Genomic DNA, 115,343 nt, shown 5'->3' on the forward strand with positions numbered 1-115,343 from the left:
TGGATGGCGGGAGACGAGCAGCAACGTGTTACCCTTCACGCGCTGCACCGCGCTGCGGTTGAGGATGCTCTCAGATTCTTAGTGGATGAGCGCCTCGTAGAAGTCCGCTTAGGTGCGGGTGGATATCTCCGCGAGCCTGCCGCCGACGTTATCGTCGGTCGTTTCGATCATTACACCTCGCGTGAGGGCGACTGTGCCATCCATACGCACGCCGTTTTACTAAACACGGCTGGATCGGGCGAAAAATATCGTACCCTTGAGCCCGAAAAATTGTTCGAGCACCAGCTCGTCCTTGGCGCGGCGTTCAGAGCCTCATTGGCGCACCGTTTAGCCGCTATCGGGTTTCCGCTGCGTGAAGCTGGGCGCAATCAATTCGAGATTGCCGGCATCCCACAAAGTGTAATTGAGACCTTCTCGAAGCGATCGCGGCAGATAGAGGAGCTTGTTGGACGGGACGCGACCGGCGCACAGAAGGAATTGGCCGCGCTGGCGACGCGCGGGTCAAAAGATGAAGTCCCCGTAGGTGAGATCCTGGAGGCTCGCTGGAAAGAAGAGCTCGCGCAAACTGGCACCGATCCATGGGAGGCGGTGCGCAACTACGTGCCTGGCCAAGAGGTCGAACTGGCCCCAGAACGCGATTTGGATCCTCCAGAAATTGAGGGGTCGGGTCCGGTCGCGGTTGCCGCCTCGAAGCTCTTCCGGCATCAGAGTGTAATCACCCGCAGGGACTTGGTGCATGGAGCTCTCATCGAGGCGGCCATTCGCGCGGTCAGCATAGACCAGGTTTGGGCGGAGCTGCGGTCGTACGAGGAATGTGGAATTGTCCGTAAGCTTACGGGGGAACGACAAGCAGAGTACTGGACCACGCAGGCTATCGCTGCCGCCGAAGCAAGCCTGCTACGATCCGCGGATCGCCTGAATGAGCAGGACTGGTTTCAACAGGAAGCGCTTGAGGCTGCGCTCGCAAACGCGCCCTATCTTTCTCAGGAACAAGCCGATGCTATCAGGTTTGCCGCCAATCGCGATGGGGTGACTATATGCGAGGCACCCGCCGGCACTGGGAAAACGGTGATGACGCAGGCGCTGGTCGAAGCTGCCCAGCGCTCCGGTCTCAAGATTTTGGGATTAACGCCCACCTGGGTGGCTGCTGACGAACTTTCCAAATCTTGCGGTATTGAAGCATGCGCTATCGCCAAATGGCGATACGACCATGAGCGCAAAATCGGATCCGAGATCGATGCTAATACGCTGATTATTATCGATGAGACCGGCTTGGCCGGCGTACGGGATCTCGAGACAGTCTTAAGCGCAGCTCATGAAGCGCACACTAAGGTTGTGTGCCTCGGGGATCGGCGTCAGCTCCAGGCTGTGCCGGGAGGCAGTGCGCTGAAAGCGATCTCCGACGTGATTGGGCGCGGCGCAGTTTTATCGCAAGTGCGTCGACAAACGGTGGAGTGGCAGCGCGCGGCATCGATTGTGATGGCCAGAGGTGATTCCGACGCGGGTCTGCGTGCCTACGCGCAACACCGTAAGCTTGAGGTTGTGCCTGGCGAAGCCAAGGCGCAAGCTCGGGTGATCGAGATGTGGAACACCTATCGCCATGTGCATGGTGATGATGTTTTAATCGTCACGCGGCGGAATTCTGATGCCGCAGCTCTCAACAGAGCGGCGCGCGCTGTCCTGCGTTCTGAAGGGCGCCTACTGAGTGAGGATTTATCTCTCCCTGCTGTTGGCCGTGACAAGAAAATTGGCACGATTGAGCTTGCCCAAGGCGACCTCATCCGATTCAGTGAAAACCTTCCCCGATTCAGCATTCGGAACGGGACCCGTGGTACAATCGAACGCCTGACGCAAGACGATGCAGATGTGAAAATCGCCGTTCGGCTCGATGACGGTCGCATAATCGAAACGGAATGGGGGTGTCTAGCTCGCGAGCGCGCCGAAGGTCCACCTAGGCCGCCGCGTATTTCGCTGGCCTATGCGGGCACGGCGTATTCAGTGCAAGGCCGAACGTCCGCTGCCGCCGTGCTGTACGTGGCGAAGCCGACGGACGCACGGGAGATTTATGTCGGACTTACGAGACATAAGATCGATGCCTACGTCGTCGCCGAACGCAATCGGCTTGAAGCTGCTGTAGCGAAGCGCCAACTCGACCCGCGCCTGGTTCCAGGGGAGGCTGCAATTCGTGAGCGGCTTTTCAGCGAGGCGACATCTTACGCAGAAAAAGTGAACGTTGTGGATTTCGCCGACGATCGCATTGAATTCGCACGGACCGGCCAACTTCAAATGCGATGCGAGCCAGGATCACTCAACGTCGGTCGAGTTGCACGCGCAGCACGACGGATGGTAGAGGCTTCGCGTGAAATGTCAGCTGAAACGTCACTCACCATCGCCGCTTGGCGGTTGGTCGACAGTGCGCGTCACATCAGGCAAGACATTGCGCAACGCTTCCGCCAGATAACTCAGGCGATCAAGGACCGCATAAATTTCAGAGCCAAAGAGCGCAGGGTAGCTCGCGAATTAGGCCGGGGGCGTTGACGGGGCCGACTTGCGCTACTTCTGGAAGAAGAACATCCTCGAAAGCGCCTGCTTCACGATCGCGAACTCCGAACGCTCCGACACATTCGCCGCCTCGCCGCAGCGGCTGGTGAGGAGGGCTCAGGAGTATCTCCATCGTTCTGGCACCGCGCCCGTCCACATCTCGGAGCTCGTTGCGGTCTCAGGCTCGTCGCAGCGCGCGCTTCACAGGGCCTTCGACGAAGTCATAGGCATCCCACCGATGACGTACCTTAGGAGGCGGCGGTTGTGCGAGGCGCGCCTGCTTCTGCAGAATGCCGCGCCCGGTGAAACGACGGTTTCCGAAGTGGCATTCGGACCTCGGTCGGTTCGCCGCGTATTATCGCCGATTGTTCGGCGAAATTCCTTCCGCCACGCCGAAGGGTGGCCCCGAGAACTAGCTGCCCGCGAACGAGCCCGTCAGGCGGCCAGCTTCCCCCGGCGTCGTGCGGTCTGCATCCGCATCCAGATCGCTGCGTTGTGGACACAGGCAACTAGAGGGACGGCAAGAGCCAATGAGAGGACGGGAGCCGACCCCGCGCGATATCGCGGGCCCTGACCGGTCCGCCGGACCGAACCACGCCTAACACCCTACATTTGAATGGTGGGCCGTTTCCGCCGACGAGAGAACCTTCCTTTTCAAGCCGGCCTGGAAGCGGTCGATCAGGACGCAGGGCATCCGGAGGCGGGTCAACTCGATGACCGCCGCAGGCCCGAGCTCGATGAGCGTTAAAGAGTGGTATCCGTTCGAGGTCCAAGCCGGCAGTGCTGATGTTCTCGCCGAGCTCTCCGGCTCCGATTGCGAAACCAGCCTCCGAGAGGGCTGCGAGGAGTTCGGACGGGATCAGGTGGACCTGCCGCAGGTTGGGAAGCCGGGATCGGAGGCGGGCTAGACAACTGTGTCGACAGAGGGACCGGCGTGCGCGTCGCCTTCGACGCCATGGCTTTCGACCAGCACGATCCGCTCCCGAGAGGGCTTGCTGAAGTGGTGCCCGCGATCGGCGGCGACCGCGACGACGGTGCCGTATAGCGAGACCCGCGCCTGCAGCATCACGCCGCCCGGGCGAACGGGCGCCGCTTCCGGCGGAAGTAGCGCATGATCTCCGGAAGCGCCATGGCGTTGAGACCCGGTCGGCAGAGACAACGCCCTTCCGGGTCATCTCGACTCCCCAGTGCATGTGGTCGAGTTCCGGAATCGAGTGCGCGTCCGGATTGATGCTTATCATGCAGCCGAATTCGAGGGCGGCCTGGCCAGCGCCAATCCAGGTCGAGCCGCCACGGATGTGCGTTGATCTCGACCAAGACGTCATCAGTTCGCAAGAGGAGGAGCCGATGCACAGCGAAGAAGAAGACCGCGCGTGGACGCAAACAGGACCGGGCACGGGTGGGCAAAGCACAGGACTATGAAGTCTGGTACGAAGCGATCAGCCTCTGCGATGAAGAAAGCCCCCGAAGAAGGTCGGCAACAACCGTAAGCGCGTCGAAAAGCGGCTGGGACGCTAGGGTCGATGAGCGCTCGACGTGGCTGGAGGGCGACGCTCCGGTCTCATACCAGCTTCGTGTTGCCTTCACGATGCGGACGACCGAAAGCATCACCGGGACCTCGACCAGCACGCCGCGCAGGCCCGCTTCGGGAAGTGCCCTCAGCGGCGTCATAAGCAAAAAAGCCTCGGTGAGCCAAGGCTTCTGGTTTGTGCAGACAGTAGCGATTAGTATCTGGTCGCGATCAGAACGCCGTAGCCGCTGAAGCGAGATCCACGTCCTGGCTCACGCGGTCGCTGAGGAGAGGCGGTGGCACGGTCTGCCCGGTTAACGCCTAGCCCCCAAAGCCATCTGCGAGAGCGAACAATGCCGCTAGTCCGGCGGCGATGGCTGCCCAGGCGCTCCACTGACTTTGTCGATAGACCATCCGAAGCAGGGCACGTGGATCGTCGACACCGCTCCCCAAGCCGCGTTTTGCGAATTTGCTTTTGCAAAGACGGACGCGCGCAGAAGCAAACCACAAGACAGCAGCAGTGACAGCCGAAGTTTCTGCGAGTAGCTCAAAAGCTTGCTTCATGTCTCACCGTCTGGCGCGCAAGCTAAGCACAGCAGCGGGCCTGATTTGTAAGGCGCCGACCAAATCTGACGATGTTGACCTATGTCAACGCGAGCCTGGCTTGCAAGCTCACACCTCATGTCGATAGCGGCGCTGCTACATGGAGCCGTCACGGCATCACTAAGCGCACGCTTTGAGGAGGCGTCATGCAGTGGGATCGTTTTTCAATTGGTTCTGGCGCAGTCGGGGGCTTGTTGATCAGCGCTGTGTTGGGACTTGCTGGTGTTACTCTCAGCAGCGCCCCCGCCGGAGCGGTGGTGTATTGCCAGTACATCGGCTATCCCCCGAGCTGCATCGCAAGGGCTGGCGTTGTGCTTAGGCCTCGCCCGGTCGCGCGCGCAGTGCGCGGGTCGGTAACTCAGGGCACTGCTATAAATCGCGGCGGTCCAGTCAACCGCGTCGGTCGCCGCTGAGCGCTGACGAGAAATCGCTGCGTTTGCGGCAGCATCTCATCCCGGGAACTCTTCATCCGTAGCTGCGCGAGTTCTTTCTCAACAAGCCTTACGGCGCAGCCCGATATTCCATAGCGCCGTTCTCTTTTATCACATCCTGTTCGCGCGCTGTTCGAGAAGTGTTCTCAAATACAACCTCGAAACGCGATTGCGGTTGTGTGTGGACATCTGCGTGTATTCGTCCGTGGAACACCTCCCAACTGCAGCAGTTTGAAGACTCGTGAACTGAGGAAGGTAATCTTCCCGCTGCCGGCGCCCACCCGGCGGCGCGTATTTTTGTGAGTTCCGTTAGTGGCGAAGCGTATCAAGGCTGCGTTGCCGGCCTTCATCAAGCCCCAGCTCGCCACCCTCAAGATGAAGGCGCCTTCTGGCGTCAATTGGATTCAGGAGATCAAGTACGACGGCTACCGGATCCAGCTGCACATCGACGGCGACACCCGTAAGGCTTTCACCCGCAACGGCCAAAACTGGATCAGCAAGTTCTCGAAAATTGCCGGTGCCTTCGAGATCAGACGGGGAGGTGGTGGTCAGACGCGTCGCGACCCGATACGCCAAGCTCGCCGCAAACTACCTCTCGGGCGTCCTGATCGCAGCAACATAAGCTTGGCTCAATTGAGTCCGACCCTAGGCCGTCCGCGCTGTCGCATCTGAGACAAAATTTGACTGCAGCCTTTTTTTGACACGCTTGAGCCTTTACCTAAAGGGAAAAACTCCGATAAAGCGGTTCTTTTTGTCAGCGGTTTTCGTTGTGCTCGTTTCTACGTCCGCACCGAGTTTAGCTCAAAAGCCCAGTCGTAAGTGCATGAGGCCGGATCATCTTGAGACGCTGGCGACGGAGCTGGAGCGCGTGTTCAAGACCAGCTAACTCGCTGTATGCGTTGGGTCACTTGGCTGCTTTGCAAGCGGCAATGTGATGCGGAATGTTGCGCCGCGGCCAGCATCGCTCTGTGCCGAAAGATGTCCATTGTGAGCCTCGACAATGGTCCGCGCTATCGACAAGCCCATTCCCATGCCTTCACTCTTTGTCGTAAAAAACGGCTCGAACACTTTGTGGAGTTTGTCGGTGGGAATGCCAGGACCGACATCCGTTACCGAAAGGTGGGCAGCATTGCCATCACGTGCGGTCGAGACCTTTATCCTTCGTTTACCGGGCGGAATGTTCGCCATCGCTTCCATGGCATTGACGATTAGGTTGACTATAACCTGCTGAAGCTGAATAGCGTCGCCTTTAACGGGAAGTAGCGTCGGCGCAACGGAACTCGCCAGGTCGACTTTCCGCGCACCCGCCAAAGCGGAGAGAAACTGCAAGGCTTCGTCGGCAACATCGTTGAGATCAACATCTTTGAATTCAAGTGGGGTTCTTTTCAGCATGGCGCGCAATCGACCGATAACCTCACTCGCGCGCACGTCGTCACGGCGAATGTCGGCGAGAATTTCATCGATTTCCCGCAGATCGGGCGCCGGGGACTTGACCATTAGTTGTGCCGTCTCGACGTTGGTCAAAATAGCGCCGAGCGGCTGGTTGAGTTCGTGCGCAATCGTCGCCGTGAGTTCACCGGCCATGGCAACGCGGTTGATGTGAGCCAACTCCGCCGAGCGTTGTCGTGCCTGAACTTCGGCACGAAGACGTCCGCTGCGTTGAAACAGCAGGCCGGAGATCAACCCGGCCTGTACGAGGATAATCGCCGCAACGAGTAAGATTTGGGAACGATATCGGTCCCACATCCCGGGTTCACGAAAGTAAATCTCGCTTCCTGGCGGCAGACGAATTGCGCTGATGCCCCAGCGCTGAAGTTCCCGCCAATCATATCTCGGTTTTGCGAAGGTGCTTGGTTCGTCAATTATACTGCCCGCTTTCTCACCTCCAAGAATACGCATGGCCACAGCACCCGCTCGTCTAGCCAATTCAAGTGGTGAATGCATCGGGCCGCCGATAATTTCGCGCCCAAAGAAGGCCTGATCAGTGGTGAAGATTGGTGCGTTAGCAGAGGCATATAATCGCGTGATCGCTTGATCCCCTTCGTGCGCTACGCCAGCTCCATCCACGATCATCTGAAACCAGAAGATTGCGGAGTGCGGCGGCAAGTCCGCGATCTGCTTCAATATCTCCTCAAACGAAAGTGTGTTGTACCACCTGATTTCGATGCGATGCTCCAGAGGTGCCAATTCTTTACGCATCTCGTTTTGCCAAAAGAGCTCATTGGGCGTGTTGCCGTTCACCATTCCAACAATTCGCGTCTCTGGCGCGATGCGTAGGAAGCTTTCAAAAAGGAACCGAAAGTCGTGCTTCACCGCGACGACTGCATCGTTTTCCGTCAGGTTCGAAAATTGAACGCGGCGCTGTTCAACCGCAGTGATCAACATCGGAATGTTGGGGAATAATTGGTCTCGATAGCGCTGTATGAATACAGCGGCTGGCGCACCTATCACCACGATCAGATCGGGCGGGTTTTTGTTGTACAATGCACCAAGATATTCAACAAACGCGAGTTCAGCCTTTGGGTCGTTAGAGCGAGCAGATACCAATGAATGCTCTTGGACATCAAGGACCCAAGGCGACTGCCGATCCAGCTCTGCGCGAATGGCCTTCGCATATTCGTTCCAAGGCCTAAACTCGCGCCCGAACGAATGAAGGATTATGATACGCTTGTGCCCCTCACCGAACGACGGAGCGGACGAGAGGAGTACAGCCGCAACGCAGAAGAAAAGCCCGGCCAACCAAGCAGCAAATGAAAACCTGTTTCTCAGTGCCGCCAAGGTTGTGCATTCTACATCGGAGGAACCGATATCTGCCTATTCGCCTATCCGACATCTTACGGCAGGCGCGCGGGTCGCGCAAACTTAGACGGTCGCGGCTGCTACGGTGCCACAAAACTCCGGTGTCCGACTTGCGTCAATATTCGAGGAGCTCGTTTTAAGCACGATTGGTCGGCTACGCTTGCTGAAGCGAACCTCACACGCGGTTCGTGGCAGGGCAGAACGATCACACCAGCGGCAGCCCAGCGCCAGCATGACAACCACCAGCTCGGTGGAAAAAATGCGTCTGAACATGCATCCGCCAAATCGCGGACCTGTCGCGTGAGTGAGCGAAAACTTAGCGAGCTTCTGCCAAGCGCTGCTGGACTAAAATCGACGGCAGCTTTCCCTCCTTGCGGATCGGGACTATGCAGTTCCGTTTTATCCGGTCAAATAGGCGTGCGGTAGCGCGTTCATGGCAACCGGCCTGAGTGCCAAGGTAACTTGAGGTCGACGCCGCTCCCTCGCAGCGTCAGCGCAGACGTGGCTACGTGAGCATGGCCCGAGGTCAGGTTGCGGCCGTGTCAGCGACGAGCTTGGCGAGGTCTCACCAGAGTACGCTGGCAATCGCGGTTAGTCCGATTGAAGCCAATAGCCAAACCAACAAATGAGACAACCAAGGCGGCCAGTGACGTAGCGTCATTCGTGTGCCCATTTCTTTCGCTTCACGCACACAATCGACAAAGCCACACGTGGCCGTTGAGTTATGTCAAGAAAATGTCCTGTCCCATGCGACAATGGTTCATCGTAGGTTCGATCTGCATGATCGGCAGGCCGTTGACATTAGACTTACACAACGATGGGCCGCCCCTGGCGACTTCCTGGCTCCCAACCCAGCCGAGGGCAGGACCGCATCGGTTTGCCCCTGACCAGCAGCTCGGCGTCACCACCATCTTCGTCCCCGTCTTACGGTCTTGTGCTGGCCGGCAAGTCGCGACGAGACAGGGCGTTGATCTAAATCAAGCACGCCTCTTGTGTTTCTTTTCATCTCTCCGAGCACCGCAACGGAGAACCGCCATGAGTGATCTAATCGTGATCGCCTTCCCGACGGAAGCGAAAGCGGAAGAGGTTCGCCAAAAACTGTTCGCAATGCAGAAGGAGTATTTAATTGAACTGGGCGATGCGGTAATCGCCGTCAAAGACGCCAAGGGAAACGTCAAACTCAATCAATTGATCAATACCACCGCTGCCGGTGCGGTTAGCGGAGCCTTTTGGGGCTCGCTGATAGGACTGATCTTCTTGATGCCGCTGGTCGGCGCGGCGCTCGGTGCCGCCTCTGGCACGCTCGGCGGATATTTGACGGATGTCGGCATCAACGACAAATTCATGAAGGATACCGCTGCCGCGATCCAGCCCGGCACCGCAGCGCTGTTCGTCTTGGTTCGCAAGGTCACCGCCGACAAAGTTCTTGAAGGGCTTAAGGGCGAAGGCGGCACCGTCCTGAAAACGTCCCTCGACCATACAAAGGAAGCGGCATTGCAAGCTGCACTTGCTGGCGTCCAAGCTGCTGCTCCGTCTCCGCCTGCTTAGAGGGTTTGTTCTGCCGCCGGCTACCGCGCAGACCGCTCGCTTTGGTTTGAACTGATGCGACCTGGCGCGCCAACGTCCTACATGGCTGCGTCCTAATGCATGTCTGCCGCATCGCGCATCCGGCGCACGCCGCCGCCTTTTGCTATTTCCAGCCCCCAAGCCGTCGAGGGCTGGACCGCACCTCAAATAAGAATAATGGCTCACTGCATGACGGATATGCAGATGCAAGCAGAAAAACTGCGGACAGTCTGCCGAGTGCGCACTAATTCGAGATACCGCAACGGAGCCTCACAAACGAGAGTTGTTCGATAGGCTCGCGGCGCACCTCAAAATCCTCGCGGAAGAAGTTGAAAAAGCAATTGCGGACCAAGAGAAAGGGACTGCAAGCCGCGCTTGAGATGATTTTGCTGCTGGCTGTCGGCGGCGGCACGTTGCGGTGTGTGACAATCTTGGTTTAGAGATCAAGGCGTTCCGAGAGCGCAAGACCGTTTGCTGTCTTAAACGGAGCGATGTCGTAGGATGACGAACTGCCTGGGCTGCAGTAGGCTCCAGCACCATGAACGAGGATGCAGATCTACTCCAGCGCGCAAATGAGGCCATCGCCGAGAGCCGTCGTCTATGTGCGCAAAAAAGAACCTGCATTGCGGAATGCCGCTGGTGGCTGGAGCATCTGAAAGGCCAAATCTGGGAAGTCGCGCCAAAACGAGTTCCGGACCATAGAGTGACCAGAGCATACTTGGTTGAATGCGGGGCGGTTGGAACCGCGCTATGATGCGTGATGCTTGATGATCTGCGACATCTGGAAGCCGTAGCCTTTCGCCAGGCCGCTTTGGCGAGTGACAAGCGCGCCAAGTTGGCCTGATTGAGATAGCCCACGAGTACCGGGCGCGGATCGAGCACTTAGAGTGGACAGCCGCCAGCTACCCAAGCCGCGCCACTTAAAAGGACATAATGGGAAAATTGCACGTCTCCCGTCAGCTTGCTTTTCGTGTCGGACGAGAAGCACAGCGGAATGGTACGAACATCGAGGACAACCCGTTTCCGCCCTACTCAGCTGGATATGACCTCTGGCGTCAGGGCTGGGAAGAGCAGGACTGGCTGGCGTCGCTGTCTTGAGAGGGGTGAAATGGGCGCGTGAACCTCAGCTTGTGGCCCCATGGCTGACTTCCCTTCTTAAGATCGTGCAGTCGGCTTCCAAAGGCTAAGCGGAAAGTAGTCGCGAAGCGGCCAACGGCAGCCATTGACCCGCAGCGCTCAAACATCATCGATCTACCGGGTTCAGAGTCGAGCTTAACAAATGTTGATGTAAAACGATAGTTTATCGGAATGGAACTTTGGGACGCCTATCTGCCTATCCCGCCGCATGCCAGAGGCACTTGTCTCTAAGGGCAAATGTGATGATGGCAAGCATCTTCGCAGTTGCTTATACAATTTATTGATCCACGCAGTGGCTGATCGGCTTGCGGCTTATATGAGGTGCTGACGTTAATGCTGAAGTGGTGCTCATACTGTCAGCAATTTCAGGGCGAAACCTCCCCATATGAGGACTATTCCGTCACTTACGGCCTCTGTTCAAGATGCGAGTCCGACCACCCCGATATATTCGCAAGCGACGTCGTCAGGCACTCCGAGTTTCTTCGCGGTGTGTACCATTCGCTCTACGAGGCAGGACGAAGGAATGATCTCCTAGCGGTTCAGCATCTTATCAAGGAAGCAATCGCCGCCAACTTCAGGCCCGTTGATATCCTCGTCGGAATTCTAGCCCCGCTGCTCTACAAGATCGGCGAACAGTGGCGTTCCGGCACCATCACCGTTGCTGACGAACACGCGTTCACTGCCTTTAGCGAGCGCGTGATCGAACTGATCGAAGGCACCATGCCACGACGCAAAAGAAGGCGTCGAGCAAGGGCGCCCCAGTATTTTCTCATGAATGCTCCGGGCAATACTCATAAGCTGGCCGTCCGCATGCTCGCCCTTTGGTTGGAAAGTCGCAACATCTGTACACCAACCCTTGTCGACCATCTCGGTTTGCATCAACTTGCGCAGCACATCATCCAAGCTGCACCCAGAGCATTGTTGATTTCGATGGCTTTGCCTGAACAACTCAACAGTGTGGCGGCCATCTGCGCCCTTGTCGGACAGTTGCCAGCTGGCGCTCGTCCAAAGGTCCTAGTGGGCGGATATGCGATCAAGTCAGGCCTGGTCAGGTTGGTGCCCGGCGCTGATCTCGTTACCGACATCAGCTTGCTTGGCACTTCCTGATCAGTAGATTTCCGCTTGTGGGCCCATCTGCTGTGTTTCGGCATGGAATAACCTGCCGACCGGGTGGGCTTATCGACGTAATCAAGGAGGTTTTTGACCAGCCGCAAAGCATCCGCCGGACCAGAAGGGATGCGCTAACTAAAAAGGCCCGTCAGGCCGATGTCGCCTACCGGCTGGATGAATGGGCGCATTCTCGGAACTGCAGCCACCGGTCTGATAGTCTCGAGGCCGGATGGCTCGAATTCAATTCTGCCACGCTTACTGAGGCAGCCTATCCAAATTGCCGCTACTTAGACCCGAATGGCCCGGGAATCTCTGGCAACCAAGTTCGTGCTGGCGTAGTGTCGTCGGATCACCGGCCGAGGCTTGTCCCCGTAGGCGTCGGTGACTGAGAGACCGAGAGCGCTCCCGCCTGCACGGAACCGGAGCGCTCCTATGGAACGCTATTTCTTTGATATCCAGAGTGGCCGGGATTTCTTCGCCGACGAGGAGGGCCTGCGGCTCCCGGATCAAAAGGCTGCCGAAGTTGAAGCGATGCAAACGCTGACTGGGATCGCCAGAGAGTCCGTATTCAAAGGCAGTCGGCCAGATTTGGCAGTGGAAGTGCGCTCGACGACTGAACGGCTCTTCTGCGTATCGATCGTCTACCGAAGTGAGAGCACCAAACATTGAGGCTGCCTGGGAGAACAGACACTTCCATCTCGACTGAGTCTCCCGCTCTAGGCGGAGTTCTCGACTAGCCGTAAGGTTGTGCGAAACCATTTCTTCGCTTACCAGCCCCGGGAGGGTGAGAGTAAATCCCGATGAGAATTAGTTTCCAGCGCCGTGCCGAGGTTCATCGCTTTGACAAAACGCTTAGAGAGGTGGCTGTAGACCCGGCGAGGCCAGCCACTTGTTAACCTCCCCTGCGACGTCGATTTGCCTAGCCTTTCGCAAGAGTTCCGTGCGGCGGATGCCAAGGGGCATCCCGCTGGCCTGTTGGCGCAAATTAATCGCCTCTTGTGCGAGACGGTACTCGAAGGTTGATGATTGTTTCAGGATAGGTTGGGCCGACATGTGGTGCTCCGCGGTCGGGTTGAGCGGGAGCGCTATTCGCGTCCACACCACCGATAGATGCTACGGGCCGCTCGGTGGCGGCGGGATCGTGCGCCTTTATCTGCGACATAGCCAGCGCTTTGTTTTATTTCCTCGCACAGGATCTGCAAACTGACCCAGGGTTCGCAGTCGCCTCAATTACTCCTCGCCTCTGGACCTCTTGTCAGAACGATCAACGCGGTCCGCTCGAAATTCCGCGGGGCCTTCGAGCAGACGCTGCTTTCTCGTCGATTGCACCTTGGAGCTCGCGGAGGCGTCAGCTCTTTCATCTATCGCAGTGCCAGCGAGGTCGAGAGCACGCTTCCGCTGGCGGCCTACGCGACGACCTTTAGCATCCTCTTTCGTCATTTTGCTGGCTCTCTGAATTGGAGCTATTTGAAGTACAACGTGAAACTCAGCAACCGCGGCAAATATTTTTTAGCTTCGCTGTGGTGCGGGCTTCTTCCGCGAGGAAGGGGTCCTTTTCGACAGACCATGAGTCGGTACTGCTCGCGGAGGGCTTCCTCGCTTTTGGAGGAAAGGCTGCGTCGTAACAGGAGAGGCGTGCGCTGGTACTTTCGATTGAACGGCAGTTCGGCTCCGCCGCGAAAGCCGCTGGTGCTGCACCGGACACTAATGCGAGGAAAAGCGCGGCCGTACAAATACCTGTTCGAGCCATTGTCATGCTGAGCGCCCTTCTATTTGATGTCGGCTCGATCGGGTTTTGACGGGCCCATGTTCGAAAGGGGCTTACCTGGGGCCACACCAGCCCTTCCGATTCCACTTGCCACGTGTCAAGCCCCTGCTACCTCTTCTTTGCGGGCCCCAAATCAGGCTGCCAAGCGGCATCCTTTCGGCTCGGCGCCGCTGCGATCACTTTTGCCTTTTCCTTCTTCGGCTTCTTGGCTTCGCGATTGCCGCGTTGCTGGCCCTTCGCCATGTCACTCTCCTGTGATGGTTCGAGTTCGTCGAGTTCGTTTGGCTGCAACACTCGTCCGCGGGGAGTGCAGACCCTGACGTCCATGTAGCCTTCGCGCAGCAATTTTCGTGCAAGTCGCAATGCGACCTTCGCCGTGCCGCGGCCGAGGTTCGAGCTGCCGTATTCGTTGGTCCCACTGACCAGATACGGCACGCGTGTTGCCCTACCCATTGAAGATAGCGGCCGCGCACACAAGAAGCAGGAGGAACAGCGGAACAATCACCGGCGGTACGATCCATTCAGAGATGCGACCACGCGACATCGAACGCTCCTGCAAGGCCTTTGGCGGGAGCACACGTGACCCTCAGTCACCGGTCGAAGCCGTTAGAAGTGCGGTGATGCCAGCGACCCTACGCCAGTACTGAACCAATAGCGAGGGTTAAGTGCCGCGCGGGTGCCCGCTCCGCTGTGACATCTTCGTCTGCGGGCGGGTCACAATAGTGCTGGCTATTGCCGCACGAGCGGCGCATGGTCGCGGCCGCCAGCATCGGTTGGGGCTTCACTTGCGAAAGGCGGCGTGCATGACCATCCGTTCGCGGCGAGAAACCGTCACCTTCAAACATCCGTTCCGCATCCGCGGCATCGAGCGCGTCTTGCCCCCGGGCGCTTATGAGGTCGTCACGGATGAGGAGACGATCGAGGGGCTGACGTTCTCAACCTATCGCCGTATTGCGACAATGATCACCGTGCCCGCTGAAACCGGCTGCGGAACGACCGAGATGTTGTCGATCGGCTCGATCGATCTTGCGAACGCACAAGCTGCGGACGCGAGTATCGTCCATGACTGACCTGCCGGTCGATCTCGACAAGCGCCGCGGCATGGCCGCGCAGAAGGCCACCGACCTGCGCCGCGCCTTGGCTGACGTCGAGGCCAATCTCCGCGAGGTGCGTGTTCGCGAGGCTGACCTCGAAAACCGCATGATGACCGTTCTTGCCGCGTCCTGGCCGGAGGCAGCTGTGAAGGCACGCCATCTGCTCAACCTCTATGCTGCAAGTCGGCCTGCCGAGGATACGCGCCATCGCGCACTGGTGGCAGCGCTGCTCGACGATTTCGCCCGGCTGTCGGGCGAGAGCTGAGGCGAGCGTCGGCCGCTTCCATTCTCGGCGCGACCGGGAAGCAGGGCCACGGATTGTGATTGGTGGCACGCCGTCCTGGGTTCCGATTGCGCAACTGGAGCGAGCCGCGAAGGTGACCTGCGAATGCCGGACATATGCCTTCGAATCCTCTCGCGCTGGCGCCGACATTCTCTAAAAGGGCGCTCATGATGATCCGATATTTCTTCGATATCAGAGACGATCAGGAGCTCTACCCTGACGAAGATGGAATAGAGTTTTCCACGCAGCGAGAGGCCGAGATGGAGGCGGCTCACACGTTGGCAGGATTGGCACGTGATTTGGCGGGGCAGGAAGACCGTCCGGACGTTGCAGTCGAGGTTCGAACGGAGGCGGGCCGCCTCTTTCAGGCGGCACTGATCTTCGAAGCAAATAGATCCAAGTAACGGAGCTCTCCTTGTTGCGCGCTGGACCGTGAGGGATTCTGTTCCGCGCTTGAGGTGGCAGTTGCATTGCCAACTGGCGCTGCGGTGATCAACAGACGAGTTCGTCGGTCCAAACCTTGAAGCTGAGTAAGGTGTTGGATCCGAATGTCTGGGTGATTGGAACGTCCGCGGCATCGCGGCCCTGTGCGATTAGCACGCGACCGATGCGCGGAATATTGTTGCGAGGATCGAATGTGTGCCAACGCCCGCCGATATAGGCTTCGAACCAGCCGGCAAAATCCCCAGCGGCATATGGAGGTGCCATGCCAATGTCACTGAGATAGCCCGTGCAGTAGCGCGCGGGAATGTTCATGCAGCGGCAGAACGCAATAGCCAGATGTGCATAGTCCCGGCAGACGCCTTTGCCTTCGTTGAACACTTCCCAGGCAGTCTTGGTGGGGCGGGCGTGTTCGTAGCCGAAAGCGATGTGGTTATGGACGAAGTCGCAGATGCCCTTGACCCGTCAGACGCGGTCTTCTCGAACAACTTCCACGCGACGTCGGTAAGTCGGTCGGTCTCGACATACCGGCTGCATAGCAAATACACGATAGTGTCCGGAGGAAGATCTTCCACCGCATGTTGCTGCGCTGATGGGACGATGAGGTCGGCTAGACCGCTATCTCGTACGATGCCGTCCGCCGTGAGGCGCATGCGGCCGGCGGGCGCAACAAGACGGCTACACCAATTTCCGAAACCGTCGCGATAGGGCGTGATCGGTACTGATGGCTCACTGACAAGATGATCGGGCACGACAATGTCGGATGCCCGCGTGAAGTGGGTGCCGACAACCGCAATCAGGGGTGTCGGTTGCGGAAAGTCGTAGATCATCTCGAAGCCAACGCGGATTTTCATGGGATTTGGCTCCAATGAGACGATTGAGAACGTCGCATGACCTGTCTGCGCGTCGTCACCGACGAATGCCGCGAGCGCTCAGGCGCGAATGGTATGACATCGCAGCTACGATCGCCAGCAGCATGCTCGTTTGCGACGGACAACCGTCCAATACCTGACCGGAACCCATTTCTAACTGAGGGCTTTCTAAAGGATGAAAATGCGATCAAGAGTGAAACCCATGTCGGTTCAGCCGGTGCAGGACTGGCTGGCCCAGCCCATGTCCGACAGGGCGTCCTATCAGGGCGCGCGTCGCACCGTGAGTGAAGCCGACGCTGACACTCTGAGGAAGTGCGCATTAAAGAAGCAGCGCGCGTTGATCGGCACCCTCAATAAACGTGCGCGACCATGAGAGAGTTCAAATGTCCTCATTGTGGGCAGCTTTCAGCTTTCGAGGACTCCGAATGCAATGGGTGTAAGCAGCGCTTGATGTTCGATCCTGAGAACATGGCAATGGTTGGCGCGGAAAGCGCCCTGGAATGCGTCAACCGAAACATCATCGGTTGCAATTGGTGCGCTGTTGCCTCGGCTCCCTACTGCCTGTCCTGCTCCCTGACCCAGGTCATTCCTACCACGCAAAATTCCCATAACGTGTTCCTGTGGACGCGCGTGGAGGAAGCCAAGCGCAGATTGATCTACGACCTGCGAAGGCTCCGCCTACCCATCGCATCCGCGGGTGGATTTCAGCTGGCATTCGAGATTCTGTCCGACGAGCATGGACCGGTCCTGACCGGGCACGAATCCGGCCTGATAACAGTTAACCTTGCGGAGGCCGACGATGTGCAGCGCGAGATCAGGCGCGTTTCATTTCGCGAACCCTATCGCACCCTTCTTGGTCATTTTCGACACGAAATAGGCCACTTCTACTGGAATGCGCTGATACACGAAGGAGGCTTCCTATCGCCTTTTCGGCTGGTGTTCGGCGACGAGACCGAGAATTACCAGGCTGCGCTTGCCGCCTACTACGCCCGTCAAGGTCGGTCCGGCGATCCGACAAGTCACATCAGTATGTATGCGACATCTCATCCTTGGGAAGACTGGGCAGAAACCTTCGCCCACTTCTTACATATCGTTTCGACCCTGGATTCGCTGGCAGGACTTCCGCTGTCCTTGGACGCGCGCGCTCAGCACACGCTAAACGACCCCTATCTCGAAAGCGATTTTGGCGCACTTTTGGAGCTGTGGGCCCCGCTCGCACTTACGATCAACCGCCTCAACCGCTCGCTAGGTCTTGCCGACGCGTACCCATTCGACATTTCGCCCGCAGTTAAAGGCAAACTACACCTGGTCCATATGTCGATTTCGGCTTTTAGAAATCGGAAAGAATCAAGGGAAACGCGGTAGATTGTCGATTGTCGGGAGCTCTATTCGTTCTGCTCGCGCTTCCGGGGCTTGAGCAATCTCGCCGGCACGGAGGCATGGTCGTTGTGGCTCAACAGGCGGGCTACGAAGCAAATACTTAGCCTATTGACTTTAAAGTGGAGGCTTCCTTGGTGATGGCCGAGATGGCGGTGCCAGACTTGCGAACGACGGTGGCAAACCGCTCATCCGACAGCTTGAGTCGCTTGCGAAGAATCTTGACTTGCACTTTGTCTCTCAAATCCAGCGAATTACGGAAATAGGTCGGCTTGTACCCGTTCATGGCATTCTCTCACAATTGGGGATGGGGAAGATCGTGATCAGGGCTGGCGTTAAGCTGTTCCTGCCGCGAAGGTCGACAGTCGCGCTCCTCGCGAAGCTTCCGCGGCCTTGAAGGCAACATTCCCCACAGGTCGGCGTTCCGCGTTCCAGAAATATATCAGCGTCAGCGACAGGTAGCTGGGTTAGGATTGTTAGAGTCAAAACCGCTGGCGAACACTAGCGTTCGCTAATCTGCGTTCGATCTGGGAGATGGTGAACGGAAGAGCTCAGCTGGGCTTGGAGTTTCAGCACGTTGCGGCTTGATCCGAGACAAGCTCAACGCCGCCAACAAGACCAAGCGCGCTCGCCTTCCCGGGCGCGTAGAGTAGGGTCCGCCCCGCTTCCGTTTACCGTCTGGCAGGAAGGGCTCTCTAGTCGCCATATTGAACTATCGGTCTGTGACCGAGCCGTTCCAGGCTGGGGTCATCCGCTATAACTATCGACCGACGCGCGTTTGGCGATGGGCCGGTTCTCGTAATTATTGACTTTCTCAACTGCTGGTGTATGATCTCGCCATCGATACTGGCCGAACAACTGTTCCGCTTTCGCCTCAGATCCTGCGGCGCGCACGTTTCAGACATTCTCCAACATCGACTGTTTGGACACTGGCCGCAGCTCCGCGCGCCGGGTCCTCCGCGCACGCGAAAGGAAACCTTATGAACACGGGTACAGTGAAGTGGTTTAACACCCAAAAGGGCTTTGGCTTTATCCAGCCAACGAACGGCAGCAACGACGTCTTCGTTCACATCAGCGCTGTCGAACGCGCCGGTATGGGAACTCTGAGCGAAGGTCAGACGCTGTCTTATGACGTCGTGGCAGACCGTCGGACCGGTAAGTCCGCTGCCGAGAATCTTCGTGCTGCTTAAATAACAGCACGACCGGCCTGTCGCTCCAGCCACGGATGTACTGGCAGAGCTTGCGGTCCTGCCCCGCGCCCGAGCCATCGGGAGCGGGGTTTTTGATTGAATGGGGCAAAAAAATCAACGGGCTCATCTGTGGCTTCGCTTCGACAATCGGCCCTTGTGTCGCTGAGTTACGATTAAGCTGAACCGAGGTCTGCCTCGAAGCTCATCGCGCAAATTCATTTCGGAGTGGCTTGCTTCGTCTTTCGGGTGCATAAATCGGTATCGGCCCTGTTCGACATTCCTCATCTGAAGGATGACTTCACCTCGCAAATCGAACCGCGGCCTATGGCAGGAATTGCCGTTCATCGCAGAGACGTTCGGCAACTTGTTTCTTGACGTGACCGCGGACGATCGTCGGACCTTACACAAGCTAAGTCAGGCGCCGGCGTTGGTACTCGCAGCTGTTCTCGAAGGCTGGACGGCGGAACTCGTGGTTCAACCCTGAGGGAAGAACAGCAAAGGCTTTTCGAGGAGTTGCACCTCAAGCCGCACGATATTTACAGGCTGCCCCGGTCTGCATCTGGAACGTGCTATCCTTGGTGCCAAGCAGGAGATTCAATGAGCATCGTAAAACGTCATCTGGCCGAGCAAGAAGAACGCCTGGTACTAATCGAGGAAATTTGCATCGATACAGGAGCGCTTGTCTTGGATACGGCTACCGACGAAGTCTACTTTTCTGCAGACGAAGCAGCTTACAAGAACGCCTACGTCACCGTGTTTCAAGCCTGGGCGAAGGACACGATCAAGGGCACAGCGGAACAGATATTCGAGGCTACAAAATCCATTCTTGAGGACTAGGGCTCCGCCCTGGACACCGGCGAGTGAGCTAGAGTCATGAGCGATGAGGAAGAACTATGCCATATGCCTACAAGCTGAATGAGGACGTTCGCCACCAAGCTCAAGGCCCGCAAGGACGCGCCGCAACTGAACCGCAGATGATTTACACGATCATACAGCACATGCCCATCGAGTCTGATGGACGAGTTAGGTATCGCATCAGGTGCAAATCCAAGAACATCGAGCGCGTTGTTACGGAAGATCAGCTTTCGTATTTTCAGTGATCGCAGGCGTCCGTTCGGACTCCTACACTGTCCGGAGGCAGCAAGGGGAGGAAAAATGTCAGACCGGCGGGAGCTCTATCGGAGCCCAAATGGCGACGCATGGTTCATCGCGCGCGAGCCGACAAACGGTTACGCGTTCATCATCCACCAGCCCAATGCGCCCTCTGGCGGCCGGCTGTCTCACATCGAGTTGGGTGAGTTCTTGCGTGGCGGGAAGGGACCCGAACAGCAAGCACTATTGCGATTGATCGGAACGCTGGTAGAGATACCGCCCTTTGCGTAGGATGCGCCCGTTTCTTATGGCCGCACCGCCTTGTAAGGCAATGCCACTTCAACAGCTGCTACCCACTTGCAGCCGTTGAGAAACTCTCCTTGATAGAGGAGCACCTGAGGCCTCGAGCCGCGAAAGTACTCCACAGAAGCCAGTACCCACCTACGAAAATGGCGGCTTGGTTGAGGGAAGCTGCATTAGTAGTGATGATAGCCGGATATTCGACGCGCGCCAGAATCCTGCCAGGGGTATGATCGTTGAGGAAGGCGCCATCAAGTTACTTCGCGTAGCCTTGTGATCGGAGCCAGGCAATCCGACGCTCTCCATTCAGCCAGCCATCAATATCGGCTTTGCTCGTGAAGCCGGTGATTTCTCGAGGCTCTGCGCCTGGATACTCGGCGATGATAGTCCAATCGCCCTCAGATTTGCGAACCGGTTTGAAGCTCACTTTTATTTTTGCCATGGCGGACCATGCAGGAAACCCAGCGAAAAAGGAACCTCGTCCTCCACAAAATAGGTAGTTACCCACCAACGGCTATCTTCCCCGAGAGAAGTAGTTCACGCCTCCGCCGAAAGCGGCATAGTGAACGTGAACTTGGTTTCTTCACTCGTCGAGCTGACGGTCAATTCGCCGCCGTGAGCTTTTGCAATCTGCGAAGCGATGTAGAGCCCCAGTCCGAGCCCCTGGCGGCTGGCATGAGCATTCCCGCGGAAAAAGGGCTCGAACAGCTTGTCCATCGCGGCTTGTGCGATCGGCTGGCCGGCGTTGGAGACCCAGAGCTCGAATACGCGCTCCCTTGTTTCTGCGTGAACAATCACGGGCTTGCTCGAAGATCCGTGCGTGAGGGCGTTCCCGACGAGGTTGGACAGCATCTGTCCAAGCCGTTGGCCATCACAGTTCACGGGCCGCTCGATATTGAATTCGGCCTGAATGATCCGACCTGGCGAGGCCAGTCTTAGTTCGTCCACGACGCCCATGAGCACCGGCTCCAGCGGCTTTCCGAAATCGAGGTTCAACCGAATTCCACCGCCAAGCCGTCCACGAGCCAAATCAAGCACGTCATCGATCAGTCCTGCCATTCGCATGACAGTGGTCTGCATCATGGCGATAACCTGCCGCTCTTTCTCGGTTTGGACTGTCCTGTCGAGGATACGTACCCCGGCACTGATCGAAGCGAGGGGATTACGCAGGTCATGGCCGAGAACCGCGATGAACTGCTCTCGGAGCTCTGACGTTTCGTGCTCTCGCTGCGGCGCGACCACGAGATTCGCGCATTCCAGGCATCCGACCGCGACGCGCGGCCGTGGATTCATTTTGCAGGACTATCGGCATGAACACGCTCTCGAACATGATCAAGGTCGCCGTGGTCGGCGGCGAAGGCATCGGCCCTGAAGTGACCGACCAGTCGCATCGCATTCTCAAATGGTTTTCGGCCCGGCGCGGCATTCCCGTGGCGCTGCGCGAAGCGCAATATGGTCTCATCCCTTATCTCGCGACCGGCAAGGTGTTGCCGGACGATACCGCCGAGGCGATGGAGGAGGCCGACGCGATCCTCTGGGGCGCGACCGGTGGCCCGGAGACCACTGAGGTTCCTGCCGCAGCGCGCAAGGCGGGAAGCCTGCTGTCGCTGCGCAGCAAATACGACCTCTATGCCAATCTCCGGCCCATCGTTGCCAGTCCGGCGTTGGCGGATTCGGCGCCGCTCAAGGCCTCCGTGCTGAAGGGTGTCGACTTCATCATCATTCGCGAGCTCACCAGCGGCATCTATTTCGGCGAGCCGCGCGGCATCGAAACGTTGCCCGACGGCCAGCGCCGTGGCTTCAACACCCAGCAATACACCACCAGCCAGATCCGCCGGGTGGCGCGAACCGCGTTCGAGCTGGCGCGGACGCGCAAGGGCCGGGTCTGCTCCGTCGACAAGGCCAATGTGCTCGAGACCAGCGTGTTGTGGCGCGAGGAGGTGACGGCGCTGCATCAGGCGGAATTTGCCGATGTGGAGCTGACGCATCTCTATGTCGACAACGCCGCGATGCAGATCGTTCGGGCGCCGTCGCAGTTCGACGTCATGGTGACCTGCAACATCTTCGGCGACATTCTCTCCGATTGCGCCGCGATGGCGTCGGGCTCGCTCGGCATGCTGCCGTCGGTCTCGCTCGGGCCGCCGGACCGGCTCGGACGCCGCAAGGCGCTCTATGAGCCGGTCCACGGCAGCGCGCCTGACATTGCGGGCAAGGGCATCGCCAATCCGCTCGGCTCGATTCTCAGCGTCGCAATGATGTTGCGCATCACCCTCAATCGGCCTGATGATGCCGCGCTGCTGGAGAAGGCCGTGGATACGGCCCTCGCCGCCGGCGCAAGAACGGCCGATATCGCCGAACCCGGCGCAAGAAAACTTTCGACCCAGGAGATGGGCGATGCGGTGCTGAACGCGCTCGACAAGGTGGCCGGCAAGGAGAGGGAGCACGCGTGATGAGAACCAGGATCACCAGACGGTCCGCGCTGACGATTGTCGCCGGCGCAGGTGTCTCCATGACGGCAGGGCGGGCCTGGGCAGATGCGCCGTCGGGCCGCGTGATCTATCCGGTGGCCATTCCCGTCTATCAGTCCCAGTTCGTCGCCGACCGGGCCGGGTTCTTCAAGGAGGCTGGTCTCGACTGCAAGCTGATCCAGGGCGGCAGCGGCGTGAAGACACGCGAGATCATCGCTTCGTCGCAAGGCGATATCGGCATCGGCGACATCACCCACCCGATGCAGCTCAGCAATCACGGCCGCAGCGCGCGGGTCCTGATGCCGGTCGATACCCGAAGTAACGCCGCGATCTTCATCATCCGCAAGGATCTGTTCGATCAGGGGATCACCACACTCGACGCGCTGACGAAGTGGAAGCGGCCCGACGGAAGAAAGCCGATCGTCTCGGTGTCGTCGCTGGGCGGCACCAACCACGTCTGGGCCTCCTACTACATGGAAACCATGGGGCTGGACGACAAGGTGACCTGGATCGGCACCGGCAATGTCGACACCATGATGGGCACGTTGAAAACGAAACAGGTCGACGTTCTCATCAACTCGCCGTCGATCCTGAAGGATTCGGTCGAGCAGGGCTGGGGCGCATTGTTGTTCGACGGAACGGACGAGGCGGTCTGGGCCAAATATATCGGCGGCAAGGTTCCGGTGACGTCGCATTTCACGCTGCAGTCGAGCATCGACAAGGACCCCCAGAAGATGCAGGCGTTCGTCACCGCGCTGTGGCGCGCCACCCAGTGGATCAAGGGGCACTCGCCCGAAGAGATCTACGACGCGATCGAGCCCTATGTCGGGAGCACGTCGCGCGACGCCAACATCTTCGACATCGGCGTCATGAAGAAGATCACCGACTACGATTGCATCATCGACGAGGCCAGCTTCGCACGCGGTCAGAAGGTCTGGTTCCGCGAGATGACCGGCATCAAGCCGCTCGCAATGGGTGACGTCGTCAACACCAGCTTCATTGAAGCCGCACGCAAGGCCTATCCGGCTTGAGCGTCCAGGCATTACATTCGCCACAGCCCGATGCGCCACCCGACATGCGGCGCATCGACGTGCGCGGATTGTGCAAGACCTTCCAGCTCGCGGGTACGGCCATCGAGGCGGTGCGCGACGTCTCCTTCAACGTCCGCCGCGGCGAATTCGTCGCTCTTCTGGGACCGTCCGGCTCGGGCAAGAGCACCGTCCTCAACATGATCGCGACGCTGCTCAAGCCGACCAGCGGTCAGATCCTGATCGACGGAACGCCCGTCATTCACGGACGGGCGACGCCGAACGTCGGCTATGTGTTCCAGCGCGATACCCTGTTTCCCTGGCGTACCGTCGCCGACAATATCGGCTACGGCCTCGAGCTCGCGGGTGTCCCGGCGGCGGAGCGAAAGGATCGTGTCAATACGTGCCTGATGCAGGCCGGGCTCGAGGGCTTTGGTAACGCCTATCCTTCCGCATTGTCGGGCGGCATGCGCCAGCGCGCAGCCTTGATGCGAACGCTGGTGGTCGAGCCGCAGGTTCTGCTGATGGACGAGCCGTTCGGCGCGCTCGACACCCACACCAAGATCGACATGCACGACGTGCTACTTCGCATCTGGGAACGCGAGCAGCAGACCGTGCTGTTCGTGACCCACGATCTCGGCGAAGCGCTGACGCTGGCGGACCGTATCATCCTGTTTTCCGCCCGGCCCGGCCGGATCAAGGAGAGTTTCGAGGTGGATTTTGCCCGCCCGCGCAACGCCGTGAAAATCCGGGAGACGCCGCGTTACGCCGAGCTGTTCCAGCTGATCTGGCACTCGCTCGGCGAAGAATTCATGAAGGGCCGCAAGCCATGAGGCGAGCGCGCAGTCACGGCAGAACATTGGCGTGGCAGATATTGATCTGCGTCTGCCTGCTGTCGATCTGGCAGTGGGGATACGCCCTGCATGGGCGATTTCCATGGCTGGTGCCGGATCTGCTCGATCCGTACTTCGTGTCCAGGCCCTCCGACATCTTCGAGCATTTCTTGATCCTGAGCTGCCTCAAGTCCAAGCTCGGCGTCTTCAACGGCTGGTTCAATGGCGAGTTCGCCCGCTGCATGGCACGCTCGGAAAACAATCTCTGGATCGCGACCGCCGTCACGCTGAAGAACACCTTCTTCGGCTTCGTGACCGGTGTCGGCAGTGGCTTTGCCGCAGGCCTCGTGCTGGGCCGTTCGGACCGGCTGAGCGCGATTTTTCAGCCGTTCATCACCGCAGTGAATTCGATTCCCCGCATCGCGCTGGCGCCGATCATCGTGCTGGCCTTCGGCATCGGCGATACCTCGAAGGTCGTGACGTCGTGGATCGTGGTCGTCTTCCTCGTTTTCTTCAACACCTTCGAAGGCGCGCGCTCGATCGACGAGGGTTTTGTCAACGCGGCGCGGTTGCTCGGCGCCAGCGAGTGGCAGATCACCCGCACGGTGGTCATTCCCTCGACCATGGCCTGGGTGTTCGCCTCGCTGACGCCCGCGATCTCCTTCGCCCTGATCGGGGTGATCGTCGGCGAGTTCATCGGCGCGGAACGGGGAATCGGTCGCCTGATCATCGAGTCCGAAGCGCGCGCGGAGGCCTCGGGAATGATGGTCGCCGTCATCGTCCTGATGCTGGTCGGTGTCGCGCTGTCCGCGCTGATCTGGCGGTTGCAGGCCTACCTGCTGCGCTGGCAGCAGCACAATCTCGCCGAATAGCCGGACCGCGGGGGCGCGTCCTTGTCACGGCCCCGCCAGCATTGTCCGCGCCGTCGCGACAAACGCCTGCGCCGCCGGCGAGAGCGTCCGGCCCTGCCGCTGGAGCAGCGACACCGGTCGGGTGATGGCCGGGCGCACCAGCGGCCTTGCGATCAGTGTCGGAAACTGGTCGGCCGGCAGCATGGTCGCGGGAAGGATGGCGAGGCCGAGGCCCTGAGCGGTCATGGCGAGCGCGGTGTTGATCAGTGTCACTTCATAGGTCGGATTGAGGTGCTTGCCCTGCGCGCCGAGCGCCTGATCGATCTGCATGCGGATCCGCGTCTCGCGGCGCATCGCGATCGTCGGCATCTGCGCAAGCTCATCCCATGTGAGGGAACGCCGCGCGGCAAAGTCGGCGGAGCGGCGGCCGATCGCGCTGAGGCGCCCGCTTGTCAACGTCTCGATCGTCATGTCGGCGAATTCGCCCTCGACGCTGCCGATCGCGAACTCCGCATCGGTCGCGGTCAGACGCGGAACGAGATCGTCGGCGGCGACATCCCGCATGTCGATCTCGATGTCGGGATGGGCGGCTCGGAATTTCGCCAGCACCCGCGGCAGCAGCGCGGAGGCGGCGCCCGCGGAGGCGAGAAACACGACGCGGCCGGCGCGAGCCTGCGCGAGGTCGCGCATGCGCCGCGACAGGCCCTGCGCATCGCTCAGCATGCGTTCGGCGGCGTGAAACGCCTCGTCGGCGGCCAGCGTCGGTTGCACCGAGCGCGTTGAGCGGTCGAACAGCTTGACGCCGAGCTGACCCTCGAGCTGCTGGACCAGAAGGCTCGCCGCCGATTGCGTGATCCCGAGCTCGCGCGCGGCCCGCGTGATGCTGCGTGTGCGGTACACGCCGGTGAAGGCCCGCAGCTGCCGCAAGGTGACATTCATAGGCGAAGCTCATGAATTGATGAGTTCTTTCTGGCTTATCTTATAAGCGAGCCTGCAATAAAATGCATGCTGTGCGGACGGTGAATCCGCTGGGCAAGAGGAAACGAGCATGAGGACACAGGTGCTGGTGGTGGGCGCCGGGCCCGTGGGATTGACCGCGGCCATGGACCTGGCCTCGCGCGGGATCGACGTCGTGATCGCGGAGATCCGCCACGCCGGCGATCCGCCCAGCGTCAAATGCAATCACGTCTCGGCGCGCTCGATGGAGATCTTCCGAAGGCTGGGCGTCGCCGCAAAGTTGCGCGACGCCGGGCTCCCTGCCGACTTCCCGAACGACTGCTCGTATCGGACCACGGCGACCGGCATCGAGCTTTGCCGCATCGACATTCCCTCGCGCGCGCGCCGCTACAGCGCCACCGGCGGCTCCGACACCTGGTGGCCGACGCCCGAGCCGCCGCACCGGATCAACCAGATCTATCTCGAGCCGATCCTGTTCGGCCACGCCGCGGCTCAGCCGCGCATCACCATTCTGGCCCGCACCGAGATCACCGACATCGAACAGGACGCCGACCATGTCGTCGCGCAGGCGCGCAATCTCGACAGCGGAGAGACACTCCGCATCGAAGCCAGCTTCGTGATCGGCTGCGACGGCAGCCGTTCCCTCGTCCGCAAATCGATCGGGGCGAATCTGTCCGGCACGCCGGTGATCCAGCGCGTGCAATCGACCTTCATCGAGGCGCCGCAACTCAAGCAGCTGATGGGCGCGCACAAGCCGGCCTGGATGGTGCTCTCGCTCAATCCGAGGCGCTCGGGCACGACCGTCGCGATCGACGGCCATCACCGCTGGCTGATCCACAATCATCTGAGGCCCGATGAGCCCGAGTTCGACTCGGTCGACCGCGACTGGTCGATCCGCGCCATCCTCGGCGTCGACGAGCGCTTCGAGTACAAAATCCTCAGCAAGGAGGACTGGGTCGGACGCCGCCTCGTGGCCGATCGCTTCCGCGATCGCCGGGTGTTCATCTGTGGCGACGCCGCGCATCTGTGGATGCCCTATGCCGGCTACGGCATGAATGCGGGCATTGCGGATGCCGTCGATCTCTGCTGGCAATTGGCGGCGCATCTCAACGGCTGGGCGCCGGCCGCGATCCTCGATGCCTATGAGGCGGAGCGTCAGCCGATCACCGAGCAAGTCTCGCGCTTTGCGATGGATCACGCGATGAAGATGATGGCGCAGCGCGGCGGCGTCTCAGTGGAGATCGAGGACGACACCCCCCGCGGTCACGCAGCGCGCGCGGCGCTGGCGAGGGCGGCCTACGATCTCAACGTTCAGCAATATTGCTGTGCAGGATTGAACTTCGGCTACTATTACGATGCCTCGCCGATCATCGCCTATGACGGCGAAACCCCGCCGGCCTACACGATGGGGAGCTTCACGCCCTCGACCGTGCCGGGCGCCCGTTCGCCGCATCTGTTCCTGCGCGACGGACGATCGCTCTACGATGCGTTCGGGCCGGGCTACACATTGCTGCGGTTCGATCCGGCGATCGATGTGGCTCCGCTGAAATCCGCCGCGGACGAGCGCGGCATGCCGCTCGCGCTCGTCGACATCGCCGCAGACGAGGCCAACGGCGCCTATGCTGAAAAACTGGTGCTGGTGCGGCCCGACCAGCACATCGCCTGGCGCGGGCAGGTCGCGCCTGAGAATCCACCGGGCTTGCTCGCGCGCATCACCGGCGCTGCGGCGTAACGAGAACGCAACTGGGGAGGAGAACGTGTTTCACGTTGCAAAGCGCCGCATCCTGGCCGTGCTGACGGCCGCGACTTTCGCCGTGCTGCCGCCGGAGCCCAGCGAGGCGGCCTATCCGGAGCAATTGATCAAGATCATCGTGACCTTCCCGCCCGGCGGCAGCGCCGACACCGTGATCCGTGCGCTCGAGCCGGTGGTCACCGCCGAGCTCAAGCAGGGCCTGGTGATCGAGAACCGCGCCGGGGCAGGGGGCAATATCGGCATGGCCGCGGTCGCGCAGGCCGCGCCGGACGGCTATACGCTCGGCGTCGCGCCCGCAGGTGCGCTGACCGTGAACCCGCACCTCAATCCGTCGATGCCGTTCGATCCGAAGCAGCTCGCGCCCATCACGTTGCTTGCGGAAATCCCCTTCGTGCTGGTCGCCTCCGCCAACGTGCCGGCGCACTCGGCGGCGGAGACGATCGCGCTCGCCAAGGCAAAGCCGGGTGCGCTGTCGATCGGACATGGCGGCAATTCGACCGCCATGCATCTGACGGCGGCGCTGTTCACGCAGAAGGCCGGCATCGCCATGGAGCTGGTCCCGTATCGCGGGACTGCGCCGGCGACGGTCGATGTCCTCGCCGGCCACGTCCCCTTCGCGGTGCTGGACATTCCCGCATCGAAGCAGCTGATCCTCGAGGGCAAGCTCAACGCGGTCGGCGTGTCCTCGGCGCGCCGTCTGTCATCCCTTCCCGATGTGCCGACACTGGCCGAGAGCGGCATCGCGGGTTTCGAATCCGTCGGCTGGTTCGGGCTCGTTGCCCCGGCCGGCACGCCGCCCGCCATCGTCGCGAGGCTGAACGAAGCCTTCGTGAAGGCCCTGAAGGATCCGTCGGTCGCCGAGAAGATCCGGACCCTCGGCGCAGAGCCCGCGCCAACTTCGCCGGAGCAGTTCGGCCGCTTCATCGAGAGTGAAAGCACAAAATGGGGCAAGCTGATCAGCGAGGCCGGCATCAAGGCGAACTGAATGTCATCTGCGGCGCCTTCTCGTCGGCCATCATGCCGGCGCCGTCATCAACGCCCGCCGCATCACGTCCCACATCCGCGGCTCGTTCATGTGCGTCACGTTGAACCGCATGAAGTTTTGCGCGGTCTGCGACACGCTGAAGACGTTGCCGGGCGCGAGCACGACGTTCTCATTCAGCGCTGCGCGGGCGACCTGCGTGGCATCCTGTCCGGCCGCGAGGCGGCACCAGAGGAAGAAGCCGCCGCGCGGCATCAGCCAGGGCTCGATGCCAAGAGCCTGAAGTTTGCGCGCGACGTCGCGGCGCGTGCGTGTGAGCCTTTGCCGGAGCTCGTCCATGTGCTTGCGATAGCTGCCGCCGGCCAGGACGGCGGTGATGATCTCGGTCGCGACCGGGCTTGGGCCGCCGAAACTGGTTGCGACCTGGAGGTCGACGAGATGCTCGATCCAGTCGGGCCGCGCGGCGATGTAGCCGCAGCGCACCGAAGCCGACAGCGTCTTGGAGAAGCTGCCGATGCGGATCACGCGGTTCAAGCCATCCAGCGCGGCCAGGCGCGGCGAGCGCTCCGGCTCGAAGTCGCCGAAGATGTCGTCCTCGATGATGGTGAGGTCGTGGCCCGTGGCCGCGGTCAGGAGCCGGTGCGCAGTCTGGAGCGAGATCGTCGCGCCGGTCGGGTTGTGCAGCGCTGAATTGGTGATGTAGAGCCGCGGCTTCTCGCTGCCGAGAATCTGCTCGAAGCGCGCGATGTCAGGGCCCGACGGCGTGTAGGGTATGCTGACGATCCTGACCTGATGCGCGCGCAGCAGCGCACGAAAATTGAAATAGCAGGGGTCGTCGACCAGCACGGTGTCGCCGGGCCGCAGCAGGAAGCGGCAGATCAGGTCGGTCGCCTGCGTGCCCGAGCCGGTCAGCATCAGCTGGTTGATCGAAGCCTCGATCCCGTCTTCGGCGAGGCGCGCCAGCAGCAGACGGCGCAGCGCGAGCGAGCCGGACGTCGAGCCGTAATTGGTCAGCACGCTCGCCTCGGTCCGCGCCAGCGCGCGGGCGGCGCGGCGTAAGGCCTCTTCGGGCATCCACTCCGGTGGCAACCAGCCGCAGCCGGGTTTTGGCACGGCCGGGTCGGTATCGAGCGATTGCCTGGAGACCCAGAACGGGTCGACCTCGCGGTCGCGGCGCGGCTCGGCCTCGGCAAGTGCCAGCGGCGGCGCCGCCGTCGGTGACACATAGAAGCCCGAGCCGCGGCGGGGGCGGATCAGGCCTTCGGCGGCGAGCCGGTCATAGGCTTCGACGACGGTGGACGGCGAGACGCCCATCGCTGCGGCAAGGCGGCGGATCGACGGCAGGCGGTCGCCGGCACTGAGCGCGCGGCCCGCGACCTTGGCGCGGATCGCGCTCATCACATCCAGGGTCCGCGTTCCGCCGCGTCCCTTCGCTTGCGCCGTGCCGTCCAAGGTGTACTGCCTTCCATACCCATACAGCTCTTCCGGATTGTACTGGATTGTCGCTGGTCTCGCCAGCGCAGAACGCCGAGGATGGCGACCCAACAAGCGAGATGAAAATGCAATCTGCGGGCAGCGGCTGGGGCAGCGGACTTCCAAACGGTCTGTTGGGCGTCATCATCTTCAGCGGCTCGCTGCCGGCGACGCGCGTCGCGGTCGGCGGCTTCTCCGCGCTGTTCCTGACCTCCGCGCGCGCGATCATTGCCGCGCTGATCGGTGCGGCCGTGCTCCTCCTGCTCCGTCAGGCGCGGCCAGACCGCAAGGATCTCGCTTCGCTCGCGATCGTCTCCATCGGTGTCGTGGTCGGCTTCCCCTTGCTGACCGCACTCGCGCTCCAGCACATCACCTCGGCGCATTCGATCGTCTTCATCGGCCTCCTGCCGCTGTCGACCGCGATCTTTGCCGTGCTGCGCGGCGGCGAGCGTCCGCGGCCGCTGTTCTGGCTGTTCGCCGTGCTCGGCAGCGCGACGGTGGCGGGCTTTGCCGTGTCCAGCGACGGCTCGGCCTCGCTCACCGGCGATCTGCTCATGGTCGCCGCGATCGTGCTGTGCGGGCTCGGCTATGCGGAAGGCGCCGCGCTGTCGCGCCGCGTCGGCGGCTGGCAGGTGATCTCCTGGGCGCTGCTGCTTGCGTTGCCGCTGATGCTGCCGCTCGCGATCTGGGCATGGCCGCCGACGTGGGGCGGCGTCGGTGCGCCGGCCTGGATCGGGCTCGCCTATGTCTCGGTCTTCAGCATGTTCGTCGGCTTCATCTTCTGGTACCGGGGACTCGCGATCGGCGGTATCGCGCGTGTCGGCCAGTTGCAGCAGCTCCAGCCGTTCTTCGGCCTCGCGCTCGCAGGCCTGCTGCTGCACGAGCCGGTCGCCTGGAGCATGATCGCCGCGACCGCGCTCGTGGTCGTCTGCGTGTTCTTCGCACGGCGGTACGCGTGAATGCAGTGCAATTCCTGACCAGGCATGTGCGAGCACCAATGTTGATCTAGATCAACGTCCGTGCCGGCACGCGGTATCTCATTGCATGAGGAGAGTTATCTCCCTGATGCATCGCGTGCCTATTTCGCAACGACGTAACAACGCATGGCCGATATCCCCTCTGCAGGTTGGCTGATGTGGCGGTGATCGGCATCCTCGCTCGACCGACAGAAATGCGCCCATCGTTGCGGGAGTATCCATAATTCAATTCGAGCTCTCGAGATAAGAGTAGGTTTGGGAGTAGCGTCATGAACATGACTCGTCGGAATCTTTTGTCTGGCGGTTTGGGAGGCGCGATCTCGGCACTTGCACTCTCGGTCGGCCGAGCGGATTACGACGGTCCTTTGTTGAGCGCGGTTGAAGGTGGCGAAGATTTCTGGCTTGCCACCGACGCCTATGTGTTCGGCTATCCGCTCGTGACGATGGAGATGACGCGGCGGGTCATGACCAATATGGCTGCCGTCGAGGGTACGCGCGGGCCTATGGGGCAATTCATCAAGCTGCGGACCTATCCCGACGCAAGCTTCAGGGATGTGACGGCTCCGAATGCGGATACGCTCTACACCAGTGCGTGGATCGACGTGGGAGACGAGCCGTGGGTCGTCAGTATCCCCGACATGAAGGACCGCTATTTTCTGTTTCCGATGCTTGATGGCTGGACAAACGTATTCCAGGTCCCGGGCAAGCGCACGACGGGGACCAAGGCGCAGGTCTATGCGATCACCGGCCCGGGTTGGAAAGGCAAGCTCCCTGCCGGCGTGAAGGAATACAAGTCGCCGACGAGCATCGTATGGATTCTAGGTCGCATCTACTGTACCGGCACACCCGAGGACTACGCGGCGGTGCACGCCGCCCAGGATGAGTGCAAGCTCTTCCCCCTGAGCGCCTACGGGCAATCCTACACGCCTCCACCTGGCAAGGTCGATGCGGCGATCGACATGACCACCCCGGTGCGCGATCAGGTCAATCGTATGGACGCCGTGGCATATTTCAGCCTTCTGGCTCAACTGATGAAACGCAATCCGCCGGGAGCCGCCGACGCTCCTGAGCTGGCCAAATTCGCGAAGATCGGTCTCGTTCCGGGCAAGGATTTTGACGCGAGCAAGCTCGACGCCGATTTTGCGAAGCGCATCCCGCAAGTCGGTTTTGACCGGATCATGATCCAATTCAAGGTCAACAAGGCCATCAGGAACACGAACGGCTGGGCATTCGACACGGAGACCGGCGTCTACGGCACCGACTACCTCAATCGTGCCCTGGTCACAGCCATCGGGCTCGGTGCCAACCGAATCCAGGATGCCTGCTATCCGACGTCGCAGAAGGACGTCGATGGTAAAGATTACGTCGGCAGCAACAAGTATGTGATGCGCTTCCCGAAGGGGCAGCTTCCTCCTGTCGGCGGCTTCTGGTCGCTGACGATGTACGACGAGAAGTATTTCTTCGTCGCCAATCCGCTCAACCGCTATTCGATCAGCGCTCGTCAGAATCTCAAGCCCAATCCGGACGGAACGATCGACCTCTATATCCAGAAGGATTCGCCTGGAACGGACAAGGAGTCGAACTGGCTGCCCGCACCCGCCGGCAAGTTCGTTCTGATGCTGCGGATGTATTGGCCGAACGAGAAGGCGCCTTCGATCATCAACGGCAGCTGGTCTCCGCCGGCCGTCAGGAGGGTTGCGAGCAGCTGATCCCAAGGGGCCAGCAGGCGGAGTCGCACTGGGAGCACTCAAGCTCATGGGCTGGCAGAACCTGAGGAGGTCAGGATGAAGGTTGCGCTATTGTCGGCGGCACTTCTCGGAGGCCAGCTGGTCACGCCCGCTTCTGACCGCGTCCCCCATTTGAATGTGGAGGTCCTGTGCAAGGCGACGGTGGCTGATGACAAGGCAAACGGAGTCGTTCTGGGGCAGAGCCTCGAGAAATGCATGAGTGATGAAACAGACGCTCAGCAACAGCTGAGCGCCCTTTGGACCGCAAATGCCGGTCCCGTTCGGGATCGCTGCGAAGCCGAGGTAACTTCAATCCCCTACGCCCAAAGCTACGTTGATCTTCTGTCTTGTATTCAGTCTGCTGAATCGGCGAACCCACGGCCCTCGGCGCCTCTCAAGGGCGCAAGCAAGAATCGAAATGCGAAATAGCTCTCGGTTTGGGTGAGGCGATGGCCTCACTCGCCTCCCATCACGGTCCGGGTCAGCGCGCTCCGTGCAAACTTCTTCAGCGGCATCGGCTTGCCGAACAGATAGCCCTGCACGTGGTCGAAGCCGAGTTCGTTCGCGGCGACGAGGTCGGCGCGGCTCTCCACGCCTTCGGCGATGGTGCACGCGCCGTAGCCGTGCGCGAGCTCGACGATGTGGCGGCACACCGTGCGCTTGAGGCGATCATTGCCGCTGCCGGTGACGAAGTGCCGGTCGGCCTTCAGCTTGATGAAGGGAATCTTGTCGAGGTCCATCAGCGACGGCCAGTTGGCGCCGAGATTGTCGATCGACAGGCCGATGTTGTGCAGGCGCACCTCGCGCGCGACCTCGGCGAGGAGATCGAGGTCGCGGATCGCCTCCTCGCTGTCGATTTCGATCGTCAGTCCGCCGAAGGCCGGATGCGTCGGCATGCGGCGGCAGAGGTCGCGCGCGGCCTGCGGCTCCTTCAGATATGACGCCGGCAGGTTGATCGAGAGATCGACCGGGCTCTGCTGCTCCAGGAGATAGTGCCAGTCCTGCACGGCGCGCTCGATCACGAATTCCGACAGGTCGCGCAGATGCGGATCGTGGGGCTCGGGAATGAAATAGGCGGGCGGCACGACGCCCCAGGTCGGATGCCGCATCCGCACCAGCGCCTCGGCGCCGCTGCGGATCAGCGTGCGCGCGTCGATCTTGGGCTGGTACCAGAGCTCGAGCCAGCCGGCATGCAGGGCCTCGCCGACATACACGGCCGGGCTCGGCGCCGGCTCCTCCGGCAGCAGCATCGCGATGCGCTCGCGCAGCGTCTCCGCGGCAAAGGGCGTCGTCAACGGCGGCAGCATCGCAAGGCCATACTCCTCGCCGACCTGCTGCACCGCCTTGACGATGATCGACTCGCGGGCGCCCACGGTCAGAACCTTGCCGTCGAAGGCCTCGCGCACCAGCGTCTCCAAAAACTTGCCGGGCTCGATGCCGTCGGCGGCGATGCCGAGCAGGATCAAATCCGGCAAGTCGCTGGTCAGCACGGCTTGCAGCTCTTCGGCGCTGGCGCATTCGCTGGTGACGAAGCCGAGATCCTCCAGCACCTCGGCGAGGAAAGCGCGCAGGTGGCGCTTGCTGTCGGCGACGCATGCGCGCGGCATCATTTTTCGCCGTCCGAAGGTTTTGGGCCTTCGTCCGGCGAGCTCAACAAGTTCATCGTTCATCGCAAACCACTCCCGTTCCGCGAATGGTGTTAGCGATGGGAGCAGTTTCAAATATGGAGGGCTTCAGCCGATTGTTGAATTATCTGGGTAACGTTAAAGCACGCAGCTCGTCTAAAATTGTTCGGATTTCGCTAGAGAAGTTTTTACGTCTGAACGTGCGTGACGGCTGTGTGACACCGTCATCGCGGAAGATTCCCGAACGTCGCGGTCGGTGCGCAAGAAGCAGCGGTGTCCTGCAATAGGACGAAGCCGTTTGCGTTTCGCCCAATTGAATAATGGACGCCTCAATTGCTTGTGGCCTTGTCGTGTTGGGCCATCCCGACCGCCTTGTAATCGTAGGTCGGATAGAACTCGGTGCGGTAGGGACCCCACGCGGTGTCCTCGATGATGCGATTGACTTCGCGTAAGCGCGACGCCGGCAGGCGCAGCGTGATCACCTGGCCGATTCCCATCATCACATACCAGCTCACGACCTCGACGCCGGGCGGCGGGAAGGATTTGTAGTAGCCCTGTTTCTCGAGCTGCGCGTTCAGCTCGTTCAGCGGGCGCGACTGGTCGTGCTTGAAGAAGATGGTGAGCAGCACCGCATTGTCGGCGGTTGGCGCGGCATTGCCTTGCGGCGGCGACGTCTGCGCCGTCGTCGCCGATGTGAGCGCCAGCGCGCCCGTGAGTAGCGCCACCATCGTCAATGTCAGTCGAGCCGGTCTCATCGCGACCTCCTTCTCAATGCTTCTGCGGCGCATCGGAGGATAGTTGCGGCAGCCATGAGCGACGAACTCATTTTCGCGCGATGCGCGCAAGTTCCGCCTTCGCTCGTGACAGTTCTGCGACAATGGGTCCGGCCGCGACGGCCCAAATGTGAAATACCTCACATGCGCATTGCTGCACGTGCGCTATTGCTCCGCACAGCCGGTGGTGGGCTGTCGAGGATTGCAGCTATGTCGATGCGGCGAATGATCTATTGGTGGTTCAGGTTCGTGCTGTCAGGGCGATTTATGGATCGCTTCCTGTGCCTGCCGCGTTAGCCGCGCGAGATCAGGTCTGCCCGATCAATTTGCGAAACGCCGCCGCGCCGTCCTGCACGGCGTCGCGTCCCTTCCAGGCCAGATAGGAGAGCTTGCCGCCGAGCGTGTCGTGGCTGCGCAGCCGTCGCGAGCCGAGGATGTGCCCGACATTGGAGGGGAAGCGGCTCACCTCGGCGGACACCAGTGCCGCGATCGCGTCCATCAATTGCTGAAGGCGGACCCCCCATTCGCTGGCCTCGATGCCGTCGATGCGGACCTTGAGCGCATATTCGGTGTCGTAGATCTCGGCGAGCAGGTCGCGCGCGACCAGCACGCGGTTGTGCCGGAGCGCGACCCGCAGGGCGAGGCGCTTGTCATCGAGCCTGTCGAGCACCATCGGCACGACGCAGGCATAGGGCGTCGCGGCGACGTCTGCGGCGCTCTTGCTGGCGGCCGCCTTGGTGGCGAGGCGCACCAATTGCCAGGACGTCTTCAGGCGCCGTGCCACCAGCGTCAGCGCGTAGGGCAGCGCTTCGGGATGGGCCTTCTTGAAGGCGTCGAGCTGCGCGGTGATCTGCGCGACCTGGCCGTCGTCGAATTTCGCGATCTTCTCGGGCAGCTTTTCGTTGAACTTCGGCAGCGCGTCGCCGGCGCGCAGCACGTGCTGCATCTTCCTCACGTCGTCGAAGGCGGTGCGCGAGGCGGTGTACTGCGCGAGCTTGCCGCGCGCGAACTCGGCGCTCTCGGCTGAAGCCAGCGTGTTCTCGAGGACCTTGATGACCTTGGTCTGGAAGATCGAGGCGGTCTTCAGCACTTCCTTCGGGTTGTTGGCGGCGACCTGGTCGTTGATCGCCTTGATGTAGTCGCGCGCCATGGTCGGCAGCAGGTCGCGGCAGATCCACTCCCAGATCGGGGTGAGGGTGTTGCGCGAGATCCGCCCCAGATTGGCATGCTCGGGCGCGCCGTCGATCAGCAGCAGCTCGAGCGGCGCGAAGAAATAACGCGACGGGTTGGTGGCGCGCGCCTGGTTGGATCCGTCCTTGCGAAACTCGGCGCGCAGGCGCGCTTGGATCTCGGCCGAGCCCGGCATGTCGATGCCGCAGAGCTCGAGCCGCTCAAGCTCGCTGAGCAGACAGCTCCGCGACAGCGGCGTCAGCCTCTGCAAGAACTCGGACAGCCGATCGATCTCGTTCATGGCACGCAATCTTTCGCAGCGTTTCCCACCAAGCCCTACAGGGCTCGAGGCGGGGAGGCATTTGCGCGCTCTCAATCCTGCCAAGAGAAGCAAGTCATTGTTAATTAATCCGTAAAAACCGGGAGCCGCGAGGTCCGGCCGGGACGCCGTGGTTAAGGAGGTTGCCGCGCGCCGGCTCGGGTTCCGAACGGAAATCTCAACTCTGGCGCGGTGAGTGGACGCGGCGCGCAAGCACAAATTGTGCCGAAGTCGATATTTCAGCACAAAACCGTCAAAATCACCGTAGTCTTACGGAGCAAAAAGTTAACCACAGACCGGGGTGGGTTCCGGTAAACGAACCACATGGGGTCACAGAATGATACGGCCACTGATTCGCGGCCGTCGGAATGGTACGAGAGCGGCGCTGCTCCAGCTGATGAGCTCGATTTCGTCCGCCTGAACGCGGCCCGGACCAAGGCTGCCGACGAAATGGCCGCCGCCATCGCCCGCGAGCTCAACGGCCCCCTGACGGCGCTGCTGCTCTACATGGGCGAGATCAAGCATCACAGCGATCAGCTCGCGCCTGTCACCGGCGACCGTGCCTATTTGCAGCGGGTGGTGGAGAATGCGCTGGCGCAGACCGAGCGCGTTTGCGGCCTCGTCAAGCAGCTTGCCGGCCCTCACAAGGGTGTCCTGCCGGCCCCGTCCGGCGCCGAGGATGCAGAATTCAAGCCGGCCCGCGCGGCGCAGCCGCAGCGCCTGCCCAGCGCCGAGCTTATCGGCCTGTCGGGCCAGAAGCGGCTGACCAAGCGCGAGCGCGAAGTTCTGCGGCTGATCAGCGAGGGCTATTCGAACAAGCAGGGCGCGCTGCGGATGCAGATCAGCCCGCGCACGTTCGAGAGCCATCGCGCCGAGGCGATGCGCAAGCTCGGCGCGCGCAACACCGCGGACCTCGTCCGTGCGGCGCTGCTGCATTCGATCGATTGAGATCCATGTGTTGCCCGGGCCTGAGACAGGCCGGGAACCCCAACGCGCTCAGAAATAGTCTTCGGCGAAGGGACGCGCGCGCGAGCCGGACCGCAGCGGCTTGGGCTCTTCCTTCGGCGCGTTCGGGATGATCGTGATGGTCCAGCGCGGCGGCGTGCTCGATTCCTGCTCCAGCACCGAACGAACGAAACCAGTCACCGTCGCCTCGCCAGACTTCACCGTCGCCATCCGGCCGTTGAACTGTGCGATGCGGAAGCGACGGACCTCTTTCTGGTCCGCGGTCTCATAGGTGAACATGGAAACCCTCCTGGTTTCCGGCGACTATCACCACCTATGATTAGCCATCTCTAAAAATCCCAAACCGTAGAAGTACGGCGGGCTTTCATAGAGTTTGCTACTTCTGCGGCTCCTGCGCGCGCGCCGCGTCAAAGGCGCCGTCCATCAGGTCCAGCAGATCGCGGAATTCGATCTCGTCAAGCGTTTCCGCGGTCTGCTCCAGCCGCAGCGCCAGCGCCGCGAGCCTGACATAGCCGAACGTCCCGGCCGCGCTCTTCAGCGAATGCGCTTCACGCGCGATCCTGGCGTGGTGCTGCGCGAGCGCGAGCGTGCGGAACAGTTGCAGGCGTGCGCAGGTCTCGCTCCAGAACACGGTGCGCACTTCCTGGGCGCCGTCCTCGCCGATCTCCGCCACCAGCGCTGCATACGCACCCGGCTCGCGCACGGGTGCGGCATCGATCGCTTTCCGAACAGGCGCGACGGTCACTTCAAACATGGCTTTGCCTGTCCTGATTGCGGTTCACCGGTCGCGCGGCGCGTGCGGCGCGAGCCCCGTGTCTACGGCATCCGCATTTCAGTTCCGGTAGCAGGACGGAGCGTGTTTGCGCGCCGGCGTTAGCCGAAGGTTTACCATGCGAGGGCGCCGCTCAGTGCGAGCCGAGCAGCCGGTCGTACTGGGCCTTCACGGTGGCGTAGCATTCGCACGCGGTCTGGCGCAGCCCGTCCAGATTGAGGATCTGGATGTGCCCGCGGCTGTAATGGATGAAATTAGCCTGCTGGAGCGTGTTGGCGACCAGCGACACGCTGTTGCGCCGAGCCCCGATCATGTGCGCCATCGCCTCCTGGGTCAGCAGCAGCCGATAGTCGCCCGACAAATCGTGGGTGTGCAGCAGGCAGCGCGACAGCCGCGATTCCACCGGATGGGCGACGTTGCAGCCCGCGGTCTGCTGGACCTGGGCGTACACCGCCAGCCCGTGGCGCGTGAGCAGCGTCCGCAGGCTGCTGCTCTGCTCGGCCGCGCCGCGCAACCGGTCGAGATCCATCACGGACGCGACGCCGGGAACCAGCACGATCGCCGTGTTCAGCGCGCAGGCGTCGCCCATGGTGGAAAGCGTCCCGAGCAAGCTGTCGCGGCCGATCATGGCGACCTGCACATGCTCGCCCTTGGCGAGCTTCACCACCAGCGAGATCACGCCGCGGTGCGGGAAGAAAGCGCGCCTGAGCGTCTCGCCGGTCTCGACCAGCACCGCGTCATGCGGCAGATCCACGGTGCGCAGATGCGGGCGGATCAATTCATAATCGTCTGCCGACAGCGCGGACAGGAAACCGTTGGATGGGCGCACCATCGTTTCCAAAGCTGTCTCCGTCTCCTGCGCCAGCAAAGTCGGGGCAAGCGAAATCGCTCCCCGCACGAGCAGTTTCATCATCTGCCCGTCGGGATATATTGGCAATTGGGACAAGATGTCCGGTCGCGCCGATCGCCGCGTCGCTGTGTGCGTCACGGCATGCAGCCAGCGCCATCGTCACGGCAAGGCGCCGATCAGGCGCATGTGCTGGGCTTTCACCGCCGAATAGCAGCCGCAGGAGGTCGTTTCCAGCGCCTGCAGGTCGACGATTTCGATCTGGCCGCGGGTGTAGTGAATGATGCCGGCCTGCTGGAGCGCATGTGCGACCAGCGAAATGGCGTTGCGCCTGACGCCCATCATCTGCGCCAGCGCTTCCTGCGTCAGCGGGAGCATCTCGCTGTTGGAGAGGTCGCGGGCCCGCAACAGCCAGCGCGCCAGCCGCGCCTCGACGGAGTGGAGCGTGTTGCAGAGCAAAGATTGCTGGGCATGCGCGAGGAGGGCCTGCTCATGGCGGACCATGAGGCTGCGAAACGGCGCGCTTGCGGCGGCCACCGCCCGGAACGCCGCGATTTCCAGCATGGATGCAGCTCCGGGGAATAAGACCACCGCGTCCGCCGGCGCGATGCCGTCGGCCAGCGCCGCGCCGGCGCCGACGACGCTGTCGCAGCCCAGCATCGCGACCTCGATCATCTGTCCTTCGGCCAGACCCACCGTGATGGAGACGGAACCGCCATGCGGGAAGTAGACGTGTTTCAGCGCGGCGCCCGCCTTCCCCAAGACAGACTCCCTGACCATTGCCACCGTCGTCAGATGAGGGCGCAGCAGATCGAAGTCTGCCGCGTCGAGTCTTTGCAGCAACTGGTTGGGCGGGCGGCTGCTCGCGGTCATGCAGGTCAATCCGGCGCATGCAATGGATGATCGGCGCCGCGCACCGTTCGTCATTCAGTTGCACGGCAAGAGATTCTATTGCAAAGGTTGTGTATCGTCCATATCGCCGTTAGGGGCAGACAGCCTGCCGCATTGGCGGCGAAGCAAAAACCGGCGCTATTCGCTCACGGGTTTTGCGTCCCGATCCCTGCAGCCATCGCAGGAAAAAGCGGCAAGGGCGCTTTCATGTCGCCGCCATCAACGATTGCCTAGCGGAGCATCGTCCCGCTGGCGACGTTGCCGCGGCCGCGCGGCTGGGTTACCGCGGCGCGGGTCGCCACGGCCGCGAGGTAACCGTCCGTTTACTGCAAACGCGAACTTCGTAACTCCATGCAAGCGGGGAATCGATGGCCGCGTGAGCGCTGCCGCTGCCGGGCCACGCGATTCGATGTCGCGCGCCTCACGTGTATCGCCCTTCAGAAGCAGGACTTTCTCGCGCGGCTCGTCGCGCCGTTGTCGTTGCGTTTACCTCACGTGCTTTGCGGCCGCAGCGCGGCACCGGTTTTGCTGAAAAACGCTTTCGCATCCGGCCGAACGGCAAATTTCTCTTCAATATCCGTATTAGGACGGAGGCTGAAATTAACGGGACCGTGAAAGGGGATGTCTAACGATCCAGAAGCGGACTTCCGTCGATTGCCAGGCGCGACGGCTCGGGCGTCCAGATGCAGGTCGAGGTCAGTAAGGCGTAGCTCATGGATGATCTGTTGCGGGAGTTTTTGACGGAGACCAGCGAGAGCCTGGACACCGTCGACAATCAGCTGGTGAAGTTCGAGCAGGAGCCGAACAACGCCAAGATCCTGGATAACATCTTCCGCCTGGTCCACACCATCAAGGGCACCTGCGGCTTCCTCGGCCTGCCGCGGCTCGAAGCGCTGGCCCATGCCGGCGAGACCCTGATGGGCAAATTCCGCGACGGCATGCCGGTGACCGGCCAGGCCGTGACGGTGATTCTGTCCTCGATCGACCGCATCAAGGAAATTTTGGCCGGTCTCGAGGCAACTGAAGCCGAGCCCGAAGGCAACGACCGCGATCTCATCGACAAGCTGGAAGCGATGGTCGAGCAGGGCATGGCCGCAATGGCTGCGGGCGCTGCTGCTCCAGTCGCTGAGGCCCCGCCGCTGGTGCCGGAAGCACCCGCCGCTGCATCCGCACCCGCAAAAGAAATGACGACCGGCTCGCTGATCGAGCAAACCCTGGAGCGCCCGCTGCGTCCCGGCGAGGTCTCGCTCGACGAGCTCGAGCGCGCCTTCCGCGAGACCGCGATCGAAGCGCCGGTCCCCGCGCCAGTCGCGAAGGCCGAGCCGGCACCTGCGCCGGCGGCCGCGGTTCCCGCTCCCGCAGCGAAGGAAGCCAAGGAAACTGCCAAGCCCGCCGCCAAGGAGAAGGCCGCGCCGAAGAAGTCGATGGCCGACGAGAGTGTCGGTGAGGGCGACCGCATCGCCAACCAGTCGATCCGCGTCAACGTGGATACGCTGGAGCATCTGATGACCATGGTCTCCGAGCTGGTCTTGACCCGCAACCAGCTGCTGGAGATCTCCCGCCGCAACGAGGACACCGAGTTCAAGGTGCCGCTGCAGCGCCTCTCCAACGTCACCGCCGAGCTGCAGGAGGGCGTCATGAAGACGCGCATGCAGCCGATCGGCAATGCCTGGCAGAAGCTGCCCCGCATCGTTCGCGACCTCTCCAGCGAACTCGGCAAGCAGATCGAGCTGGAGATGCACGGCGCCGACACCGAGCTCGACCGCCAGGTGCTCGACCTGATCAAGGATCCGCTCACCCACATGGTGCGCAACTCCGCCGATCATGGCCTGGAGACCCCCGCCGAGCGCTTGGCTAGCGGCAAGGGCGAGCAGGGCACCATTCGCCTGTCCGCCTATCACGAGGGCGGCCACATCATCATCTGCATCGCCGACAACGGAAGAGGCCTCAACACCGAGAAGATCAAGGCCAAGGCGCTCTCGTCAGGTCTCGTCACCGAGGCTGAGCTCGAGAAGATGAGCGAAGCCCAGATCCACAAGTTCATCTTCGCGCCGGGCTTCTCCACCGCGGCCGCCATCACCTCGGTGTCGGGGCGCGGCGTCGGCATGGACGTGGTCCGCACCAATATCGACCAGATCGGCGGCACCATCGACATCAAGTCGGTGGCGGGTGAAGGCTCTTCCGTCACCATCAAGATCCCGCTGACCCTCGCGATCGTCTCCGCGCTGATCGTGGAAGCCGCCGGTGACCGCTTCGCGATCCCGCAGCTCTCGGTGGTCGAGCTGGTCCGCGCCCGCGCCAACTCCGAGCACCGCATCGAGCGCATCAAGGACACCGCGGTCCTCAGGTTGCGCAACAAGCTGCTGCCGCTGATCCATCTCAAGAAGCTGCTCAAGATCGACGACGGCGCCGCCTCCGATCCCGAGAACGGCTTCATCGTGGTCACGCAGGTCGGCAGCCAGACCTTTGGCATCGTCGTCGACGGCGTGTTCCACACCGAAGAAATCGTGGTCAAGCCGATGTCCACGAAACTGCGTCACATCGACATGTTCTCCGGCAACACCATTCTGGGCGATGGCGCGGTGATCATGATCATCGATCCCAACGGCATTGCGAAAGCGCTCGGCGCCGCCGGCTCCTCGGCCCATGACATGGCCGACGAGAACGGCGCGCATCACATCGGAAGTGGCGAGCAGACCACCTCGCTGCTGGTGTTCCGCGCCGGCTCGTCCCAGCCCAAGGCGGTCCCGCTTGGCCTCGTCACGCGCCTCGAAGAGCTGCCCGCCGACAAGATCGAGTTCTCCAACGGCCGCTACATGGTGCAGTACCGCGAGCAGCTGATGCCGCTGGTGGCGATGGAGAGCGTCACCATCGCTTCGCAAGGCGCCCAGCCGATCCTGGTGTTCGCCGACGATGGCCGCTCCATGGGTCTCGTCGTCGACGAGATCATCGACATCGTCGAGGAACGGCTCAACATCGAGGTCGGCGGCTCCTCCTCCGGCATTCTCGGCTCGGCCGTGATCAAGGGCCAGGCCACCGAGGTGATCGACGTCGGCCACTTCCTGCCGATGGCGTTCGCCGACTGGTTCACCCGCAAGGAGATGAAGCCGTCGATGCACTCGCAGTCGGTGCTGCTGGTCGACGACAGCGCCTTCTTCCGCAACATGCTGGCGCCCGTCCTGAAAGCCGCCGGCTACCGCGTCCGCACCGCGCCGACCGCGCAGGAGGGCCTTGCGGCACTGCGCGCGCAAAGCTTCGACGTGATCCTGACCGACATCGAGATGCCCGACATGAACGGGTTCGAGTTCGCGGAAGTGATCCGCTCCGACAACAACCTTGCGGCAACGCCGATCATCGGTCTGTCGGCGCTGGTGTCGCCGGCGGCGATCGAGCGCGGCCGGCAGGCCGGCTTCCACGATTATGTCGCCAAGTTCGACCGTCCCGGCCTGATCGCGGCGCTGAAGGAGCAGACCGCGGGCGCGGCCGGCGCCTCCGAGCTGAGCCGGGCGGCGGCGTAAGACGGCGGATCAGGAGATACGCAGATGAGCAAGAAGACGCAAATTGGCGAAGGCGCCATGGTCGAATACGTCACCGCGATGATCGGCGGCCAGCTGTTCGGCCTGCCGATCTCGCGCGTCCAGGACGTGTTCATGCCCGAGCGCGTCACCCGCGTGCCGCTGGCCTCGCGCGAGATCGCCGGCGTGTTGAACCTGCGCGGCCGCATCGTCACCGTGATCGACATGCGCGCCCGTCTCGGTCTGCCCAAGGTCGAGGACGGCAAGGCGCCGATGGCGGTCGGCGTCGACCTTCGCGGCGAATCCTATGGCCTCCTGATCGACCAGATCGGCGAGGTGCTGCGCCTGCCCGAGGACGGCAAGGAGGAAAACCCCGTCAACCTCGATCCCCGCATGGCCAAGCTCGCCGGCGGCGTCCACCGTCTCGACGGCCAACTCATGGTCGTCCTCGATGTTGACCGCGTGCTCGAATTGAAGATCGAAGTGCAGATGGCTGCGTGAACCAACGAAACATCGAAGCCGGAGAACCAAAATGAAAACCTGTTTGGTGGTCGATGATTCCAGCGTCGTGCGCAAGATCGCGCGCCGGATCCTCGAGGGCCTGGAATTCCAAGTCACCGAGGCCGAGGACGGCTCCAAGGCGCTCGAGATCTGCCAGAAGCAGCTGCCCGATGCGGTGCTGCTCGACTGGAACATGCCCGTGATGGACGGCTTCGAGTTCATGGGCCACATGCGCCGCCTGCCCGGCGGCGACCAGCCCAAGGTGGTGTTCTGCACCACCGAGAACAACGTGGCTCATATTGCCCAGGCGCTCAGCGGCGGCGCCAACGAGTACATCATGAAGCCCTTCGACAAAGACATCATCGCCGACAAGTTCGCTGAAGTTGGTTTGATCCCGGTCGGACAAGCCATGGTCTGAGTGTGTCTGGCCTGACGTTCGGGCCAGAGTGTTCCCAGTACAGCTTCGAAGAGGCTATCCGTGACCCCGACCGAGTACGAGTATCTGCGTAAGTTCCTGAAGGACAATTCGGGTCTCGACCTGTCCGCAGACAAGCAATATTTGATCGAAAGCCGCCTGCTGCCGCTCGCCCGCAAGGTGGGGCTGTCCGGCATCGCCGACCTCGTGCAGAAGCTGCAAGCCGGCTCACGCCAGCTGATCACCGACGTGGTCGAAGCCATGACCACCAACGAGACCTTCTTCTTCCGCGACAAGGTCCCGTTCGATCATTTCCGCGACACCATCATGCCCGAGATCATCAAGGCGCGCGCCGGCAAGCGCAGCGTGCGCATCTGGTGCGCCGCCGGCTCGACCGGGCAGGAGCCGTATTCGCTGGCGATGTGCCTGAAGGAAATGGGCGCGGCCCTCACCGGCTGGCGTATCGAGATCATCGCGACCGACCTGTCGCAGGAGGTGCTGGAGAAGGCCAAGGCCGGCATCTACAGCCAGTTCGAGGTGCAGCGCGGCCTGCCGATCCAGATGCTGGTGAAATATTTCAAGCAGACCGGCGAGACCTGGCAGATCAATCCCGAGCTGCGGGCGATGATCCAGCACCGCCAGCTCAATTTGCTGCACGACTTCGCCCAGCTCGGCACCTTTGACGTCATCTTCTGCCGCAACGTGCTGATCTATTTCGACCAGGACACCAAGATCAACATCTTCAACCGCCTGGCGCGCCAGATCGAGCCCGACGGCTTCCTGGTGCTCGGTGCGGCCGAGACCGTGGTCGGACTGACCGATACGTTCAGGCCGATCCCGGAGCGGCGCGGCCTCTACAAGCCGAACGATCCGCGTGCCGCAGTTGCCAAGCCAGTGCTCCCCGGTGCGGCGCCGCGCATGGCGGTCATGGCAGGACGATAGGCATGGCCGAGGATGGCAAGGGCACCGAACGCGTGACGTTCAGTCGCGGCTATGATGTCTGCATCATGGCCATCGACGGCACCTGGCGCCGCGACTGCAAGCTCAATGCGATCTCCGACACCGACGCCATCCTCACGGTGGAAGGCTCGATCCAGGGATTGAACCTGAAGGAGTTCTTCCTGCTGCTGTCGTCCACCGGCCTTGCCTACCGCCGCTGCGAGCTGGTGCGGGTCAACGGCGCCGAGATGGACATCCAGTTCCTGCGCGGCAAGAACCGGAAGAAGCGCGGCGCCGCCGGCGGCCACGACGCGGCGGCCTGATCGGCAGCGCGCCTGCGCAGGACTGCGCGCTTTCCGCGACGTTGCTTTATATTTGCTGAAACATCCGGAAGAATTTGCCGCGGCGGTTTTACGTCGCCTAAGCGCGAACCGTGTATCCATTGCCGGTCTCAATCTCAGGAATACGGCAATGCCCAGAAGTTCCCTCTCCCCTGTCACGTCCAACCTGCCCGACGTCGCCGAGCGGCGTGCGCTCCAGCTGCTGGTGGTCGACGACGACGCCACGCAGCGCAGCCTGATCACGGTCGCGGCCAAGCAGGCCGGCCACGAAGTCACCGTGGCGCCGTCCGTGGCGGAAGCCATCGAGAAGCTCCGCGCCGCGCGCTTCGACTGCGTGACGCTCGACCTCGTGCTGGAGGACGGCGACGGCATCGACGTGCTGCGCGAGATGGCGGAGGCGAAATTCGCCGGTGCCGTGATCGTCATCAGCGGCATGGACGGCAAGCGCCGCAGCGCCGCCCGCAGCTTCGCCCGCTCCGTGGGGATCGAGCTCCAGAGCCTGCCAAAGCCGCTGGACCTCGCGGCCCTGCGCATCAGCCTCGCCAATCTCGGCAAGACCGCGATGGGCCTGCCGGCGATTCACACTTGGGGTGGTGTCGCCACCGACGCGATCGTGGAACGGCACCGCGCCTGAGGCGCGGAGCTGCCATGCGATCAGCCGCGGCAGGTCAGCCGCGCTGATTGCGACTTACGCTGCGCCGCCAGATTCCGACAATTGCTGCAGGGCGTGGCTGAGCTCCGCCCGGCAGGCGTTGAGGGCGGCGCTCGCGGTGGCATAACGCGGCGTCACGTCGTCGAGCACGACGATCTCGGTGGAACCCGCGGTAGCGCTATCGTCTTCGTCCTCCATCGCCGCGTCGATCAGACGCATGCTGATCTCGATGCGCGCGATCAGAGAGCGAAGTTCGGCTGCGATCAACTGACGGCTGTCAGTATCGGCCATCGCGGCGAGCGGGGGTATGCCGGCGTAATTTAGCATGGATATTCTCCGTACCCCGCAATTAGACACCCTGCCGCTACTTGTGCGTTAAGTCCATGTCCCGTACAAATACGGGTGGGCCGAATCCGCGCCGAACGCCATAACGGGATGGCGCGGACGCGAGTCCTTCATGCCAACTGGATGTGGCACATGGCCGAACAAAGCTCTCGCGGTGAAATCTTCGTGGTCGACGATGACCCTGCCGTTCGCGACACCTTGTCGATGGTGTTGAAGGCGGCGGGCTATGAGGTGATCTGTTTTGCGGACGGCGCTGCTCTGCTCTCCGTCGCGCGAACCCGCACACCGGCTGCGATCCTGCTCGACGTGCACATTCCCGGAAAGTCGGGTCTCGACATCCTGAAGGAGCTGCATGGCGAGGACTATCCGGCACCGATCTTCATGATCTCCGGGCAGGGCGACATCACCATGGCGGTGGGCGCCATCAAGAGCGGCGCGCTCGACTTCATCGAGAAGCCGTTCCGCGGCAGCGAGATCGTCGGCCGGCTCGACGAGGCGATCGGGGCCTATGCGCGCAGGCAGGCGGAAAACGCCTCGCCGAAATTCGGCTCGCTGCATTTCCCCGGACGCGAGCCGTTGACGCGCAGGGAGCGCGAGGTGCTGGAGCAGTTCGCCTCCGGTGCGTCCAACAAGGAAGCCGGCCGCACGCTCGGCATCAGCCCGCGCACCATCGAGGACCATCGCGCCAACATCATGAAGAAGCTCGGCGCGCGCAACGCCGCCGACCTGATCCGCATCGTGATGACCGCGGCCCAGCGCGCGTCGTAGAATGGTCTCGTGCCCCGGACGCGGTGCATCATGAAATGATGCACCGCTGAGCCGGGGCCCATCTCTCCGATCTCCGCGCTGGATCGTTCTGGGTCCCGGCTCTGCACGGCAGCGCTGCGCGCTCAGTGCGTCCGGGACACGAGAGCGTGGCATCACCCGTTCAGCGCCTTGCGGATCATCCGCGCGAGGTCCGATTTGCGGTAGGGCTTCGCCAGCAGCAGCACGCCCAAATCCAGCCGGCCGTGATGGATGATCGCGTTCTCGGTATAGCCTGATGTGTAGACCACTTTCAGATCGGGACGCGTCTTCGTCAGCTCGTCGGCGAGCTGCCGTCCGTTCATCTTGCCGGGCATGATGACGTCGGTGAAGAGCAGATCGAACGGCTTGCCGGCGGCGACGATCGCGAGCGCCTCGGCGGCATTCGCGGCCTGCAGGGTGACGTAACCCAGCGAATGCAGCTGCGCCAGCACGTAGTCGCGCACCAGCCGGTCGTCCTCAACCACGAGGATCGTCTCGTGTCCGCCCTCGATCGTCGCCGGCGTCACACCCTCGCCGACCACCGTCGGCGTCTTGCCGGGCGGCAGGTACATCTTGATCGTGGTGCCGTGGCCTTCCTCGCTGTAGATCTTGATGTGTCCCGCGGACTGCTTGATGAAGCCGTAGACCATCGAAAGCCCGAGCCCGGTGCCCTTGCCCGGTCCCTTCGAGGTGAAGAACGGGTCGAACACCTTCGCCAGCATGCTCGCCGGAATGCCGGTGCCGGTGTCGCTCACGGCGATCAGCACGTAATGCCCGGGCCTGACATCGTTGACGCTGCCATAGACCTCGTCGAGATAGGCGGCGCCCGTCTCCACGATCAGCTTGCCGCCGCCGGGCATGGCGTCGCGGGCGTTGAGCGCGAGGTTGAGGATCGCGGTGGTGAGCTGGTTGGGATCGACGATCGCGACGCAGTTCTCGTCCTCGAACACCGATTCGATCTGGATCTGCTCGCCCAGGGTCGGCCGCAACAGCTTTGCGGTGTCGATGATCAGCGAATTGATGTCGATCTCGCGCGGCTGCAGCGGCTGCTTGCGCGCGAAGGCGAGCAGATGCTGGGTCAGCTCGGCGCCACGCGCGGCGGCCTCGTCGATCATCTTGGTGATGGCCGCGAGCTGCGGCTCCTTCTCGACCGCCTCCGCCAGGATCTCGATCGTCCCGGTGATGACGGTGAGGATGTTGTTGAAGTCGTGCGCGACGCCGCCGGTGAGCTGGCCGACCGCCTCCATCTTGTCGGCGTGGCGGATGCGCTCCTCGGCCGCGATCTTGTCGGTGAGGTCGCGGTAGAACACGTTGAACAGCAGGCCCTCGCGGCGCTTCAGCGCGGTGACGCTCAGCTCGGCCTTGAATTCCTTGCCGTCGCGCCGCCGGCACATGAGCTCGCGGCGGCGGTTCAGCGTCCTGCCGTCTTCCTCTTCGAGGAAACGCTGCAGGCCGGCCCTGACCCGATCGCGTTCGCTCTCGGCCACGATCAGGTCGATCGTGCTCTTGCCGAGCACCTCGTCGCGACGCCAGCCGAACAGCTGTTCTGCCTGCGAGTTCCAGTTCAGGATCCGGCCGGCGTCGTCGGTCTGGACGAAGGCATCGAGCGCGGTCTCGACGATGTTGCGGGCGAGCCGTTCGCTCTCCCGCAGGGATTCCTGCGCGAGCCTTGCCTCCGTCATGTCGCGCCCGACGAAGAAGAAGCGGTGCGCCTGCTCGGACCAGCTGCCGAGCCATGACAGCCAGACCTCGTGCCCGTTCTTGTGGAAGCAGCGGGTGTCGTCGAGCTTGGGGCGCTCGCCGCGCCGCAGCGCGCGCATCTGCGCGCGGGAATGCTCGAGATGATCAGGGTGAACGAAATCGGCGCCGCTGCGGCCGATCATCTCGCCCGGCCGGTAGCCGAGAATGGTCTCGCTGCTCGGGCTGATCTGCGCGACATGGCCGTGTGCGTCCATGATCATGATCAGATCCTGCGAGGTGTCGAAGATCTGGCGGCGCTCCTCGAGCTGTTGCTGGAGCACCCGCTCGGCCCGCCGCGCCTCGGTGAGGCTGCGCGCACTCCCGGAGGCGCCGACGATCTCGCCCGAAGGTCCCCTGATCGGCGAGAGGCCGAGCGAGATCTCGACCGGCGTGCCGTCCTTGCGCAGGCGCACCGTCTCGAAGCGCTCGATCGGCTCGCCGCTCGCGATCCGCCGCAGATAGTCCTTGCCTTGCTCGCGGCGGTCGGGCGGGACAATGATGGAGGTGGGCTGGCCGATCGCCTCGTCCGCCGAATAGCCATAGAGGCGTTCTGCCGCCGGATTCCAGCCGGTGATGATGGCCGCGAGCGTCTGCATCACGATCGCATCGTCGGACGATTCGACCGCGGCGCTGAACAATTGCTCGCGCGCCGCATGATGGCTGCGTGCGGCCTCGGTACGGCGATGCTCGCGGACCTCGCGCTCGAGCGCGGCTGTTTTCGCCCTGGTCTCCTCGACCATCTGGGCAAAGGCGCGCGCCAGCACGCCGGTCTCGCCGCTGGCGTCGACCGGAATGTCCGCCGGCCGTCCGCTGCCGATGGCCTCCACCGCCGCGGTCAGGCGGCCGATCGGGCGGGTCAATGACCGCGCCAGCAGCACCGCGAGTGCAGCCGCGGCGAGGACGGCGAGCAGGCCGACGAGCAGGGACGTTTTTTGAATGGCGGCCGGCACGCGGCCGAACACGGCCGGGGGAACGGTCACGATGATTGCGATCCACTCCTTGCCTGCAAGCAGCGCCGGCGCGAGCGCCGCGCCGCTTGGCCGGCCCGCTGCGTTGGTCGTGAGGTGCGTCGACACGTCAGGCGTGCCGGCCGCGGTCGAAAAAAACGGAAAATCATTGCGCCAGTTGGTGGGATGGCCATGCAACGAGCCGAACTCCCGCGTGCGATCGGGATGGACGAGATAGTCGCCACGCGAATTCACGACATAGATTTCCCCTCCCGAGCTCGTCGTCGCGCGGACGCGCTCGAGTGCCGGACGCATGTCGATATTGGCGACGATGATACCGAACGGCTTGCCCTCCGGCGTGAACAGCGGTGTCGCGACCCGCAGGGTCGGAATGTGCAGGTCCGTGGTCCCGCCCTGACGGGTCGCGAGGTCAATCGGCGACACGTAAATCTCGCCCGGCGCGAGCTTGATCGTTTCCTGGAAGTAGGCTCGGTCGGTCTTGTGCGCCAGCTCGCTGTCGGGGACGATCCGTGCTGCGCCATTCGGGCCCGAGCGATCGACCCGGACCAGCTCGCGCTGGTCGTCGTCAAGGCCGATGATTCGAAACTGGCCGTAGCTGGGCTTGGCCTCGATCTCGGCCACGAGCCGCGTCGCGATGCGCTCGCGCCAGATCTGCTCCGAGACGCCGTCAAATGCATCAGTTCCGCCGCCGATATGCGCGCGGATCAGACCGTTGATTGCCGCGGCGGAGCGATAGCCGATCAGATCGCCGCGAACGCCGGAAACGTAGGATTCGAGATTGGTCGCCAGCAGGCGCGACTGGGCTTCGACCCGCTCCAGCACGCGCGGAATGACGGCTTGCGTGATGTTGCGATAGCCGAGCCAGCCGACTGCGGCCACCGTCACCGCCACCAGCAGGATCATCGTGATGGCCAGCCGCGTCGCCAGCGTCATGGGGATGTTCGCTGGACTTCCCGTTTGGCGGCGCTTGTTCTGGACTGGAGCCGAGGAGGCGCCCTCGTCATCGCTGGCCGGAGCTGACATCGGACCTCTCCGGCAGAGCCGCCTTCAGGCAGCCATCGACCGCGGCGAGCAGGGCGCCGGGCCCGAACGGCTTTTGCAGGCTCGCCGCCGCGCCGAGCTTGATCGCCATCTTCAGGAAATCCGGCTCCGCATAGGCGTCCGGCGTGGCGGAACGGCCGGAGATCACGATGATCGGAACGGCCCGCCGCTGTGCCCGGATGTGGCGCATCGTCTCCAGCCCGTCCATCCCGGGCATGAAGATGTCCAGAAACAGCAGGTCGAATGCACTGGCTCCGAATAGGGAAAGCCCCTTGCGGCCGTCGCCGGCGACCGTCACGTGATGCCCGGCCCTCTCCAGGAGCAGCCGGATTGTGATCTGCACGGCGGGGTCGTCATCCACGATCAGGATGTTGGCCACGTCTGAAATCCTCCGGGGCGGAGGGGATCGTCCAGCGCCCCCAAATCAAACCATCAAATATGAAATTGTTGCGCGGATTCCGCCCAGCCTGCAAGCACTTCGCGACGATGCGACGGTTTCCCGGCGCGCCTCGTCCTGGTGCCGCCATTATGCACGCTTTCGTGCACATGACCTCGCCGAATTGGTGATTGAGGCGGTGGAACTGTCCTTCGCGCCGGCCGCGGGAGAGCGCGGCCAATCGCAGCTAGTCGGTCAGGTACTCAGGATAGCGGGCCCGGATCTTGTCTAGCTCGCTCAGGGTGCCCGACAGGTGCTTGCGCAGGTGCTGCTGCGCGGCATCGAAGTCGCCGGCCTCGATCGCGCGCGTGATCAGCTTGTGATGGCGGACGATGTTCTGGGCCTTGCCGGGTGAGGGCAGATGCAGCCGGCGCAGCCGGTCGATATGTCCGCTGCGGCTGCGCACCAGCGACCAGAGGTCCTGCTTGCCGGCGGCGGCATAAAGCTGCGCGTGAAAATCATTGTCGCCGGCGATGAAGCTCTCGAAATCTCCGGCCTTGGCGAATTGCTGCTGCAGCGCGATCGCGTGGTCGAGCCGCATCACCAGGGCCGCGTCATGCTCTTCCGCGAGCAGCCGGACGATTTCGAGCTCCAGCGCCTGGCGCAGGAAATGGGCCTGCTCGGCGCGGCCGACATCGACCCGGCTGACCACGGTCGCGTGCTGCGGAAACACCTCGACCAGCCCTTCTTCCTCCAGCCGCATCAGGGCGTCGCGGATCGGTGTCGAGCTGACACCGAATTGCGCGGCAAGCTCTGTGCGCGACAGCGGCGCGCCTGGCGGCAGTTCGAGCGCGAGAATGGCGTTGCGCAGCCGCTCGAACACCTGCGGCGCGGCCTGCCGGGCCCGGTCGAGGCGGGCGGCCGCGCGGGGCGCGGTATGGACGGTTTCCATGGTGATGGCTCCGGCAGGCTTGCCTTTGATGCACTAATGCATTAGTGCATCAGTAAGCTCGCACGTCAATGGCGGCCGGAGGAAACGAACAACAATGATGAAGCAATTGCAGCGTGGCCTGGCGGCCATGGCCCTAATCGCCGCCGCCCTTTTCGCGCCCGCGGCGCAGGCGCAGCAGAAATCCGAGATCGCGCTGTCGCGCCAGCCCGGCATCTTCTACATGCCGAGCCACATCATGGAGAAGCTGAAGCTGATCGAGAAGCATGCCGGCGCTCTCGGCGTTTCCGGCGTCACCACCAAATGGATCACCTTCTCCGGCGGCGGCGCGCAGACCGATGCGCTGCTCGCGGGCGGCGTCGACATCCTCAACACCGGCACCGGCAATCTGCTCCTCTTGTGGGACCGCACCCGCGGCGGCGTGAAGGGCATCGTCGCGACCTCGGCGCAGCCGATGACGCTGATCAGCCGCGACGACAACATCAAGTCGATCAGGGATTTCGGCCCCGCCGACAAGATCGCGGTGCCGACGGTGAAGGTGTCCACGCAGGCGATCGTGCTTCAGATCGCCGCCGCCGAAGCGTTCGGCGCCGACCAATGGTCGAAGCTCGATGCCAACACCGTGCAGCTCGGCCACCCCGACGCCTATGCGGCGCTGTCCAATCCGAAGCACGAGGTGCACACCCACTTCTCGATCCCGCCCTTCACCTTCCTGGAGCTGAAGAACGTGCCGGGCGCGCATGTCGTGCTGAACTCGCCCGACGTGATGGGCGGCCCGCTCAGCCAGGCGCAGTTCTTCACCACGACCAGGTTTGCCGAGGCCAATCCGAAGATCATCCAGGCGGTGCGCGATGCCACCAAGGAAGCGCAGGATCTGATCCGCAGCGACACCAGGCAGGCGGTCGAGATCTACAAGGAAATCACCGGCGACAAGACCTCGGTGGAAGAGCTGCTCGATCTCCTCAAGCAGCCCGGCATGATGGAGTGGAATCTCGAGCCGCAGGGCACGATGAAGTTCGCCGCGCATCTCTACAAGACCGGGACGCTGAAGACCCAGCCCAAGGCCTGGACCGACTACTATCTTCCCGTCGCGCATGACCTGAAGGGCAGCTGATGGCGCTGCTCGACGTCAACGGAGTGACGCTGCGCTACAAGACATCCAGCGCCGTCGTCACCGCCACCGAGAGGGTGAGTTTCACGGTCGACAAGTCCGACCGCTTCGTGCTGCTCGGGCCGTCCGGCTGCGGCAAGTCCACCTTGCTCAAGGCCGTCGGCGGCTACATGTCGCCGAGCGAAGGCCGCATGAGCATCAGTGGCCGCGAGATCCACGGCCCCGGCGCCGACCGCATGATGATCTTCCAGGAGTTCGACCAGCTCCTGCCGTGGAAGAGCGTGCTCGCCAATGTGATGTTCCCGCTGCTGACCGCGCGAAAGCTCTCGCGCAAGGACGCCGAGGCGAAGGCGCGGGCCTATATCGAGAAGGTCGGCCTCACCCGCGTGGTCGATGCCTATCCGCACACGCTGTCCGGCGGCATGAAGCAGCGTGTCGCGATTGCGCGCGGCATGGCGATGGAGCCGGACATCCTGCTGATGGACGAGCCGTTCGCCGCGCTCGACGCGCTGACGCGCCGGACCTGCCAGGACGAGCTGCTCCAGCTCTGGAGCGAGACCAAATTCACCGTGCTGTTCGTGACGCATTCGATCGCCGAGGCGATCCGCATCGGCAACCGCATCCTGCTGCTGTCGCCGCATCCCGGCCGGGTCAAGGCCGAGGTGGTCGACGTCGACAAGGTCTCGAACGAGAACGGCAGTGCCGGCCGGCTGGAGAAGGAGATCCACGATCTCCTGTTCGCCGGCGAAGCAACGGCGCACTAAGGGAGCCGCGTATGGGCGAAGCGAGAATATTACTGCGTGACGCGCAGGTCGCCGTCACCGGCGCAGGCGAGGTCGAGCGCAAGCTGAGTGTGGCCGAGCTGCTCTGGAACGACGGCTTTGTGCGCAAGACCGTGATCATCCTGTTCCTCGCGGCGGTCTGGGAGGCCTACGGCGTCTATCTCGACAATCCCCTGCTGTTTCCGACGCTGCACGACACCATTGTGACGCTGTACGACCGCGTGAAAGACGGCACCATTCCGATGCGGGCCTGGACCTCGCTAAAAGTGCTGTTCATGGGCTATTCCGCCGGCATCGTGCTCGCCGCGATCTTCACGATCCTCGCGATCTCCACCCGGATCGGCACCGACTTCCTTGAGACGGTCACGGCCATGTTCAACCCGCTGCCGGCGATCGCGCTCCTGCCGCTGGCGCTGATCTGGTTCGGGCTCGGCAATGGCAGCCTGGTCTTCGTGCTGATCCATTCGGTGCTGTGGCCGGTCGCGCTCAACACCCATTCCGGCTTCAAGAGCGTGTCCAACACGCTGCGCATGGTCGGGCGCAATTACGGTCTGCGCGGATTGCCTTATGTGGCGAAAATCCTCATCCCCGCAGCGTTCGGCTCGATCCTCACCGGTCTCAAGATCGGTTGGGCCTTCGCCTGGCGCACCCTGATCGCGGCCGAGCTGGTGTTCGGCGTGTCCTCTGGCCAGGGCGGGCTCGGCTGGTTCATCTTCGAGAACCGCAACCTCCTCGACATACCTGCGGTTTTCGCGGGCCTCTTGACGGTGATCATCATCGGGCTCTTTGTCGAGAACCTGATCTTCCGCGCCATCGAGCGGAACACCGTCCAGAAATGGGGCACCCAATCATGACCAAGAAGAAAATCACGCCCGACCAGCTGCGCAGCGCGCGCTGGTTTGCACCCGACGACCTCCGCTCGTTCGGCCATCGCTCCCGCACCATGCAGATGGGCTACGCTCCCGAGGAGTGGAAGGACCGCCCGATCATTGCGATCCTCAACACCTGGTCGGATGCGCAGCCCTGCCACATGCACTTCAAGTCGCGCGTCGACGACGTCAAGCGCGGCATCCTGATGGCGGGCGGCCTGCCGGTCGAGCTGCCGGCGCTGTCGCTGTCGGAGTCGCTGCTCAAGCCGACCACCATGCTCTATCGCAATCTCCTGGCGATGGACGCGGAAGAGCTGCTCCGCAGCCATCCCGTCGACGGCGTGGTGCTGATGGGCGGCTGCGACAAGACCACGCCGGCGCTGCTCTTGGGCGCGACCTCGATGAACATCCCGGCGATCTACCTGCCGGCCGGTCCCATGCTGCGCGGCAACTGGAAGGGCAAGACGCTCGGTTCCGGCTCGGACGGCTGGAAATATTGGGACGAGCGCCGCGCGGGAAAGATCTCCGACAAGGACTGGCTCGACATCGAGGCCGGCATCGCCCGCAGCTACGGCACCTGCATGACCATGGGCACGGCCTCGACCATGACCGCGATCGCGGAAGCGATCGGCATGACGCTGCCGGGCGCCTCCTCGATCCCCGCGGCCGACGCCAACCACATCCGCATGGCCAGTGAATGCGGCCGCCGCATCGTCGAGATGGTGTGGGAGGATCTGACGCCGAAGGTGATCCAGACCCGCAGGGCGTTCGAGAATGCGATTGCGGTCGCCATGGCGATGGGCTGCTCCACCAATGCGATCATCCATCTGATCGCGCAGGCCCGCCGCGCCGGCCAGGACATCGGCCTCGACGATTTCGAGATCGCGAGCCGCAAGGTGCCTGTCATCGCCAACGTCCGCCCGAGCGGCGACGCCTATCTGATGGAGGACTTCTTCTATGCCGGCGGTCTGCCGGCGCTGATGGGGCAGATCAAGCAGCATCTGCATCTCGACTGCGTCACGGTGACAGGCAAGACGCTGGGCGAGAACATCGAAGGGGCCGAGGTGCACAATGCCGACGTCATCCGCGGCGTCGACAATCCCATCTACAAGGAGGGCGCGCTCGCCGTGCTCAAGGGCAATCTCGCGCCCGACGGCTGCGTCATCAAGCCTTCCGCCTGCGCGCCGCGCTTCCTCAAGCACACGGGTCCGGCGCTGGTGTTCGACGACTATCCGTCGATGAAGAAGGCGGTCGACGATCCCAACCTCGACGTCACCGAGGATCACATTCTCATCCTGCGCAATGCCGGGCCGCAGGGCGGGCCGGGCATGCCGGAATGGGGCATGCTGCCGATCCCGACAAAGCTCGTGAAGCAGGGCGTGCGCGACATGGTGCGCATCTCGGATGCGCGCATGAGCGGCACCAGCTACGGCGCTTGCATCCTGCACGTCTCGCCGGAATCCTACATCGGCGGCCCGCTGGCGCTGGTGCAGAACGGCGATCGCATCACGCTCGACGTCGCCGCGCGCACCATCAATCTCGACGTATCAGAGGCCGAGCTCGAAAAGCGTCGTGCCGCCTGGAAGCAGCCCGAGCGCCGCTTCGAGCGTGGCTATGGCTGGATGTTCACCAAACACATCAAGCAGGCCAATGACGGCTGCGACTTCGACTTCCTCGAGACCGATTTCGGCGCGCCGATCGGCGAGCCGTCCATCTATTAGCCACCTGTCATTCCGGGGCGCCGCAAAGCGGCGAGCCCGGAATCCATAACCACGATCGTGAGTATGGATTCCGGGCCTGCGCCGTTCCGGCGCATCCCGGAATGACGAAAAAGAGAGCATGAGATGACAAAACTCAGCGAAGCCGCCCGCAACAAGCTCAAATCCGTCTCCACCGCCACCGTCGCCACCGCTTTGTTCAAGCGTGGCCTGCGCATCCAGATGATCCAGGATGTGCATCCCGTCGGCCCCGACCAGCCGACCATGGTCGGCGAGGCCTTCACGCTGCGCTACATGCCGGCGCGCGAGGATCTCAACACCATCGACGTCTTCAAGGACCGCTCGCATCCGCAGCGCAAGGCGGTGGAGGACTGCCCGCCCGGCGCCGTGCTGGTGATGGACAGCCGCAAGGACGCCCGCGCGGCCTCGGCCGGTGCGATCCTGGTGACGCGGCTGATGAAGCGCGGCGTGGCCGGCGTCGTCACCGACGGCGGTTTTCGCGATTCGGCCGAAATTGCAAAACTCGGCATTCCCGCTTACCACCATCGCCCCTCGGCGCCGACCAACCTCACGCTGCACCAGGCGATCGAGATCAACGTTCCGATTGGCTGCGGCGATGCGCCGGTGTTTCCCGGCGATGTCATCCTCGGCGACGCCGACGGCGTCATCGTGATCCCCGCGCATCTCGCCGACGACATCGCCAACGAGACCTTCGAGATGACCGCGTTCGAGGATTTCGTCACCGAGGAAGTCGGCAAGGGCCGCGGCATTTTCGGTCTCTATCCCGCCACCGATCCGCAGACGCTCACCGATTTCGCGGAATGGCGGAAGAAGAACGGCCGCTGAAACCAAGACTCAGCCACATCAAGAAACAGGCCGGCCGCATCAAGCGCCGGCCTTTTAACAAGCAGGGAGGACTTATATGAACTTCACGCGACGTAACCTCATGGCCGGCGCTGCCGCGGCGGCAGCTTCGACACTTCTCGCCCGCGCCGCCGGTGCCCAGGCGTTCGCGTTCACGCCGAACCAACGCTATCCCGATCCCGCCGTCCAGGTCCTCGATCCGAGCTTTGGCAAATACCGGCTCTATTCCTCGACGGTCGAGCAGGTCGCGACCGGCATGCGCTGGGCCGAAGGGCCCGCCTATTTCCCCGAGGGCGGTTATCTCCTGTTCTCCGACATTCCCAACAACCGGATCATGAAGTTCGACGAGAAGACCGGGCAGACCAGCGTGTTCCGGGCCAATGCCAATTACGCCAACGGCAATGCGCGCGACCGCCAGGGCCGCCTCGTCACCTGCGAGCACTCCGTCACCCGCCGCATCACCCGCACCGAGAAGGACGGCAAGATCACCGTGCTCGCCGACAAGTTCGAGGGCAAGCGGCTGAACGCGCCGAACGACATCGTGGTGAAGTCGGACGACAGCATCTGGTTCACCGATCCCCTGTTCGGCATCAACGGCGAGTGGGAAGGCAAGAAGGAGAAGGCCGAGCAGGCCACCACCAACGTCTACCGCATCGCCAAGGACGGCAAGCTCAGCGCCGTCCTCACCGACCTCGTCAATCCGAACGGCCTTGCCTTCTCGCCGGACGAGAAGAAGCTCTACATCGTCGAATGGAAGGGCACGCCCAACCGCAGCATCTGGAGCTACAATGTCGGCGACGACGGCTCGCTCAGCGGCAAGACCAAGCTGATCGATGCCGCCGACCAGGGCTCGCTCGACGGTTTTCGAGTCGACCGCGACGGCAATCTCTGGTGCGGCTGGGGCTCCAACGGCGCGCTGCAACCCGAGCCAACCGACATCGGCGGCCGCAAGGTGTTTCAGCTCAAGGGCAAGCCGGAGGATCTCGACGGCGTGATGGTGTTCAATCCGGACGGCAAGCCGCTCGCCTTCATCAAGCTGCCCGAGCGTTGCGCCAATCTCTGCTTCGGCGGGCCGAAGAACAACCGGCTCTACATGGCGAGCAGCCATTCGGTTTATGCGCTGTATGTCGAGGCGCACGGGGCGGTGTGAACTTTCGCCTCTCCCCGCTTGCGGGGAGAGGCCGGAATTTGCGACAGCAAATTACGGGTGAGGGGGAGTCTCCGCGAGTCTCTATGCCACCGTCCTTGCGGAAGCTGCCCCTCACCCCCAGCCCTCTCCCCGTAAGAACGGGGAGAGGGAGAAGATCAGGCCTCCGCCATCCCCGCTGCCCACAGCGCGAACGCATACACGATCGCCACCTCATCGAGCCGGTCGAACCGTCCCGACGCGCCGCCATGGCCGGCGCCCATGTTGGTGCGCAGCAGGACCGGGCCGCCGCCGCTCATGGTGGCGCGCAAGCGCGCGATCCACTTTGCGGGCTCCCAATAGGTGACGCGCGGATCGGTCAATCCGCCCATCGCCAAAATCGCCGGGTACTCCTTCGCCGCGACATTGTCGTAGGGCGAGTACGACAGAATGGTCCGAAAGTCCTTCTCGCTCTCGATCGGGTTGCCCCATTCCGGCCATTCCGGCGGCGTCAGCGGCAGCGTGTCGTCGAGCATGGTGTTGAGCACGTCGACGAACGGCACCTCCGCGACGATGCCGGCGAACAACTCGCCGGCGCGGTTCGCCACGGCACCCATCAGCATGCCGCCGGCCGAGCCGCCATGACCGACGATACGCTTGGCGCTGGTGTATTTCGCGGCGATCAGCGCGCGGGCGCTGGCGGCAAAGTCGTCGAACGAGTTCGTCTTCTTCTCGCGCTTGCCGTCGAGATACCAGCCCCAGCCCTTGTCGGCGCCGCCGCGGATATGGGCGATGGCGTAGACGAAGCCGCGATCGACCAGCGACAGGCGGTTGGCGCTGAACGAGGCCGGCATCGCCATCCCGTAGGAGCCGTAACCGTAGAGCAATAGCGGCGCCGTGCCGTCGAGCTTGAGCCCGTGGCGATAAAGGATCGACACCGGCACCTCGGCGCCGTCATGCGCCTTCGCCATGATGCGCGTGGTGACGTAGTCGGCCGCATTATGGCCGGACGGGATTTCCTGGCGCTTGCGCAACGCGCGCGTGCGCTTGACCATGTCGTAGTCATAGACTTCCGACGGCGTCGTCATCGACGAATAGGAGAAGCGCAAGTTGGTCGTCTCGAACTCGTAGGAGCCCATCGTATCGAGCGAATAGGCGGCCTCGTCGAAGGCGATGGCGTGCTCGTCCCCGCCGGCGAGATCGCGGATCACGATCGACGGCAGCGCGTTGGCGCGCTCCAGCCGCACCAGATGGCCGGCATAGAGATCGAGGTCGATGATGTAGATGCCGGGACGATACGGGATCAGGTCGCGCCAGTTCTTGCGCTCGGGCGACGCGAGCGGCGCGGTGACGATCTTGAAGTCGATGGCGTCGTCGGCATTGGTGAGGATGAACAGCTCGTCGCCACGGTCGGCGAGCGAATATTGCACACCCTCCTCGCGCGCCGCGACCAGGCGTGGCGGCGATTCGGGGTTGGCGAGGTCGATCAGCCGCTGCTCCGAGGTTTCGTGATCGCCGCCCGCGATCACGCAGAAGCGGCCGCTGGTGCTTTCGTGCAGATGGGTGAACCAGCCGGAATCCTGCTCCTCATAGACCAGCGTGTCGTCGGCCTGTTTGGTGCCGAGCCTGTGCCGCCACACCTGCATCGGCCGATGATTGTCGTCGAGCTTCACATAGAAGAAGCTCTTGCAGTCGGCGGCCCAGACCACGCCGCCATCGGTCTCCTCGACGAGATCGCCGAGATCCTTCCCCGTCGCCCAGTCGCGCACGCGGATCGAAAAATATTCCGAGCCCTTGGTGTCGGCGCTCCAGGCCTGCAGCTTGTGATCGTATGAGTGCCGGCTGCCGCCGAACTTGAAATATTTGTGGTCTTTGGCGAGCGCGTCGCCGTCGAGTACGATATGCTCGTTTCCGCCGTTGCGCGGCATGCGGCCGAACAGCTCGTGCTGCCCGCCCTCTCGGAATCTGCGGAAATAGGCGAAAGGCCCGTCCGGCGACGGCACGCTGGAATCGTCCTCCTTGATCCGTCCGCGCATCTCGCGCACCAGCGTCTTCTGCAAGGACGAGGTGTGGCCGAGCAGGCTCTCGGTGTAGACGTTCTCTTCATCCAGATATTTGCGGATATCAGGGTCGATCACCCCGGGCTCGCGCAGCACCTCCTGCCAGTTCGCATCCTTCAGCCAGGCATAGTCGTCGGTCACGGTGATGCCGTGCCGCGTGAAGGAATGCGGCCGGCGCGGGGCGACGGGGGGCTGGGAAGGGGTCTTGGCGTGGGTCACTCGGTCCTCATTCAACTACGTGTCGCGGTATCGCCGTTCCCTAACCTCTCCCCGCTTGCGGGGAGAGGTCGGATCGCTCTTGCGATCCGGGTGAGGGGGTACAGGTGCCTCCACCATCTCATTCGCGGAGAGAGGCCCCTCACCCCAACCCTCTCAGGGCGAGCGTAGCTCGTCCCGGCCCCGTAAGAACGGAGAGAGGGAGAGGCACGCACCGTGTTCCACCTTATATCGTTCCGATTTCACGGAATGCCAGCGCCGCTGCGCCAAAGGACTGCGCCAAGTCGCCGGGTTGTTGATCCGTCCCTTGTATGCTTTGACGGGCCATACCCCCCGCCGCTGGTCCAGCCTGATGCTGTTCAACTCCTATCCTTTCATCCTGCTGTTCCTCCCCGCTGTGCTCGCCGGCTATTTCTGGCTGGGGCGGCGCAGCAATCTGGCCCCGGCGATCTGGCTGGCGCTGGCCTCGCTCACCTTCTATGCGATCGGAAGCTGGCAATTCGTGGCCCTGCTGCTGCTCTCGATCGCGTTCAATTATGGCATCGGCCATCTCCTCATCGTGGCGGAGCTCGCCCCAACGCAACGCAAGGCCACGCTCGCGCTCGGCGTTGCCGGCGATCTCCTCGTGCTCGGCATCTTCAAATATGCCGGCTTTGCCACTGAGAACATCAACGCTTTGCTCGGCACGCATCTTGCGATTCACATCCTGCTGCCGGTCGGCATCTCCTTCTACACCTTCACGCAGATCGCGTTCCTGGTGGACGCGTATCGCGGCCAGGTCGCAGCTTATGCGCTACCGCATTACGCCCTCTTCGTGACCTATTTTCCGCATCTGATCGCGGGGCCGATCCTTCACCACAAGGACATGATCCCGCAATTCGCTCGCGAGGAGACCAAGCATCCCGACGCGCATCTCATGCTCTGCGGCGTCATCATCTTCGCCATCGGCCTGTTCAAGAAGACCTGCCTTGCCGACGGCATCCAGCCGCTGGTTGCGCTTGCCTTCGAGGCGCGCTCGCCGAGCTTCGACCAGGCCTGGTGTGGCGCGCTCGCCTACACGTTCCAGCTCTATTTCGACTTCTCCGGCTACTCCGACATGGCGATCGGGATCTCGCTGATGTTCGGCATCTTCCTGCCGGTCAATTTCAACTCGCCCTACAAGGCCACCAGCATCGTCGATTTCTGGCGGCGCTGGCACATGACGCTGTCGCAGTTCCTGCGCGACTATCTCTACATCCCGCTCGGCGGTAACAGGCGCGGCCGCGTGCTGCGCTACGTCAACCTGCTGGTCACGATGCTGCTCGGCGGCCTCTGGCACGGCGCGGCCTGGACTTTTGTCGTGTGGGGCGCGCTGCACGGCGCCTATCTCTGCGTCAACCATGCCTTCAACGCGCTGGTGCCTGATGTTCCGGCATTGTTTGCGCGCCCGGCTCGCATCGCCGGGGCCGTGCTGACCTTTCTCGCTGTCGTCGTCGCCTGGGTGTTCTTCCGCGCCGAGAGCGTCGCATGGGCGCTGCGGATCCTCCACGCCATGGCCGATCCAGCGAATATCGTGTTCGGCCGCGAGGAGATCGCGGCGCTGGTGATGATTGCGGTCTACGCGGCGCTGGTCTGGCTGGCGCCCAACACGCAGGACATCATGGGCTATGATCACGGCAACCGCCGGGTCGGCGAGCCCTTGCGGGCCGGGCGCATGCGGCCGCTGGTCCTCTATGCGGCATCGCTGGTGCTCGCCTTCGGCGTGCTGGGCATCCAGAGCCACAGCGAATTCATCTATTTCCGGTTCTGATGCGCAGGCCGTTCACGCATCTGAAGCGTCTTCTGCTCGCGAGCGTCCTGTGCGTGCTCGGCGCAGCCGCGCTCGTCTATGTGGTCGATCCCCTGCAGCTGTTCCGCACCTCGCATCTCGCCTTCTATTCCGACGATACGCGGGTGCAGAACGCCGGGCTGATCCGCAGCCAGTCGTTCGACACCGCCTTCATGGGCACCTCGCTCGCGATTCATTTCCGCCAGAGCGACATCGACCGCGCGCTTCGTGTACGTTCGCTCAAGCTGGCGATGACCGGCTCCAACTCGCGCCAGCAGGCTTTTGTGCTGGAGCAGGCGATCGACCGCGGCGCAAGGCGCGTGATCTGGGAGATGGACGACTTTATTTTCGTCGATGCCGCGGGCATCGAGGCCGACCCCTATCTTTCCGTCGATCTCTACCGCAGGACGGCCAAGGGCATCGCGTCCTATCTGTTCAGCGCCGCGATGGCGAAGGAGTCCTTGTTCGCCTTGCTGCGGTCGATCCCTCCTCTGCGAGAGCCGCTGACCCGGGCGGCGCCTTATCTGCCCGTCAAGTTTGCGCTGGCTGACGTCGATGACATCTATGCGTCGCCGCGGGATGTTGACCTCGCGCGCGATTACAATGCGAAGAAGACGCTCGCCTCTTTCGCCCACATCACCGCGCCTGCGCGCATCCGCTTTCTCGGCGAAGGCTACGATTATGATGCGATGGTGCGGCATTTCGAGCAGGACGCCATCGGCCTGATCACGCGCCATCCGGACGTGACCTTCGACGTCTACTTCCCGCCCTATTCGATCCTGCAATTCGTCGCGATGCGCGATGCCTCGCCGGAGACGCTGAAGATCGTGATGGATCTCACGGCGGTGATCGCGCAGCGATTGACCCAGCTCCCCAATGTGCGCCTGCACGATTTACGCGCGATCAAGGCCGTGACGCACGATCTCAATAACTACGGCGACGTCATCCATCATTCGCCTGAGGTGGACGCGATGGTGCTGAAATGGCTGGCGAGCGGGGAGCATCGCGTCGATCCGAAGAAGCCGACGGCGTCGCTGGATGAGCTGAAAGCGCAGGTCGAAGCGTATCGCGTCGAGTACTGATCTTTCCCTCTCCCCTTGTGGGAGAGGGTGGCTCGCCGCGGAGCGGCGAGACGGGTGAGGGGTACCTATCCGCGCGCGAAGCCGCCTGTTGAGCCCGCGGAAGCAACCCCTCATCCGGCGCTTCGCGCCACCTTCTCCCACAAGGGGAGAAGGAAGAAAGAAGAGGCGTTCGCAGGGACGACGGCGGCTTGTTACGCCGCCACCTCTTCACCGAGATACGACACCGCCGCTTCCAGCCCGCCCTTGCCGTGGGGGATCTTCAGTGCGTTCAGGGCGATCTCGACCACCCCGAGCGTGCCGAGCAGCATCGGCGCGTTGACATGGCCCATATGGGCGATGCGGAAGGCTTGTCCGGAGAGATCGCCGATGCCGGTGCCGAGCACCACGCCGCATTTGTCCTTGCAATAGCGTTGCAGCACCGCCGGGTCATGGCCGTTGCTCATGGTCACCGTCGTCACGGTGTTGGAGCGCTCGTTCGCCTCCGCGACGTTGAAGCCGAGCACCTGGCCTTCGGCCCAGACCGAAACCGCGCGGCGCGCGGCCTCGCCGAGCAGGCTGTGGCGGCGGAAGGCGTTCTCAAGCCCTTCGGCGTGCAGCATGTCGATCGCCTGGCGCAGCGCGAACAACAGATGCACCGGCGCGGTGCCGGCATATTTGCGATAGTTCTCGGTGCCCTCGCGCTCGCTCCAGCTCCAATAGGGTGTCGACAGATTGGCCTTCTTGTGCACCTCGAGCGCGCGGGCATTGGCGGCGACGAAGCCGAGGCCGGGCGGCGTCATCAGGCCCTTCTGCGAACCGGACATCGCGACGTCGACGCCCCATTTGTCCATCTCGAACGGCATGCAGCCGAGCGAGGCGACAGTATCGACCATGTACAGCGCGGGATGGCCGGCCGCCTTGATCGCCTTGCCGATCGCCTCGATGTCGTTCTGCACGCCCGAAGCCGTGTCGACCTGGACGACCACGACGGCCTTGATGCTGTGCTCCTTGTCGCGGCGCAGGCGCTCCTCGACCTCGTGCGGACGGACCGCACGGCGCCAGTCGCCCTTGAGCACCTCGACCTCGGCGCCCATCAAGGCTGCCGCATTGCCCCAGCCGATCGCGAAGCGTCCGCTCTCCAGCACCAGCACCTTGTCGCCGCGCGACAGCACGTTGCTGAGCGCGGCTTCCCAGGCGCCGTGACCGTTGGCGATGTAGATGTAGGACTTGCCCTTGGTCGCAAACAGGTTCGAGATGTCGCCGAGCAGGCTGTCGGTCAGATCGTGCATCTCCTTGGAGTAGATGTCGATCGCCGGGCGGTGCATCGCCCGCAGCACCTCGTCGGGCATCGTGGTGGGCCCGGGGATGGCCAGAAATTCCCGGCCCGCGCGAACGGTCATTGCTGTTGGTCCTTGTTGTTGGAGGACAGGCTGGTAGGTCGCTGATTCCTACTTTTACGCGGCGCTGGAGCCTGAGAAAAGCGCCGAAAATGCAGGCCTGAAGTGGGTTATCTCTTAGTCTCCCGGCAGCCGGCCGCTTCCGCCTCTTCCACCGAGCAGAACCAGCGGGTGCCCTTGCTGATCTTCATCTTGATCTGCGTGTACCAGCGGCTGGTCGGCTGGTGATAGATGCACTCGCCCGATGTGTTGACGTTGCCCTTGATGGTGCAGTCCGGCGAGGGCGCGACGGGGCCCGAGGCGGACGCGAGCAGCACTGCATGCGCGCCCTCCGGCGGCTTGGTCGCGCCCAGGATCGGGGTCTTCTTGTTGCGCACCCGCCAGTCCCAGGGTGCGATGAAGGCGCCCTGCCACATCCCGGCTTTTGCCTCACGCGCGGCAACCTCATCTGGCTCGTAATCATGGGAGATGCGGGTATAGGCCAGCGCCCAGCCGCTGCGCACCAGCCATTTCTGGATGTCCTCGCCGCCGACGTCGCAGCGCGCCACGGTGCGGCCACGCCGATCGATCGATCGGGCATGGCAGACCCAGGTCTTGCCCTCGGTGTATTTGGCGAGCTCGTCGCGGGCGGCGACGCCGCAGGTCCAGCGCTCGCCCTTGGTGTTGAGGCAGAGCTGGTCGGACGACGGCGCGTCGACGCCGCCGAGCCGGATCCGCGTGTTGCCGATCACAACGGAATCGCCGTCGCGGATCTTCGCCGTGCCGGTGATGTCGGCGGCCTCGGCCAGCGACGGGACGAGGAAACACAGCGCAATCAGGAATTTTCGCAACATGCCGGTCCGCGTGTGATGAAAATCTCGATAGAGGCGTGCAATTGTCGTCGGCTTTTGGCCTCGCGGCCAGCTTATGCCTAACGGATAGGCTTTCAACTTCCTGTCATCTTAAAGGGGTGGGGTGATCTCTCCACTCGGGCAGACTCGTAGGGTGGGCAAAGGCGCGCTCTTCGCGCCGTGCCCACGATCTCTTTGTGGCGCAAGACGTGGTGGGCACGCTTCGCTTTGCCCACCCTACGAGACCTGCGTCCGGGGCACGAGACCGGAGTCACCCCCGCGCCATCGTCCTTTTCGCCACGGCCAGACCCATCAACACGAACGCTGACGTCACCTCCGGCCCGCCGACCAAAATCCGCGTCGGCGTCTTCATCTTGTTCCATTCGTAGGCGCGGAACGGGCCGCGGCGGCCGCCTTCGCCGAGCCCGGAGACGATCACGTTCAGCGCCGGCGCGAAGGCGCGCGGATCGGCGCCGAGATGGCCGAGCGCGATCAGCGCCAGCGCGGCGTCGAACACGTTCATCTCCGCGGCCATCAGCTCGCCCTTGACATAGGACAGCACGCGGTGGCGGATGAAATCGAAATCGCCGTTGGGATCGATCAGAGCCTGCGCCGCCAGCGGCAGCGTCAGGAACGCCGCATAGCAGCGGCCGAAATAGGCGCTGTAGAGCTCAGGCAGATAATAGATGTGCGAGCGCGGATTGGCGAAGGCGCCGCTGGCGGCGAGACGCTTCTGGAAGCCGATGATCCGGTGCACGGTGGCGAGCCGCGCCGGCGTCTCCAGGATCTTCCAGCGCGCGAGGTTGCGAAAGCTCACCTCGAGAATGTCGAGATTGAGCGTGGGATCGAGATCGTTGCCGTAGGGCCGCTCGCCCTTCAGGTTGTCGATCCAGGTCGCAACGCCGCCCTCATAGTCGATATTGTCGTTGAGCGGCACGGTCACGCGTGGTTCGTTGATCCCGGCGCGTACCTGATAGCCGGCATAGAAATCCAGCAGCGGCTGGTCGATGATCGCATCAAGGCAGCCGGCCTGCGTCGCCGCCGAGATCGAGCACGCGGTGGTGTCGCAATCCGGCACGTAGACGCCGAAGCCGAGGTCCTGTTTGATCTGCGCGAAATAGCGCGAGAAGCGCGGATGCGGCGGAGGTGCCAGCGCGGTGATGACGTTGAACCGCGCGCCGTCGACGCCCTCGACCTCCTCGCGGCTGATATTGACGCAGAAATCCACCATGTCGGCGATCGCGCGCTCGGCTGCCGTCTTGTCCGCGGGCGAAGCCAGCCCGGTCTCGACATAGCTCAGCAGCGCCTCGATGAAGAAGGCGTCGTAATAGGCCGAGCGGTGACGGATCTGCACCGGCTCCCACATCGGCTCGGCGATGCCCTTCCAGGGTGGATTGACCACGGCGGCTGCGTGCGAGCGCGCGATGAAGACGCGGGCGAGGTTGAACAGCAGCGATGAGTTCTTGTAGCCGCGCGCGTTCAGGCCCGTCAGCGCCATGATCAGCTCGCGTCCGCGGAAGTCGGGATCGCCGATCAGGTTGAAGGCGGCATAGGTCGGCAGGAAACCGTTCTTGCGATACGAGCCGAGGAGATGCTGCGCGCAGTCGCGGATCACGCCGTCGATCTGCGATTGCTGCGGCAGCGCCGCGGTGAACGCCGCTGGCGGCGGCTTGGGATGATCGAGGGCCATGCAGTCGACGAGATCGGCGACGGGCTGGCCGACCGCGGCCCAGTCCGGCTCGGCATCGTCGCGGGCGCGGGCGAGCGCCTCGCGCAGCCGGGTCAGCTTCGCCTCCTCGCGCAGCTCGGGCAGGCCGGCGCGACGGAGCAGCAGGCGCAACGCGGGATTGCCGAGCGCGGTCTTGTAAAACTTGGCCAGATGCGGATCGCCGCCGGTGGTCACCGCCAACACGGGATCGCACACGTCATAAAGAGAAGGGCCATCCTTGCGCGCTGTCAGCGCCCGGCAGGCGGCACCGGCGAAATAATGAAAGCTCATGAAATACCTGGTCGCGGGGGCCTTGGTCAGGAGCGGCCCGGCACGCTCCCATCCGCGCGCCACCCCCTCGCCAAGTCTTTGAAAAAGCTACCCGGATTCGCGGGAAAAACAAATGTGACGATGGTCACGGAAAAAACCGGCACGGAGGCTGCATGATGAGGCTGCGGAAGGCCACGGGGACGCAAAAAATCCACATATTGGGCCGGGAGAATTAGTTAACACATTCAGTGTCTTAGCTCAAATTTAGGGCAATCTATTGCCCCGCGGGCGATATCCGGTTAAGGGTTTGTTTGGTACGGCGCCGCAAATTGCGCGCAATTCGGGGGCACATCCCCGGCCAATCCCTCAAACCTAAAGCCGCTATCGCGCTACTCAAACTGTGTGCGCGCGCTTGGCTGGTCTTTGGCACTGACAGGAATGAAGCGAGATGAATTTAAGGCAGCTCGACATTTCCCGACGCACGATCGCAGTCGCCGCAGCCCTCATCGGCACAGTCTCGCTTGTGATCGGCGCCCATGCTGCCCTCAACATGCGTGCGCTCGATGCCGCCAAGGCCGTCTCGACCGACCAGGTCACCGGCTCGATCGGCCAGACCTCGCGCCTCGCCCTCGTCATCGGCAATGGACATTACCCCGACGCCAGCGCGCCGCTGACGCAGTCGATCAACGACGCCCGCGCGCTGTCCTCGAGCCTGCGCAAGAGCGGCTTTGACGTCGACATGGTGGAAGACGCGACCAAGGACGACATGATCCGCGCCGTCAACCGCCTGAAGTCGCGGATCAAGCCCGACACCGTCGTCATGCTGTTCTTCGGCGGCTTCGGTGTGCAGGCCGGCCGCGAGAGCTACATGCTGCCGGTCGATGCCGTGATCTGGAAGGAAAGCGACGTCCGACGCCATGGCGTGTCCATCGAGGGCGTGCTCGACATGATGAAGCAGCAGGGCGCCAAGGCCAAGCTGGTCGTCGTCGACGCCTCCCGCCGCAATCCCTATGAGCGCCGCTTCCGCTCCTACAGCCACGGTCTTGCGCCGATCAGCGCGCCCGACAATGCGCTGATCCTGTCCTCGGCCTCGCCCGGCAAGGTCGTCGATGACGGCAAGGGCGAGCACAGCGTGCTGATCAGTGAGCTGCTCGGCAATCTCAATGCGCAGAGCAGCAGCGCCGAAGCCGTCTTCAACAAGACCCGCGTCGCCATCTCCCGCGCCTCCGAAGGCGACCAGGTCCCGACCGTGTCGTCCTCGCTGCTCGAAGACGTGCAGTTCGATCAGGCCGGCGGCTAGTTCGCGGCAATCGCAGCTCTTGTAGGGTGGGCAAAGGCGCAAAGCGCCGTGCCCACCATCTTTTACGTTTCGATAGAAAGACGTCGAAGGACGTGGGCACGCTCCGCTTTGCCCACCCTACGATAGCCGTGCCTTAGCGCACGTCTGCCTCTCCACCGTCATTGCGAGGAGCTCTTGCGACGAAGCAATCCAGGATCCCTCCGCGGAGAGATTCTGGATTGCGTCGCTTCGCTCGCAATGACGGCTGAGACTACTTCGCCGCTTCCGCGGCCATCGCCGGGCGTACCGGATCGCCTTCGCGCAAGAGCGCGCCAGCGCGGGCGATGACGATGTCGCCTTCGTTGAGGCCGTCGCGGACCTCGATATTGCCGCCCGACATCAAGCCGATCTCGACGCGCTTGGTCTCGACGCGGTTGCGGCGGATCACCTGCACCACGGTGCCGGCGGAGGAATATTGCACGGCGGTAAGCGGTACCGCGACGTTGCAGCTCTGCCCGGTCTTGATCAGCGCGCGCCCGCTCGCGTTCAGCAAGAGCCGCTTCTGCGAGGAGATGCCGATATAGACCATGCCCTGCTGGATGTTCGGCTCGACGGTCGGCCCGATGCGGCGCACCTTGCCGTCGAGATCGCCGGCGCCGGCGATGCGCACCGTCGCCTGCTGGCCAACCGCGAGCTTGCCGATATCGGTGGTCGCGACCAGGCCGACGAGGTCGTATTCGCTGCGCGCCACGATCGTGAACAGGGCTTCGCCCTTGGCCGAGGCGAAATTGCCGATCTGCGCCGTCGAGGTCGCGATCACGCCTGCCACCGGCGCGGTGACCTGAAGCGTGCCGCCTTCGGGCAGCGCCAGCCGCGCCAGCACCTGGCCGGCCGTAATGGTGTCGCCGGCTTCCGCCAGCACCTCCGTCACCTTCAGGCCGGGACGCTCGGGCCGCACCGAGGTTTCTTCGCGCGCGATGATCGTGCCCGTCGCCTCGACGATGTCGGAGAAGCAGGATTTTGCCGCCTTCAGCACCGTGACCGCCGGCCCCTTCGGCGCCTCGTCTTCGGCGGCGCGCGCGAATGGAGCGGACAGCAGCAATAGTCCGGTGAGCGCAACGAGATGTCTGGAGAGGAAACGCGCAGGCAATGGACGCATCGGTCATTCCGGTTGGGGCCTTGACGGCCTCATCGATAGCAGAAGCAACCGCGGCGGGCCATGGGCCGGCCGGATGAGAATGCCGCAGCGCAGGCGGCGCGATGCCGCTTGTTGAATTAGTCTGCGGGAATGGAGGTAAGGTTCGCGGGTAGTTGTCCCGCAAACTCGTCATGGCCGGGCATAGCCGTCCGAAGGACGGCGTCGCTTCGCTCGCCTATGTCCCGGCCATCCACGTCTTGGCCACGTGGAACGAAGAACGTGGATGCCCGGGACAAGCCCGGGCATGACGGCCTCCTATGATGTTGCGCGAGGAGGGGAGGTAGGAGCAGCCATCACGGCAGGCTCAAGAACTCCACCCAGTTCGGCTTCTTTCCGGTCGGATAGGATTTCAGTTTCCCCAGCGCGCCGCTCGACTGGTCGATCGCATAGACCGTCATGCTGTCGGAGAGCTCGCCGACCGCGGCGAGATAGCGGCTGGAGGGATCGATGTGGAAGCCGCGCGGCTGCTTCTCGGTCGGCACGCTGCCGATCGTGGTCAGCTTGCCGCTGGTCGCATCGACCTTGTAGGCGGCGATCGTGCTGGTGGTGCGCTCGGAGGCGTAGAGGAAGCGGCCGTCGGGCGTGATGTGGATGTCGGCGGCCCAGGGCTTCTTACCAGACTCCTTGCCGGTGAATCCTTCCGGCAATGCGGTGGTGCGCTGGATCTCGTCCCATGCGCCGCTCTTGGCCTCATAGGTGAAGGCGGCGACATCGCCGTTCAGCTCGTGGATCATGTACACGAACTTGCCGTTGGGATGGAACACGAAGTGTCGCGGCCCCGATTTGTCCGGCACCTTGTAGGCCGGCGGATCGTTCGGCGTCAGCGTGCCGGCGGTGGCATCGAATGCAAAGCCCAGCACCTGGTCCGAGCCGAGATTGGTCGCGAACGCGAAACGGTTGTCGGGCGAGGGCAGGAAGGCGTGCGCGTTGAGGCCGGTCGGAATCACCTGCTTCGGCTCACCAACGACGCCGTTGGCAGCAAGCGGATTGAGCGCGACCTTGTTGCCGCCATAGGAGGCGCTGAACAGGAATTTGCCGCCGTGGTCGACGGCGATGTTCGCCATGCTGTCGGCGAGCGGCCCGTTGCCGATGTGGCTGAGCTGTCCTGTCTTGGGGTCGATCGCAAAGCTCACCGCGAGGAACGGCTGCGAGCGCACGCCGGCGATCAGCACGCGGTGGTCGGGCGTGATCGCGAGCGGCGTCGAGGAGCCGGGCTTCTCGACGCCGGTGAAGGCGGCGGTCTGCACCGCCGTCATCTCGCCGTTGTCGGCGAGCTTGAACACGCTGATGTCGTTGCTGTCGGCGTTGCCGACATAAGCGAAGGTCTCGGCCATGCCGGGGCGGACTCCAGGGATGAGGGCGAAGAAAGCGAGAGTGGCGATCGCAGCGCGCGATGCGCTGCGGCGTATCGGTCTCAACATGGGCTCCTCCATCAAGCCGGTGCGGCTTGGTTCTTTTGCCCTGGAGGATAGCGGGAGCCGCGCCGCCGCACCAAATTCCAATTGAGATCGATCGATGCCGAAATCGTATCGGTCGTGCGGGACGGCTAGCGCACCGCCGCCGTCAGGCTGCGGGAGGGCAAATGCGGGCCGGCCGCATAGTCGGGTGCTCCGAGCACGCCCCACACCGCGACCGCAACCAGCGCGCAGGTCAAGATCGTCCAGACCACGAGTCGTTTCCGCATCAGGCCAGATCCATCATTCGTTCGATACCCCCATCGCCGCCAGCGATCGTGCACTGCAAACGGCGACGATCCTATGAACTCATTCACAGGCGAACCCAGCGAACCAATGTCGCGCCCGCGCATTGACCCGTCATGCCCCGCGAAAACGATCTCGAAGGCAAGCCCGACATGGGCGGCAAGCACGGCGGTCAGGCCGGCCAGCCGAAGCCGCCGCCGCGCCCGCGCCAGGGCCCGCGCGATGAGGACGTCGTGGCAAAGCGCCACACCGGCCAAACCGATCGCACGCCACCGCCGACCAAACCAAAATAGCGCCTCGCCCACGCCGCACTTTCATTGGGAACAGCGGTCTCATCTTGCCGTTACCCTGATCCCGCGGGCGGAGGAGAGCGAAAGGGAGGCTGGCACGTGTTTTGGATCTATTGGGACACCGCCTGGTCGCTGATCATCAGCGGCATCTGGGTCGCCACCATCATCAGCCATCCCGACGCCGAGTTCGTCGAAATCCAGGCCGCCCGCGAGGCGAAGTGAGCCGGCGCCGCCCGCGGCCCTGATTTCCGTAGTTCAACCGACCGGAATTTAACGGAGTCCCGGGCTCGCATGCCCGCGCCCCCACGCATTTGGTGAACCAAATCTTAGGAGCCGCCCGGTATTTTTCTGCATCTTTTCCGCAAGGCCCGGCGCTCACTATGGCATTGTTCGGCAATCCCTCCATTCGCTCCGTTCTCGGCGCGATCATCGGCGTTCTTGGCGCGTTCCTGATCGGGCAGCTCGCGACCGGGCTCCTTGCCGCCGTCGAGCGCAACAGCGCGGCGCAGAAGGTCGAGCGCTTCGCCAGCACCGACCAGCAGCTGTTCGCGACCCTGCTCGGCTTCCGGCTCGAGCGCGGCACCTTCCTGTCGGCGCTCGTTGCAGACGCCCCGGCCAATGCCAATGCCGACAGCCGCATCGCCACCAACCGGCAGTTGTCGGAAGCGGCTTACAAGAGCGTGCTCGAGCGTCTCGATGGCGTGTCCGATTCGCGGCTTGCCGGCGCCCTCGGCAAGCTGGTTGCAGTCCACGATGCACTGATGCCGCTGCGGCCCAGGGCGGAAGCCGCCATTCACCAGGCGAAGGCCGAGCGCGATCCGAAGGTCGGCGACGAGTTTCGGAAAGTAGCCCAGGACTATCTCGATGCGATCCTGGCGCTGACCAGCGAGCTCGAGAACGCGCTCAAGCTCACCGATCCCGTGGTCGATCATCTGCTCAGCGTCAAGCAGTCGGCCTGGGCCGCACGCAATTTTGGCGGCCTCGTCGCCATCCGTCTGGAAGCTGCGGCCGCGAGCGGCAAGCCCTGGAGCGCCGCCGACATGGTCGGTGCCGCCGAGGACACCGGCCGCGCAAAGCAGGCCTGGAGCCAGGTGTTGGATGTAGCCAGCCGCGCGGATGCACCCGCCAGCCTCACCGACGTGGTCGCGCGCTCGAAGCAGGGCGAGGCCGCCGCCATGGCCGAGCGCCAGCAGGGCTTCATCAAGGCGCTGAGCAACAACCAGACCATCGACATCAAGATCGAGGACCTGTCGAAGCTCAACACCGCCATCCTCAACTCCAGCGTCGAAGCCGGCCAGGCCGCGCTCGCCGAAATGGTCGCCCGCGCCGGGCAGCAGATGACATCGGCGAAATGGAGCCTCGCGCTCAACGGTGCGATGATGCTGGTCGCGCTTGCCATCACCTTGTCCGGCTTCATCCTGGTGCGCCGCCGCGTCAGCGCGCCGATCCGTCAGATGACGCAGGCGATGCGCTCGCTTGCCGAGCGCGACTATGCGATCGAGCTCGCAGGCATCGCGCGCGGCGACGAGATCGGCGAAATGTCGCGCGCGGTCGCCGTGTTCAAGGAGAACATGATGACCGGCGACCGTCTCGCCGAGGAGCGGGCCGCCGAGCAGGCGAAGAAGGAGCGGCGCCAGCTCGCCGTCGAGCGGCTGATTGGAGAGTTCGAGCGGACCGTCACGGAATCGCTGCACACGCTCGCCTCGGCCTCCGGCGAGCTGAACGGCACTGCGCAATCGATGTCGTCGACCGCCGAGCAGGGCTCCTCCAAGGCCGCCTCGGTCGCGACCCTGTCGGGCGATGCCTCCTCCAACGTGCAGACGGTTGCCGCCGCCACCGAAGAGCTCTCGGCCTCGATCAGCGAGATCAGCCGCCAGGTCGCGGAATCCTCCAGCATTGCCGGCGCCGCCGCGAGCGAGGCCGCGCGCACCAACGGCGAGGTACAGGCGCTGGCGGATGCCGCCCAGCGCATCGGCGACGTCGTCGCGCTGATCACGGGCATTGCCGAGCAGACCAATCTGCTCGCGCTCAACGCCACCATCGAGGCCGCGCGCGCCGGCGAGGCCGGGCGCGGCTTCGCGGTGGTCGCATCCGAGGTGAAGAACCTCGCCACGCAGACCGCCAAGGCGACCGAGGAGATCACCGGCCAAGTCGCCGCGATCCAGGGCGCGACCCAGTCGTCGGTGACTGCGATCCAGTCGATCGGCACCACCATCCAGCGCGTCAACGAGATCGCAGCGGCGATCGCGGCTGCCGTCGAGCAGCAGGGCGCCGCGACGCGCGAGATTGCGCGGAATGTGCAGCAGGCCTCGCAAGGCACGAATGAAGTCTCGCGCCACATCTCCGGCGTCTCGCAAGCCGCCGGTCAAACGGGCGCCGCCGCCGGCGAGGTGCTGGAGTCCGCCAAGATGCTGGCGCGTCTGTCCGACGATCTGAAGCGCGACGTCGACCGGTTCGTCGGCGACCTCCGCGCCGCGTAGCCTTGATGTCGTAGGGTGGGCAAAGGCGCACTTCGCGCCGTGCCCACCATCTCTCGCGGATGGAGGATTGGTGGGCACGCTGCGCTTTGCCCACCCTACAAGAATTCCAGACGCTCAGATCATGCTGCCGGGCATGAAGCAGCGGATCATGGCGCGGCCGTTGACGTAATAGGGCCAGACCATGGTGCGGCCGACGCGGTTCGGCTCGGTGATCACCGCGTCGTCGGGCACCGCGATCCAGGCGCCCTGCAGCCTCACGCGATAATGTCCGTCGCGCGTGTCCCAGTCGACATCGTCGAGCGCGGTGCCGTCGGCATCGGCGCAGCAGGGGCCGCCGGCCTTGCTGTGCAGGCTCTCGAACCAGCCCTTGAGCGGCGAGTTGGCGTAGCGGCCATCGTCGCGGGCTTGCGCGGGCAGGCCGATCATGGCGATCGCCGCCAGAAGAGGGATCATCCTGAAAGTCACGACCGCCATGTCGCCTCGCTCGATCCGCGCACGCGCGAACGCGCAGACGCGGCGCCTGCTGCGATGCGCGTGATGCATGTTGGCTGCCGTCCGCCGGCCGGAGTTCCGGCCGTCTCGGCAGCGCGATAACCGCAAGGCCCCAGGTTTGATCCTATTTTTTGCGGGGCCGTGAGCGGGGCGATCTCCGCCGTCCGTCAAAGGCACCTGAACGATCGAAAGAACGAGTCCTTAACCCTTCGTACAGTAAGTGTGGCCTCGACTGCCCGCATTCACACGGTGATCGTCATTGCCCGCGTCAGGTGCCGGTGTTTCCGCGGTCGAGCCCGCGCCTCGTCCGAACTCACTCCGTCGTTTCTGGTCGATCGCCGCATGACCCAACGTCTCCACCTTGATCGGTTGAAGTACGCCGATCGTGTCGTCTGGATCGTGATTGCGGTCATGGCCGGTCTGGTGTTGAGCGCATCGATGCTCGGGCCGTTCCAGATCGAATGGATGACATTCTGGAAACCAGGGCTCGTCGCCTCTCTGCTGGTGCTGGGAAGCTGGTTCTACTCGACGGTCAGAAAAGACGCGGCTCTCGCCGACGCGCTGGTCAGTGCCGCCCAGATCATCGCCTTTGCGGCGGTGGCTGCGCCCGTGTCGTATGTCTCGGCAAGCGCGGCCTTTCCGCTATGGGACAGTGAGCTCATGGCGCTCGACCGGCGCATGGGCTTCGACTGGATGTCGTGGCTCGATGCCATGAACGCAGCGCCGCTGCTGCACCGGATCCTGGCGCTTGCCTATGCGAGCTTCGCCGTGCAGGCGACGGCCATCGTCGTTGTCCTCGCCGCGGCAGGGCATTCACTGCGATTGCGCGTGTTCATGCTCAGCTTCGCGCTGACGACGCTGGTGACGATCGGCGTCTCGACATTGATGCCGGCCCAGGGCGTCTGGGGTCATCTGCATCTGTCCGCGGTCAATTCTCCCGCCATCGTGCCGGTGACGCGGGATCTGCCTCTTCCCGTATTCTTCGGATTGCGCGATGGCACGTTCGTCCATCTGGTCGCCGAGGGCGCCGAGGGCATCATCAGCTTCCCGAGCCTGCATGCCGCGCTCGGGCTTCTCTTCCTGCTGGCGCTGTGGCGCGTCAAATATGTCGGCTGGATCGCAACCATGCTCAACGTCGCGATGATCGCGGCAACGCCGGTGGACGGAAGTCATTACTTCTCCGACGTCGCCGCGGGTCTGGCCATCGCGCTTTTGAGCTGGGTTGCGGTCCGGCACGCGCTCACCCGCATGACGGGTGAACGGATGGAAGCCGGTGGCGAGCTGTATCTGCCCCCGGTCGGCGCGTACGAAAAGGCCGAGGCGCTTCGCCGGGCGTCGTAGCGCAGTCGAAGCGGCACCTTGCGTCCACTTCCGGACATTAATAGCTAAGCCGCCGCCGCCTGCTTCGACAGCAGCTGCTTCAGCTTCGCCGCGGGCACGGCCGGGCTGAACAGCCAGCCCTGCATCTGGCTGCATCCGAGCTGGCGCAGCACCTCGCGCTGGGCCTCGGTCTCGACGCCTTCGGCCGTCGTCGCCATGCGGCGCGCGGCGGCCATGTGCACCACGGCCTGCACGATCGGCGAGGAGTCCTCGGATTGACCGATGTCGCTGATGAAGCTGCGATCGATCTTGATCTTGTCGAAGGGGAAGCGATGCAGATAGCTCAGCGACGAATAGCCGGTGCCGAAATCGTCGAGCGCGATGCGCACGCCGAGCTCGCGCAGCTGCTGCAGGATGGTGAGCGCCTCCTCGTCGTCGCGGATCAGCACGGTCTCGGTGACCTCGAGCTCGAGCCGGTCCGGTGAGAGCCCCGACTCCGCGAGCGCCGCGGCGACTTTCAGTGCCAGCGTCCGCGAGCGGAACTGCACCGGCGAGACGTTGACGGCGATGTGGATATCGCCGGGCCAGCTTGCCGCCTCGGTGCAGGCCTGCCGCAAGACCCATTCGCCGATCTCGCCGATCAGCCCGGTGTCTTCCGCGACCGGGATGAAATCGGCGGGCGAGACCATGCCGCGTTCGGGATGGCGCCAGCGCAGCAACGCCTCGCAGCCGGTGACGACATTGGCGGCAAGATCGACCAGCGGCTGGTAGTGCACCTCGAATTCGCCGCGGGTCAGCGCCTGGCGCAGATCGAGCTCGAGCTGGCGGCGCTGCCGCGCCTTGGCGTCGTATTCGGGGATGAAGATGCGGAAGGTGCCGCGGCCCTCGGTCTTGGCCGCATACATCGCAAGATCGGCGCGCTTGAGCAGATCGTCGAGATTGTCGCCATGGTCGGGCGCGATCGCGATGCCGATGCTGGCATCGGTCGGGATCTCCTGGCCCTTGCAGTTCACCGGCGTGCGCAGCGCTGTCAGGATATTGTCCGCCAGATTTGTCAGTTCGGCCTCGTCGCAGGTCCCGGCCTTGATGATGGCGAACTCGTCGCCGCCGAGGCGCGCGACCAGGTCGTTGCCGCTGACGCAGGCGCGCAGACGGTTCGCCACCTGGCGCAGCAGCTCGTCGCCGACCTCGTGTCCCAGCGAATCGTTGACGCCCTTGAACTCGTCGACGTCGATATAGAGGATCGCAAACGGCTTGCCCTGGGCGAGCTCGGCGATGCGGCGCTCCAGGTGGCCGCGCATCAGCACGCGGTTGGGCAGGTCGGTCAGCGCGTCGTAATGCGCCATATGCGCGATGCGCTCGTCGGCGCGGATGCGCTCGCTGACGTCGTCATGGGTGGCAAGCCAGCCGCCGGCTGCACCAGGCTGGTTCTTGACCTCGATCAGGCGGCCGTCGGCGGTCTCGACGATGGCGCTTTGGGTGCGGCCGACATTGTCCAGGATGTCGTCGCAATAGGCATCGACGTCGCCGTGGAACGAGCCGGTGTCGTAGCGGTGCTGGATCACGTCGCGGAAATAGGCGCCGGGCTTCACCACGCCCGTGGAGAGGCCGTACATCTCGATGTAGCGGCGGTTGCAGACGATCAGCCGCTGGTCCTGATCGAACATCAGAAGGCCCTGGGTCATGGTGTTCATCGCGGTGTCGAGCCGCTGCTTCTCCACCGAGAGGCGGTTCGTCATCTGGCGGAAGATCAGGAACAGCGTGAGCACGAGCAGGCCGATCGACAGCACGGCCACGAAGACGAAGAATTTCGTCTGCGTGCGCCAGGTGGCGAGCGTCGCGTCCAGCGACTTGGTCGCGACCACGACCAGCGGCTCGCCGGTCAGGAGGCGCGAGGCGACGATACGGTCCTTGCCATCGATCGGGCTTGCGAGCTGCGTGGTGACGAAGGTGCGTTCGAACACCGCCCGCTGTTCCGGCGTGCCGTTGCGGAAATTCTCCCCGATCATGGCATCGACATGCGGAATGCGCGCGAGCAACTGGCCGTTCTGGTGATGCATCGCGATCGAGGATTCCTCGCCGAGCCCGCTCGAGGCGAAGAAGGATTCGAGCTGGTCCGGCGTGATCGCGCGCGAGACCATTCCGAGGAATTCGCCGTGCGGGCCGGAGACGCGCCGCGCGAACACGATGGCGGGACCGTTGCCGAGCCGGCCGGGAACGACCTCGATCTCCTCCTGCGTGGCCGGATCGTTCCTGAGGCGGTTGAAATAGTCGCGGTCGGCGACCGAGATGTCGGCGACGGGCCAGCGCCGCGACGAGTTGATCAGAACGCCGCCAGCATCGAACACGTTGGCGCCGGCGACGTCGGACCAGCCGCTGGCTTTCGCGCGCAGCACCTCGTGCATGGCGAGGGTGGCCATCTCGCTGCGGAACACGTCGGCGGATTCGATGCCGTGGCTTTCGAGCTCGGCGATGACGCTCTTCTGCAGCACCGCAAAGTCGGCGAATTCGCGATCGAAATGCCGGGCCAGCAGCCGCACGGAGTTTTCCAGGCTGTCGCGGCCGCTTTCGATCGCATTCTGGCGAAAGCGGTCGACGGTGAGCGCGGTGCCGATGGCCATTGCGACCATCAGCACGAAGCCGCCGACGATCAGCCATGTCAGCGGCGCTCCCTGCCAACGGCGCAGCAACGCGCGCATCCGCGCGGTCCATCGGATTGATGTGCCCATCCAGCCCTCCCGTGGGATGCAAGATGCAGCAAAACCGACAAGACCCCGTTACCAGTAACGGTTACGAAAACATGAATCGGAATGGAATCAGAGGGTTGGGTTCCCCTCGCGGGGGCCGTAGGGTGGGCAAAGGCGCCCTTGCGCCGTGCCCACCACCTCTTCGTGGCCGCAAAAAGCGCGTGGGCACGCTTCGCTTTGCCCACCCTACGAAGTCACGAAACGGCCCTACCGCTTGATCTCCCACTCCAGCGCCTCCGCGTTGCCCTTGGCGAACATCTGCGGCACATCGAACTTGCCGGTCTTGAGGTCATAGCGGCATGTCCAATCCGCCAGTCCCTTCACGGCGACGTTCTTCGGATGCTTGTCCATCGCGCCCGACAGCGAGATCAGGAGGTAACGGTTGTTGGGCCAGTCGACGCCAAGCCAGCGATAGCCATCTTCGGTGCCTTTCATCAGATTGGCCGAGATGTGGTAGTCGAGCTTCATGTTCTTGGTGTCGCGCCGGCTGTGAAAATAGGCCCAGGCGAGATCGCTGAGCGACTTCTTCGTCGCGTTGACGAAGGCGCCGTTCTCGACATGGTAGAGGAACAGATCCTGCGAGCCCGAGCCGGTCTTCTGCATCCGCACCAGCCATTGCGAATCGGCGGTGAAGCGGAAGCCGGCACCATAGCCCTGCTCGGGCTTCAGCTCCGTCATCTGCTCGCCGCGTCGCGCCCAGACCTGCCATTTCACGCCGAACAGGTCTTCACTGTCCTTCATGTACTGCTCGAGCTTGGTGGCGCCGTCGGGCGAGGTGAAGGCGAGATCGGCATTGTCGGTGAGGACGAATCCCGGCGGCGGCCCGGATGCGGCGAGCGCGGGGGAGGCGGCGAGGAACAGGGCAAGCGCCAGCCATGGCGCGGGGCGGCAAAATCTGGTCACGGAAGAAATCCCTAAAATAAATGCCGCGCTGCGGCCTTGCGCATTGGACTCCGGCGGGGCCGTGCCGGTTCATCCGAAAGAGTGATCATCCCATCGACCGTCTTGCTGCCGCAGCGAAATCGGCGCAATTTGCTGCCATCGGCTGATTTGCGATCCAAGGTTCTGCATCGATGATGACCGCGTCCAAGGCCTTCATTGCGTTCTGTCTGCTCGCACTGGGTGGCACCGTGCTGGTGATCGGCCCCACCGAGCTGCGCCGGCTGCTGCCGGGCGGCGCGAAGACCGAGGTCGCCGTCGCCGCCAAGCCTGAGGTCAAGGCTGAATCCAAGGTCGAGCCCAAAGCCGAAGCCAGGCCGGATGAGTCCAAGCTTGCCGCGACGCAGCCTGCACCATCGGCGTCCCCGGAACCGGTCGTCCCGCCGAAAGCGGCGGCGCCGCTCGCCGAGACGCAGAAGCAGATTGCGGCACTCGGCGAACTCGCCCCGGCCAAGCCGCCGGCGGCCGCGGCCGATGCCGGCCCCCGGTTCGACGTCGCGCGCGTCGACGATCACGGCGAGGCTGCGGTGATCGCGGGGCAGGCCACACCGGGTGCCAAGGTCGAGCTGCTGCGCGACGGCAAGCCGCTCGATACCGTGACGGCCGATGCGTCGGGCCAATTCGTGATGACTCCGCCCCAGCTTCCGGCCGGCTCCTATGAACTGACCCTGCGCGCGACAGCGTCCAACGGCACCGTCACGCAGTCCGCGCGCACCATGCCGGTGACCATCGCCGAAGCCGCGCCGCCGCCGGCACGCCCGGCACCCGCCGCGCGTCAGGAGGCCAGGCAGGCCGAGAAGCCCGACGACAAGTCGGATGTCGTGGCGTCGCTGCCGTCAGCTGCGCCGCACCTGGCCTCCGCGCCGGAGAGGTCAGCGGCCCGGCCGAGGCTGATGGGGACGCCGAAGCCGAAGGTCCTAGCGCGCGCGCCGGCCGCCAATGCGGTCGCATCGGCCTCGCCGGCGGAGGTCTTCAACGCTGCGCCGGCCGAAGCGGGCGGCAGCCGCGTGATCTCGCGTGGCGACAGCTTGTGGGCGCTCAGCCGTCTGGCTTACGGCGACGGCTCCCGCTATGCGGTGATCTTCAACGCCAACCGCGACAAGATCCACAATCCGAACCTGATCTATCCTGGCCAGACTTTTGTGCTGCCGAAGGCGCACTGAGGATTTCTGCGACGCTTTGACCGCCGACGCGCGGGAACCTTTGGTTCCGCTCTGAGTCATCCCCTTGCGGCGCGATACGCGCTTGGCACTGGAGGAGGGCCAAGACGTGTTCAAGCAAGACGTGTTCAACTCAGTGGTCAGTTCGATGGTCATGTCGAGATCGCGCATTGGACCGGCGCTCGCGGGTGCACTCCTCGCGATTCTGGTAGTGCTGCTGCCTGGTAGAGCCGAGGCGCAGTTCGGGTTGCGCGGCGGTCCGCTCGGCGTCGCGCGCTTCGCCGTCGGCCACATGATCGGCATGTCGCGGCTGCGCCACTCCCGCATGGCGGTGCGGGGCAGCCGATACCGCTCCGCCGCGCTGAGATCGCAGGATCCGCGCGGCGCCGAGCGCGGTCAGCCGCCCAATCCCTACATCCTGCGTGCCGCGCTCACGGCGCAAGCTGCGCTGTCCGGCTGGCGTGGCGGCCGCCGTCCGCAGGGCTGGTGGCGCCATCCCGACGGCAGCTATGGCTGGGCCGGCCCGGTGTTCTGGCCGTTCGCGCAGGACGATCTCGCCAATGCCGTCATCCTTGGCGATATGACCAGCCTCTCGCTCTATGGTTATGGCGACATCTATGCCGCGATCTTCGCGCCCTATGCCGCGACTGAGCTCGCCGCCTATACCGCGCCGCAAGGCCGGCGCACGCGCAGGGTTCCGTCGGCGCAGAACGTCTGTGATGCCAGCGATCCCGCTGGTTTTCCAATGGATCGCATCGTCGCCGCCGTGCAGCCGAACGAAGAACAGCGCATGGCGCTCGACGATTTCGGTGCCGCCTGGCTGGCGGCCCGCGACAGCATTCGCGCGGCCTGCCCGGCAGGAGTGCCCGCGACCGCAGCGGAGCGCCTCGGCCTGATGCACGAGCGCGTCGCGGCGATGATCAAGGCGACCGACGCGGTCGCAGCGCCGCTGGCAAAGTTCGAGGGCCTGCTCGACGACGGCCAGAAGAAAAAGCTCGATGCGCTCGGCCAGGAGCGTCGCGCCGCGCTCGCGGCCGGCCAGAAGAAGGACTCGCAGGCGGCAAGCGCCTGCGAGGCCGACAACGATCCGCGCTATGATGTGCAGATGCAGCGCCAGTACGAGCAGCTCGTGCAGCAGCAATGGCCCGCCGCCGACATCGGCTCGACGCTCAAGCTCGACGACACCGGCCGCGCACGCTTTGAGGTGCTTCAGGACACCACGCTGCGCACCATGGAGACGCTGAGCCCGTGCACGACGAAATCCGCAGCGACCCCGCAAGCCCGCCTCGCTGCGGTGAAGGCGCGGCTCGGCGCGATGCTGGAGGCAGTCAACGCCGTCGGCGATGCGCTCGATGATTTCGAGGCAGACTTGACCGACGAGCAGAAGGCCGCCTTCGAGGCGATCGGTCCGAAGCGGGGGGTGTGAGCATCCTCTCGACTTGAAGCGGGAGAATATCCAGTCTATGATATACAGTAATTAATGTATATCATGGAGTTTTCGGTGCTGGTTTCCAAGTGGGGAAATAGCTTGGCGGTTCGGCTGCCCAAGGCACTCGTTGAGGCTCTGAAGCTTTCACCGGGCGACGAGCTCAATGTGGTGGAAGCCTCGAAGGGCCGGCTCGCAGTGGAGAAGGTTGACAAGCGCGCGGAATTTCTCCGGCAGGTCGAGCAGTTCCAGTTTCCGTTGCCTGAAGACTACAAATTCGACCGCGACGAAGCGAACGAGCGGTGAGTGCTTTCTTCGACAGCAATATCCTGATCTACGCCTACTCAACGGACACAAGGCGGCAGCGGGCGCTGACGACGATTGCCGGCGGTGGCATCATCAGCGCGCAGGTGCTGAACGAGTTCACCAACGTGCTGCGCAAGAAGCAAAGGCAGGATTGGCCGGTGATCGAGGCGGCCGTGCAGTCTCTGCGCTTCCGCTTTCCAGACATCGTGCCGCTGACGTCGGACACGCACACTGCGGCGCTTGCGCTCGCGCGCGACCACACGCTCGCCTTCTATGACGCCCTGATCGTCGCCGCCGCGATCGAGGCCGGCTGCGACACGCTCTACAGCGAAGACCTGCAACACAGCCGCAGCTTCAGTGGGCTCACCATCGTCAATCCGTTTCTTGGCAGCACGTGATCCGTCCGATGACTTCAAGACGAATCTGACCGACCAGCAGATGGCGCCCTCGAGGCGATCGGTCCGAAACGGGGAGTGTGATCACCCACACGCCCAGTCGAACTTCATATCCCTGAAGTCGAGCTGCGCATTGCCGCCGCCGAAATTGTAGCCGCCGAAATATTCCTCGAACTCGACGTAGAACGGGCTCATCTCCGGCACTGCCTGGCACGGCCGCATGGTGCCGCCGAGATGGTTGTGGGCGTGGTCCTTGCTCCAGTCGTGCAGGCGGAAATTGTCGCGGCCAGGGACGCCGCCGACATAGTAGTAATAGGGCTGATAGCCGGTCGGCGGGTTTTCCTTGGTGTACTCGTCCTGCGGCCCCTTGCCGGCGTTTGGATCCATCGCGCGCGGACTCAGGGCGATGGCGCGGGTCTCGCTGAGATCGGCGCGCGGCGACGCTGAAAACATCTTCTTCGCGTAAGGCGCGGCAGCCTCGAAGAACGCGCAGGCGCCGCCGACATCGAGCCAGCGCGGCCGGTCGGCCGTCGCCAGCGCAAGCGGCTCCGGCGGCGTTGTGAATGCGCCTTCGTACTCATTCTTGGTCAGCAGCAGCGCCGCATATTCGTAGTCGAGAATATCGGTCATGCGCGACAGCCGCGGATGCGAGGAGCGCGCCATCACCGCCTCGCGGATTTCAGGATCATCGGGCGCGCCGCCGTCATTGTGATCGGGCGCAGTGGCAAAGAACGACACCGCGACGATGTCCGCGCCATGCACGCGATAATCCTCCGGCAGCAGCAGCGTAAAACCGTGCATCAGCGGATAGCCGGTGACGGGATCGAGCGGCCATTGCTCGCTACTGATGCCCGGCGGCAGTCCATAAACCCAGCCCTGGTCGCGCGCCCGCTCAGTGGGACGGTCCAGCATCTGCAAATCATACGCGCGCGAAGGCAAGGCAAACGCCACAGGCCGTCTCCCATCGGAATTGAGCCTCGACGCCGAGGCGATGGTTAGTCGCGACGAGGCGAGATGTGGTTCGGGATGGGAAGAACGGATTGATGCCATTCTGCCGGTGTTTTGCCCGACGTGTCAAAGGCAATTTCGTAAAATCCGCAGAGTCGGCGAAAAGTTGCTGTGCTGCCAGCGCCTTGGCTACTGTGCATGGGGTTGTTTTCGAATTTATTGTCGGCGGCTACCCGCGCCGGCGCGCGACTGATGCGTCCACGACGTTCTCCACCTCCTCGCGCCAGCTCAGAATCTCCATCGCCAGCACCGGGTGGTTAAAACCCTTGAGCTGGAGATCGTCGAGCGCGCGCGCTTCGACCCAGGGCTCGACCATGCCGTAGACGCGGCGGCTCACCACGATCTGGTTGGGCTTGGCCTCGCTGCAGAGGCGCGAGGCGAGGTTGGTGACGCTGCCGATCGCGGCATATTCCAGCCGCTGCTCGAAGCCGACCTGGCCGAGCGTGGCATAGCCGAGCGCGATGCCGATGCCGAAGCCGAGGCTGTGCCCGCGGTTGCGCCAGCGCTCGGTCAGCGGGCCGATGGTGTCGCGCATCTCGACCGCCATCTTCACGGCGCGCTTGGTGTGGTCCTCGAACTGGATCGGCGCGTTGAACAGGATCATCACGCCATCGCCGGCATATTTGTCGAGCGTGCCCTCATACTTGAAGATGAGCTGGCCCAGCGCCGCGTGATATTCGCGCAGCACGTTCATCGCCTCTTCCGGCTCAGTCGCTTCCGTGAACGCGGTGAAGCCACGCAGGTCGCAGAACACCACGGTCACCTCGCGGCGCTGGCTGGTGAGCAGCCCCTCGGGACTGTCGGAGGAGGCGATCAGCTGCGCCACCTGCGGCGCCAGGAAGCGCTCGAGCTTGCGGATCCGCTCGATCTCGCCGAGCTGGGTCCTGACGCGCTCCTCCAGCGACTTGTTCCAGTCCTTGAGCTGCTCGGTCTGCACGCGCAGCTTGTCGGCCTGGGCGCGCACGGTCTCGTTCGCCGTCTCCAGCGCATGGCTCTTGTGGTCGACCTCGGTGAACAGCCGCGCATTGCGCATCGCCAGCACCGCCTGGTTGGCGAAGGTGCGCATCAGGCCGATGATGCTGGCGGCGAACGCGCCGCTGGCGCGGCGCAGCAGCACCAGCGAGCCGAGCGTGCCCTGCTGATCCACCAGCGGCACCACCAGCACCGAGTGGAAGCCAGCTTCGATCGCGGCGTCGCGCAACGGTTGCTCGGCGGCCTCGTCGAGATCGGCAATCGCGATCGGCTCGCCGCTCTCGGCGGCATCGCTCAGGATGTTCTGGCCCTCGTCGATGATGACATGCGCGCCTTCGGCCGATCGATCGATGCCGCCCGCCTCGACCAGGTTGAAGCGGCGCTGTTCGGCGTCATAGCCGTAGATCAGCACCGCGTCGGCATGGGTGATCTCGATCGCGCGGGCGGCAATGGTCGGCAGCACGGCGTTGAGATCGAGCGAGGAGGCCACGGCGCGCCCAACCTCTTCCAGCACCTTGAGCTCGTGGTTCGATTGAGCAAGGTCGCGGGTGCGCTCCTCGACCTTGGTCTCCAGGTTCGAATAGGTCTCCTGGAGCTGGGTGGCCATGCGATTGAACTGGCCGGCGAGGTCTTCGAGCTCGTCCGAGGTGTGCACGTCGATGCGGTGGCTGAAATCGCCCTCGCCGAGCCTGTGCGCGCCGTCGCGCAGCGCGGTGATCGGAATGATCATGCGGCGGGCGAGCAGCGTGCCAGCGAGGATCGCCACCATCAGGCCCATGCCGATCAAAAGCGCGATGCGCACCAGCTGGTCGCGGATCGGCGTCAAGGCCTGCGTGGTCGGCTGCTCGAACAGCACGCTCCAGCCGAGCTTCGGAACGGTGCTCGCGGCGCTCATCACCGAATGGCCGTTGAAGTCGGTGCCCGATGTTTCGGATTCGCGCCCGGGCGCGATCGCAGCCGCCACCTGCGGCAGCTTCGACAGGTCCTTGCCGAGGTCGGGCCCCTTCGACGACGTCGCCAGCACCCGGCCGCGCGGATCGACGACATAGGCGAAGGCGGCCTTGCCGACCTGCGCGTCGGACAGGAAGTCGGAGAGGAAGCTGAGATCGATCTCGGCAACCGTGACGCCGGCATTGAAGCCGGAATGCGCTACCGAGATCGACATGATTGGCCGCTGGTCGACGAAATAGGCCGGCGAATAGCTGACACCGCGGGCGACGGTGTCGGTGAAGCGCATGTCGCGGGAGAGGTCGGCATTGCCACCGGTCGTGGCCGACTGGCGCGAGACGCGCAGCACCTCGCGGCCCTCGCCGTTGAGCTGGAACAGCTGATTGACGACCGAGACCTGGTGCAGCAGCTGGGAGTAGTCGGCGCGGCGCTTATCGAGCGTGTCCTGGCTCGCCCGCGTCACCCAGCTGATCTGGCGCTCGAGCTCGGAGATCGACTGTTCCATGCGCCGGGCGACGGCCTGCGCCCTGTCCTCGAGCCCGTCGGTCAGTGATGTCTTGGTGGCGCGGTAGGAGATCCAGGTCTCCATCGCGCCGTTGACGGCGAGGACGAACACGACGAGGCCGACGAGGGAGACGACATATTTGGCGAACAGGCCCTCGCGCAGAAACCGTGTCTTGTCGTTCGCCCCTGCCATCCCGATCCTCTTGCGCCGCCATCGACGCCGGCGCTACGGGCCGTACCAGCCCCGGCAGCCTTCTACCATAATTTGGGCCAAGGGATCGTTCCGTGGCCGTCCCGGCACCGGCCGAGCAGCAGGTGTGGTTACCGTTGTGGACGGCGGGGCTGCTCGAACGGCGGTGAAATGTCGCAGCCTCATCCGTTCGGAGGAAGCCGCGGATGGCGGGCTCGGGTAAGGGGGGACGTGGAGTCCCGTCCTTGGTCCGCCAATCACCGATTGAAGAGCTGCCGCAGCACATCGTTCATGGGCTGGCTGTCCTGCTGCGCCGCCGGCGGGTCTTCCAGGGCCGGGGGTGCGGGCGAGGCCTGCGGTGCCGGCGTGGACGGTGTTGTCGGCAGGCTGCGGCTGCGGCCGGTGCCCGTCGCCGTACCCGTTCCGGCACCGCTGGAAAGCCCCTGCTGGATCAGGCTGCCGATCGCCTCGCCCAAGGGGCCGCCGAGCAGATTGTTCTGCCCAGGCTGCTGGGTTTGCGGATTGGCATTTCCGGCTGCATTGCCGCCACCCGGCGCGGTCGCGCCGCCGAGGCCGAGGCTGCCCAGGATATTGCCGAGCCCGGCGCCATCGGGGCCGAACAGGCCCTTGCCCATCTCGCGCAGCTTGGCATAGGCGGCTTCGGGATTGTCGAGCATGCCGGCCATGTCAGGATAGATCTTCGGCTGCGACCAGCTGCCCTGGATCATCACGGGGATGCCGAAGCCGACCGGCTCGTTGGTTCGGCCCTGGCCTTCGGTCGTCATCACCAGCTTCGGCTCGACGCGAAAACCCATCATCTTGGTGTCGAGTGCGATCGTGCCGGCGCCGGTCACGCGGACGAGCGGCCCGATCAGATTGAGGTCGGTCGTCACCGCCTGGCCCTTGTCGACGCGGAAGGAGGCCGAGAGCTGCGACAGGTCCGTGCTCTGCTCCTGGCTGCTGTTCTGGTTGCTGTTCTGGTTGTCTTGCCAGCCGGACAGCGTGCCCGATGTCAGCGAGCGGATCATCTGCGCGACGTTGATGCCGCGGATGGCGCCGTCCTGGAAATTGACGAAGGCCGTGCCCTGCATGTTCGCCATCAGCGCACGCTGGCTGGTGCCAGCGCTGCGCAGCGCGAGCTTGGCCTGCAGCTTGCCGTCGATGCGGTCGAATTCGGCAAGGCCCTGGAGCAGCGGCAGCGCGCGCACGCCGACGAGGTCGGAATGCATGGCAAAGCTCGGCGCGCCGGTGGTCGCATCCAGGATCACCTCGCCCGAGACCTGGCCGCCATAGGCGCCGAGATTGGCGGTGCCCGCCTTCAGCACGCCGCCGGCGAGCTTTGCATCGAGCGCCAGCGGCGCGAGGCGGGCATCGCCGATCACGGCCTCGTTCGCGGAGAGCCTGATTTGCGCATCGACGTAGTTGAGCCCGGAGACGTCGATCGGTGCATCGCTCCAGGGTCGCCCGGACGCGCCGTCAGGCGATTTCGCCAGCGGAATCGCCAGCCGCTGGAAGTCGAGATCGAGCTTGACCAGCGGCTTGCTCGCGATGTCGACGGAAGCCCAGCCGTTGAAAGCGCCGTCGCCGAGTTTGCCGCTCACGCCGTTGATCATCACGATGTCGCCGTTCAGCCGCATCTCGGCATGGCCGGCGAGCTGGGACTTCAGCACGTCGGGCATGTCGATGGCGAAATCGACCGGAATGGTTGGCCGCTCGGCCGGCGGCGCCGGCGTCGTCGCCTTGATGTCGAACCGGGTCGGATGCTCGCCGACGCGCGCGGTGCCGGTGATGTTGACCTTGCGGTCGCGATCGACGACGGCATCGGCGTTGATGGCGCTGATACGACCCTCGACGCGATCGCGCAGCCGCGAGAACGCGACTTCACCATCGGTGACCTTGACGCGGTCGATGGTGGCGCCGCCCGTGTCGAGCGCGAGCGGCTTCGGCGAGGCGCCGGCATTCGGCAGGCGCTCACGCAGCAGCGGCTGATAGAGCACGGGATGGGTGACGACGAGCTCGCTGATCTTCGGACGGCCCGACCATACGCTGGCCAGCGACATGTCGGCCTGCATGCTATCCACCGTCAGGCGCGTGATGCCGCTGCGGTCCTTGGGATCGTGGAGCGTAAGGTCGTTCAGCGTGACGTTCAGCGTCGGCCAAACGCTGATCTTCGTAGTGCCGTCGATCGACAGGCGATAGCCGGTCGCGCTCTCGACCCGCGAGGCAATCGTCGAGGTCAGGAAGCCGGAGGGAACCCCGACCACCAGCAGAAGTGCGATCACGATGATGACGGCGGCCACCGCCGCGCCGGCGAATTTCACAGCTCTCATGTCGACTTTCCAGCGGCGGACCATCGGCGTCGAAATCTGCCACCGATCCGTCCTTTGCGCCTGAGTTTATCCCGGGACGGGAAGCGGCTCCAAGCGGTCAAAAATAGTCTGGGGGAGCTGCAAAGTTATGTGACTTATGACACACTTCCTCGGCGCGGTTTTACGCGATCCTGATGTTGATGGTTCCAAGCGATTTGCCAAAAAGATTCACAAGGACATTGAAATGAGCAAGCAGGCCGAATTTGCGGTCATCCTGAAGATGAACGCGATGTTCGCCGACCTCGGCGCGGACGAGCTCCAGCGGCTGTCCAATCTCTGCCACACCCAGCATCTGGACAACGGCGAGGTGCTGTTCCAGAAGGGCGATCCCGGCGATGCGCTGTTCGGCGTGCGCCGCGGCCAGGTCCGTATCGAGACCGGCGCATCCGACGGCAGCCGGCTGACGCTGAATTTCATGGGGCCGGGCGATCTGTTCGGCGAGGTCGCGGTGCTGGACGGCCAGAGCCGCACGGCGGACGCGACCGCGGGCGAGGCCAGCGAATTGTTCGTGCTGCGGCGCGAGGATTTCCTCGGCTTCCTCGAGCGCGAGCCCAAGGTCGCGATCAAGATCATCGCGCTCTTGTGCCAGCGCATTCGCTGGCAGAGCGAGCGCATGGAGGAATCCATGTTGCAGCCGCTGCCGGTACGGCTGGCACGGCGGCTCTGCGCCCTCGCCGCTGATTTCGGCTCCGAGGTGCACATCTCGCAGGAGCAGCTCGGCGTCTTCGTCGGCGCCGCCCGCGAGAGCGTCAATCGCCAGCTCCAGGCCTGGCGCAAGGAAGCGATCCTCGATCTCCAGCGCGGACGGATCTTGCTGAGGAACATGACCAAGCTGACGGCGATCGCGCGGAACGAGTAGGGGCGCTAAGTGCGCTCCTCACGACCTTGCCAGAGCCGCGTGATGAGAATGTCGCCCGACTCGGCAATAATGACGTACCGCACGATGTAACCGGATGAACCGAACCGGATAACAATTTGGCGGATGCTGTCCTCGTGCGTCGGCTTGCCAAGGGATGGAAACTCCGACAGCCGATCGATGGCCTTCCAGATCAATTGCAAGGCACGTGTGGCCGCGTCGGGATTAACTGCGTCAAGGAAGCTTCGCAGCCGCTCGATATCCTCAAGAGCGGCCGGCGAAAGCAGGATCATCTGATCTTGCGCGGTTGTGGGCGAGGCAGCTCGTTCACGGAACCCCAGCTTGCCACCCATGCCTTGACGTCGTCGAGGGGGACGGCAAGTCCGGTGCGTTTGAATTCCTCATAGCGTCCGCGATCCTCTGCGAGATCCGGGCCTGAAAGGTCGATAACCGAATCCAGCAACGCGACGGCCTCGGCGAGCACCGTTGCAACGTCCTTCCCGCGCTCAGAAGCAATCTCCCTGAGACGGGCGTCGGTATCGGCGTCGATTTCAAGAGTGCGGCTTACGAGGTTCATCTTCTGAAGATAACACTTCATCTGCGTGTGTCGAGCCCACGGGGAAACTATCTACTCCGCCGCCGGGTGCACGATGTTCTTCGGCGCCGGCGCCGCATCCGCCGATGCGGCCCCGTGATGATTATCCGTCTCGGCATCCTCGCTGTGCACGATCAGCCGTTTGCCGAAGCGCCAGATCAGCGCGCCGAGATCGTCCATCACCATGAACATCGCGGGCACGAACACCAGCGACAGGATGGTCGAGAAGATCAGGCCGCCGATCACCGCGAGCGCCATCGGCGAGCGGAACTCGCCGCCGGCGCCGACCGCGAGCGCGCTCGGCATCATGCCGGCGGCCATCGCGATCGTGGTCATCACGATCGGACGGGCGCGCTTCATGCCGGCGTCGATCATCGCCTCGTCGCGCGGCTTGCCGCCGTTGATCGCCTCGATCGCGAACTCCACCAGCATGATGGCGTTCTTGGTGACGATGCCCATCAGCATCAGGATGCCGATCCAGACCGGCGTCGTCAGCTGCTTGCCGGTGACGAGCAGGGCCGCGATCGCGCCGCCGATCGACAGCGGCAGCGAGAACAGGATGGTGATCGGTTGCAGGAAAGTGCCGAACAGCAGCACCAGCACCGCGTAAACCATCATCAGGCCGGCCGTGATCGCGGTGGCAAAGCCGTCGGATAGTTCGTTGAGGCTTTCGGCATCGCCGGACGGTGAGACCTTCACGCCCTTCGGCAGGCTCTTCATCACCGGCAGTTCGTAGATCTTCTTGGTGGCATCGCCGAGCGCTGCGGAGCCGACGAGGTCGGCGGCGACGGTGGCCTGCCGCTCACGATCGTAGCGGTTGATGCTGGTCGGGCCCTGGTCGAGCTTGACGTCGGCGATCACCGAGAGCGGTACGCCGCCCTTCTCGCCGTGCTCGCCGAGCGGCACGCGCAACTGCTCCAGCGTCTTGAGATTGCCGCGCGCGGCGTCCTCGAGCTGTACGCGGATCGGCACCAGGCGGTCGCCGACGTCGAACTTGGCGAGTGCGGGTCCGACGTCGCCAATGGTGGCGACACGGATCGTCTGCGACAGGCTTTCCGTGGAGACGCCGAGACGCGCGGCGAGATCGGCGCGCGGCTCGATGCGCAACTCGGGCCGCTCCAGTGCGGTTTCCGAGATCACGTTGGAGATGGTCGGAATCCGCTTCATCTGCGTCGCAAGCTCGCTCGCGACGTTGTTGACGATGTTGGCGTCGACGCCGGTCACGACCAGCGAGATCGCGCGCAGGCCGTTCTCGTCCAGGAACCAGAAGCGGATGTCGGGAACGTTCTCCAGCTCCTGGCTGATCGAGAATTCGAGCTCGCGCTGGGTGATGTCGCGGTCGTTCTTGGGCGTGTAGTTGATGATCAGGGCGGCGCGCCGGACTTCCTGGGTCCCCGGCGGCACGCGGCCGCCGTCGACGAAGATGCTCTTCACCTCGGGCCGCTTGCGCAGGCGCGCGACGATGTCCTCGGTGACCTTTTCGGTGTAGGCGAGCTGGGTGCCAGGCGGCAGCTCGAGGGCAAGCAGCGAGCGCGCGCTGTCCTGCGCCGGCAGGAAGCCTTGCGGCAGCAGCGTGATGCTCCAGATCGAGGCGGCGAAGATGCCGAAGCCGATCAGCACGGTGATGAAATAGTGCTTCACCGACCACGACACGATGCTGTGGTAGGTCCGCAGGATACGGCCGGGCGGCGGCTCGTTGTGCGCGTGATGCTTGAGGAAGTAGGCCGCCAGCATCGGCGTCACGAAACGCGCGGCGAGCAGCGAGAAGAACACCTGCACCGAGACGGTGATGCCGAACTGCTTGAAGAACTGTCCGGCGATGCCCGACATGAAGCTCGCAGGCGCGAAGATCGCGATGATGGTGAGCGAGATCGCGATCACGGCGAGGCCGATCTCGTCGGCGGCTTCCAGTGCGGCACGATAGGGCGACTTGCCCATGTTCATGTGCCGCACGATGTTCTCGATCTCGACGATGGCGTCGTCGACCAGGATACCTGTCGACAGCGTGATGGCGAGGAAGCTGACGAGGTTGAGCGAGAAGCCGAGGATGTCCATCACCCAGAACGCCGGGAAGATCGACAGCGGCAGCGAGATCGCGGCGATGATGGTCGCGCGCAAATCGCGCAGGAACAGCAGCACGATGACGACGGCGAGGATGGCGCCTTCGAACAGGGTCGAGATCGCCGCCTCGTAATTGCCCTTGGTGAATTCGACCGAGGTGTCGATCAGCTTGAGGTCGACCTCGGGATAGGCGGCCTTGAGCGCGTCGATGCGCTTCTGCACGGCGGCGGCGACCACCACGTCGCTGGCGCCCTTGGAGCGCTTGATGCCGAGTGCGACCACCGGCTCGCCGTTGAAGCGGGCGAAGGTGCGGCGGTCGGCGATGGTGTCGGTGACGGTGCCGAGATCGTCGAGCCGGACCTCGCCGCCGCCGAACAGCGGGATCATGGTGCCGGCGAGGTCGCTCAGAGTCTTGGCGCCGGCCAGGGTGCGGATCGCCTGGTCGTTCTTGCCGATCTCGGCGCGGCCGCCGGCGACGTCGACATTGGTGCCGCGCAGGCTCTGGCTGACATTGACGGCGGTGAGTCCCATCGCCTGGAGCCGGTCGGGATCGAGCGAAACCAGGATCTCGCGCTCGACACCGCCGATGCGCTCGACCTGGGCGACGCCGCGCACGCCTTGCAGCGCGCGCTTGACCACGTCGTCGACGAAATAAGACAGCTGCTCCGGCGTCTTGCCGGGTGCGATCGCGGCGTAGGTGACGATCGGCAGGCCGATCACGTCGACGCGCTGGATCAGCGGCTCGGTGACGTTCTGGGGCAGGTTGGAGCGCACGCGCGTCACTGCGTCCTTGACGTCGTTGAGAGCGCGGTCGGTGTTGGTCTCCAGCGCGAACTGGATCGTGGTCAGCGACAGGCCGTCGGTGATCGACGAGGTGATATGCCGCACGCCCTCGACGCCCGAGACCGCGTCTTCAATGGTCTTGGTGACCTGGGATTCGAGCTCGGCGGGCGCCGCCCCGAACTGCGAGACCGCAACCGAGATCACGGGAATGTCGGCCGAGGGCAGCCGCGTCACCGCGAGCTTGGTGAAGGAGACCCAGCCGAGAATCAGAAGGATGATCGAAAAGACCACCGACGGCAGCGGATTACGGATCGACCATGCCGAAATATTGAGAGCCATCAGCGTACCCGCGTGCGATCGAGTTCATCGGCGAACATGGTCTTGATCTGGTCGCCGTCATGCAGCGAAGAGCCGGCATCGGCCACGACGATCTCGCCGACCTCGAGACCTTCCAGGATTTCCGTCGCGGTGTCGGACGTCAACCCGACCCGCACCTTGCGCGTCTCGACAATGTTGCCTTTGACGACCTGCACGGTGAGATGGTCGATCGCGGTCTTGGGAACCGCGACGCCGCAGCTTCGCTTGGCATCGATGGAGGCGCGGGCGAATACGCCGACCTTCAGCGAAGGATTGTTGGTGACGCTGATGCGGACGCGGCCAAGCTGGGTGGCGCGATCGATCTCGGGCGCAACCAGCCGGACCCGGCCGATCAGATCGGGCGCGTCGTCGCGGCTGATGCGCACCGTAGCGCCCGGGCTGAGCTTGGGCATGTGCACGGCCGGGACCTGCGCATCCAGTTCGATCTCGTTGTTGACGGCGATGCGGAACATCGGGCCGGCCTGCGGCGAGGCGGGCGCGCCGACGATGGTGCGGACCTCGGTGACGAGGCCCGGCGCGGGCGCCTTCAGCGAGATCGGGCCTTGCGGGCCAGGCCGCTGCGGTTGCCCCGGGATCTGCGGCGGCGGCGTCAGGCGGGCCAGCTCCTGGTTCTCGGTGACGACAGTGCCTTCGGTGACGAAGACGTCGGTGACCCTGGAGCCTTCCTGGTCGGCGACGACCACGGCCTCGCGGCGCGGCACGAAGAAGCCGGTCACCCGCACGAGGTCGGAGAAGCAGGCATTGGTTGACTTCGTCACGATGACGAGCGCCTCGCCCGGGGTTTCCTTCGCCTCGGGGCGATGCCGATGCTCGAACAGATAATAGCCGACACCGAGCACGACGACGAACAACACGGTTCCGGCAGGTTTGAGATATTCGGAGACGTTCATCGCCGGATTGTCCTGGCCTGGCTCACGGCCATCCGCACGAGGCCTATGAAGAGCGTTTCCCTGAAATAAAGCGGCGTCCCGCAAGGCTGCGGGACGCGCTTCGGAAGCAAGACTTTACACCACATCACGACGGGTCTTTGCAAAGGATTGCGTCGTGCTCACTTCGATGCGGTGGCCTTGTTTTCCATGTTGACGACCTGCACGCGGCGGTTGACCTCCGCCATCGGCTGGCTCGGATCCTTCAGCTTGCTCTTGCCGTAGCCGACGGTGACGAGGTCGGTCGCGGAGATGCTGTACTTTTCGATCAGGTAGCGCTTGATCGAGTCCGCGCGGCGCTCCGACAGGTCCTGGTTGTAGGCCTCGCTGCCGGCGGCGTCGGTGTGGCCGGCGACCACGAAGGTCGAGCCCTTCAGGTCGGCGCTGGTCAGCGCGCGGCCGAGCGCCTGCACCGAAGGCAGCGACTTGGCACTGATATTGGCGGAGTTGTAATCGAACGTGATCTCGAGATCGATGTTCGGCTTGTCCTTGGCGACCGAAGCGATTTCCTCGCGCTCGGTCGACGACAGCGAGCGGGTCGAGCGGCCGCGCACGGACTGGATCAGCTTGGTCTCCGCCGCGTTCGGCGCGGGGTCTGCCTGCGGAGCGCCGATGGAGAGGCCGCGGGTCAGCGGCTTCTTCGGCGGCGGTGCCAGCGCGCGGACGATCTCGTCCTCGGTGACGTTCTTGCTGTTGCCGTCCTCGCCGGCGAACGCGGGTGCGGCCGGCAACGACATCGCGGCGCCGATCGCCATAACCGACAGGATCGCGGTAAGTCCTTTTGCAGCAAATCTCATTGCCAGTCCCTCCTGCGCAGCAGACCTGCGCGGTTCCAAAATTCCTTGCAATAAGCCCCCGGAAAGGCCCCCTTTGCGGCATCCGTTGTTTAGTCTTGCTTGGGCCGCCGAGGTTCGAGGCGTACGCTGCCCCAATTCAAAAAAATACTAGCGTACTCCGTAGCTTGCGAATTCCTGAACGATGTTCGGGTCCATCGCCTTGGCATTGGCGATGTCGAGCGCGCCTTCCTGGGCCGAGCCGTTGCGCTGCTTGGCGAGCCCGCGGCCGTAGAGCGAGGAGGTCAGGCGCGGGTTGATCCGCAAGGCCGCATCGAAATCGGCGATGGCGTTCTTGACCGCGCCCGATTTGAGGTTGACGAGCCCCCGGCTGTCCAGCGCATCGACGAAGTTCGGCCGCAGCCGCAGCGCCTCGTTGCAATCCTTCAGCGCGCCCTGGAGGTCGCCGACCACGGTGCGGGTCCAGCAGCGGTTGTTCAGCGCCTCGACGTCCTTCGAGTTGATCCGCAGCGTGTCGTCGAAATCCTTGATGGCGAGGTTGTAGGCGCCCTTGCTGGCATAGACCTGGCCGCGCCGATACAGCGCGTTCACGTCGTCTGGGTTGGCCGCGATCTTGGCGGTCAGGCCCTTGATGGTGGGGTCCTCAGCCAGGGCGGCCGCGCTCGGCCCGCTATCCACGCTCGGGGCGGGGGTTGTCTCGGCCGGCTTCACCGGCGGTGGAGGCGGGGGCAGGGCGGCCTCGACCTGCGGCTTCGGCGAGGGGGCCGGTGCGGGCGCGGGGGGAGGCGCAGGAGCAGGCGCGGGCGCTGCAACCGTGTCGGCCGGCTTCGGCGGCGGAGGTGGTGAGGGCGGCGCGGGTGGTGCCGGCGGCGGGTTGTTGGCGACGACGGGCGGAGCGGGAGGCGCGGGCGGTGGCGTCGTTGTCGGACGCGAGCCGCCGGCGCCCGGAATGAACGAGAAGTCTTCGGCCAGGGAAGAGGATATCCACGGTACCTGCTCGCCGCGCGAGGCGCGGGTGACACCCATCTTGGTGCGGTTCAGCGTCTCCTCGGCCATCAGGTCGGGGACGCGGATCTCCTTGAGCAGTTCCTGCACGAACAGGCTGTGGTCGCCACCGGCGTCCGATACCACCGAAGCCAGCGCCGCCGAATACATCACCAGCGTGCCGTTCGGTGCGATGACGGGCGTGAGGCCAGCAGAGAAGCTGCGGAACCGGCGCTCGAACGGGTTGCGCCTGGAGGCATCGATCAGCGCGATCTTGACGCCGGCGCCGCGGGTGTTGAGCTCGCCTAGCACGGTCTCGAGGCTGAAACCGTCGCGGCGCACGTCGGATTCGGTCCAGATCTGCGCGTCAACCGGCAGCATGTAGCTCTGGCGCGCCGACTGGATGCCGAACCCGCTGAAGAACACCAGCGCCACCGACCCGGGCTTGATCTTGCCGTACAGCTTGTCGAAGGCGCGGCGCATGCCGTCGCCGGTCAGGTTCTCGCCGATCTCCACGGAAAAGCCGTCGCGCTTGAGCTCGTCGGCGACGTCGTGCGCATCGTTGATCGGTTCCTTCAGCGGGGCATCCGCATCCGGATATTTGGCGTTGCCGATGACCAGCGCGTAGCGGTCGCCGGCGGCCAGGGATGGCGTAGCCGGGACAAGCGAAATGAGGAGAGACAGAAGAACAAGAAAGCGAATTTTCATAATCAGCGCGGTCCAGCCAAAAAGGCGCCGTTCCCAGCTTGCGCCGCGGCGACCTTAACTTACGCTCCAGGCATTATCAAACCCGGGAAGGGGGGCGTCAACCGCTTGGAGATTCGGGGTAATCGCGACGATTGATCGCAACGCATGGGCGCGCCGGGAGGAGAATGAACTGGCTGTCATGATTGCGGCTCGATGCGATCCGGTTCGACATTTACGGCTGCATGTTAGGGCAGGCGTGGCGAAGAGAATGTGATTGGCCTCACATCGCAGGCTCACATGGCAGGTTCGCGGTCACCGCAGCCTCCGGCGTTTGACCTTTCTTGCGGACAATGGCTTGGTGCGCCCGATCGTCCCGCAAGATCCAACGCAAGAAAAGCAAGACCATGGGAAACGCCTACGAAATCTACGCGCTGCGCTATGCGACGATGTCGCCTCGCACCCCCAACATGAATTTTTTGGCGCCCGACCCGCATGACAGCGCGGCGCAGGACCTCGACTATTTCGTCTGGCTGATCCGGGGGCAGGGCCGCGACATCCTGGTTGATACCGGCTTCAATGCCGAGGAGGCGAGCGCGCGGGCGCGCAAGCTGACGCTGAATCCGGTCGATGCGCTGGAGCGCTTTGGTGTCGCTGCCTCAGCCATTCGCGACATCATCGTGACGCATCTGCATTACGATCACGCCGGCAATCTCGACCGCTTCCCGAACGCGCGCTTTCATCTCCAGGAGCGCGAGATGGCTTACGCGACCGGCCGCTGCATGTGCAACGGCCTGCTGCGACATCCGTTCACGGTCGAGCACGTCACGCAGATGGTGCGCCATGTCTATGGCGAGCGCGTCACGTTCTATTCCGGCGACGGCGAGGTTGCGCCCGGCGTCACCGTGCATCGTGTCGGCGGCCATTCGGACGGCTTGCAGGTGGTCAAGGTCGAGACCGCGCGCGGGCCGGTGGTGCTGGCGTCCGACGCCGCGCATTACTACGCCAATCTCCAGCGCCGGAGCCCGTTCCCGATCGTCTACAATGTCGGCGACATGGCGGCAGGCTGGGAAACGATCGAGCGTCTCGCCGGGCATCCTGATCGATTCATTCCCGGTCACGATCCGATCGTGACGGAAATCTATCCGCGCGCCAGCGACAAGGTCGATGCCTGGGCGCTGCATCTGCCGCCAACGCGGTCGTTTGCGAAATGACGCGATAGCGTCATTCCGGGATGCGCCGAAGGCGCAGGCCCGGAATCCATAACCACGATCGGGCGTATGGATTCTCAGATGCGCAATTTGCGCATCATAGCTCGCGCCCAAGAGGGCGCGCCCCGGAATGACAGCAGAGACTAATACGCCTGCTTGGCGTCCGCTTCTTCGCTGGTCAGGGCTCGCTTCGATCTTGCCGAGCAGGATCGAGAGCGCCGGTTTGAGTCTCAACCGGCAATTCCAGTCTGACCTTTTCTTCGGACGTGTGCAGTCTCCGAGACGGGCGGCCGGCGTGGTATCAACGCGTGCCGGCAGGATCCGCGCAAGCAACGATATCGCGGGGAGATTTTCGCGCCGCTAGCTCCGGCGGAGAGAATATCGCCAAATATCCTGCGTCCCTTGCGAGCTGATATGCGGCGACCTCGCGATAGCCGACGGCAGTCAATTCGCAGCGCAAGAGCTCGATTGGCGTGCCATGCTTCGATGTCGGAAGCTCAAGATCGACAATCCCGACCCGCGCACCCCGCTTCAAGGCAGGCGCGAGATTGTAGAGGAAGGCATAGGGTTGGGCTATCTCGTGATACATGTGCACGAGGATTGCGGCATCCAGCGAGGAAGCGGGCAGACGCGGGTCATGTGGTTCGCCGAGGGCGAATTGCACGTTCGTCAACTTCAGAAGTTCTGTTCGCCTTGCGAGTTCGATCAGGTACTCCCGCGTGACGTCCTGGGCAATGACAGAGCCGGCGGGTCCGACGAGGCGCGAGAGCCTCACCGTGTGGTACCCACTGCCTGCTCCAATGTCGCCGACCGTCATACCCGGTTTCAGTTCGAGAGCACGTGCGATCTGTCCGGCCTCATTGAGGGCGTCGCGGCGCTCTTCGGCGGCGCGGCGTGCGCTGACGATCTGTGCAACAGGGCGCTGCGGTGAGGGAAACTCGCTTGCAGCGACTCCGGGCGGAGCCAGATAACCTATGTCAGCGGCGTATGCGCGCGTTGCGGCAAATGCCACAAGTAGCACCGCGATATGAGCCAGTGCCTTCACGAGCCTGCCACGCTTTCTCAATTGGTAGAGGCGTCTGCGCCTCTCTGCGTATACGCTCTAATACGCCTGCTTCGCGTCGGCCTCTTCGCTGGTCTGGATCAGGTCGAGGCTCTCCTCGATCTTGCCGAGCAGCGCAGAGAGCTGCTTGCGCTCCTGCGCGGAGAGGCAGGCGAGGATCTCGTCTTCCCGCCGCAAGAGTTGCGGGAACAGCTCTTCGTACAGCGCGCGGCCCTTCTTGGTCAGTTGCAGGCGGAATTCGCGGCGGTCGGCTTCGTTCTCGACGCGCTCGATCAGCTGTGCATTGAGCAGGGTGGTCACCGCGCGGCTGATGGTGGATTTGTGCGTGCGGGTGCATTGCGAGATGTACTGCGCGCTGCAGGCATCGTTGCGGAAGCCGAGCGTGGCGATTACGCGCCAGGCTGGAATGTCGAGGCCGTGGCGTTCCTGATATTCGACCGCGAGCGCGGAACTCACCTCCGCCGCGAGCCGGTTGAGGCGGAACGGCACGAACTTGAACAGATCGAGGCGCGCCTTCGGCCGCAGTGAAGCCTCATCGGCTTGCCGCGTCTTCAGCGCGATGTCGCTGGATGTCCTCGCCAAGGAGAGCGCTCCGAATTCCAGTTGACGGCCGGCCGGCTCCGGTCCAAAATAGTTGCACGTGAGACTATCTAGCAGATCAGTCCTCTCCTGACCAGAGCCGAGGTTAGCGAATGGCGCCGGCCAATACGCGAAAGGCCAAGACCCAGTTCGGCTATCGCCGCCACCTCGACCAGGATCGCCCCAGCCCAAATCCGGCCGAGCATCCGGTGGTGGTTGTCGGCGCCGGCCCGGTCGGGCTGTCGCTGGCGATCGACCTCGCCCAGCGCGGTCAGCGCGTCGTCCTGCTGGATGATGCCGACCGCATCGGCGAAGGTTCGCGCGCAATCTGCTTCTCGAAGCGCTCGCTGGAATATTGGGACCGGCTCGGTGTCGGCGACCGCATGGTCGACAAGGGCGTGGTCTGGGGCGTCGGCCGCATCTTCCACGGCGAGTCGCAGCTCTATCAGTTCAACCTGCTGCCCGAGGACGGTCACAAGCGGCCGGCCTTCATCAACCTCCAGCAATATTACGCCGAGGCCTATCTGGTCGATCGCATCGGTGATCTGCCCGCGATCGACCTGCGCTGGCGCAACAAGGTGACGGCGGTGGAGAGTCGCAACGATTCCGTGGTGCTGACGATCGACACGCCGGAGGGCCCCTATCGCCTCCACGCGCAATATGTCATCGCCTGCGACGGGGCGCGCTCCTCGCTGCGCCAGATGGTCGGCGCCGACTTTGCCGGACAGGTGTTCGAGGACCAGTTCCTGATCGCCGACGTCAAGATGACGGCGGAATTCCCGACCGAGCGCTGGTTCTGGTTCGATCCGCCGTTCCATGCGGGACGCTCGGCGCTGCTGCACCGGCAGCCCGACGATGTCTGGCGCATCGACCTCCAGCTCAACCGCTATGCCGATCCCGTGGTCGAGAAGAAGCCTGAGAACGTACGGCCGCGGATCGCGCGCATGCTCGGCCACGACCAGTTCGAGTTCGAGTGGATCTCGCTCTACAAATTCCAGTGCCGCCGGATGGACCGCTTCATCCATGGCCGCGTGATCTTTGCCGGCGATTCAGCGCACCAGGTCTCGCCGTTCGGCGCACGCGGCGCGAACTCGGGGCTCGAGGATGCCGAGAATCTCTCCTGGAAGCTCGACCGCGTGCTCCGTGGCACGTCGCCGGCGAGCCTGCTCGAAAGCTACCATGTCGAGCGGAGCTTCGCGGCCGACGAGAACATCCGCGAATCCACCCGTTCGACCGATTTCATGGCGCCGAACTCGCACCAGGAAGCGCGGCTGCGCAAGGCAGTGCTGTCGCTCGCCAAGGAAACCGAGTTCGGCAAGCGCATGGTCAATGGCGGCCGGCTCTCGGTGCCGTGCAGCTATGACTCGCCGCTGTCATCGCTTGATACAGATGAGTGGCGCGCTGGCCCTTCTCCCGGCTGTTCCATGCTCGACGCTCCTGTTGCCGGCGAGCAGGCCTATCTGACCGATGCGTTCCGCAAGGGTGGAACGGATTTTACCTTGATGTCGTTCAACAATGGCGCGGCGACCGACGTGCCGGAAGGGCTGAAGGATATCCGCATCGGCGGCGAGGATGGGCTTGCCGATCCCCAGGGCCTGGTCGCAAAGCGCTACGACGCCGGGCCGGGCGCAGCCTATTTGCTCAGGCCCGATGGCTATGTCGCAGCGCGCTTCCGCCATCCGACGCGCGAGGCGATTGCGGCGGCGCTGTCGCGCGCCATAGGCGTCAGTTGAGGTTTCGCATGTCGCTTTCGACCAGCTCGAACTTCACACGGCCTGACGACGCCTTCCGCGCCATCGTCGAGGCGCATCGCGGTCTCACCGAGGAGCAGAGCGCCGATTTCGACGCGGCGCTGGTGCTGATCCTCGCCAACCATATCGGCGACATCGACGTGCTGCGCGAGGCGATCGGGCTGGCCAAGCGCCGCATGATCGACGGCCAGCAGCAGCAGCAACAACAATAACCACTGACTTAAGGATGACCTGATGGCGAAGAACTTCGCATCCACCGGCGATCTCTCCGAGAAGAAGATCACCTTCTCGGAGATCGGTACCGATCTCTACGCCTTCACCGCCGAGGGCGATCCGAACACCGCTGTTATCGTCGGCGATGACGGTTGCCTCGTGTTCGACGCGCAGGCGACGCCTGCAATGGCGAACAAGGTGATCGAGCGCGTCAAAGCCGTCACCGACAAGCCGATCAAATATGTCGTGCTGTCGCATTATCACGCCGTGCGCGTGCTTGGCGCCTCCGCCTACAAGGCGCAAGGAATCGTGGCTTCGCAGGAGACCCATCGGCTGATCGCCGAGCGCGGTCAGCAGGATTGGGATTCCGAGTACGGCCGCTTCCCGCGCCTGTTCCAGGATGCGGCCAGCATTCCCGGCCTGACCTGGCCGACGCTGACGTTCGAAGGCGAGATGTCGATCTATCTGGGAAAACGCGAGGTGCGGCTCATGCAGCTTGGCGCGGGTCACACTTCCGGCGACATCGTCGCCTGGGTGCCGGATGCCGAAGTGATGTTCTCCGGCGACCTCATTGAATATCACTCCGCCTGCTATTGCGGCGATGCGCATTTGCGCGAATGGCCGCTGACGCTGAACGAGATCCGCAACTTCAATCCCAAGGCGATCGCACCGGGTCGCGGCGATGCACTGAAGGGCGTTGGCACGGTACGCGAGGCCATCGCAATGACGCGCGACTTCGTCACCTCGCTCTATGGCGCGGCCGAAATTTCGGTCGCCAAGGGGCGCACGCTGAAGGAATCGATGGCGGCGACGCGCGAGGTGATGGATCCGAAGTTCCACAGCTTCGCCATCTATGAGCACTGCCTGCCGTTCAACGTCTCGCGTGCCTATGACGAGGCGTCGGGGATCGACGATCCCGTGATCTGGACCGACAAGCGCGACCAGGAAATGTGGGCCGCCCTGCAAGGAGGAGGATAGTCATGAACATCAATACCTCGCCTGATCAGATCGTCCGCAGCTCGGCCCAGGTGACGCCGGGCTATATGTCCGGCTTCGGCAACAGCTTTGAGACCGAGGCGCTGCCGGGCGCGCTGCCAATCGGGCGCAACTCGCCGCAGCGCTGCGCCTACGGCCTTTACGCCGAGCAGCTCTCCGGCTCGCCCTTCACCGCGCCGCGCGGCACCAACGAGCGTTCCTGGCTCTACCGCATCCGTCCTTCGGTGAAGCATTCCGGCCGCTTCGAGAAAGTCGATGCCGGCCTGTGGCGCTCGGCGCCGTGCCATGAATACGACCTGCCGATCGCGCAGCTGCGCTGGGATCCGACGCCGCTTCCGAAGGAGGAGGTGACTTTCCTCCAGGGCGTGCAGACCATGACCACCGCCGGTGATGTCAACACGCAGGCCGGCATGGCCGCGCATGTCTACCTCATCACCAAGTCGATGGTGGACCAGCATTTCTACAATGCCGACGGCGAGCTGATGTTCGTGCTCCAGCAGGGCAATCTGCGTCTCGTCACCGAGTTCGGCCGCATCGACGCCGAGCCCGGCGAGATCGTCGTGATACCGCGGGGCGTCAAATTCCGCGTCGAGATCACGAACGGGCCGGCGCGCGGCTATCTCTGCGAGAACTACGGCGGCGCCTTCACGCTGCCGGAGCGCGGCCCGATCGGCGCCAATTGCCTCGCCAATGCGCGCGACTTCCTGACGCCGGTTGCGAGCTACGAGGACAAGGACACACCGACCGAGCTTTACGTCAAATGGGGCGGCTCGCTGTTCAAAACGACCCTGCCGCATTCGCCAATCGACGTCGTTGCCTGGCACGGCAATTACGCGCCCTACAAATACGATCTGCGCGCGTTCTCGCCGGTCGGCGCGATCGGCTTCGACCATCCCGATCCCTCGATCTTCACGGTGCTGACCTCGCCGTCGGAGACCGCGGGCACGGCGAATATCGACTTCGTGATCTTCCCCGAGCGCTGGATGGTCGCCGACAACACCTTCCGGCCGCCCTGGTATCACATGAACATCATGAGCGAGTTCATGGGCCTGATCTACGGCGTCTACGACGCCAAGCCCCAAGGTTTTGTCCCGGGCGGCATCTCCTTGCACAATTGCATGCTGCCGCACGGCCCCGATCGCGACGCCTTCGAGCACGCCAGCAATGGCGAGCTGAAGCCGGTGAAGCTGACCGGCACCATGGCCTTCATGTTCGAGACCCGCTACCCGCAGCGCGTCACGGCGCACGCCGCGAAGTCGTCGACGCTCCAGGATGATTACGCGGATTGCTGGAAGGGCCTGGAGAAGCGGTTCGATCCGAACAAGCCGTGACGTTCCTACCCTCTCCCCTTGTGGGAGAGGGTGGCTCGCCGCGATAGCGGCGAGACGGGTGAGGGGTCTCTCTCCGCGAGCGACTCTCTTGCAATTGAGTTCGCTGATAGAGACCCCTCATCCGGCGCTTCGCGCCACCTTCTCCCACAAGGGGAGAAGGAAGAAAGAATCGAGCGAAAAGTGACAATTCACCCCAACGACCCCAGCCTCCGCTCCTTCATCGAAATCGATCCCACCTCCGATTTCCCGATCCAGAACCTGCCCTATGGCGTGTTCTCGACCGCGGCCAATCCGACGCCGCGGGTTGGCGTTGCAATCGGCAATTACGTGCTCGACCTCTGGGAGCTCGAGCAGGATTCGCGGCTCGACGTCGGCCCGCTTGGCGTGTTCTCCGGGCCTTCGCTCAATCCCTTCATGGCACTCGGACCAAAGGTCTGGACCAGGACGCGGGCGCGGATCAGCGAGCTGTTGCGCCACGATAATCCGGAGCTGCGCGACAACGAGGAGCTTCGCAAGCAGGTGCTGGTACCGATGCGCGATGCAAGACTCCATCTGCCCTTCGCGGTCTCCGGCTATACCGATTTCTATTCGTCCAAGGAGCACGCCACCAATGTCGGCGTGATGTTCCGCGGCAAGGACAATGCGCTGCAGCCGAACTGGCTGCATATGCCGATCGCCTATAACGGCCGCGCCTCCACCGTCGTGGTCTCCGGCACCAAGGTGAAGCGGCCGCGCGGGCAGCTGAAGCCGCCGAACGTCGATGTGCCGAGCTTCGGCCCGTGCAAGCGGCTCGACTTCGAGCTGGAGATGGGCGTCGTGATCGGCCAGCCCTCACCGATGGGCGGCATGCTCAGCGAGAGCCAAGCCGAGGAGATGATCTTCGGCTTCGTGCTGCTCAACGACTGGAGCGCGCGCGACATCCAGCAATGGGAATATGTGCCGCTCGGGCCGTTCCTGGCGAAAGCGTTCGCGACCTCGATCAGCCCCTGGGTGGTGACGCGCGAGGCGCTGGAGCCGTTCCGTCAGAAGGGGCCGGAGCAGGAGCCGGTGCCGCTGGATTATCTCAAGCAGGCGAAGCCGCAGAACTATGATGTCGAGCTCGACGTCTCCTTGCGCGCTGCGGGTGCCAACGCGCCCGCCAGCATCAGCCGTACCAATTTCAAATACATGTATTGGTCCTCGGTGCAGCAGTTGATGCACCACGCCTCCTCCGGCTGCGCCATGAATGTCGGCGATCTCTTGGGGTCCGGCACCATCTCCGGCCCCGAGAAGAACCAGCGCGGCAGCCTGCTCGAGATCAGTTGGAACGGCACCGAGCCGGCCGAGCTGCCCGGCGGTGCCAAGCGTTCGTTCCTCGAAGACGGCGACAGCCTCGTGATGCGCGGCTGGTGCCAGGGCAACGGCTATCGCGTCGGGTTCGGCGAGGTCGAGGGGACGATATTGGCGGCGGAGTGAACTCCGCCATCGCCACAAGCTCCGTCATTGCGAGGAGCGAAGCGACGAAGCAATCCAGACTGTCTCCGGGGAGATAGTCTGGATTGCTTCGCTGCGCTCGCAATGACGAAGTGGAGGCAGTTCACCTCTGCTCCGGCGGCACGTCGCGCACCCGCGCGCAGTGCGCCGCGACGTCCTCCAGGCTGTACTTCAGATGCACCCGCTTGTCGGACGGCGCCTGCTTGCTCGTGCACACGCCCGGCCGCCATTCCTGCGTCGGCCTGATCGGGCGCGGGGCAAAGCCGCCGCCGCAGTTCGGGCAGACGTTGGAGAGCTTGGTCTCGACGCAATCCGCACAGAACGTGCATTCGTACGAGCAGATCCGCGCGTCCGTTGCATCAGGCGGCAGGTCGCGGTCGCAATATTCGCAGTTCGGTCTCAGCTGGAGGGCCATGGCTCGATCTCCCGGATTGGCCGCAATCATCGCAGATCGCCGCTGAAGCGCGAATGCCGTAGTTCCCACCATTTCAGCCGGGCTTGATCTCCTTGAGCGGCAGCTTTGAGCTTTCCTTCAGCCGGTCGAGCACGATCGAGGAGCGCACATGAGCGACGCTCTGGTGCGGCATCAGCACGTCGTTGACGAGGTTGGAGAGACCTTTGAGGTCCCGCAGCACGGCCTTGAGCACGTAGTCGGCATCTCCCGTGAGCGAATAAGCCTCCTGGATCTCGTCGATGCGGTTCACCAGTGCACGGAAGCGTTTTGAATTGTCCGGCGAGTGGGTCGCGAGCCCCACCTGGATGAAGGCGATGACGCCGAAGCCGAGTGCCTCGCTGGAGAGGTCGGCGTGATAGCCCGCGATCACCTTCTCCTCCTCCAGCCGCATCCGTCGCCGCGAGCATTGCGAGGCCGAGAGACCTGCGAGCTCGGCGAGCTCCTGGTTGGTGAGGCGGCCGTCGTCCTGGAGCGCGGTCAGGATCTTGAGGTCGAAGGCGTCCACGGAAATCATGCGTCGTTTGTCCATTTTATGCACGGATCGTGCATAGGATAGCCAAATCATGTCCCGTTTGCACGCTCATTGCGCGCTCGATGAAGGATAGTTCCTCTCTAGCAGCCATTTGGGAGAGCACCATGGGTCCGTTTCCGCACGATGCACCGCCGGCCACGATCACCGCCGACAATCCGATGGGCACCGACGGGTTCGAGTTCGTCGAATATGCGCATCCCAATCCGGAAGAGCTGCACGCGCTGTTCAAGCTGATGGGCTATGCGCCCGTCGCGCGCCACAAGACCAAGAAGATCACGGTCTATCGCCAGGGCGACATCAACTACCTCGTCAACGAGGAGCCCGGCACCCACGGCTACGAGTTCGTCGCCGCCCACGGCCCCTGCGCGCCGTCGATGGCGTTTCGCGTCGTCGATGCCAAGGCGGCCTATGACCGCGCGATTGCGCTCGGTGCGGAGCCCGCCGACGTATCATCGGCGCAGAAGACGCTCGACGTGCCCGCGATCAAGGGTATCGGCGGCAGCCTGCTTTATCTGGTCGATCGCTACGGCGCCAAGGGCTCGGCCTATGATGCCGAGTTCGACTGGCTCGGCGCGCGCGATCCGCAGCCCCATGGCGCCGGCCTGTTCTATCTCGACCATCTCACCCACAACGTCCATCGCGGCCGCATGGATGTCTGGGCCGGCTTCTACGAAAAACTGTTCAACTTCCGCCAGATCCGCTTCTTCGACATCGAGGGCCGCGCCTCCGGCCTGTTCTCGCGCGCGCTGACCAGCCCGGACGGCAAGATCCGGATTCCGATCAACGAGGACGCCGGCGATTCCGGCCAGATCGAGGAATATCTGAAGACCTATCGCGGCGAAGGCATCCAGCACATCGCCTGCGGCTGCCGCGAGATCCACGGCACGATCGAAGGCCTGCGCGCCGCCGGCCTGCCGTTCATGCCGTCGCCGCCCGAGACCTATTTCGAGAAGATCGACGCACGCCTGCCCAAGCATGGCGAGGACGTCGCGCGGTTGCAGCGGAACGGCATCCTGATCGACGGCGAGGGTGTGGTCGATGGTGGCCAGACCAAGGTGCTGCTCCAGATCTTCTCCGCCAACGCGATTGGCCCGATCTTCTTCGAGTTCATCCAGCGCAAGGGCGACGACGGCTTTGGCGAAGGCAATTTCAAGGCCCTGTTCGAGTCGATCGAGGAGGATCAGATCCGGCGCGGGGTGCTGAAGGTGGGGAACGCGGCGTAGGGACGCGGCCGTCAGGCACATTGCCGTAGGGTGGGCAAAGGCGCGTAGCGCCGTGCCCACCATCTCTCCGCGATCTCGGTCAAAGTGGTGGGCACGCTTCGCTTTGCCCACCCTACGAGAGCGTGCCCGTCGGCTCTATCTCTTCCACGCCGCCGTCACGGTGCCAATCTCCGCACCCTCCGGCTCCCGCACCGCCGATGGCGTGCGCGAGAATCTCGGCGCCGGCGCGGGCTGCTTGACGCCGTGGCGCTCGAGGAAGACGTTGCGGGCCACCATGTGCGGATGCTGCGTCGCTTCCGACATGGTCAGCACCGGCGCAAAGCAGATGTCGGTGCCTTCCATGATCTTGCACCAGTCCTCGCGCGTCTTGCTCTTGAACACGGCCTTCAGCTTTTCCTTCAGCGCCGGCCACGCCTTGGGATTCATCTGCGCGTCGAAATCTGCGTCGGAAAGGCCCGCGCGCTCGCGCAGCAGCGCGTAGAACTGCGGCTCGATCGAGCCGATCGAGACGAAATGGCCGCAGGCGCATTCGTAGACGCCGTAGAAATGCGCGCCGCCATCGAGGAAGTTCTGGTTACGCCCCTCGGTCCAGCGGCCGAGGGTCGTCATGTCGAAGAAGAACGACATCAGCGATGCCGCGCCGTCGCACATCGCGGCGTCCACCACCTGGCCCTTGCCGGACTTTTGCGCTTCCAGCAGCGCGGCGAGCACGCCGACGACGAGATAGAGCGCGCCGCCGCCGAAATCGCCGACGAGGTTGAGCGGCGGCACCGGTGCTTCCTTCGTGCCGATCGCGGCGAGCGCGCCGGTGATGGAGATGTAGTTGATGTCGTGGCCGGCGGCGTTGGCGAGCGGGCCTTCCTGGCCCCAGCCGGTCATACGGCCGTAGACGAGTTTTGGATTGCGCGCGAGCACCACATCGGGGCCGAGCCCGAGCCGCTCCATCACGCCGGGACGAAAGCCTTCGACCAGCGCATCGGCGCTGGCGAGCAGGTCGAGCACTTGCGCGATTGCCGCCTGGTCCTTGAGGTCGAGCTCGATCACCTTGCGGCCGCGCCCCGCCACCGACTTCATGCTCTTCTTGGCGCCGACGCGGTCGAGCGTGACGACATCGGCGCCCATGTCGGCCAGCATCATGCACGCGAACGGGCCGGGCCCGATGCCGGCGAATTCGACGATGCGGAAGCCCGAGAGCGGGCCGGAGGTACGAACGGATGTGTTCTGGGCTGGTTTATCGAGCATGTTGTTTCCTCGGGTCGCGGCCAAATGCCGGTGGTCCGGCAAACGCCTCTGACGTTGCTCTTGGGGGCGAGTTAATTGGCTGATTAACTTTTCTCGCCTTCACGCCAGCGAGGCAAGCGCTTTTCACGCATGGGCGCATCAAAAAAGCGGCGCGCATTTCTGCGCGCCGCGGAAATCTTGTGTTCAGTCGCTAGAGCAGGGCGATCAGCCTGCCGCAGCCACTGCGCGTTGCGCCATGACCTTGACGAGATTGGCGCGGTACTCGGCCGTGCCGTGGATGTCGGCCAGCAATCCATTCGCGGGAATGCTGACGTTGTCCAGCGCCGACGGCGACCAGTTTGCCTTCAGCGCGGCTTCGATGGCGCCAACGCGCATCACGCCGCTCTGCGAGGCGCCGGTCGCAGCGACGCGGATCTCGCCGGATTTGGTCTGCGCGACGAATACGGCGGTCAGTGCGAAGCGCGAGGCCGGGTGCCGCATCTTGGCGTAGCCCGCTTTCGCCGGAACCGGGAACGACACGGCGGTGATGATCTCGCCATCTTCAAGCGCCGTCGTGAACAGGCCCTGGAAGAAGTCCTCGGCGGAGATCGACCGCTTGTTGGTCTTCACGGTGGCGCCGAGCGCGAGCAGCGCGGCCGGGTAATCCGCGGCGGGATCGTTGTTTGCGATCGAGCCGCCGATCGTGCCGCGATAGCGCACGGCGGGATCGCCGATCAGCGACGCCAGATAGGCGAGCGCGGGGATCGCCGTCTTCGCGGCATCGCTGGTCGCAACGTCGTAATGCGGCGTGGCGGCCTTGATGGTCAGCGTGTCGCCGGCGGCCTCGACACCGATCAGCTCCTTGATCTTGCCGAGGTCGATCACGTCGGAGGGCCCCGCGAGGCGCTGCTTCATCACCGGCAGCAGCGTCTGGCCGCCGGCGAGGAATTTTGCCTCGCTGCTCTTGCCGAACAGACTGGCGGCTTCGTCGACCGAGGAGGCGCGATGATAGGTGGTCTGGTACATGTTCGGTCCTCCCCTTAAGCCGCGTGGATCGTGCGCCACACCCGATCAGGGGTTGCGGGCATTTCCAGATTGTTCTTGCCGATCGCATCCGTGATCGCGTTGATCACGGCCGCCGACGCGCCGATCGCGCCGGCCTCACCGCAACCCTTGATGCCCAGCGGATTGCCCGGGCACAGCGTCGTGGTGTGGGAGAGGTTGAACGAGGGCACATCGTCGGCGCGCGGCATTGCGTAGTCCATGAACGAGGCCGTCACCGGCTGGCCGTTGGCATCGTAGATCGCGTGCTCCAGCAATGCCTGCCCGATGCCTTGAACCAGGCCGCCATGGACCTGGCCCTCGACGATCATCGGATTGATCAGCCGGCCGAAATCGTCGGCCGCGACGAAGTTGACGAAGGAGGTCTTGCCGGTGCCGGGATCGACCTCGAGCTCGCAGATATAGGTGCCCGCCGGGAAGGTGAAGTTGGTCGGATCGTAGAAGGCGCTTTCCTTCAGGCCCGGCTCCATCCCGTCAGGCAGGTTGTGCGCGGTGTAGGCCGCGAGTGCGACCATCGGGAAGGCGATCGCCTTGTCGGTGCCGGTCACCTTGAACTCGCCGTTCTCGATGACGATGTCGGCTTCCGACGCCTCCAGCGCATGCGCGGCGATCTTCTTGGCCTTGGATTCCATCTTCTCCATGGCCTTCAGGATCGCGGTGAGGCCCACGGCCGCCGAACGCGAGCCGTAGGTGCCCATGCCGAACTGCACCTTGTCGGTGTCGCCATGGACGATCGAGACCTGGCTGATGGGAACGCCGAGGCGATCGGCGACGAGCTGGCAGAACGTCGTCTCATGACCCTGGCCGTGGCTGTGCGATCCCGTGAGGATCTCGATGGTGCCGACCGGGTTGACGCGCACCTCGGCCGATTCCCACAGGCCGACGCCGGCGCCCAGGCTGCCGACCGCCTTCGACGGTGCGATGCCGCAGGCCTCGATGTAGCAGGACACGCCGATGCCGCGCAGCTTGCCTTGTGACTTCGCTTGCGCCTTGCGCGCGGCGAAGCCGGCATAGTCGATCGCCTTCATCGCCGCATCGAGCGAGGCGTTAAAGTCGCCGGTATCATAGGCCATGATCACCGGCGTCTGGTGCGGGAACTGGGTGATGAAGTTGGTCCGGCGCAGCTGGGCCGGATCGACCTTGAGCTGCCGCGCCGCCGTCTCCATCAGCCGCTCGATCAGATAGCTCGCTTCGGGCCGGCCCGCGCCGCGATACGCGTCAACAGGCGTGGTGTTGGTGTAGACGCCGATCACCTCGGCATGGATCGCCGGGATGTTGTACTGGCCCGACAGCAGCGTCGCGTAGAGATAGGTCGGCACTGACGAGGAGAACAGCGACATGTAGGCGCCGAAATTGGCGTAGGTCTTCACCTTCAAGCCGATGATCTTGTTGTTGGCGTCGAACGCCATCTCGGCATGGGTGACGTGGTCGCGGCCATGCGCGTCGGTGAGGAAGGCCTCGGTGCGGTCGCCGGTCCATTTCACGGGACGGCCGACCTTCTTCGAGGCCCACAGCGCCACCATCTCTTCCGGATAGATGAAGATTTTCGAGCCGAAGCCGCCGCCGACGTCGGGGGCGATCACGCGCAGCTTGTGCTCGGGGGCGATGTTGTAGAACGCCGACAGCACGAGGCGGGCGACGTGCGGGTTCTGCGAGGTCGTATAAAGGGTGAAGTGCTCTTCCGCCGCATCGTAATCGGCGATCGCCGCGCGCGGCTCCATCGCGTTCGGAGCGAGGCGGTTGTTGGTGACGTCGAGCTTGACGACATTGGCAGCCTTCGAGAAGGCGGCGCTCACCGCGCCCTCGTCGCCGATCACCCAGTCATAGACCTGGTTGCCGGGAGCTTCGGGGTGAAGCTGCGGCGCGCCAGCCTTGATGGCCGACTGCATGTCGGCGACGGCGGGCAGCTCTTCATAATCCACGACGACGGATTCGGCCGCATCGCGTGCCAGATTCTTGCTGTCGGCGATCACGACCGCGACGGCCTGCCCGACGAAGCGCACCGTCTCCGGCGCCATCGCCGGCCATGCGCCCATCTTCATCGGGCTGCCGTCCTTGGAGGTGATGGCCCAGCCGCAGATGAGGTTGCCGACCTTGTCGTCGACCAGCTGCTGTCCGGTGAGCACCGCGACCACGCCCGGCATCTTCAGCGCGGCGGACGAGTCGATCTTCTTCACCTTGGCGTGCGCGTGCGGGCTTCTGATGAAATGGGCATGGGTCATGCCCGTGAGCTTGATGTCGTCCACGTACCGGCCCTTGCCGGTAATGAAACGCTTGTCTTCCTTGCGCACGACGCGCGCGCCGATGCCTTCAACACCCATGTCTGGTCCTCCCGACCGGAAATTGTTTTGACCGCGCTTTCCCTCGAAAGCCGCGGCGGTGGTTCTTATTCGAGGCGGGCCGCTTACTCGGCCGCCTGCGAGACCTTCATGCGTCCGGCTGCATCCAGCACGGCCTTGACGATGTTGTGGTAGCCGGTGCAGCGGCAGATATTGCCTTCGAGCTCTTGGCGGACTGTGGCCTCGTCGAGCTGACCGCCATGGCGGTGCACGATGTCGATCGCCGACATGATCATGCCCGGCGTACAATAGCCGCACTGCAGGCCGTGATTGTCGCGGAAGGCGGCCTGCATCGGGTGCAGCTCGTCACCCTTGGCGATGCCTTCGATGGTGGTGACGTTGGCGCCGTCAGCCTGGCCCGCCAGCATGGTGCAGGACTTCACCGCACGGCCGTCCATGTGGACGACGCAGGCGCCGCATTGGCTGGTGTCGCAGCCGACATGGGTTCCCGTGAGATTGAGGTGATCGCGCAGCAGATGGACCAGCAGCGTGCGATCCTCGACGTCGACGGCGACGGCCTTGCCGTTCACCGTCAGTTTGACTGTAGACACGGTTGTAGTCCTCCCGGGATGATTTTGATTGTTTCTAATTAGAGACAGCGGCGTCCGGACTTTGCAACTGGGATTTTGGTCGCCCCGGTCATGGAAAAGTCATCGATCCGGCCGTGGACGCAACGACTTGCGCGGGCGGGTCGAGGATTTGGCGGCCGGACCGGCCAGCTTCGTGGGATGCCAGCTGTCATCCCACCGGTCGGCCTCTGGCCGATCAAGCCCCGCATTGGGCGGACGTGCCGAATTTACCGCCCCTTATCGATTCTGCCTTAGTTTTGCGCATCCAGGTCGGGGGGCGGGGCGCCTCCGGATCTCGGCTGAATAGAATAAATGGGGGTTGGAATGTCCGGGCGTATCGCGTCGCCGTCGAAGCGTACAATATTTCCGACCCTCAGGTTCCGCGCCAAGATCATCCTCGGCTTCGCCGCGGTGCTGGTGATCTCCGCCGGCAGCATGGCCTTCTCCTATTTCGGCTTCGAGCGGGTGTCGTCCGGCGTCGGGTCCTATCGCAGCAGCGTTTCCGAGGCGGATCTTGCCCGTAACATCGACCGCGAGCTGCTGGGCTACCGTTCGGCCGTCAAATATTTCGTCGTTACCGGCAAGGAAGATGACGCCAAGACGGCGCTGGATGCCGAGGCCAGTCTGAA

General features: G+C 63.7%; 102 protein-coding genes and 3 pseudogenes (2 of these 105 cut by a window edge). 58 read left to right on the forward strand and 47 right to left on the reverse strand.

The window, feature by feature from the left end; genetic code table 11:
* A protein-coding gene (gene mobF, locus QA642_RS02170; protein WP_283083179.1) for a MobF family relaxase crosses the window boundary here: on the forward strand, positions 1-2,538 show its 3' portion. The gene continues 306 nt to the left of window position 1, outside the view; 2,538 of the gene's 2,844 nt are visible here — the last part of the coding sequence; its start codon lies beyond the left edge, outside the window; its stop codon occupies positions 2,536-2,538.
* Positions 2,539-3,254: 716 nt separating this feature from the next.
* Complete coding sequence (locus QA642_RS02175; RefSeq protein ID WP_283083180.1) at positions 3,255-3,449, forward strand: hypothetical protein; 195 nt, start codon at positions 3,255-3,257, stop codon at positions 3,447-3,449.
* Here the strand turns inward: QA642_RS02175 and QA642_RS02180 are convergent.
* Both QA642_RS02180 and QA642_RS02185 read right to left on the reverse strand, forming a co-directional pair.
* Complete coding sequence (locus QA642_RS02180) at positions 3,446-3,607, reverse strand: hypothetical protein (protein ID WP_283083181.1); 162 nt, start codon at positions 3,605-3,607, stop codon at positions 3,446-3,448. The genes QA642_RS02175 and QA642_RS02180 overlap by 4 nt on opposite strands.
* Positions 3,607-3,864 (reverse strand): annotated as a pseudogene (locus QA642_RS02185) (DNA polymerase/3'-5' exonuclease PolX); the annotation flags it as partial. The gene QA642_RS02180 and the pseudogene QA642_RS02185, both read right to left, overlap by 1 nt.
* Here QA642_RS02185 and QA642_RS02190 point away from each other — a divergent pair.
* The 3 genes and pseudogenes from QA642_RS02190 to QA642_RS02200 all read left to right on the forward strand — a co-directional run bounded on the left by QA642_RS02190 (position 3,848) and on the right by QA642_RS02200 (position 5,757).
* Positions 3,848-4,059: pseudogene (locus tag QA642_RS02190) on the forward strand (DUF3606 domain-containing protein). The pseudogenes QA642_RS02185 and QA642_RS02190 overlap by 17 nt on opposite strands.
* A gap of 741 nt (positions 4,060-4,800) precedes the next feature.
* On the forward strand, positions 4,801-5,067 hold the full coding sequence (locus QA642_RS02195) for a hypothetical protein (protein ID WP_283083182.1): 267 nt from the start codon (positions 4,801-4,803) through the stop codon (positions 5,065-5,067).
* A 330-nt stretch (positions 5,068-5,397) separates the two neighbouring features.
* Positions 5,398-5,757: a hypothetical protein gene (locus QA642_RS02200; RefSeq protein ID WP_283083183.1), complete on the forward strand. Its 360-nt coding sequence runs from the start codon at positions 5,398-5,400 to the stop codon at positions 5,755-5,757.
* 210 nt (positions 5,758-5,967) lie between these two features.
* Here QA642_RS02200 and QA642_RS02205 read toward each other — a convergent pair whose 3' ends face one another.
* On the reverse strand, positions 5,968-7,863 hold the full coding sequence (locus QA642_RS02205) for a sensor histidine kinase (protein ID WP_283083184.1): 1,896 nt from the start codon (positions 7,861-7,863) through the stop codon (positions 5,968-5,970).
* A gap of 1,056 nt (positions 7,864-8,919) precedes the next feature.
* Here QA642_RS02205 and QA642_RS02210 point away from each other — a divergent pair.
* The 3 genes from QA642_RS02210 (at position 8,920) to QA642_RS02225 (ending at position 12,366) form a co-directional block, all read left to right on the forward strand.
* Entirely contained in the window at positions 8,920-9,432 is a 513-nt protein-coding gene (locus QA642_RS02210; protein WP_283083185.1) for a DUF1269 domain-containing protein, read from the forward strand.
* Between the two features lie 1,644 nt (positions 9,433-11,076).
* Positions 11,077-11,694, forward strand: coding sequence for a B12-binding domain-containing protein (locus QA642_RS02220; RefSeq protein ID WP_283083186.1), 618 nt, complete (start codon positions 11,077-11,079; stop codon positions 11,692-11,694).
* A 435-nt stretch (positions 11,695-12,129) separates the two neighbouring features.
* Entirely contained in the window at positions 12,130-12,366 is a 237-nt protein-coding gene (locus QA642_RS02225) for a hypothetical protein (RefSeq protein ID WP_283083187.1), read from the forward strand.
* Between the two features lie 1,207 nt (positions 12,367-13,573).
* On the opposite strand, the gene QA642_RS02235 is transcribed toward QA642_RS02225, so the two are convergent.
* Positions 13,574-13,900, reverse strand: a complete 327-nt coding sequence (locus QA642_RS02235) for a hypothetical protein (protein WP_283083189.1) — start codon at positions 13,898-13,900, stop codon at positions 13,574-13,576.
* Between the two features lie 368 nt (positions 13,901-14,268).
* Here QA642_RS02235 and QA642_RS02240 point away from each other — a divergent pair, with 368 nt between their 5' ends.
* The 3 genes from QA642_RS02240 (at position 14,269) to QA642_RS02250 (ending at position 15,246) form a co-directional block, all read left to right on the forward strand.
* On the forward strand, positions 14,269-14,535 hold the full coding sequence (locus QA642_RS02240; protein ID WP_283087135.1) for a hypothetical protein: 267 nt from the start codon (positions 14,269-14,271) through the stop codon (positions 14,533-14,535).
* Positions 14,528-14,824, forward strand: a complete 297-nt coding sequence (locus QA642_RS02245; protein WP_283083190.1) for a hypothetical protein — start codon at positions 14,528-14,530, stop codon at positions 14,822-14,824. The genes QA642_RS02240 and QA642_RS02245 overlap by 8 nt, the downstream gene beginning before the upstream one ends.
* 188 nt (positions 14,825-15,012) lie before the next feature.
* Positions 15,013-15,246 carry a hypothetical protein gene (locus tag QA642_RS02250; protein WP_092238589.1) on the forward strand — a complete coding sequence of 78 codons (234 nt, stop codon included), beginning with the start codon at positions 15,013-15,015 and terminating at the stop codon, positions 15,244-15,246.
* A gap of 88 nt (positions 15,247-15,334) precedes the next feature.
* Here the strand turns inward: QA642_RS02250 and QA642_RS02255 are convergent.
* Positions 15,335-16,137, reverse strand: a pseudogene (locus QA642_RS02255) (transglutaminase family protein).
* Positions 16,138-16,357: 220 nt separating this feature from the next.
* Between QA642_RS02255 and QA642_RS02260 the strand changes: the two are divergent.
* Positions 16,358-16,528 carry a hypothetical protein gene (locus QA642_RS02260; protein WP_283083191.1) on the forward strand — a complete coding sequence of 57 codons (171 nt, stop codon included), beginning with the start codon at positions 16,358-16,360 and terminating at the stop codon, positions 16,526-16,528.
* Complete coding sequence (locus QA642_RS02265) at positions 16,525-17,520, forward strand: putative zinc-binding metallopeptidase (protein WP_283083192.1); 996 nt, start codon at positions 16,525-16,527, stop codon at positions 17,518-17,520. The genes QA642_RS02260 and QA642_RS02265 overlap by 4 nt, the downstream gene beginning before the upstream one ends.
* Before the next feature lie 115 nt (positions 17,521-17,635).
* On the opposite strand, the gene QA642_RS02270 is transcribed toward QA642_RS02265, so the two are convergent.
* On the reverse strand, positions 17,636-17,818 hold the full coding sequence (locus QA642_RS02270) for a DUF3606 domain-containing protein (RefSeq protein ID WP_283083193.1): 183 nt from the start codon (positions 17,816-17,818) through the stop codon (positions 17,636-17,638).
* Between the two features lie 694 nt (positions 17,819-18,512).
* Between QA642_RS02270 and QA642_RS02275 the strand changes: the two genes are divergently transcribed.
* Positions 18,513-18,722 (forward strand): cold-shock protein, encoded by a 210-nt coding sequence (locus QA642_RS02275; protein ID WP_092226167.1) that lies wholly within the window; start codon positions 18,513-18,515, stop codon positions 18,720-18,722.
* Positions 18,723-19,319: 597 nt separating this feature from the next.
* Entirely contained in the window at positions 19,320-19,559 is a 240-nt protein-coding gene (locus QA642_RS02280; protein ID WP_283083194.1) for a hypothetical protein, read from the forward strand.
* Positions 19,560-20,651: 1,092 nt separating this feature from the next.
* Here QA642_RS02280 and QA642_RS02285 read toward each other — a convergent pair.
* Positions 20,652-21,407, reverse strand: coding sequence for a HAMP domain-containing sensor histidine kinase (locus QA642_RS02285; RefSeq protein WP_283083195.1), 756 nt, complete (start codon positions 21,405-21,407; stop codon positions 20,652-20,654).
* A 17-nt stretch (positions 21,408-21,424) separates the two neighbouring features.
* Between QA642_RS02285 and leuB the strand changes: the two genes are divergently transcribed.
* Genes leuB through QA642_RS02305 form a run of 4 tightly spaced genes read left to right on the forward strand, consistent with a single transcriptional unit; the run spans position 21,425 to position 25,315 of the window.
* Positions 21,425-22,564 (forward strand): 3-isopropylmalate dehydrogenase, encoded by a 1,140-nt coding sequence (gene leuB, locus QA642_RS02290; protein ID WP_283083196.1) that lies wholly within the window; start codon positions 21,425-21,427, stop codon positions 22,562-22,564.
* Entirely contained in the window at positions 22,564-23,613 is a 1,050-nt protein-coding gene (locus QA642_RS02295) for an ABC transporter substrate-binding protein (RefSeq protein ID WP_283083197.1), read from the forward strand. The genes leuB and QA642_RS02295 overlap by 1 nt, the downstream gene beginning before the upstream one ends.
* A 44-nt stretch (positions 23,614-23,657) precedes the next feature.
* Positions 23,658-24,443, forward strand: a complete 786-nt coding sequence (locus QA642_RS02300) for an ABC transporter ATP-binding protein (protein ID WP_283083198.1) — start codon at positions 23,658-23,660, stop codon at positions 24,441-24,443.
* Entirely contained in the window at positions 24,440-25,315 is an 876-nt protein-coding gene (locus QA642_RS02305; protein ID WP_283083199.1) for an ABC transporter permease, read from the forward strand. Before QA642_RS02300 ends, QA642_RS02305 begins: the two co-directional genes overlap by 4 nt.
* Positions 25,316-25,339: 24 nt before the next feature.
* On the opposite strand, the gene QA642_RS02310 is transcribed toward QA642_RS02305, so the two are convergent.
* Positions 25,340-26,233, reverse strand: a complete 894-nt coding sequence (locus QA642_RS02310) for a LysR family transcriptional regulator (protein ID WP_283083200.1) — start codon at positions 26,231-26,233, stop codon at positions 25,340-25,342.
* Between the two features lie 109 nt (positions 26,234-26,342).
* Here QA642_RS02310 and QA642_RS02315 point away from each other — a divergent pair, with 109 nt between their 5' ends.
* Positions 26,343-27,983: an FAD-dependent oxidoreductase gene (locus QA642_RS02315; protein WP_283083201.1), complete on the forward strand. Its 1,641-nt coding sequence runs from the start codon at positions 26,343-26,345 to the stop codon at positions 27,981-27,983.
* Between the two features lie 25 nt (positions 27,984-28,008).
* Positions 28,009-28,989, forward strand: a complete 981-nt coding sequence (locus tag QA642_RS02320) for a tripartite tricarboxylate transporter substrate binding protein (protein WP_283083202.1) — start codon at positions 28,009-28,011, stop codon at positions 28,987-28,989.
* Positions 28,990-29,019: 30 nt separating this feature from the next.
* Here the strand turns inward: QA642_RS02320 and QA642_RS02325 are convergent, their stop codons facing one another.
* Positions 29,020-30,438, reverse strand: a complete 1,419-nt coding sequence (locus QA642_RS02325) for a PLP-dependent aminotransferase family protein (RefSeq protein ID WP_283083203.1) — start codon at positions 30,436-30,438, stop codon at positions 29,020-29,022.
* Positions 30,439-30,545: 107 nt separating this feature from the next.
* On the opposite strand from QA642_RS02325, the gene QA642_RS02330 reads away from it, so the two are divergent.
* From QA642_RS02330 to QA642_RS02340, 3 genes are all read left to right on the forward strand, one after another.
* The gene (locus QA642_RS02330) at positions 30,546-31,418 is read left to right on the forward strand and encodes a DMT family transporter (protein ID WP_283083204.1); all 873 of its coding nucleotides are present in this window, start codon (positions 30,546-30,548) and stop codon (positions 31,416-31,418) included.
* A gap of 287 nt (positions 31,419-31,705) precedes the next feature.
* A complete protein-coding gene (locus QA642_RS02335; RefSeq protein WP_283083205.1) occupies positions 31,706-33,145 on the forward strand; it encodes a DUF1254 domain-containing protein in 1,440 nt (479 codons plus the stop codon).
* Positions 33,146-33,220: 75 nt separating this feature from the next.
* Positions 33,221-33,592, forward strand: coding sequence for a hypothetical protein (locus tag QA642_RS02340; RefSeq protein ID WP_283083206.1), 372 nt, complete (start codon positions 33,221-33,223; stop codon positions 33,590-33,592).
* Positions 33,593-33,618: 26 nt separating this feature from the next.
* Here QA642_RS02340 and QA642_RS02345 read toward each other — a convergent pair whose 3' ends face one another.
* The 3 genes from QA642_RS02345 to QA642_RS02355 form a co-directional block, all read right to left on the reverse strand.
* Positions 33,619-34,833, reverse strand: coding sequence for an EAL domain-containing response regulator (locus QA642_RS02345; protein WP_283083207.1), 1,215 nt, complete (start codon positions 34,831-34,833; stop codon positions 33,619-33,621).
* A 284-nt stretch (positions 34,834-35,117) separates the two neighbouring features.
* Positions 35,118-35,543 carry a hypothetical protein gene (locus QA642_RS02350; protein ID WP_283083208.1) on the reverse strand — a complete coding sequence of 142 codons (426 nt, stop codon included), beginning with the start codon at positions 35,541-35,543 and terminating at the stop codon, positions 35,118-35,120.
* Between the two features lie 325 nt (positions 35,544-35,868).
* The gene (locus QA642_RS02355) at positions 35,869-37,032 is read right to left on the reverse strand and encodes a hypothetical protein (protein ID WP_283083209.1); all 1,164 of its coding nucleotides are present in this window, start codon (positions 37,030-37,032) and stop codon (positions 35,869-35,871) included.
* A gap of 342 nt (positions 37,033-37,374) precedes the next feature.
* On the opposite strand from QA642_RS02355, the gene QA642_RS02360 reads away from it, so the two are divergent.
* Positions 37,375-37,998, forward strand: coding sequence for a helix-turn-helix transcriptional regulator (locus QA642_RS02360; protein ID WP_283083210.1), 624 nt, complete (start codon positions 37,375-37,377; stop codon positions 37,996-37,998).
* Between the two features lie 48 nt (positions 37,999-38,046).
* Here the strand turns inward: QA642_RS02360 and QA642_RS02365 are convergent, their stop codons facing one another.
* The 4 genes from QA642_RS02365 to QA642_RS02380 all read right to left on the reverse strand — a co-directional run bounded on the left by QA642_RS02365 (position 38,047) and on the right by QA642_RS02380 (position 40,508).
* Positions 38,047-38,295 carry a hypothetical protein gene (locus tag QA642_RS02365; protein ID WP_283083211.1) on the reverse strand — a complete coding sequence of 83 codons (249 nt, stop codon included), beginning with the start codon at positions 38,293-38,295 and terminating at the stop codon, positions 38,047-38,049.
* A gap of 97 nt (positions 38,296-38,392) precedes the next feature.
* Positions 38,393-38,770 carry an Hpt domain-containing protein gene (locus QA642_RS02370; protein ID WP_283083212.1) on the reverse strand — a complete coding sequence of 126 codons (378 nt, stop codon included), beginning with the start codon at positions 38,768-38,770 and terminating at the stop codon, positions 38,393-38,395.
* Between the two features lie 151 nt (positions 38,771-38,921).
* Positions 38,922-39,620: a Crp/Fnr family transcriptional regulator gene (locus QA642_RS02375; protein ID WP_283087136.1), complete on the reverse strand. Its 699-nt coding sequence runs from the start codon at positions 39,618-39,620 to the stop codon at positions 38,922-38,924.
* A gap of 177 nt (positions 39,621-39,797) precedes the next feature.
* Positions 39,798-40,508: a Crp/Fnr family transcriptional regulator gene (locus tag QA642_RS02380; RefSeq protein ID WP_283083213.1), complete on the reverse strand. Its 711-nt coding sequence runs from the start codon at positions 40,506-40,508 to the stop codon at positions 39,798-39,800.
* 731 nt (positions 40,509-41,239) lie between these two features.
* Here QA642_RS02380 and QA642_RS02385 point away from each other — a divergent pair.
* From QA642_RS02385 to QA642_RS02410, 6 genes are all read left to right on the forward strand, one after another.
* A complete protein-coding gene (locus QA642_RS02385) occupies positions 41,240-44,044 on the forward strand; it encodes a hybrid sensor histidine kinase/response regulator (RefSeq protein ID WP_283083214.1) in 2,805 nt (934 codons plus the stop codon).
* A gap of 24 nt (positions 44,045-44,068) precedes the next feature.
* Positions 44,069-44,542, forward strand: a complete 474-nt coding sequence (locus tag QA642_RS02390) for a chemotaxis protein CheW (protein ID WP_283083215.1) — start codon at positions 44,069-44,071, stop codon at positions 44,540-44,542.
* Between the two features lie 31 nt (positions 44,543-44,573).
* Positions 44,574-44,960 carry a response regulator gene (locus QA642_RS02395; protein WP_027563594.1) on the forward strand — a complete coding sequence of 129 codons (387 nt, stop codon included), beginning with the start codon at positions 44,574-44,576 and terminating at the stop codon, positions 44,958-44,960.
* A gap of 60 nt (positions 44,961-45,020) precedes the next feature.
* Positions 45,021-45,899: a protein-glutamate O-methyltransferase CheR gene (locus QA642_RS02400; protein WP_283083216.1), complete on the forward strand. Its 879-nt coding sequence runs from the start codon at positions 45,021-45,023 to the stop codon at positions 45,897-45,899.
* 2 nt (positions 45,900-45,901) lie between these two features.
* Positions 45,902-46,219 (forward strand): hypothetical protein, encoded by a 318-nt coding sequence (locus tag QA642_RS02405; RefSeq protein ID WP_027563592.1) that lies wholly within the window; start codon positions 45,902-45,904, stop codon positions 46,217-46,219.
* 148 nt (positions 46,220-46,367) lie between these two features.
* Positions 46,368-46,871 carry a response regulator gene (locus QA642_RS02410; RefSeq protein WP_018645938.1) on the forward strand — a complete coding sequence of 168 codons (504 nt, stop codon included), beginning with the start codon at positions 46,368-46,370 and terminating at the stop codon, positions 46,869-46,871.
* A 54-nt stretch (positions 46,872-46,925) separates the two neighbouring features.
* Here the strand turns inward: QA642_RS02410 and QA642_RS02415 are convergent, their stop codons facing one another.
* Entirely contained in the window at positions 46,926-47,216 is a 291-nt protein-coding gene (locus QA642_RS02415; RefSeq protein ID WP_283083217.1) for a hypothetical protein, read from the reverse strand.
* A gap of 150 nt (positions 47,217-47,366) precedes the next feature.
* On the opposite strand from QA642_RS02415, the gene QA642_RS02420 reads away from it, so the two are divergent.
* Entirely contained in the window at positions 47,367-48,002 is a 636-nt protein-coding gene (locus QA642_RS02420) for a response regulator (protein ID WP_283083218.1), read from the forward strand.
* 152 nt (positions 48,003-48,154) lie between these two features.
* Here QA642_RS02420 and QA642_RS02425 read toward each other — a convergent pair whose 3' ends face one another.
* The 3 genes from QA642_RS02425 to QA642_RS02435 all read right to left on the reverse strand — a co-directional run bounded on the left by QA642_RS02425 (position 48,155) and on the right by QA642_RS02435 (position 53,097).
* Positions 48,155-51,751, reverse strand: a complete 3,597-nt coding sequence (locus tag QA642_RS02425) for a PAS domain S-box protein (protein ID WP_283083219.1) — start codon at positions 51,749-51,751, stop codon at positions 48,155-48,157.
* On the reverse strand, positions 51,729-52,148 hold the full coding sequence (locus tag QA642_RS02430) for a response regulator (protein WP_283083220.1): 420 nt from the start codon (positions 52,146-52,148) through the stop codon (positions 51,729-51,731). Before QA642_RS02430 ends, QA642_RS02425 begins: the two co-directional genes overlap by 23 nt.
* Before the next feature lie 244 nt (positions 52,149-52,392).
* Positions 52,393-53,097, reverse strand: a complete 705-nt coding sequence (locus tag QA642_RS02435) for a GntR family transcriptional regulator (RefSeq protein ID WP_283083221.1) — start codon at positions 53,095-53,097, stop codon at positions 52,393-52,395.
* A 94-nt stretch (positions 53,098-53,191) separates the two neighbouring features.
* On the opposite strand from QA642_RS02435, the gene QA642_RS02440 reads away from it, so the two are divergent.
* From QA642_RS02440 to QA642_RS02465, 6 genes are all read left to right on the forward strand, one after another.
* The gene (locus QA642_RS02440; protein ID WP_283083222.1) at positions 53,192-54,208 is read left to right on the forward strand and encodes an ABC transporter substrate-binding protein; all 1,017 of its coding nucleotides are present in this window, start codon (positions 53,192-53,194) and stop codon (positions 54,206-54,208) included.
* A complete protein-coding gene (locus QA642_RS02445; RefSeq protein WP_283083223.1) occupies positions 54,208-54,969 on the forward strand; it encodes an ABC transporter ATP-binding protein in 762 nt (253 codons plus the stop codon). The genes QA642_RS02440 and QA642_RS02445 overlap by 1 nt, the downstream gene beginning before the upstream one ends.
* Before the next feature lie 11 nt (positions 54,970-54,980).
* Complete coding sequence (locus QA642_RS02450) at positions 54,981-55,841, forward strand: ABC transporter permease (protein ID WP_283083224.1); 861 nt, start codon at positions 54,981-54,983, stop codon at positions 55,839-55,841.
* A complete protein-coding gene (gene araD / locus QA642_RS02455; RefSeq protein WP_283083225.1) occupies positions 55,838-57,577 on the forward strand; it encodes an L-arabinonate dehydratase in 1,740 nt (579 codons plus the stop codon). The genes QA642_RS02450 and araD overlap by 4 nt, the downstream gene beginning before the upstream one ends.
* Before the next feature lie 123 nt (positions 57,578-57,700).
* Positions 57,701-58,420 (forward strand): ribonuclease activity regulator RraA, encoded by a 720-nt coding sequence (locus tag QA642_RS02460; RefSeq protein ID WP_283083226.1) that lies wholly within the window; start codon positions 57,701-57,703, stop codon positions 58,418-58,420.
* A gap of 76 nt (positions 58,421-58,496) precedes the next feature.
* Complete coding sequence (locus tag QA642_RS02465) at positions 58,497-59,588, forward strand: SMP-30/gluconolactonase/LRE family protein (protein WP_283083227.1); 1,092 nt, start codon at positions 58,497-58,499, stop codon at positions 59,586-59,588.
* Between the two features lie 155 nt (positions 59,589-59,743).
* On the opposite strand, the gene QA642_RS02470 is transcribed toward QA642_RS02465, so the two are convergent.
* On the reverse strand, positions 59,744-61,843 hold the full coding sequence (locus QA642_RS02470; protein WP_283083228.1) for a S9 family peptidase: 2,100 nt from the start codon (positions 61,841-61,843) through the stop codon (positions 59,744-59,746).
* Positions 61,844-62,192: 349 nt separating this feature from the next.
* Between QA642_RS02470 and QA642_RS02475 the strand changes: the two genes are divergently transcribed.
* On the forward strand, positions 62,193-63,629 hold the full coding sequence (locus QA642_RS02475; RefSeq protein ID WP_349253887.1) for an MBOAT family protein: 1,437 nt from the start codon (positions 62,193-62,195) through the stop codon (positions 63,627-63,629).
* Positions 63,629-64,729, forward strand: coding sequence for a hypothetical protein (locus tag QA642_RS02480; RefSeq protein ID WP_283083230.1), 1,101 nt, complete (start codon positions 63,629-63,631; stop codon positions 64,727-64,729). The genes QA642_RS02475 and QA642_RS02480 overlap by 1 nt, the downstream gene beginning before the upstream one ends.
* Positions 64,730-64,920: 191 nt before the next feature.
* Here QA642_RS02480 and QA642_RS02485 read toward each other — a convergent pair whose 3' ends face one another.
* The 3 genes from QA642_RS02485 to QA642_RS02495 form a co-directional block, all read right to left on the reverse strand.
* Positions 64,921-66,108, reverse strand: a complete 1,188-nt coding sequence (locus QA642_RS02485) for an aminotransferase class V-fold PLP-dependent enzyme (RefSeq protein WP_283083231.1) — start codon at positions 66,106-66,108, stop codon at positions 64,921-64,923.
* 107 nt (positions 66,109-66,215) lie between these two features.
* Entirely contained in the window at positions 66,216-66,938 is a 723-nt protein-coding gene (locus QA642_RS02490) for a thermonuclease family protein (RefSeq protein ID WP_283083232.1), read from the reverse strand.
* 268 nt (positions 66,939-67,206) lie between these two features.
* Positions 67,207-68,934: a hypothetical protein gene (locus tag QA642_RS02495; protein WP_283083233.1), complete on the reverse strand. Its 1,728-nt coding sequence runs from the start codon at positions 68,932-68,934 to the stop codon at positions 67,207-67,209.
* 427 nt (positions 68,935-69,361) lie between these two features.
* Between QA642_RS02495 and QA642_RS02500 the strand changes: the two genes are divergently transcribed.
* Positions 69,362-70,213, forward strand: a complete 852-nt coding sequence (locus QA642_RS02500) for a caspase family protein (RefSeq protein WP_283083234.1) — start codon at positions 69,362-69,364, stop codon at positions 70,211-70,213.
* Between the two features lie 250 nt (positions 70,214-70,463).
* Here QA642_RS02500 and QA642_RS02505 read toward each other — a convergent pair whose 3' ends face one another.
* The 3 genes from QA642_RS02505 to QA642_RS02515 form a co-directional block, all read right to left on the reverse strand.
* Positions 70,464-71,351 (reverse strand): HlyD family efflux transporter periplasmic adaptor subunit, encoded by an 888-nt coding sequence (locus tag QA642_RS02505; protein ID WP_283083235.1) that lies wholly within the window; start codon positions 71,349-71,351, stop codon positions 70,464-70,466.
* 332 nt (positions 71,352-71,683) lie between these two features.
* A complete protein-coding gene (locus QA642_RS02510) occupies positions 71,684-72,811 on the reverse strand; it encodes a beta-propeller fold lactonase family protein (protein WP_283083236.1) in 1,128 nt (375 codons plus the stop codon).
* Between the two features lie 125 nt (positions 72,812-72,936).
* A complete protein-coding gene (locus QA642_RS02515; protein WP_235541845.1) occupies positions 72,937-73,074 on the reverse strand; it encodes a hypothetical protein in 138 nt (45 codons plus the stop codon).
* A gap of 132 nt (positions 73,075-73,206) precedes the next feature.
* Between QA642_RS02515 and QA642_RS02520 the strand changes: the two genes are divergently transcribed.
* From QA642_RS02520 to QA642_RS02530, 3 genes are all read left to right on the forward strand, one after another.
* A complete protein-coding gene (locus QA642_RS02520; protein WP_283083237.1) occupies positions 73,207-73,383 on the forward strand; it encodes a hypothetical protein in 177 nt (58 codons plus the stop codon).
* Between the two features lie 96 nt (positions 73,384-73,479).
* Positions 73,480-73,602 carry a hypothetical protein gene (locus QA642_RS02525; protein ID WP_283083238.1) on the forward strand — a complete coding sequence of 41 codons (123 nt, stop codon included), beginning with the start codon at positions 73,480-73,482 and terminating at the stop codon, positions 73,600-73,602.
* Positions 73,603-73,760: 158 nt separating this feature from the next.
* Positions 73,761-75,860: a methyl-accepting chemotaxis protein gene (locus QA642_RS02530; protein ID WP_283083239.1), complete on the forward strand. Its 2,100-nt coding sequence runs from the start codon at positions 73,761-73,763 to the stop codon at positions 75,858-75,860.
* Positions 75,861-75,974: 114 nt separating this feature from the next.
* Here the strand turns inward: QA642_RS02530 and QA642_RS02535 are convergent, their stop codons facing one another.
* Positions 75,975-76,334, reverse strand: a complete 360-nt coding sequence (locus QA642_RS02535; protein WP_283083240.1) for a hypothetical protein — start codon at positions 76,332-76,334, stop codon at positions 75,975-75,977.
* Positions 76,335-76,493: 159 nt separating this feature from the next.
* Here QA642_RS02535 and QA642_RS02540 point away from each other — a divergent pair, with 159 nt between their 5' ends.
* The gene (locus QA642_RS02540; RefSeq protein ID WP_283083241.1) at positions 76,494-77,693 is read left to right on the forward strand and encodes a phosphatase PAP2 family protein; all 1,200 of its coding nucleotides are present in this window, start codon (positions 76,494-76,496) and stop codon (positions 77,691-77,693) included.
* Between the two features lie 44 nt (positions 77,694-77,737).
* On the opposite strand, the gene QA642_RS02545 is transcribed toward QA642_RS02540, so the two are convergent.
* Positions 77,738-80,401, reverse strand: coding sequence for an EAL domain-containing protein (locus QA642_RS02545; protein ID WP_283083242.1), 2,664 nt, complete (start codon positions 80,399-80,401; stop codon positions 77,738-77,740).
* 225 nt (positions 80,402-80,626) lie between these two features.
* Positions 80,627-81,322: a hypothetical protein gene (locus QA642_RS02550; RefSeq protein WP_283083243.1), complete on the reverse strand. Its 696-nt coding sequence runs from the start codon at positions 81,320-81,322 to the stop codon at positions 80,627-80,629.
* Between the two features lie 170 nt (positions 81,323-81,492).
* On the opposite strand from QA642_RS02550, the gene QA642_RS02555 reads away from it, so the two are divergent.
* The 4 genes from QA642_RS02555 (at position 81,493) to QA642_RS02570 (ending at position 84,648) form a co-directional block, all read left to right on the forward strand.
* A complete protein-coding gene (locus QA642_RS02555; protein WP_283083244.1) occupies positions 81,493-82,521 on the forward strand; it encodes a LysM peptidoglycan-binding domain-containing protein in 1,029 nt (342 codons plus the stop codon).
* A gap of 151 nt (positions 82,522-82,672) precedes the next feature.
* The gene (locus QA642_RS02560) at positions 82,673-83,944 is read left to right on the forward strand and encodes a Spy/CpxP family protein refolding chaperone (protein WP_283087137.1); all 1,272 of its coding nucleotides are present in this window, start codon (positions 82,673-82,675) and stop codon (positions 83,942-83,944) included.
* A gap of 75 nt (positions 83,945-84,019) precedes the next feature.
* Complete coding sequence (locus tag QA642_RS02565; RefSeq protein ID WP_283083245.1) at positions 84,020-84,250, forward strand: AbrB/MazE/SpoVT family DNA-binding domain-containing protein; 231 nt, start codon at positions 84,020-84,022, stop codon at positions 84,248-84,250.
* Entirely contained in the window at positions 84,247-84,648 is a 402-nt protein-coding gene (locus QA642_RS02570; protein ID WP_283083246.1) for a PIN domain-containing protein, read from the forward strand. The genes QA642_RS02565 and QA642_RS02570 overlap by 4 nt, the downstream gene beginning before the upstream one ends.
* Before the next feature lie 81 nt (positions 84,649-84,729).
* Here QA642_RS02570 and QA642_RS02575 read toward each other — a convergent pair whose 3' ends face one another.
* From QA642_RS02575 to QA642_RS02585, 3 genes are all read right to left on the reverse strand, one after another.
* Positions 84,730-85,557 carry a hypothetical protein gene (locus QA642_RS02575; protein WP_283083247.1) on the reverse strand — a complete coding sequence of 276 codons (828 nt, stop codon included), beginning with the start codon at positions 85,555-85,557 and terminating at the stop codon, positions 84,730-84,732.
* Positions 85,558-85,822: 265 nt separating this feature from the next.
* Positions 85,823-88,270 (reverse strand): adenylate/guanylate cyclase domain-containing protein, encoded by a 2,448-nt coding sequence (locus tag QA642_RS02580; protein ID WP_283083248.1) that lies wholly within the window; start codon positions 88,268-88,270, stop codon positions 85,823-85,825.
* A 254-nt stretch (positions 88,271-88,524) separates the two neighbouring features.
* Complete coding sequence (locus QA642_RS02585; protein WP_283083249.1) at positions 88,525-90,597, reverse strand: AsmA family protein; 2,073 nt, start codon at positions 90,595-90,597, stop codon at positions 88,525-88,527.
* A gap of 223 nt (positions 90,598-90,820) precedes the next feature.
* Here QA642_RS02585 and QA642_RS02590 point away from each other — a divergent pair, with 223 nt between their 5' ends.
* A complete protein-coding gene (locus QA642_RS02590; protein ID WP_283083250.1) occupies positions 90,821-91,495 on the forward strand; it encodes a Crp/Fnr family transcriptional regulator in 675 nt (224 codons plus the stop codon).
* 5 nt (positions 91,496-91,500) lie between these two features.
* Here the strand turns inward: QA642_RS02590 and QA642_RS02595 are convergent, their stop codons facing one another.
* From QA642_RS02595 to QA642_RS02620, 6 genes are all read right to left on the reverse strand, one after another.
* Positions 91,501-91,785, reverse strand: coding sequence for a type II toxin-antitoxin system RelE/ParE family toxin (locus QA642_RS02595; protein WP_283083251.1), 285 nt, complete (start codon positions 91,783-91,785; stop codon positions 91,501-91,503).
* Positions 91,782-92,090 (reverse strand): hypothetical protein, encoded by a 309-nt coding sequence (locus tag QA642_RS02600; RefSeq protein WP_283083252.1) that lies wholly within the window; start codon positions 92,088-92,090, stop codon positions 91,782-91,784. Before QA642_RS02600 ends, QA642_RS02595 begins: the two co-directional genes overlap by 4 nt.
* A 30-nt stretch (positions 92,091-92,120) precedes the next feature.
* Complete coding sequence (locus QA642_RS02605; protein ID WP_283083253.1) at positions 92,121-95,270, reverse strand: efflux RND transporter permease subunit; 3,150 nt, start codon at positions 95,268-95,270, stop codon at positions 92,121-92,123.
* Positions 95,270-96,199: an efflux RND transporter periplasmic adaptor subunit gene (locus tag QA642_RS02610; protein WP_283083254.1), complete on the reverse strand. Its 930-nt coding sequence runs from the start codon at positions 96,197-96,199 to the stop codon at positions 95,270-95,272. The genes QA642_RS02605 and QA642_RS02610 overlap by 1 nt, the downstream gene beginning before the upstream one ends.
* A gap of 158 nt (positions 96,200-96,357) precedes the next feature.
* A complete protein-coding gene (locus QA642_RS02615) occupies positions 96,358-97,032 on the reverse strand; it encodes an OmpA family protein (RefSeq protein ID WP_283083255.1) in 675 nt (224 codons plus the stop codon).
* Positions 97,033-97,179: 147 nt separating this feature from the next.
* Positions 97,180-98,721, reverse strand: a complete 1,542-nt coding sequence (locus QA642_RS02620) for a caspase family protein (protein WP_283083256.1) — start codon at positions 98,719-98,721, stop codon at positions 97,180-97,182.
* A gap of 383 nt (positions 98,722-99,104) precedes the next feature.
* On the opposite strand from QA642_RS02620, the gene QA642_RS02625 reads away from it, so the two are divergent.
* Positions 99,105-99,911: an N-acyl homoserine lactonase family protein gene (locus QA642_RS02625; protein ID WP_283083257.1), complete on the forward strand. Its 807-nt coding sequence runs from the start codon at positions 99,105-99,107 to the stop codon at positions 99,909-99,911.
* Between the two features lie 298 nt (positions 99,912-100,209).
* On the opposite strand, the gene QA642_RS02630 is transcribed toward QA642_RS02625, so the two are convergent.
* Together QA642_RS02630 and QA642_RS02635 are read right to left on the reverse strand one after the other, a co-directional pair.
* Entirely contained in the window at positions 100,210-100,953 is a 744-nt protein-coding gene (locus QA642_RS02630) for a methyltransferase domain-containing protein (RefSeq protein ID WP_283083258.1), read from the reverse strand.
* Positions 100,954-101,010: 57 nt separating this feature from the next.
* Positions 101,011-101,553: a MarR family transcriptional regulator gene (locus tag QA642_RS02635; RefSeq protein WP_283083259.1), complete on the reverse strand. Its 543-nt coding sequence runs from the start codon at positions 101,551-101,553 to the stop codon at positions 101,011-101,013.
* A 110-nt stretch (positions 101,554-101,663) separates the two neighbouring features.
* On the opposite strand from QA642_RS02635, the gene QA642_RS02640 reads away from it, so the two are divergent.
* The 5 genes from QA642_RS02640 (at position 101,664) to fahA (ending at position 107,296) form a co-directional block, all read left to right on the forward strand.
* On the forward strand, positions 101,664-103,283 hold the full coding sequence (locus QA642_RS02640; RefSeq protein WP_283083260.1) for an FAD-dependent oxidoreductase: 1,620 nt from the start codon (positions 101,664-101,666) through the stop codon (positions 103,281-103,283).
* 8 nt (positions 103,284-103,291) lie between these two features.
* Positions 103,292-103,513 (forward strand): DUF2783 domain-containing protein, encoded by a 222-nt coding sequence (locus QA642_RS02645; RefSeq protein WP_283083261.1) that lies wholly within the window; start codon positions 103,292-103,294, stop codon positions 103,511-103,513.
* A 22-nt stretch (positions 103,514-103,535) separates the two neighbouring features.
* Positions 103,536-104,492 carry an MBL fold metallo-hydrolase gene (locus QA642_RS02650; protein WP_283083262.1) on the forward strand — a complete coding sequence of 319 codons (957 nt, stop codon included), beginning with the start codon at positions 103,536-103,538 and terminating at the stop codon, positions 104,490-104,492.
* Between the two features lie 2 nt (positions 104,493-104,494).
* Positions 104,495-105,841 carry a homogentisate 1,2-dioxygenase gene (gene hmgA / locus QA642_RS02655; RefSeq protein WP_283083263.1) on the forward strand — a complete coding sequence of 449 codons (1,347 nt, stop codon included), beginning with the start codon at positions 104,495-104,497 and terminating at the stop codon, positions 105,839-105,841.
* 180 nt (positions 105,842-106,021) lie between these two features.
* A complete protein-coding gene (gene fahA, locus QA642_RS02660) occupies positions 106,022-107,296 on the forward strand; it encodes a fumarylacetoacetase (RefSeq protein WP_283083264.1) in 1,275 nt (424 codons plus the stop codon).
* Positions 107,297-107,417: 121 nt separating this feature from the next.
* Here the strand turns inward: fahA and QA642_RS02665 are convergent, their stop codons facing one another.
* Entirely contained in the window at positions 107,418-107,729 is a 312-nt protein-coding gene (locus tag QA642_RS02665; RefSeq protein ID WP_283083265.1) for a DUF1272 domain-containing protein, read from the reverse strand.
* Positions 107,730-107,802: 73 nt separating this feature from the next.
* On the reverse strand, positions 107,803-108,282 hold the full coding sequence (locus QA642_RS02670; protein WP_027563548.1) for an Lrp/AsnC family transcriptional regulator: 480 nt from the start codon (positions 108,280-108,282) through the stop codon (positions 107,803-107,805).
* Positions 108,283-108,404: 122 nt separating this feature from the next.
* On the opposite strand from QA642_RS02670, the gene hppD reads away from it, so the two are divergent.
* Entirely contained in the window at positions 108,405-109,523 is a 1,119-nt protein-coding gene (hppD, locus tag QA642_RS02675; protein WP_283083266.1) for a 4-hydroxyphenylpyruvate dioxygenase, read from the forward strand.
* A 135-nt stretch (positions 109,524-109,658) separates the two neighbouring features.
* Here hppD and QA642_RS02680 read toward each other — a convergent pair whose 3' ends face one another.
* From QA642_RS02680 to QA642_RS02695, 4 genes are all read right to left on the reverse strand, one after another.
* On the reverse strand, positions 109,659-110,765 hold the full coding sequence (locus tag QA642_RS02680; protein ID WP_283083267.1) for a CaiB/BaiF CoA-transferase family protein: 1,107 nt from the start codon (positions 110,763-110,765) through the stop codon (positions 109,659-109,661).
* Positions 110,766-110,969: 204 nt separating this feature from the next.
* Positions 110,970-111,770 carry a xanthine dehydrogenase family protein subunit M gene (locus tag QA642_RS02685; protein WP_283083268.1) on the reverse strand — a complete coding sequence of 267 codons (801 nt, stop codon included), beginning with the start codon at positions 111,768-111,770 and terminating at the stop codon, positions 110,970-110,972.
* 14 nt (positions 111,771-111,784) lie between these two features.
* Entirely contained in the window at positions 111,785-114,127 is a 2,343-nt protein-coding gene (locus QA642_RS02690) for a xanthine dehydrogenase family protein molybdopterin-binding subunit (RefSeq protein WP_283083269.1), read from the reverse strand.
* Between the two features lie 83 nt (positions 114,128-114,210).
* Positions 114,211-114,696 carry a (2Fe-2S)-binding protein gene (locus tag QA642_RS02695; RefSeq protein ID WP_027563543.1) on the reverse strand — a complete coding sequence of 162 codons (486 nt, stop codon included), beginning with the start codon at positions 114,694-114,696 and terminating at the stop codon, positions 114,211-114,213.
* Positions 114,697-115,038: 342 nt separating this feature from the next.
* Between QA642_RS02695 and QA642_RS02700 the strand changes: the two genes are divergently transcribed.
* Positions 115,039-115,343: the 5' end (the start) of a HAMP domain-containing methyl-accepting chemotaxis protein gene (locus QA642_RS02700; protein ID WP_283083270.1), read on the forward strand. Its footprint extends 1,735 nt past the window's final position; only the first 305 of its 2,040 coding nucleotides appear in the window; its start codon is at positions 115,039-115,041; its stop codon lies off the right edge, out of view.

Origin of the sequence: Bradyrhizobium sp. CB2312, assembly GCF_029714425.1 — a bacterium.
Classification (GTDB): domain Bacteria; phylum Pseudomonadota; class Alphaproteobacteria; order Rhizobiales; family Xanthobacteraceae; genus Bradyrhizobium.

Bases quoted from the DNA above. Each gene is read 5' to 3' on its own strand.
- QA642_RS02175 (WP_283083180.1), top strand. From the start codon at position 3,255: ATGACCGCCGCAGGCCCGAGCTCGATGAGCGTTAAAGAGTGGTATCCG.
- QA642_RS02180 (WP_283083181.1), bottom strand. From the start codon at position 3,607: ATGCTGCAGGCGCGGGTCTCGCTATACGGCACCGTCGTCGCGGTCGCC.
- QA642_RS02195 (WP_283083182.1), top strand. From the start codon at position 4,801: ATGCAGTGGGATCGTTTTTCAATTGGTTCTGGCGCAGTCGGGGGCTTG.
- QA642_RS02210 (WP_283083185.1), top strand. From the start codon at position 8,920: ATGAGTGATCTAATCGTGATCGCCTTCCCGACGGAAGCGAAAGCGGAA.
- QA642_RS02225 (WP_283083187.1), top strand. From the start codon at position 12,130: ATGGAACGCTATTTCTTTGATATCCAGAGTGGCCGGGATTTCTTCGCC.
- QA642_RS02240 (WP_283087135.1), top strand. From the start codon at position 14,269: ATGACCATCCGTTCGCGGCGAGAAACCGTCACCTTCAAACATCCGTTC.
- QA642_RS02245 (WP_283083190.1), top strand. From the start codon at position 14,528: ATGACTGACCTGCCGGTCGATCTCGACAAGCGCCGCGGCATGGCCGCG.
- QA642_RS02250 (WP_092238589.1), top strand. From the start codon at position 15,013: ATGATCCGATATTTCTTCGATATCAGAGACGATCAGGAGCTCTACCCT.
- QA642_RS02260 (WP_283083191.1), top strand. From the start codon at position 16,358: ATGTCGGTTCAGCCGGTGCAGGACTGGCTGGCCCAGCCCATGTCCGAC.
- QA642_RS02265 (WP_283083192.1), top strand. From the start codon at position 16,525: ATGAGAGAGTTCAAATGTCCTCATTGTGGGCAGCTTTCAGCTTTCGAG.
- QA642_RS02270 (WP_283083193.1), bottom strand. From the start codon at position 17,818: ATGAACGGGTACAAGCCGACCTATTTCCGTAATTCGCTGGATTTGAGA.
- QA642_RS02275 (WP_092226167.1), top strand. From the start codon at position 18,513: ATGAACACGGGTACAGTGAAGTGGTTTAACACCCAAAAGGGCTTTGGC.
- QA642_RS02280 (WP_283083194.1), top strand. From the start codon at position 19,320: ATGAGCATCGTAAAACGTCATCTGGCCGAGCAAGAAGAACGCCTGGTA.
- QA642_RS02285 (WP_283083195.1), bottom strand. From the start codon at position 21,407: ATGAATCCACGGCCGCGCGTCGCGGTCGGATGCCTGGAATGCGCGAAT.
- leuB (WP_283083196.1), top strand. From the start codon at position 21,425: ATGAACACGCTCTCGAACATGATCAAGGTCGCCGTGGTCGGCGGCGAA.
- QA642_RS02295 (WP_283083197.1), top strand. From the start codon at position 22,564: ATGAGAACCAGGATCACCAGACGGTCCGCGCTGACGATTGTCGCCGGC.
- QA642_RS02300 (WP_283083198.1), top strand. From the start codon at position 23,658: ATGCGGCGCATCGACGTGCGCGGATTGTGCAAGACCTTCCAGCTCGCG.
- QA642_RS02305 (WP_283083199.1), top strand. From the start codon at position 24,440: ATGAGGCGAGCGCGCAGTCACGGCAGAACATTGGCGTGGCAGATATTG.
- QA642_RS02310 (WP_283083200.1), bottom strand. From the start codon at position 26,233: ATGAATGTCACCTTGCGGCAGCTGCGGGCCTTCACCGGCGTGTACCGC.
- QA642_RS02315 (WP_283083201.1), top strand. From the start codon at position 26,343: ATGAGGACACAGGTGCTGGTGGTGGGCGCCGGGCCCGTGGGATTGACC.
- QA642_RS02330 (WP_283083204.1), top strand. From the start codon at position 30,546: ATGCAATCTGCGGGCAGCGGCTGGGGCAGCGGACTTCCAAACGGTCTG.
- QA642_RS02335 (WP_283083205.1), top strand. From the start codon at position 31,706: ATGAACATGACTCGTCGGAATCTTTTGTCTGGCGGTTTGGGAGGCGCG.
- QA642_RS02340 (WP_283083206.1), top strand. From the start codon at position 33,221: ATGAAGGTTGCGCTATTGTCGGCGGCACTTCTCGGAGGCCAGCTGGTC.
- QA642_RS02345 (WP_283083207.1), bottom strand. From the start codon at position 34,833: ATGAACGATGAACTTGTTGAGCTCGCCGGACGAAGGCCCAAAACCTTC.
- QA642_RS02350 (WP_283083208.1), bottom strand. From the start codon at position 35,543: ATGAGACCGGCTCGACTGACATTGACGATGGTGGCGCTACTCACGGGC.
- QA642_RS02355 (WP_283083209.1), bottom strand. From the start codon at position 37,032: ATGAACGAGATCGATCGGCTGTCCGAGTTCTTGCAGAGGCTGACGCCG.
- QA642_RS02360 (WP_283083210.1), top strand. From the start codon at position 37,375: ATGGGGTCACAGAATGATACGGCCACTGATTCGCGGCCGTCGGAATGG.
- QA642_RS02365 (WP_283083211.1), bottom strand. From the start codon at position 38,295: ATGTTCACCTATGAGACCGCGGACCAGAAAGAGGTCCGTCGCTTCCGC.
- QA642_RS02370 (WP_283083212.1), bottom strand. From the start codon at position 38,770: ATGTTTGAAGTGACCGTCGCGCCTGTTCGGAAAGCGATCGATGCCGCA.
- QA642_RS02375 (WP_283087136.1), bottom strand. From the start codon at position 39,620: ATGGTGCGCCCATCCAACGGTTTCCTGTCCGCGCTGTCGGCAGACGAT.
- QA642_RS02380 (WP_283083213.1), bottom strand. From the start codon at position 40,508: ATGACCGCGAGCAGCCGCCCGCCCAACCAGTTGCTGCAAAGACTCGAC.
- QA642_RS02385 (WP_283083214.1), top strand. From the start codon at position 41,240: ATGGATGATCTGTTGCGGGAGTTTTTGACGGAGACCAGCGAGAGCCTG.
- QA642_RS02390 (WP_283083215.1), top strand. From the start codon at position 44,069: ATGAGCAAGAAGACGCAAATTGGCGAAGGCGCCATGGTCGAATACGTC.
- QA642_RS02395 (WP_027563594.1), top strand. From the start codon at position 44,574: ATGAAAACCTGTTTGGTGGTCGATGATTCCAGCGTCGTGCGCAAGATC.
- QA642_RS02405 (WP_027563592.1), top strand. From the start codon at position 45,902: ATGGCCGAGGATGGCAAGGGCACCGAACGCGTGACGTTCAGTCGCGGC.
- QA642_RS02410 (WP_018645938.1), top strand. From the start codon at position 46,368: ATGCCCAGAAGTTCCCTCTCCCCTGTCACGTCCAACCTGCCCGACGTC.
- QA642_RS02415 (WP_283083217.1), bottom strand. From the start codon at position 47,216: ATGCTAAATTACGCCGGCATACCCCCGCTCGCCGCGATGGCCGATACT.
- QA642_RS02420 (WP_283083218.1), top strand. From the start codon at position 47,367: ATGGCCGAACAAAGCTCTCGCGGTGAAATCTTCGTGGTCGACGATGAC.
- QA642_RS02425 (WP_283083219.1), bottom strand. From the start codon at position 51,751: ATGTCAGCTCCGGCCAGCGATGACGAGGGCGCCTCCTCGGCTCCAGTC.
- QA642_RS02435 (WP_283083221.1), bottom strand. From the start codon at position 53,097: ATGGAAACCGTCCATACCGCGCCCCGCGCGGCCGCCCGCCTCGACCGG.
- QA642_RS02440 (WP_283083222.1), top strand. From the start codon at position 53,192: ATGATGAAGCAATTGCAGCGTGGCCTGGCGGCCATGGCCCTAATCGCC.
- QA642_RS02445 (WP_283083223.1), top strand. From the start codon at position 54,208: ATGGCGCTGCTCGACGTCAACGGAGTGACGCTGCGCTACAAGACATCC.
- QA642_RS02450 (WP_283083224.1), top strand. From the start codon at position 54,981: ATGGGCGAAGCGAGAATATTACTGCGTGACGCGCAGGTCGCCGTCACC.
- araD (WP_283083225.1), top strand. From the start codon at position 55,838: ATGACCAAGAAGAAAATCACGCCCGACCAGCTGCGCAGCGCGCGCTGG.
- QA642_RS02460 (WP_283083226.1), top strand. From the start codon at position 57,701: ATGACAAAACTCAGCGAAGCCGCCCGCAACAAGCTCAAATCCGTCTCC.
- QA642_RS02465 (WP_283083227.1), top strand. From the start codon at position 58,497: ATGAACTTCACGCGACGTAACCTCATGGCCGGCGCTGCCGCGGCGGCA.
- QA642_RS02475 (WP_349253887.1), top strand. From the start codon at position 62,193: ATGCTGTTCAACTCCTATCCTTTCATCCTGCTGTTCCTCCCCGCTGTG.
- QA642_RS02480 (WP_283083230.1), top strand. From the start codon at position 63,629: ATGCGCAGGCCGTTCACGCATCTGAAGCGTCTTCTGCTCGCGAGCGTC.
- QA642_RS02485 (WP_283083231.1), bottom strand. From the start codon at position 66,108: ATGACCGTTCGCGCGGGCCGGGAATTTCTGGCCATCCCCGGGCCCACC.
- QA642_RS02490 (WP_283083232.1), bottom strand. From the start codon at position 66,938: ATGTTGCGAAAATTCCTGATTGCGCTGTGTTTCCTCGTCCCGTCGCTG.
- QA642_RS02495 (WP_283083233.1), bottom strand. From the start codon at position 68,934: ATGAGCTTTCATTATTTCGCCGGTGCCGCCTGCCGGGCGCTGACAGCG.
- QA642_RS02500 (WP_283083234.1), top strand. From the start codon at position 69,362: ATGAATTTAAGGCAGCTCGACATTTCCCGACGCACGATCGCAGTCGCC.
- QA642_RS02505 (WP_283083235.1), bottom strand. From the start codon at position 71,351: ATGCGTCCATTGCCTGCGCGTTTCCTCTCCAGACATCTCGTTGCGCTC.
- QA642_RS02510 (WP_283083236.1), bottom strand. From the start codon at position 72,811: ATGTTGAGACCGATACGCCGCAGCGCATCGCGCGCTGCGATCGCCACT.
- QA642_RS02515 (WP_235541845.1), bottom strand. From the start codon at position 73,074: ATGCGGAAACGACTCGTGGTCTGGACGATCTTGACCTGCGCGCTGGTT.
- QA642_RS02520 (WP_283083237.1), top strand. From the start codon at position 73,207: ATGCCCCGCGAAAACGATCTCGAAGGCAAGCCCGACATGGGCGGCAAG.
- QA642_RS02530 (WP_283083239.1), top strand. From the start codon at position 73,761: ATGGCATTGTTCGGCAATCCCTCCATTCGCTCCGTTCTCGGCGCGATC.
- QA642_RS02535 (WP_283083240.1), bottom strand. From the start codon at position 76,334: ATGGCGGTCGTGACTTTCAGGATGATCCCTCTTCTGGCGGCGATCGCC.
- QA642_RS02545 (WP_283083242.1), bottom strand. From the start codon at position 80,401: ATGGGCACATCAATCCGATGGACCGCGCGGATGCGCGCGTTGCTGCGC.
- QA642_RS02555 (WP_283083244.1), top strand. From the start codon at position 81,493: ATGATGACCGCGTCCAAGGCCTTCATTGCGTTCTGTCTGCTCGCACTG.
- QA642_RS02560 (WP_283087137.1), top strand. From the start codon at position 82,673: ATGTCGAGATCGCGCATTGGACCGGCGCTCGCGGGTGCACTCCTCGCG.
- QA642_RS02575 (WP_283083247.1), bottom strand. From the start codon at position 85,557: ATGCTGGACCGTCCCACTGAGCGGGCGCGCGACCAGGGCTGGGTTTAT.
- QA642_RS02580 (WP_283083248.1), bottom strand. From the start codon at position 88,270: ATGGCAGGGGCGAACGACAAGACACGGTTTCTGCGCGAGGGCCTGTTC.
- QA642_RS02585 (WP_283083249.1), bottom strand. From the start codon at position 90,597: ATGAGAGCTGTGAAATTCGCCGGCGCGGCGGTGGCCGCCGTCATCATC.
- QA642_RS02590 (WP_283083250.1), top strand. From the start codon at position 90,821: ATGAGCAAGCAGGCCGAATTTGCGGTCATCCTGAAGATGAACGCGATG.
- QA642_RS02595 (WP_283083251.1), bottom strand. From the start codon at position 91,785: ATGATCCTGCTTTCGCCGGCCGCTCTTGAGGATATCGAGCGGCTGCGA.
- QA642_RS02600 (WP_283083252.1), bottom strand. From the start codon at position 92,090: ATGAAGTGTTATCTTCAGAAGATGAACCTCGTAAGCCGCACTCTTGAA.
- QA642_RS02605 (WP_283083253.1), bottom strand. From the start codon at position 95,270: ATGGCTCTCAATATTTCGGCATGGTCGATCCGTAATCCGCTGCCGTCG.
- QA642_RS02610 (WP_283083254.1), bottom strand. From the start codon at position 96,199: ATGAACGTCTCCGAATATCTCAAACCTGCCGGAACCGTGTTGTTCGTC.
- QA642_RS02615 (WP_283083255.1), bottom strand. From the start codon at position 97,032: ATGAGATTTGCTGCAAAAGGACTTACCGCGATCCTGTCGGTTATGGCG.
- QA642_RS02620 (WP_283083256.1), bottom strand. From the start codon at position 98,721: ATGAAAATTCGCTTTCTTGTTCTTCTGTCTCTCCTCATTTCGCTTGTC.
- QA642_RS02625 (WP_283083257.1), top strand. From the start codon at position 99,105: ATGGGAAACGCCTACGAAATCTACGCGCTGCGCTATGCGACGATGTCG.
- QA642_RS02640 (WP_283083260.1), top strand. From the start codon at position 101,664: ATGGCGCCGGCCAATACGCGAAAGGCCAAGACCCAGTTCGGCTATCGC.
- QA642_RS02645 (WP_283083261.1), top strand. From the start codon at position 103,292: ATGTCGCTTTCGACCAGCTCGAACTTCACACGGCCTGACGACGCCTTC.
- QA642_RS02650 (WP_283083262.1), top strand. From the start codon at position 103,536: ATGGCGAAGAACTTCGCATCCACCGGCGATCTCTCCGAGAAGAAGATC.
- hmgA (WP_283083263.1), top strand. From the start codon at position 104,495: ATGAACATCAATACCTCGCCTGATCAGATCGTCCGCAGCTCGGCCCAG.
- QA642_RS02665 (WP_283083265.1), bottom strand. From the start codon at position 107,729: ATGGCCCTCCAGCTGAGACCGAACTGCGAATATTGCGACCGCGACCTG.
- QA642_RS02670 (WP_027563548.1), bottom strand. From the start codon at position 108,282: ATGATTTCCGTGGACGCCTTCGACCTCAAGATCCTGACCGCGCTCCAG.
- hppD (WP_283083266.1), top strand. From the start codon at position 108,405: ATGGGTCCGTTTCCGCACGATGCACCGCCGGCCACGATCACCGCCGAC.
- QA642_RS02680 (WP_283083267.1), bottom strand. From the start codon at position 110,765: ATGCTCGATAAACCAGCCCAGAACACATCCGTTCGTACCTCCGGCCCG.
- QA642_RS02685 (WP_283083268.1), bottom strand. From the start codon at position 111,770: ATGTACCAGACCACCTATCATCGCGCCTCCTCGGTCGACGAAGCCGCC.
- QA642_RS02690 (WP_283083269.1), bottom strand. From the start codon at position 114,127: ATGGGTGTTGAAGGCATCGGCGCGCGCGTCGTGCGCAAGGAAGACAAG.